This is a genomic window from Pseudomonas salomonii, assembly GCF_900107155.1.
In the GTDB taxonomy this organism is placed as follows: Bacteria; Pseudomonadota; Gammaproteobacteria; order Pseudomonadales; family Pseudomonadaceae; genus Aquipseudomonas; species Aquipseudomonas salomonii.
In genome coordinates, this window is the sequence record NZ_FNOX01000010.1 from 1 (window position 1) to 111610 (window position 111610).

Annotated in this window: 114 protein-coding genes, 1 tRNA gene and 1 pseudogene (1 of these 116 cut by a window edge); 59 read left to right on the plus strand and 57 right to left on the minus strand. The window is 60.4% G+C overall.

Annotation, left to right across the window (positions count from 1 at the left end; translation table 11 throughout):
- The 3 genes from BLV67_RS21850 to BLV67_RS21860 form a co-directional block, all read right to left on the minus strand.
- Positions 1 to 840 (minus strand): 5-oxoprolinase subunit C family protein (locus tag BLV67_RS21850; protein WP_074854524.1); only part of this gene is annotated, 840 nt, incomplete at its 3' end.
- Entirely contained in the window at positions 837 to 1715 is an 879-nt protein-coding gene (locus tag BLV67_RS21855; protein ID WP_069788111.1) for a 5-oxoprolinase subunit B family protein, read from the minus strand. The genes BLV67_RS21855 and BLV67_RS21850, both read right to left, overlap by 4 nt.
- Before the next feature lie 70 nt (positions 1716 to 1785).
- Complete coding sequence (locus BLV67_RS21860) at positions 1786 to 2544, minus strand: 5-oxoprolinase subunit PxpA (protein ID WP_069788112.1); 759 nt, start codon at positions 2542 to 2544, stop codon at positions 1786 to 1788.
- 222 nt (positions 2545 to 2766) lie between these two features.
- Here BLV67_RS21860 and BLV67_RS21870 point away from each other — a divergent pair, with 222 nt between their 5' ends.
- A complete protein-coding gene (locus BLV67_RS21870) occupies positions 2767 to 3684 on the plus strand; it encodes a LysR family transcriptional regulator (RefSeq protein ID WP_017137886.1) in 918 nt (305 codons plus the stop codon).
- Here BLV67_RS21870 and BLV67_RS21875 read toward each other — a convergent pair.
- Positions 3681 to 4577, minus strand: a complete 897-nt coding sequence (locus BLV67_RS21875; RefSeq protein ID WP_069788113.1) for a LysR family transcriptional regulator — start codon at positions 4575 to 4577, stop codon at positions 3681 to 3683. The genes BLV67_RS21870 and BLV67_RS21875 overlap by 4 nt on opposite strands.
- A gap of 106 nt (positions 4578 to 4683) precedes the next feature.
- Between BLV67_RS21875 and BLV67_RS21880 the strand changes: the two genes are divergently transcribed.
- Positions 4684 to 5442, plus strand: coding sequence for an SDR family NAD(P)-dependent oxidoreductase (locus BLV67_RS21880; protein WP_069788114.1), 759 nt, complete (start codon positions 4684 to 4686; stop codon positions 5440 to 5442).
- Between the two features lie 50 nt (positions 5443 to 5492).
- Positions 5493 to 6398 (plus strand): LysR family transcriptional regulator, encoded by a 906-nt coding sequence (locus BLV67_RS21885; protein ID WP_065932230.1) that lies wholly within the window; start codon positions 5493 to 5495, stop codon positions 6396 to 6398.
- On the opposite strand, the gene BLV67_RS21890 is transcribed toward BLV67_RS21885, so the two are convergent.
- Entirely contained in the window at positions 6385 to 6825 is a 441-nt protein-coding gene (locus BLV67_RS21890) for a multidrug/biocide efflux PACE transporter (protein WP_065932231.1), read from the minus strand. The genes BLV67_RS21885 and BLV67_RS21890 overlap by 14 nt on opposite strands.
- Positions 6826 to 6913: 88 nt before the next feature.
- Here BLV67_RS21890 and BLV67_RS21895 point away from each other — a divergent pair, with 88 nt between their 5' ends.
- Positions 6914 to 7768 carry a LysR family transcriptional regulator gene (locus BLV67_RS21895; protein ID WP_065932232.1) on the plus strand — a complete coding sequence of 285 codons (855 nt, stop codon included), beginning with the start codon at positions 6914 to 6916 and terminating at the stop codon, positions 7766 to 7768.
- Between the two features lie 68 nt (positions 7769 to 7836).
- Here BLV67_RS21895 and BLV67_RS21900 read toward each other — a convergent pair whose 3' ends face one another.
- From BLV67_RS21900 to BLV67_RS21915, 4 genes are read right to left on the minus strand one after another with little or no spacing between them, the layout of a single operon-like run.
- Positions 7837 to 9057, minus strand: a complete 1221-nt coding sequence (locus tag BLV67_RS21900; RefSeq protein WP_069788115.1) for an RNA polymerase sigma factor — start codon at positions 9055 to 9057, stop codon at positions 7837 to 7839.
- Complete coding sequence (locus BLV67_RS21905; RefSeq protein WP_058421455.1) at positions 9054 to 9530, minus strand: SRPBCC family protein; 477 nt, start codon at positions 9528 to 9530, stop codon at positions 9054 to 9056. The genes BLV67_RS21900 and BLV67_RS21905 overlap by 4 nt, the downstream gene beginning before the upstream one ends.
- Positions 9531 to 9560: 30 nt before the next feature.
- On the minus strand, positions 9561 to 9905 hold the full coding sequence (locus BLV67_RS21910) for a YciI family protein (RefSeq protein ID WP_069788116.1): 345 nt from the start codon (positions 9903 to 9905) through the stop codon (positions 9561 to 9563).
- A gap of 42 nt (positions 9906 to 9947) precedes the next feature.
- Positions 9948 to 10367 (minus strand): YybH family protein, encoded by a 420-nt coding sequence (locus BLV67_RS21915; protein ID WP_069788117.1) that lies wholly within the window; start codon positions 10365 to 10367, stop codon positions 9948 to 9950.
- A 147-nt stretch (positions 10368 to 10514) separates the two neighbouring features.
- On the opposite strand from BLV67_RS21915, the gene BLV67_RS21920 reads away from it, so the two are divergent.
- Genes BLV67_RS21920 through BLV67_RS21930 form a run of 3 tightly spaced genes read left to right on the plus strand, consistent with a single transcriptional unit; the run spans position 10515 to position 12531 of the window.
- Positions 10515 to 11033 carry a GNAT family N-acetyltransferase gene (locus BLV67_RS21920; protein ID WP_069788118.1) on the plus strand — a complete coding sequence of 173 codons (519 nt, stop codon included), beginning with the start codon at positions 10515 to 10517 and terminating at the stop codon, positions 11031 to 11033.
- Between the two features lie 42 nt (positions 11034 to 11075).
- Positions 11076 to 11330, plus strand: coding sequence for a helix-turn-helix domain-containing protein (locus BLV67_RS21925; RefSeq protein WP_017135431.1), 255 nt, complete (start codon positions 11076 to 11078; stop codon positions 11328 to 11330).
- Positions 11323 to 12531, plus strand: a complete 1209-nt coding sequence (locus tag BLV67_RS21930) for a type II toxin-antitoxin system HipA family toxin (protein ID WP_069788119.1) — start codon at positions 11323 to 11325, stop codon at positions 12529 to 12531. Before BLV67_RS21925 ends, BLV67_RS21930 begins: the two co-directional genes overlap by 8 nt.
- A gap of 151 nt (positions 12532 to 12682) precedes the next feature.
- Here BLV67_RS21930 and BLV67_RS21935 read toward each other — a convergent pair whose 3' ends face one another.
- The gene (locus BLV67_RS21935; RefSeq protein ID WP_065932239.1) at positions 12683 to 13165 is read right to left on the minus strand and encodes a GyrI-like domain-containing protein; all 483 of its coding nucleotides are present in this window, start codon (positions 13163 to 13165) and stop codon (positions 12683 to 12685) included.
- 195 nt (positions 13166 to 13360) lie between these two features.
- Here BLV67_RS21935 and alaC point away from each other — a divergent pair, with 195 nt between their 5' ends.
- Positions 13361 to 14572 (plus strand): alanine transaminase, encoded by a 1212-nt coding sequence (gene alaC / locus BLV67_RS21940; protein WP_069788120.1) that lies wholly within the window; start codon positions 13361 to 13363, stop codon positions 14570 to 14572.
- Between the two features lie 124 nt (positions 14573 to 14696).
- Here the strand turns inward: alaC and BLV67_RS21945 are convergent, their stop codons facing one another.
- Entirely contained in the window at positions 14697 to 16049 is a 1353-nt protein-coding gene (locus BLV67_RS21945) for a GntP family permease (RefSeq protein ID WP_058421449.1), read from the minus strand.
- An 84-nt stretch (positions 16050 to 16133) separates the two neighbouring features.
- Positions 16134 to 16667, minus strand: a complete 534-nt coding sequence (locus BLV67_RS21950) for a gluconokinase (protein WP_065932241.1) — start codon at positions 16665 to 16667, stop codon at positions 16134 to 16136.
- Between the two features lie 211 nt (positions 16668 to 16878).
- Here BLV67_RS21950 and gntR point away from each other — a divergent pair, with 211 nt between their 5' ends.
- The 6 genes from gntR (at position 16879) to BLV67_RS21980 (ending at position 22239) form a co-directional block, all read left to right on the plus strand.
- A complete protein-coding gene (gene gntR, locus BLV67_RS21955; RefSeq protein ID WP_026013854.1) occupies positions 16879 to 17910 on the plus strand; it encodes an HTH-type transcriptional regulator GntR in 1032 nt (343 codons plus the stop codon).
- A gap of 438 nt (positions 17911 to 18348) precedes the next feature.
- The gene (locus BLV67_RS21960; RefSeq protein WP_069788121.1) at positions 18349 to 18588 is read left to right on the plus strand and encodes a DUF6124 family protein; all 240 of its coding nucleotides are present in this window, start codon (positions 18349 to 18351) and stop codon (positions 18586 to 18588) included.
- A gap of 204 nt (positions 18589 to 18792) precedes the next feature.
- Complete coding sequence (locus tag BLV67_RS21965; RefSeq protein WP_069788122.1) at positions 18793 to 19425, plus strand: glutathione S-transferase family protein; 633 nt, start codon at positions 18793 to 18795, stop codon at positions 19423 to 19425.
- Positions 19426 to 19440: 15 nt separating this feature from the next.
- On the plus strand, positions 19441 to 20178 hold the full coding sequence (locus tag BLV67_RS21970) for an NAD-dependent epimerase/dehydratase family protein (RefSeq protein ID WP_069788123.1): 738 nt from the start codon (positions 19441 to 19443) through the stop codon (positions 20176 to 20178).
- 9 nt (positions 20179 to 20187) lie between these two features.
- Positions 20188 to 21597: an MFS transporter gene (locus BLV67_RS21975; protein ID WP_065932245.1), complete on the plus strand. Its 1410-nt coding sequence runs from the start codon at positions 20188 to 20190 to the stop codon at positions 21595 to 21597.
- Positions 21598 to 21729: 132 nt separating this feature from the next.
- Positions 21730 to 22239 (plus strand): hypothetical protein, encoded by a 510-nt coding sequence (locus tag BLV67_RS21980; protein ID WP_065932246.1) that lies wholly within the window; start codon positions 21730 to 21732, stop codon positions 22237 to 22239.
- A gap of 131 nt (positions 22240 to 22370) precedes the next feature.
- Here BLV67_RS21980 and BLV67_RS33725 read toward each other — a convergent pair whose 3' ends face one another.
- The 3 genes and pseudogenes from BLV67_RS33725 to BLV67_RS21995 all read right to left on the minus strand — a co-directional run bounded on the left by BLV67_RS33725 (position 22371) and on the right by BLV67_RS21995 (position 24727).
- On the minus strand, positions 22371 to 22940 hold the full coding sequence (locus tag BLV67_RS33725; protein WP_371318500.1) for a methyl-accepting chemotaxis protein: 570 nt from the start codon (positions 22938 to 22940) through the stop codon (positions 22371 to 22373).
- Positions 22914 to 23735: pseudogene (locus tag BLV67_RS33730) on the minus strand (PAS domain-containing protein); the annotation flags it as partial. The pseudogene BLV67_RS33730 and the gene BLV67_RS33725, both read right to left, overlap by 27 nt.
- 122 nt (positions 23736 to 23857) lie before the next feature.
- On the minus strand, positions 23858 to 24727 hold the full coding sequence (locus BLV67_RS21995) for a LysR family transcriptional regulator (RefSeq protein ID WP_065932247.1): 870 nt from the start codon (positions 24725 to 24727) through the stop codon (positions 23858 to 23860).
- A 96-nt stretch (positions 24728 to 24823) separates the two neighbouring features.
- Here BLV67_RS21995 and gstA point away from each other — a divergent pair, with 96 nt between their 5' ends.
- Positions 24824 to 25426, plus strand: a complete 603-nt coding sequence (gene gstA / locus BLV67_RS22000; protein WP_065932248.1) for a glutathione transferase GstA — start codon at positions 24824 to 24826, stop codon at positions 25424 to 25426.
- A 114-nt stretch (positions 25427 to 25540) separates the two neighbouring features.
- Here gstA and BLV67_RS22005 read toward each other — a convergent pair whose 3' ends face one another.
- The 5 genes from BLV67_RS22005 to BLV67_RS22025 all read right to left on the minus strand — a co-directional run bounded on the left by BLV67_RS22005 (position 25541) and on the right by BLV67_RS22025 (position 30183).
- On the minus strand, positions 25541 to 26476 hold the full coding sequence (locus BLV67_RS22005) for an aliphatic sulfonate ABC transporter substrate-binding protein (RefSeq protein ID WP_074854531.1): 936 nt from the start codon (positions 26474 to 26476) through the stop codon (positions 25541 to 25543).
- Positions 26477 to 26604: 128 nt separating this feature from the next.
- Entirely contained in the window at positions 26605 to 27618 is a 1014-nt protein-coding gene (locus BLV67_RS22010) for an ABC transporter substrate-binding protein (RefSeq protein ID WP_069788126.1), read from the minus strand.
- Between the two features lie 69 nt (positions 27619 to 27687).
- Positions 27688 to 28233: a sigma-70 family RNA polymerase sigma factor gene (locus tag BLV67_RS22015; protein ID WP_069788127.1), complete on the minus strand. Its 546-nt coding sequence runs from the start codon at positions 28231 to 28233 to the stop codon at positions 27688 to 27690.
- A 219-nt stretch (positions 28234 to 28452) separates the two neighbouring features.
- The gene (locus BLV67_RS22020; RefSeq protein ID WP_065929610.1) at positions 28453 to 29244 is read right to left on the minus strand and encodes a phosphate/phosphite/phosphonate ABC transporter substrate-binding protein; all 792 of its coding nucleotides are present in this window, start codon (positions 29242 to 29244) and stop codon (positions 28453 to 28455) included.
- A 9-nt stretch (positions 29245 to 29253) separates the two neighbouring features.
- Positions 29254 to 30183 (minus strand): fatty acid desaturase, encoded by a 930-nt coding sequence (locus BLV67_RS22025; protein ID WP_065929611.1) that lies wholly within the window; start codon positions 30181 to 30183, stop codon positions 29254 to 29256.
- Between the two features lie 301 nt (positions 30184 to 30484).
- Here BLV67_RS22025 and BLV67_RS22030 point away from each other — a divergent pair, with 301 nt between their 5' ends.
- Both BLV67_RS22030 and BLV67_RS22035 read left to right on the plus strand, forming a co-directional pair.
- On the plus strand, positions 30485 to 30922 hold the full coding sequence (locus tag BLV67_RS22030) for a GNAT family N-acetyltransferase (RefSeq protein ID WP_069788128.1): 438 nt from the start codon (positions 30485 to 30487) through the stop codon (positions 30920 to 30922).
- Between the two features lie 59 nt (positions 30923 to 30981).
- The gene (locus BLV67_RS22035; RefSeq protein ID WP_069788129.1) at positions 30982 to 31800 is read left to right on the plus strand and encodes a class I SAM-dependent methyltransferase; all 819 of its coding nucleotides are present in this window, start codon (positions 30982 to 30984) and stop codon (positions 31798 to 31800) included.
- An 82-nt stretch (positions 31801 to 31882) separates the two neighbouring features.
- Here the strand turns inward: BLV67_RS22035 and def are convergent, their stop codons facing one another.
- From def to BLV67_RS22050, 3 genes are all read right to left on the minus strand, one after another.
- On the minus strand, positions 31883 to 32422 hold the full coding sequence (gene def, locus BLV67_RS22040; protein ID WP_017139199.1) for a peptide deformylase: 540 nt from the start codon (positions 32420 to 32422) through the stop codon (positions 31883 to 31885).
- Between the two features lie 3 nt (positions 32423 to 32425).
- On the minus strand, positions 32426 to 33376 hold the full coding sequence (locus BLV67_RS22045) for a YihY/virulence factor BrkB family protein (protein WP_065929614.1): 951 nt from the start codon (positions 33374 to 33376) through the stop codon (positions 32426 to 32428).
- Between the two features lie 179 nt (positions 33377 to 33555).
- Positions 33556 to 33741: a CsbD family protein gene (locus BLV67_RS22050; protein WP_003213044.1), complete on the minus strand. Its 186-nt coding sequence runs from the start codon at positions 33739 to 33741 to the stop codon at positions 33556 to 33558.
- 200 nt (positions 33742 to 33941) lie between these two features.
- Here BLV67_RS22050 and BLV67_RS22055 point away from each other — a divergent pair, with 200 nt between their 5' ends.
- Entirely contained in the window at positions 33942 to 34319 is a 378-nt protein-coding gene (locus tag BLV67_RS22055; RefSeq protein ID WP_058421431.1) for a hypothetical protein, read from the plus strand.
- 97 nt (positions 34320 to 34416) lie between these two features.
- Here BLV67_RS22055 and fadD1 read toward each other — a convergent pair whose 3' ends face one another.
- Both fadD1 and fadD2 read right to left on the minus strand, forming a co-directional pair.
- Positions 34417 to 36108, minus strand: a complete 1692-nt coding sequence (fadD1, locus tag BLV67_RS22060; RefSeq protein ID WP_058421430.1) for a long-chain-fatty-acid--CoA ligase FadD1 — start codon at positions 36106 to 36108, stop codon at positions 34417 to 34419.
- A 392-nt stretch (positions 36109 to 36500) separates the two neighbouring features.
- Positions 36501 to 38189 (minus strand): long-chain-fatty-acid--CoA ligase FadD2, encoded by a 1689-nt coding sequence (gene fadD2 / locus BLV67_RS22065; RefSeq protein WP_069788130.1) that lies wholly within the window; start codon positions 38187 to 38189, stop codon positions 36501 to 36503.
- Positions 38190 to 38399: 210 nt separating this feature from the next.
- On the opposite strand from fadD2, the gene BLV67_RS22070 reads away from it, so the two are divergent.
- Positions 38400 to 39344 carry an alpha/beta hydrolase gene (locus BLV67_RS22070; RefSeq protein ID WP_069788131.1) on the plus strand — a complete coding sequence of 315 codons (945 nt, stop codon included), beginning with the start codon at positions 38400 to 38402 and terminating at the stop codon, positions 39342 to 39344.
- Positions 39345 to 39402: 58 nt separating this feature from the next.
- Positions 39403 to 39873: a MaoC family dehydratase gene (locus BLV67_RS22075; RefSeq protein ID WP_065929617.1), complete on the plus strand. Its 471-nt coding sequence runs from the start codon at positions 39403 to 39405 to the stop codon at positions 39871 to 39873.
- Between the two features lie 165 nt (positions 39874 to 40038).
- Here BLV67_RS22075 and BLV67_RS22080 read toward each other — a convergent pair whose 3' ends face one another.
- Positions 40039 to 40506: a ferritin-like domain-containing protein gene (locus BLV67_RS22080; RefSeq protein ID WP_069788132.1), complete on the minus strand. Its 468-nt coding sequence runs from the start codon at positions 40504 to 40506 to the stop codon at positions 40039 to 40041.
- 203 nt (positions 40507 to 40709) lie between these two features.
- Between BLV67_RS22080 and BLV67_RS22085 the strand changes: the two genes are divergently transcribed.
- Both BLV67_RS22085 and BLV67_RS22090 read left to right on the plus strand, forming a co-directional pair.
- The gene (locus BLV67_RS22085) at positions 40710 to 40946 is read left to right on the plus strand and encodes a DUF3820 family protein (RefSeq protein WP_057704239.1); all 237 of its coding nucleotides are present in this window, start codon (positions 40710 to 40712) and stop codon (positions 40944 to 40946) included.
- A gap of 12 nt (positions 40947 to 40958) precedes the next feature.
- On the plus strand, positions 40959 to 42134 hold the full coding sequence (locus BLV67_RS22090; protein WP_069788133.1) for an aminotransferase class V-fold PLP-dependent enzyme: 1176 nt from the start codon (positions 40959 to 40961) through the stop codon (positions 42132 to 42134).
- A 141-nt stretch (positions 42135 to 42275) separates the two neighbouring features.
- Here BLV67_RS22090 and BLV67_RS22095 read toward each other — a convergent pair whose 3' ends face one another.
- Genes BLV67_RS22095 through zwf form a run of 3 tightly spaced genes read right to left on the minus strand, consistent with a single transcriptional unit; the run spans position 42276 to position 45125 of the window.
- Positions 42276 to 42941 carry a bifunctional 4-hydroxy-2-oxoglutarate aldolase/2-dehydro-3-deoxy-phosphogluconate aldolase gene (locus BLV67_RS22095; protein WP_065930484.1) on the minus strand — a complete coding sequence of 222 codons (666 nt, stop codon included), beginning with the start codon at positions 42939 to 42941 and terminating at the stop codon, positions 42276 to 42278.
- A gap of 17 nt (positions 42942 to 42958) precedes the next feature.
- Positions 42959 to 43672 (minus strand): 6-phosphogluconolactonase, encoded by a 714-nt coding sequence (pgl, locus tag BLV67_RS22100; protein ID WP_065930483.1) that lies wholly within the window; start codon positions 43670 to 43672, stop codon positions 42959 to 42961.
- Positions 43659 to 45125: a glucose-6-phosphate dehydrogenase gene (gene zwf, locus BLV67_RS22105; protein ID WP_065930482.1), complete on the minus strand. Its 1467-nt coding sequence runs from the start codon at positions 45123 to 45125 to the stop codon at positions 43659 to 43661. The genes pgl and zwf overlap by 14 nt, the downstream gene beginning before the upstream one ends.
- 219 nt (positions 45126 to 45344) lie before the next feature.
- Between zwf and BLV67_RS22110 the strand changes: the two genes are divergently transcribed.
- On the plus strand, positions 45345 to 46205 hold the full coding sequence (locus tag BLV67_RS22110; RefSeq protein WP_169985276.1) for a MurR/RpiR family transcriptional regulator: 861 nt from the start codon (positions 45345 to 45347) through the stop codon (positions 46203 to 46205).
- A 131-nt stretch (positions 46206 to 46336) separates the two neighbouring features.
- Here BLV67_RS22110 and BLV67_RS22115 read toward each other — a convergent pair whose 3' ends face one another.
- The 10 genes from BLV67_RS22115 to BLV67_RS22160 form a co-directional block, all read right to left on the minus strand.
- Positions 46337 to 47182 carry a D-hexose-6-phosphate mutarotase gene (locus tag BLV67_RS22115; protein WP_017139187.1) on the minus strand — a complete coding sequence of 282 codons (846 nt, stop codon included), beginning with the start codon at positions 47180 to 47182 and terminating at the stop codon, positions 46337 to 46339.
- Positions 47183 to 47402: 220 nt separating this feature from the next.
- Positions 47403 to 48749 (minus strand): carbohydrate porin, encoded by a 1347-nt coding sequence (locus tag BLV67_RS22120; RefSeq protein WP_065930480.1) that lies wholly within the window; start codon positions 48747 to 48749, stop codon positions 47403 to 47405.
- Positions 48750 to 48833: 84 nt separating this feature from the next.
- Complete coding sequence (locus tag BLV67_RS22125; RefSeq protein ID WP_065930479.1) at positions 48834 to 49994, minus strand: ABC transporter ATP-binding protein; 1161 nt, start codon at positions 49992 to 49994, stop codon at positions 48834 to 48836.
- A gap of 2 nt (positions 49995 to 49996) precedes the next feature.
- Positions 49997 to 50842, minus strand: coding sequence for a carbohydrate ABC transporter permease (locus tag BLV67_RS22130; protein WP_058421424.1), 846 nt, complete (start codon positions 50840 to 50842; stop codon positions 49997 to 49999).
- Entirely contained in the window at positions 50835 to 51743 is a 909-nt protein-coding gene (locus BLV67_RS22135; protein ID WP_017139183.1) for a carbohydrate ABC transporter permease, read from the minus strand. Before BLV67_RS22135 ends, BLV67_RS22130 begins: the two co-directional genes overlap by 8 nt.
- 92 nt (positions 51744 to 51835) lie before the next feature.
- On the minus strand, positions 51836 to 53122 hold the full coding sequence (locus BLV67_RS22140) for an ABC transporter substrate-binding protein (RefSeq protein WP_056858626.1): 1287 nt from the start codon (positions 53120 to 53122) through the stop codon (positions 51836 to 51838).
- A 104-nt stretch (positions 53123 to 53226) separates the two neighbouring features.
- Positions 53227 to 54486 (minus strand): D-mannose isomerase, encoded by a 1260-nt coding sequence (locus BLV67_RS22145; RefSeq protein ID WP_069788134.1) that lies wholly within the window; start codon positions 54484 to 54486, stop codon positions 53227 to 53229.
- 205 nt (positions 54487 to 54691) lie between these two features.
- Positions 54692 to 55516: an ATPase gene (locus BLV67_RS22150; RefSeq protein ID WP_069788135.1), complete on the minus strand. Its 825-nt coding sequence runs from the start codon at positions 55514 to 55516 to the stop codon at positions 54692 to 54694.
- Positions 55517 to 55643: 127 nt separating this feature from the next.
- Complete coding sequence (locus BLV67_RS22155; protein ID WP_065930476.1) at positions 55644 to 56642, minus strand: NAD-dependent epimerase/dehydratase family protein; 999 nt, start codon at positions 56640 to 56642, stop codon at positions 55644 to 55646.
- Positions 56643 to 56694: 52 nt separating this feature from the next.
- The gene (locus BLV67_RS22160; protein WP_065930475.1) at positions 56695 to 57588 is read right to left on the minus strand and encodes a LysR family transcriptional regulator ArgP; all 894 of its coding nucleotides are present in this window, start codon (positions 57586 to 57588) and stop codon (positions 56695 to 56697) included.
- 99 nt (positions 57589 to 57687) lie between these two features.
- Between BLV67_RS22160 and BLV67_RS22165 the strand changes: the two genes are divergently transcribed.
- The 7 genes from BLV67_RS22165 (at position 57688) to BLV67_RS22195 (ending at position 65274) form a co-directional block, all read left to right on the plus strand.
- Positions 57688 to 58089: an ACT domain-containing protein gene (locus BLV67_RS22165; protein WP_065930474.1), complete on the plus strand. Its 402-nt coding sequence runs from the start codon at positions 57688 to 57690 to the stop codon at positions 58087 to 58089.
- Between the two features lie 5 nt (positions 58090 to 58094).
- Positions 58095 to 58697, plus strand: coding sequence for a LysE/ArgO family amino acid transporter (locus BLV67_RS22170; RefSeq protein ID WP_056858652.1), 603 nt, complete (start codon positions 58095 to 58097; stop codon positions 58695 to 58697).
- 175 nt (positions 58698 to 58872) lie between these two features.
- Positions 58873 to 59469, plus strand: a complete 597-nt coding sequence (locus tag BLV67_RS22175) for a superoxide dismutase (RefSeq protein ID WP_069788136.1) — start codon at positions 58873 to 58875, stop codon at positions 59467 to 59469.
- Positions 59470 to 59617: 148 nt separating this feature from the next.
- Entirely contained in the window at positions 59618 to 59917 is a 300-nt protein-coding gene (locus BLV67_RS22180) for a hypothetical protein (protein WP_141722758.1), read from the plus strand.
- Between the two features lie 218 nt (positions 59918 to 60135).
- Positions 60136 to 62187 (plus strand): putative bifunctional diguanylate cyclase/phosphodiesterase, encoded by a 2052-nt coding sequence (locus BLV67_RS22185; RefSeq protein ID WP_065930472.1) that lies wholly within the window; start codon positions 60136 to 60138, stop codon positions 62185 to 62187.
- Positions 62188 to 62314: 127 nt separating this feature from the next.
- Complete coding sequence (locus tag BLV67_RS22190; protein ID WP_058421418.1) at positions 62315 to 63658, plus strand: imelysin family protein; 1344 nt, start codon at positions 62315 to 62317, stop codon at positions 63656 to 63658.
- Positions 63659 to 63819: 161 nt separating this feature from the next.
- On the plus strand, positions 63820 to 65274 hold the full coding sequence (locus tag BLV67_RS22195; RefSeq protein WP_065930471.1) for a TrkH family potassium uptake protein: 1455 nt from the start codon (positions 63820 to 63822) through the stop codon (positions 65272 to 65274).
- Here the strand turns inward: BLV67_RS22195 and BLV67_RS22200 are convergent.
- Positions 65231 to 66289 (minus strand): AraC family transcriptional regulator, encoded by a 1059-nt coding sequence (locus BLV67_RS22200; RefSeq protein ID WP_065930470.1) that lies wholly within the window; start codon positions 66287 to 66289, stop codon positions 65231 to 65233. The genes BLV67_RS22195 and BLV67_RS22200 overlap by 44 nt on opposite strands.
- Positions 66290 to 66450: 161 nt before the next feature.
- Between BLV67_RS22200 and BLV67_RS22205 the strand changes: the two genes are divergently transcribed.
- From BLV67_RS22205 to BLV67_RS22215, 3 genes are all read left to right on the plus strand, one after another.
- Positions 66451 to 66762 carry an Mpo1-like protein gene (locus BLV67_RS22205; protein ID WP_058421416.1) on the plus strand — a complete coding sequence of 104 codons (312 nt, stop codon included), beginning with the start codon at positions 66451 to 66453 and terminating at the stop codon, positions 66760 to 66762.
- Between the two features lie 487 nt (positions 66763 to 67249).
- Positions 67250 to 67432 carry a hypothetical protein gene (locus tag BLV67_RS22210; RefSeq protein ID WP_017139170.1) on the plus strand — a complete coding sequence of 61 codons (183 nt, stop codon included), beginning with the start codon at positions 67250 to 67252 and terminating at the stop codon, positions 67430 to 67432.
- A 103-nt stretch (positions 67433 to 67535) separates the two neighbouring features.
- Positions 67536 to 68732 (plus strand): MFS transporter, encoded by a 1197-nt coding sequence (locus BLV67_RS22215; protein WP_069788137.1) that lies wholly within the window; start codon positions 67536 to 67538, stop codon positions 68730 to 68732.
- Here BLV67_RS22215 and arfB read toward each other — a convergent pair.
- Positions 68729 to 69142 carry an alternative ribosome rescue aminoacyl-tRNA hydrolase ArfB gene (gene arfB, locus BLV67_RS22220; RefSeq protein ID WP_069788138.1) on the minus strand — a complete coding sequence of 138 codons (414 nt, stop codon included), beginning with the start codon at positions 69140 to 69142 and terminating at the stop codon, positions 68729 to 68731. The two genes, BLV67_RS22215 and arfB, sit on opposite strands and share 4 nt — an antisense overlap.
- Before the next feature lie 57 nt (positions 69143 to 69199).
- On the opposite strand from arfB, the gene BLV67_RS22225 reads away from it, so the two are divergent.
- Positions 69200 to 69577: a cytochrome c gene (locus tag BLV67_RS22225; protein WP_069788139.1), complete on the plus strand. Its 378-nt coding sequence runs from the start codon at positions 69200 to 69202 to the stop codon at positions 69575 to 69577.
- A 59-nt stretch (positions 69578 to 69636) separates the two neighbouring features.
- Here BLV67_RS22225 and BLV67_RS22230 read toward each other — a convergent pair whose 3' ends face one another.
- The gene (locus BLV67_RS22230; RefSeq protein WP_065930467.1) at positions 69637 to 71058 is read right to left on the minus strand and encodes an amino acid permease; all 1422 of its coding nucleotides are present in this window, start codon (positions 71056 to 71058) and stop codon (positions 69637 to 69639) included.
- Between the two features lie 649 nt (positions 71059 to 71707).
- Between BLV67_RS22230 and BLV67_RS33010 the strand changes: the two genes are divergently transcribed.
- Together BLV67_RS33010 and BLV67_RS22235 are read left to right on the plus strand one after the other, a co-directional pair.
- Positions 71708 to 71845: a hypothetical protein gene (locus tag BLV67_RS33010; RefSeq protein ID WP_003175756.1), complete on the plus strand. Its 138-nt coding sequence runs from the start codon at positions 71708 to 71710 to the stop codon at positions 71843 to 71845.
- A 73-nt stretch (positions 71846 to 71918) separates the two neighbouring features.
- Positions 71919 to 72878, plus strand: coding sequence for a CgnE/CgnB domain-containing protein (locus BLV67_RS22235; protein WP_069788140.1), 960 nt, complete (start codon positions 71919 to 71921; stop codon positions 72876 to 72878).
- Positions 72879 to 73068: 190 nt separating this feature from the next.
- Here the strand turns inward: BLV67_RS22235 and rluB are convergent, their stop codons facing one another.
- From rluB to BLV67_RS22265, 6 genes are all read right to left on the minus strand, one after another.
- Entirely contained in the window at positions 73069 to 74292 is a 1224-nt protein-coding gene (gene rluB, locus BLV67_RS22240) for a 23S rRNA pseudouridine(2605) synthase RluB (RefSeq protein ID WP_017139164.1), read from the minus strand.
- Between the two features lie 144 nt (positions 74293 to 74436).
- Positions 74437 to 74628: a DUF1289 domain-containing protein gene (locus tag BLV67_RS22245; RefSeq protein ID WP_016973229.1), complete on the minus strand. Its 192-nt coding sequence runs from the start codon at positions 74626 to 74628 to the stop codon at positions 74437 to 74439.
- A 134-nt stretch (positions 74629 to 74762) separates the two neighbouring features.
- Positions 74763 to 75695 (minus strand): SMC-Scp complex subunit ScpB, encoded by a 933-nt coding sequence (gene scpB, locus BLV67_RS22250; RefSeq protein ID WP_069788141.1) that lies wholly within the window; start codon positions 75693 to 75695, stop codon positions 74763 to 74765.
- Positions 75696 to 75707: 12 nt separating this feature from the next.
- Complete coding sequence (locus tag BLV67_RS22255) at positions 75708 to 76406, minus strand: segregation and condensation protein A (protein ID WP_170875849.1); 699 nt, start codon at positions 76404 to 76406, stop codon at positions 75708 to 75710.
- A gap of 120 nt (positions 76407 to 76526) precedes the next feature.
- Positions 76527 to 77156, minus strand: a complete 630-nt coding sequence (locus BLV67_RS22260; protein WP_065930463.1) for an L-threonylcarbamoyladenylate synthase — start codon at positions 77154 to 77156, stop codon at positions 76527 to 76529.
- A 13-nt stretch (positions 77157 to 77169) separates the two neighbouring features.
- Positions 77170 to 78033: a PHP domain-containing protein gene (locus tag BLV67_RS22265; protein WP_065930462.1), complete on the minus strand. Its 864-nt coding sequence runs from the start codon at positions 78031 to 78033 to the stop codon at positions 77170 to 77172.
- A gap of 87 nt (positions 78034 to 78120) precedes the next feature.
- Between BLV67_RS22265 and BLV67_RS22270 the strand changes: the two genes are divergently transcribed.
- The 7 genes from BLV67_RS22270 to BLV67_RS22300 all read left to right on the plus strand — a co-directional run bounded on the left by BLV67_RS22270 (position 78121) and on the right by BLV67_RS22300 (position 83721).
- Positions 78121 to 78717: a septation protein A gene (locus BLV67_RS22270; protein WP_065930461.1), complete on the plus strand. Its 597-nt coding sequence runs from the start codon at positions 78121 to 78123 to the stop codon at positions 78715 to 78717.
- A 1-nt stretch (position 78718) separates the two neighbouring features.
- Positions 78719 to 79018 (plus strand): YciI family protein, encoded by a 300-nt coding sequence (locus BLV67_RS22275; RefSeq protein WP_065930460.1) that lies wholly within the window; start codon positions 78719 to 78721, stop codon positions 79016 to 79018.
- Between the two features lie 107 nt (positions 79019 to 79125).
- A complete protein-coding gene (locus BLV67_RS22280; protein WP_065930459.1) occupies positions 79126 to 79533 on the plus strand; it encodes an SH3 domain-containing protein in 408 nt (135 codons plus the stop codon).
- A 7-nt stretch (positions 79534 to 79540) separates the two neighbouring features.
- The gene (locus BLV67_RS22285) at positions 79541 to 80218 is read left to right on the plus strand and encodes a response regulator transcription factor (RefSeq protein ID WP_056858601.1); all 678 of its coding nucleotides are present in this window, start codon (positions 79541 to 79543) and stop codon (positions 80216 to 80218) included.
- Positions 80219 to 80455: 237 nt separating this feature from the next.
- Positions 80456 to 80920, plus strand: a complete 465-nt coding sequence (locus BLV67_RS22290) for an LTXXQ domain protein (protein ID WP_056858600.1) — start codon at positions 80456 to 80458, stop codon at positions 80918 to 80920.
- 67 nt (positions 80921 to 80987) lie between these two features.
- Complete coding sequence (locus BLV67_RS22295; RefSeq protein ID WP_069788142.1) at positions 80988 to 82331, plus strand: sensor histidine kinase; 1344 nt, start codon at positions 80988 to 80990, stop codon at positions 82329 to 82331.
- A gap of 40 nt (positions 82332 to 82371) precedes the next feature.
- Positions 82372 to 83721, plus strand: a complete 1350-nt coding sequence (locus BLV67_RS22300; protein ID WP_069788143.1) for a CoA transferase — start codon at positions 82372 to 82374, stop codon at positions 83719 to 83721.
- A gap of 102 nt (positions 83722 to 83823) precedes the next feature.
- On the opposite strand, the gene BLV67_RS22305 is transcribed toward BLV67_RS22300, so the two are convergent.
- Positions 83824 to 84687: a DNA-3-methyladenine glycosylase family protein gene (locus BLV67_RS22305; RefSeq protein WP_069788144.1), complete on the minus strand. Its 864-nt coding sequence runs from the start codon at positions 84685 to 84687 to the stop codon at positions 83824 to 83826.
- Positions 84684 to 86111, minus strand: coding sequence for an arginine-ornithine antiporter (gene arcD / locus BLV67_RS22310; RefSeq protein ID WP_069788145.1), 1428 nt, complete (start codon positions 86109 to 86111; stop codon positions 84684 to 84686). The genes BLV67_RS22305 and arcD (BLV67_RS22310) overlap by 4 nt, the downstream gene beginning before the upstream one ends.
- Before the next feature lie 446 nt (positions 86112 to 86557).
- Between arcD (BLV67_RS22310) and arcD (BLV67_RS22315) the strand changes: the two genes are divergently transcribed.
- The 12 genes from arcD (BLV67_RS22315) (at position 86558) to BLV67_RS22370 (ending at position 100913) form a co-directional block, all read left to right on the plus strand.
- Positions 86558 to 87985: an arginine-ornithine antiporter gene (gene arcD, locus BLV67_RS22315; protein ID WP_069788146.1), complete on the plus strand. Its 1428-nt coding sequence runs from the start codon at positions 86558 to 86560 to the stop codon at positions 87983 to 87985.
- A 20-nt stretch (positions 87986 to 88005) separates the two neighbouring features.
- Positions 88006 to 89262 (plus strand): arginine deiminase, encoded by a 1257-nt coding sequence (gene arcA / locus BLV67_RS22320; protein ID WP_058422253.1) that lies wholly within the window; start codon positions 88006 to 88008, stop codon positions 89260 to 89262.
- An 11-nt stretch (positions 89263 to 89273) separates the two neighbouring features.
- Entirely contained in the window at positions 89274 to 90284 is a 1011-nt protein-coding gene (locus BLV67_RS22325) for an ornithine carbamoyltransferase (protein WP_015885593.1), read from the plus strand.
- Positions 90285 to 90419: 135 nt separating this feature from the next.
- A complete protein-coding gene (gene arcC / locus BLV67_RS22330; protein WP_069788147.1) occupies positions 90420 to 91349 on the plus strand; it encodes a carbamate kinase in 930 nt (309 codons plus the stop codon).
- Positions 91350 to 91367: 18 nt separating this feature from the next.
- Positions 91368 to 91730 (plus strand): DUF5064 family protein, encoded by a 363-nt coding sequence (locus BLV67_RS22335; RefSeq protein ID WP_065930452.1) that lies wholly within the window; start codon positions 91368 to 91370, stop codon positions 91728 to 91730.
- Positions 91731 to 91913: 183 nt separating this feature from the next.
- The gene (locus tag BLV67_RS22340; RefSeq protein ID WP_065930451.1) at positions 91914 to 93422 is read left to right on the plus strand and encodes a sigma-54-dependent transcriptional regulator; all 1509 of its coding nucleotides are present in this window, start codon (positions 91914 to 91916) and stop codon (positions 93420 to 93422) included.
- A 342-nt stretch (positions 93423 to 93764) separates the two neighbouring features.
- Complete coding sequence (gene gcvH, locus BLV67_RS22345) at positions 93765 to 94148, plus strand: glycine cleavage system protein GcvH (RefSeq protein WP_056858590.1); 384 nt, start codon at positions 93765 to 93767, stop codon at positions 94146 to 94148.
- Between the two features lie 10 nt (positions 94149 to 94158).
- The gene (gcvP, locus tag BLV67_RS22350; RefSeq protein WP_065930450.1) at positions 94159 to 96996 is read left to right on the plus strand and encodes an aminomethyl-transferring glycine dehydrogenase; all 2838 of its coding nucleotides are present in this window, start codon (positions 94159 to 94161) and stop codon (positions 96994 to 96996) included.
- 188 nt (positions 96997 to 97184) lie between these two features.
- The gene (locus tag BLV67_RS22355) at positions 97185 to 98561 is read left to right on the plus strand and encodes an L-serine ammonia-lyase (protein WP_065930449.1); all 1377 of its coding nucleotides are present in this window, start codon (positions 97185 to 97187) and stop codon (positions 98559 to 98561) included.
- 39 nt (positions 98562 to 98600) lie between these two features.
- A complete protein-coding gene (gene gcvT, locus BLV67_RS22360) occupies positions 98601 to 99725 on the plus strand; it encodes a glycine cleavage system aminomethyltransferase GcvT (protein WP_065930448.1) in 1125 nt (374 codons plus the stop codon).
- A 392-nt stretch (positions 99726 to 100117) separates the two neighbouring features.
- Positions 100118 to 100330, plus strand: coding sequence for a cold-shock protein (locus BLV67_RS22365; RefSeq protein WP_056858586.1), 213 nt, complete (start codon positions 100118 to 100120; stop codon positions 100328 to 100330).
- Between the two features lie 94 nt (positions 100331 to 100424).
- Complete coding sequence (locus tag BLV67_RS22370) at positions 100425 to 100913, plus strand: RDD family protein (protein WP_069788148.1); 489 nt, start codon at positions 100425 to 100427, stop codon at positions 100911 to 100913.
- A gap of 137 nt (positions 100914 to 101050) precedes the next feature.
- Here BLV67_RS22370 and nadA read toward each other — a convergent pair whose 3' ends face one another.
- The 3 genes from nadA to BLV67_RS22385 form a co-directional block, all read right to left on the minus strand.
- Positions 101051 to 102109 (minus strand): quinolinate synthase NadA, encoded by a 1059-nt coding sequence (gene nadA / locus BLV67_RS22375; protein WP_069788149.1) that lies wholly within the window; start codon positions 102107 to 102109, stop codon positions 101051 to 101053.
- A gap of 235 nt (positions 102110 to 102344) precedes the next feature.
- A complete protein-coding gene (locus BLV67_RS22380; RefSeq protein ID WP_069788191.1) occupies positions 102345 to 103784 on the minus strand; it encodes a lactate dehydrogenase in 1440 nt (479 codons plus the stop codon).
- A 267-nt stretch (positions 103785 to 104051) separates the two neighbouring features.
- Positions 104052 to 105338 carry an OmpP1/FadL family transporter gene (locus BLV67_RS22385; RefSeq protein ID WP_058422744.1) on the minus strand — a complete coding sequence of 429 codons (1287 nt, stop codon included), beginning with the start codon at positions 105336 to 105338 and terminating at the stop codon, positions 104052 to 104054.
- Between the two features lie 355 nt (positions 105339 to 105693).
- Here BLV67_RS22385 and pstS point away from each other — a divergent pair, with 355 nt between their 5' ends.
- From pstS to pstB, 4 genes are read left to right on the plus strand one after another with little or no spacing between them, the layout of a single operon-like run.
- Complete coding sequence (gene pstS / locus BLV67_RS22390; protein WP_083221758.1) at positions 105694 to 106710, plus strand: phosphate ABC transporter substrate-binding protein PstS; 1017 nt, start codon at positions 105694 to 105696, stop codon at positions 106708 to 106710.
- 55 nt (positions 106711 to 106765) lie between these two features.
- Positions 106766 to 107761, plus strand: a complete 996-nt coding sequence (pstC, locus tag BLV67_RS22395; RefSeq protein WP_017139135.1) for a phosphate ABC transporter permease subunit PstC — start codon at positions 106766 to 106768, stop codon at positions 107759 to 107761.
- Positions 107758 to 108630 (plus strand): phosphate ABC transporter permease PstA, encoded by an 873-nt coding sequence (gene pstA / locus BLV67_RS22400; protein ID WP_065930446.1) that lies wholly within the window; start codon positions 107758 to 107760, stop codon positions 108628 to 108630. Before pstC ends, pstA begins: the two co-directional genes overlap by 4 nt.
- The gene (gene pstB, locus BLV67_RS22405; RefSeq protein WP_017139133.1) at positions 108630 to 109409 is read left to right on the plus strand and encodes a phosphate ABC transporter ATP-binding protein PstB; all 780 of its coding nucleotides are present in this window, start codon (positions 108630 to 108632) and stop codon (positions 109407 to 109409) included. Before pstA ends, pstB begins: the two co-directional genes overlap by 1 nt.
- 118 nt (positions 109410 to 109527) lie before the next feature.
- On the opposite strand, the gene BLV67_RS22410 is transcribed toward pstB, so the two are convergent.
- The 4 genes from BLV67_RS22410 to ybgF all read right to left on the minus strand — a co-directional run.
- Positions 109528 to 109603: transfer RNA gene (locus BLV67_RS22410), tRNA-Lys, on the minus strand.
- A 63-nt stretch (positions 109604 to 109666) separates the two neighbouring features.
- Positions 109667 to 110344, minus strand: a complete 678-nt coding sequence (queC, locus tag BLV67_RS22415; protein WP_069788150.1) for a 7-cyano-7-deazaguanine synthase QueC — start codon at positions 110342 to 110344, stop codon at positions 109667 to 109669.
- Between the two features lies 1 nt (position 110345).
- On the minus strand, positions 110346 to 110993 hold the full coding sequence (gene queE, locus BLV67_RS22420; RefSeq protein WP_017139819.1) for a 7-carboxy-7-deazaguanine synthase QueE: 648 nt from the start codon (positions 110991 to 110993) through the stop codon (positions 110346 to 110348).
- A gap of 164 nt (positions 110994 to 111157) precedes the next feature.
- Positions 111158 to 111610: the 3' portion of a tol-pal system protein YbgF gene (gene ybgF, locus BLV67_RS22425; protein WP_065930444.1), read on the minus strand. 381 nt of this gene lie beyond the right edge of the window; only the last 453 of its 834 coding nucleotides appear in the window; its start codon lies off the right edge, out of view; the stop codon is at positions 111158 to 111160.

Below are 111610 nucleotides of genomic sequence, written 5' to 3' on the forward strand. Positions count from 1 at the left end.
GGCACTGATCACCGTGCCGATCATCGCGTAGCCGCCACCCGACACCGCATCGCGGTGCAGCACAATCGGCTCCAACCCCGCCGGCACCTGGATCGAACCGATCGGGTAGCAACTGTCAACGATATTAGAAGGGTCCGACCCCGCGCCAAACGGTTGTTCGCGCGGCTGAAAACTCAACGCACTGCCGCCCTTGAAACGGTAGCCGATGCGATCCGCCTCGGAGCCCACGGTCCACGGCTCAGCGAAAAAGCTGCTTTTTGCCGCATCCGTCAGGCGTTCGTAATACAGCCCCGGCACCACGCGCAAGGTCACATCGCCACCGACCGAACGGCGTAAGGCCATGGGCAAACTATTGCCCGCGCGGCCTGTTCCACTGGCCTCGCCGATCGGCAGTTCATCGCCTTCCTGCAAGCGTCGCCCTTCAAACCCACCGAGCGCGCCGAGGGTGTAAGTCGAGCGGCTGCCAAGCACCAACGGCACATCAATGCCACCGGCCACCGCCAGGTACGTGCGCGCGCCGGCCTTGGGAAACTCAAAGCGCAGCACCTGCCCGGCGCGGACCTGAAAGGCGGTGTCCTGATGCACCACTTCGCCGTCCAGACGCGGCGACATCAGCGCGCCACTGAGCGCCACCAATGCGTCCTGGCGAAACTCCAGTTCAGGGCCGATCAGCGTGCATTCCAGACCCGCCGCACCGGCTGGGTTGCCGACCAAATGGTTGGCCGCACTCAACGCGTACTGATCCAGGGCGCCCGAAGGCGGAATGCCCAAGTGGTAATACCCTTCACGGCCCAGGTCCTGCACAGAGGTGGCGAGGCCGGGTTTGAGCACCTTGATCATGCCAGCGCCTCCTGCAGGGTTTTCGGGTAGCCGATGGGGTCGGCGAGAAACGCGTCGAGGGAAAATTCCACCGGGCGGATACGCAGGTCGAAACGCCCTGCCTCCACCTCGGCCACCGCCAGGTCGTAGGCGTCGCGGTCCATCGGTTTGAACTGCACGATGTCACCGGGGCGGAAGAACACCATGTGTTCCTTGAGGTACGCCAACTGCTGCGCCGGGTCGTAGATCGGCGCCGGGGTTACGCCAAACATCTGGTAGCCACCCGCGCCGCGTACCGAGTAAATGCAACCGAAACAGCCGCCATGGCCGAGGGTCAGTTTGGGCGTGTCGGTGCGCGGGCGCAGGTACTTGGGCACCTGCAATTGCCGCTCGCGCTCGACCATCTGGAACATGAACGGCAGGCCCGCCACAAAGCCGACCATCGACACAAACCACGGCGCGCCGCTGTGGGCGGCGATAAACGCGTCCACATCGGCCAGGCCGTTGATGCGTGCAGCGTATTCCAGGTCGGTGCCGCTGGGGTCTTGATGGCGGTCGCGAAAGCGCATCAGGGTTTCGTGGGTCCAGGGGTCGTTGTAGAGCACCGGGATTTCGATGATGCGCGTGTGCAAGGTGCGTTCGGCCACGGCCTGGGCTTCGGCGCTTTGCACCGCGTCGAGCAGCACATGCGGCGCAATACGGTCGGGGTCGAAGCGAATCTGGAACGACGCATTGGCCAGGCACACATCCAGCACGCCCTCCAGCGCCAGGCGCTCTACGGCGCGGGTCACGGCCATGCCTTTGAAAAAGGCTTGCAGGGACATACTGTCGCTGACCTCGGCAAACAGGTGTTCATCACCGCCGAAGCTGTAGCGGATGGGGGTGGTTTCAGCCATGTCTGTTCCTCTTGGAATCATTGTAGAAAGGCAGGCAAAAAGTGCTGTTTCGATCTTTTTATTGGGGTGCTTATTGAGGTGATCTGACTTCAATCCCAGCCTGGTCCAGGGCTTCGCGAGTGGCTTCCACCAACTCCAGCGCGCCGGGCGTGTCGCTGTGCAGGCAGATCGAATCGAATTCGATCAACAGGTCTTCGCCTTCTACGGTTCGCACCCGGCCGGTCTGACACGCACGCAGAACACGCGCCGCAACGGTTGCGGGGTCAAGTGCACGCACATTGCGGGTAAACACAATGGACCCGCTCAAATCGTACTCACGGTCAGCGTAAAACTCGCGCACCACCGGTTGCCCGAGTTCCTTGGCCAGGCGCCAGATCACCGAGTTGGGCATGCAATAGAGCAACAGCGTCGGCTCGATGATTTGCAGGTTCTGCACCAGCAGCCGCGCCGCTTCTTCATCGCGGGCCAGGTGCATGTAGAGCGCGCCGTGGGGCTTGATGTGTTGCAAGCTCACACCTTGGGCACGGGCGATTTCGCGCAGGGCACCGAGTTGGTAAAGGATGTCGTCCACCAGTTCCTGGGCCGGTGCATTGATGTGCCGACGGCCGAAACCCACCAGGTCACGAAAGCCCGGATGCGCGCCGATGCCTACGCCCAGTTGCTTGGCGCGTTCGACGGTGCGGCGCATGGTGCCGGGGTCGCCGGCGTGGAAGCCGGTAGCGATATTGGCTGAGCTGATATAGGCCATCAGGTCAAAGTCGACGCCATCGCCGATGGTCCAGGGGCCGAAGCCTTCGCCCATGTCCGAATTGAAATCCACTGCCTGCATCGAGGTTGCTCCGCCAAAAGGTGATGGCTGAAAGTAGGCTGGGGCTTGACCCCTTGGGAAGATCTATTATCAGATGACCCATCTTCTGAAAAACAGATACCCAAAGATCGTTCCCGCGCTCCGCGTGGGAATGCAGCCCAGGACGCTCCGCGTCCCAAAGCGTGACGCAGAGCGTCACAAGAGGCGTTACCACGCAGAGCGTGGGAACGATCGGAGAAATCCATGTCCCTGACCTTGCGCCAAGTGCGCTACTTCGTCGCCACCGCCGAAATCGGCCAGATTTCCCAGGCCGCCATTCACCTGAACATCTCCCAGTCGGCGGTGACCACCGCGATCAAGGAGCTGGAAGCGATGCTTGGCGTGCAACTGTTCGTGCGCTCGGCCCAGGGCATGAACCTCACCGACGCCGGGCGGCACTTTCTCAACCGCGCCTATGTGATCGTGCGCAGCGTGGATGACGCCCTCAACAGCCCGCTGCCCGACTACCGCGCCAGCGGCGTATTGCGCGTAGCGGCCAGCTACACGGTGTTGGGTTACTTCCTGCCCCATCACCTGCAACGCATGCAACACTGGCACCCGGACGTGACCATCGACGTCTTCGAGCAGGAGCGCCAGGCCATCGAACACGGCCTGCTCGACGGCCAGTTCGACATGGCCGTGGTGCTCACCGCCAACCTGACTCACGCGGATATCGTCTCGGAAATCCTGTTCAACTCCGAACGCCGACTGTGGCTGCCCAGCCATCACCCGTTGTGCGAACGCGGTGCCGTGAGCCTGGCGGATGTGGCGCAAGAGCCTTACATCCTGCTGACCGTCGACGAAGCCGAGCACAGTGCCATGCGTTACTGGGAACAGGCCGGGCAAACGCCGAACGTGCGGTTGCGCACCAGTTCGGTGGAGGCGGTGCGCAGCATGGTCGCCAATGGCAGCGGCGTGGCGATTTTGTCGGACCTGGTGCACCGGCCATGGTCGCTGGAAGGCAAGCGTATCGAAACCCTGACCGTTACCGACCCGGTCACGCCCATGAGCGTCGGCCTGGCCTGGCACCGCGAGCGCGCATTTACCCCGGCGATGCAGGCGTTCCGTGACTACTTCCACGACGCCTTCCTGGCGCCGCAGCAGTTGTCGGCGCGGCGTTAAATACGCGCCTGCAAGGTCGCCGCCAGCCACTCCATGAACACCCGCACCCGCAACGGCAAATGCCGCTGGCCGGCGTAGAGCATGGAAACGTCCAGGGGCGGCGCGAGGTAGTCCGCCAACACCGAAACCAACTCGCCCCTGGCCAATAATTCGCGAACGCCAAGCAGCGGCACCTGGATAATCCCCAAACCGCCGAGACACGCCGCCTGGTAGGCATCGGTGCTGCTGACGGTCACGCGCCCGGCCATGGCCACGCGCTGCACCTTGTTGCCTTGCAGGAATTCAAACCCGGCCGAGCGCGCACCGAGCGGCCGCACGTAGTGCACCAGTTGATGCTGCGCCAGGTCGGCAAGGGTCTCGGGCACGCCATAACGTTGCAGGTACGCGGGGCTTACGCAGTTGACCATCGGCATGCTGCAGACCTTGCGTGCAACCACACTTTGGTCGGGCTGCGCGCCCACGCGCACCACGCAATCAAAGCCTTCAGCAATCACGTCGACCTGGCGATCCGAACTGCTGATTTCCATCTCCACCAGCGGGTGGCGCGCCATAAACGAAGGGAGCTGCGGCATCACCACGCCGCGCGCCATGGCATTGGGCATGTCCACCCGAATGCGCCCGGCCAATTGCGCTTCGTCCTGGCGAAACAGGCCTTCGAGCTCTTCCATGTGCGCGAGCAAATCCTTGCTGCGCTCATACAGCACACGGCCGTCCTGGGTGGCTTGCACGGTGCGCGTGGTGCGCTGCAACAGGCGCGCGCCCAGCAACGTTTCCAGCGCCTGCACATGCTCGGACACGGTGGAGCGCGGCAGGCCCAGGCTCTCGCCGGCCTGGGTGAAACTCGACAGCTCGGTGACGCGCACGAAAGTGCGCAGCAGCTCCAGTTTGTTCATGGGATTGTTCGCCTTATCCGACCAGTGATTCCGATATCAGCTTGTTTATCACGTTATGGGCGGACAAATACACTCAGTCCCACTGATCACCCCTGAGGACTAGCCCATGACTCGTAAAATCGCACTCATCACCGGCGCCAGCCGTGGCCTTGGCAAAAGCGCCGCTTTGCACCTCGCCGCCCAGGGCGTGGATATCATCGGCACCTACCACAGCGCCGCCACCGAAGCCCAAGCGGTAGTAGCACAGGTTGAAGCGCTGGGCGGCCGCGCCGCCATGCTGCAACTGGATGTCAGCCAGAGCGGCAGCTTCGAGGCTTTCGTCGGGCAAATCGCTGCGGTGCTCAAGGACGTTTTCGCCCAGCAACATTTCAACTTTCTAATCAACAACGCGGGCATCGGCGCTCACGCAAGCTTTGCCGACACCACCGAAGAGCAGTTCGACAAACTGGTGGCCATTCACTTCAAGGCGCCGTTTTTCCTCACCCAGAAACTGCTGCCGCTGATCAGCGATGGCGGGCGCATCATCAACATCTCCAGCGGCCTGGCGCGGTTCAGCCTGCCTGGCTACGCCGCCTATGCGTCGATGAAAGGCGCCGTGGAAGTGCTGTCGCGTTATCAGGCCAAAGAACTCGGCCCGCGTGGTATCACCGTCAACACCCTGGCACCCGGCGCGATTGCCACCGATTTCAGCGGCGGCGCAGTGCGCGATAACCCACAGCTGAATGCGATGGTGGCCGACAACACCGCCCTGGGCCGTGCCGGCTTGCCGGACGATATCGGCGGTGCGATTTCGATTCTGCTGGCCGATGGCAGCAACTGGATCACCGGGCAGCGCATCGAAGCGTCGGGCGGCATGTTTCTGTAAGCATTCTGCGCTAGCATCAATGCCTTCAGATCACTGACGGGCAATCACCGATGAGTTTTGATCCAGGCTTGGCCGGCGGCATGGGTGTATTGGCCGCCGTGGTCGACAGCGGCAGCTTTGCCCGCGCCGCCAACAGCCTGGAGATGACGCCTTCGGGGGTCAGCCGGGCGATTTCCCGCCTGGAAAAACGCCTCGGTATTCGCCTGTTCGACCGCACCACCCGCTCGGTGCAATTGACCGACGAGGGGCGACGTTTCTACCAGCAAATCGCCCCGCTGTTGGCCGGGCTGCAAGAGGCTGCCGATTCGGCGGCCGACAGCGCCCTCACCGTGCGCGGGCGTTTGCGGGTGAACATCGACCCGTATTTTTCGCGACTGGTACTCGGCCCGGTACTCGGCGACTTCATGCGCCAATACCCGCAACTGCAACTGGACCTGCACACCCGCGACCAACTCGGCGACCTGGTGGCCGACGGCTTTGACCTGGCCATTCGCTTCGGCATCCCGCAGGCGTCCTCGTTGATCGCCCGCAAGCTGATGGAAGTGCGCGTGCTCACCGTGGCCTCCCCCGCTTACCTTGAGCAATACGGCCGACCCACGATCCCGCAAGACCTGGAAACCGGGCACATGTGCCTGGATTTTCGCGACTCGCAAACCGGTCGCCCGTTTGCCTGGGAATTCCATCGCCCCGGCGAGCAAGTGATGGTGCGCACCAGCGGCCGCTTGGTGGTTAACGACGCCAGCACCTTGTACAGCGTGTGTGAACACGGGCATGCCGTGGCGCAGATGCTCGACCTCGGCCTGGACTCGGCGATCAAGGCCGGCAGCCTGGTGGAGTTGTTTCCCGACTGGCCGGACGAGCGTTTCCCGTTGTACGCCTATTACCCGTCGCGGCATTTGCCCGCCGCCAAGGTGCGGGCATTTCTGGCGTTTGTGGCCTCGCTCAAGCTTGGCTAGGTACACGGGACTGTACGAATTTTTCCCGCAGCACGTCATAACCCCAGTGGTACACGTAGGTGTACGGCAGGAAGAACAACAGCACGCCGATGTCGAGGACGAAGGCTTGCAACAGGCTGATCTTCATCACTGCGGCAATCAACGGCACCGCCAGGATGATCAGGCCGCCTTCGAACAACAGCGCATGCACCACGCGGGTCCTGCCGCCGTCGGGCCAGTGCAGGCGGGCCTTGAGGCGGTCGAACAGGCTGTTGAAAATCACGTTCCAGCTCAGCGCCAACAGGCTGATGCCCAGGGTCACCGCGCCCATTTCCAGGGCCGGCCGGCCGGTGATCCACACCAGCAAGGGTGTACAGATCAATAAGGCCAGCCCTTCAAAACCAATGGCCTGGCACACACGTTCAGTAATCGACTTGGTAGGGTTCATGACCCGGCTCCTTGAGTGACGATGGTTGCCATGATTACCCTTTGACTCGATACTTCATAACTAATAACCATCGATAAAGGCGATAGTCATGGCCTCCAATGAAGTGCTGCAGGCGTTTGTGCAGGCGGCTACCCAGGGCTCTTTTTCAGCGGCAGCTCGCAAGCTGGGTAAAAGCCAGTCCACCGTCAGCGCGGCCGTGGCGAGCCTGGAGATTGACCTGGATGTGCTGCTGTTTGATCGCAGCAGCCGCAAGCCGACGCTTACGCCCGCCGGGCATGTGTTGTTGCTGCGCGCCGAGCAGGTACTGGAGGCCAGCAGCCGCCTGGAGTTGGCGGCCAGTCAGTTGTCACAGGGCCTTGAACCCAAGCTGACCATCGCCATGTCCGATACTTACCAGTCCGACCGCTTTGAGGTCGCCCTCAAGGCCTTTGAACAGCGCCACCCGGACCTTGAGCTGGAATGCCTGATCGCCGAATGCGAAGACCTGATCGCCTTGGTGCAAAGCGGCCGGGCGCAGATTGCGTTTATCGAAAAACAAGACACTTACCCGCCCGACCTGACCGGCGCGCCGGTCGAAGAACGTACCGAAATTGCCCTGTTCGCGGCGCCTACGCACCCGCTGGCCAAGCTGAAGAACATCCCGGCGCAGACCTTGCAGCAACACCGCGAATTGCGCCTGGCCAGCATCATCAACCCGACCGAAACCCGCCCGAGCGGGCGGGTGTGGTCGGCGCCCAGTTACTTGATGCTGATGGAGATGGCGCAGCTGGGGTTTGGCTGGGCCCCGATTCCGCGCTGGTTGGTGGAGCGTTTTGGCGGCGACCACCTGGTCGAACTCAAAGCCCGCAGTTGGCCGCGCTCGGTGGCGGTGGATGCGCTGTGGTCAAGGCACCACCCACCGGGGCCGGCGGGGAGTTGGTTGCTGGGCAAGATGCTGGAGTGATGACCTCCAAACAATGAAGATCAAAACTGTGGAAGCGGGCTTGCTCGCTCCCACAGTTTGCCCTGCGCCTATCCGGGAGATTTGAGTTCGGCCAGGCGCCGCTCTATAAAGCGTTTCTCTGGAATTTGCTGGGTGAGCGTGAGGGCTTTTTCGTAGGCTTCCCGCGCATCTTCAACCCGCCCCAACTGCCGGCAAAACTCCCCGCGTGCCGAATGCGCCAGGTGGTAATCCAGCAAATCCCCACGCTGCAAAATGCCCTCCACCAATTGCAACCCCGCCAATGGCCCCTGCCCCATCGCCACCGCCACCGCCCGGTTCAGCTCGATCACCGGCGACGGCACTTCGCGCAGCAACACATCGTAAAGCCCGACAATTTGCAGCCAGTCCGTGTCCTCAGCCTGGGGCGCTTCGGCATGCACCGCCGCAATCGCTGCTTGCAGGCAGTACGGGCCAAACCGCCGTGTATTCAACGCCTGCTCCACCAATGCGCAGCCTTCAGCAATCAAGGACGCGTCCCACACTGCGCGGTTCTGTTCATGCAATAACACCAACTCACCGTCGGCCGAGGTGCGCGTTGCTCGGCGCGACTCGTGCAGCAGCATCAGCGCCAGCAGGCCCATGACTTCCGGTTCGGGCAGCAACTCCAGCAGCAAGCGCCCCAAACGAATAGCTTCGCGGGTCAGGTCTTCGCGGGTGAGGTCGGCGCCCATGGATGCCGAATAGCCCTCGTTGAACACCAGGTAAACCACGCGCAATACGCTGCCCAGACGCTCGGGCAACGCGTCCAGGGTTGGCACCTGGTAGGGGATTTTCGCTTCGCGGATCTTGCCCTTGGCGCGCACGATGCGCTGGGCGATGGTGGTGGGCGTGGCCAGAAAGGCGCGGGCGATTTCTTCGGTGGTGAGGTCGCAGATCTCGCGCAAGGTCAGCGCCGCCTGGGCGTCGGGGGCCAGCGCCGGGTGGCAGCAGGTGAAGATCAGGCGCAGGCGGTCGTCTTCCACGTCTTCCTCACTCCATTCAGCCGCTTCCAGCGTGTCGGCCTGCTCCTGTAATAACGGGGTGAAACGTGCCTGACGGCGCAGGCGGTCGATGGCTTTGAAGCGGCCGGTGGAGACCAGCCAGGCCCTTGGATTGTCCGGCACACCGTCTTGCGGCCAGCGCTGCACGGCAATTAAAAACGCCTCGTGCAGCGCCTCTTCAGCCAAGTCGAAATCACCCAGCAAGCGAATCAGCGTCGCCAGTACGCGGCGTGATTCGCTGCGGTAAATCGTCTCGACCTGCGGGGTCAATCGGGCATGCCCTGGGTCACCAGCGTCACCAGGCGGTCGAGGCTCTGGCCCCAGCCGTCATGAAAACCCATGGCTTCGTGGGCCTGTTTGTCGGCTTCGCTCCAATGCCTGGCGCGGGCGGTGTAGCGGGTCTTGCCGTCGACGGCTTCGAAGGTTACTTCGGCGGTCATGAACGGCTTGCCGGACGGGACCCAGCCCGGCGCATAGGCATCGGTAAACACCAGCCGGCTCGGCGCCTCGATTTCCAGGAACACGCCAGAAGTCGGGTACTCGGCGCCATCCGGCGCGCGCATCAAGGTGCGAAACAGGCCACCGACCCACAGGTTCATTTCGCACTCCGGCGTGGTCATGCCGTGTGGGCCCCACCATTGCTGCAACAACTCGGGCGTGGTCCAGGCGCGAAATACCTTGCTTGGCGGTGCGTCGATCAAACGGCTGATGGACAGTTCAAATTCAGCGGGTTGGGTATTCATGGGTAAACCTCCTTCTTGTGATTATTGTGTTCAGAGATTCAATTGACGCACGGGGCGCACTTCCACACTGCCGACCCGGGCCGCCGGTATGCCGCCAGCGACCTGGAGCGCTTCGTTCAGGTCCTTGGCCTCAATCAGGTAAAACCCGGCGAGCTGCTCCTTGGTTTCGGCAAACGGCCCGTCGGTGATCGACAGCTTGCCGTTGCGCATGCGCACGGTGGTGGCGCTGCTCACCGACTCCAGCGGCTCGGCGGCGAGCATGCGGCCGCTGGCCTGGACGGCCTCGGCGTAGGCAAAGCACTCCGGGTCCGCCGGGCTGTCGGGCGAGGTGTGCAACACCGCTTCGTTGCTGTAGATCAGGCAGAGGTATTTCATGGCGCTCTCCGTTTTCGGACTACTGACTATAGTTCGTGGCGGTCAAGGTTTCAGGTCGAACAATGCCGTGCCGCTTTCCATGTCGAACGGCGCCGACCAGTGCTCATGCACCACCTTCCACTGCCCGTTGATGCGCCGGTAACCGGCGGTCACGCGCATCCAGCACGCCTTCACCACGCCGTCCGGCCCGGCGCCGCCGCAGTGCGCCAGCCAGTGGGCAAACGCGCTGTCGGGTGCCTCGACGATATGCAGCTCATGAAACTCGAAAATGCCCGGGCCGGGGCAGTGCTTCATGCATTCTTCCCAATGGGCGCGGTAGGCGGCCTTGCCTTTGAATTGCAGTGCGGTGACGGCATCGAACGAGACGATATCGTCGGCGTAATAGCTGACAATTTTGTCGATATCACGATCAAGTACGGCTTGTTTCCATTGCTCGATCAGGGTGTTGATTGCAGTGCTCATGGCGATACTCCTGGGGGTTGGAAATCACAAAGGACACCCCTAGTCGAATGGGCTTTGGGCAAATCGACACACCGTTGAAAAATAATTTCGCCTACGCCAAACCCGCTAGAATCCCCGCCTCTTTGTAGGATTTCGGATGCGCCCCCGATGGAAACCCGCCTCGTCACCTATGAGACGCTGAGCCTTGTGCAAAAACAGCAGCTCGACACCCTGCAAGTACATCCCGAGCAACTGGCGTATTCCGGCGATATCTACTGCGCGCTCAACAGCCTGCTGGTCAACCCCAAGCCCGGCGCGATCAAAGGTTTTGCGCTGCTGGCCGACGAAACGCCCGTGGCCTTCCTGCTGCTCAAACGCCCGCCCTGCCTGCCCCATTGGGCCGATGAACACAGCGCAACGCTGCACGCGTTGCAGGTGGACCGGCATCAGCAAGGGCGCGGGTTTGGCAGAGCCTGCCTGCAAGCATTGCCGGCCGTGGCCCTGCAGGCGTGGCCGCAGATCAAGGCGCTGGAGTTGTCGGTGGACACGGACAATGTGGCGGCGATGGGGTTGTATCTGGCGGCTGGCTGGGTGGACAGCGGGGAGGCGTATAAGGGGCGGGTCGGGTATGAGCGTAGGTTGAGTTGGGTGTTTGGTCGGGATAGCATTGACAGCTTAAAAATGTAACGTATATATGACTTAAACAATCAAAAGTAATGAATACGTGACATGGACACTTCGATTATCACCCAACGCTTAGGCCAACAAGTTCGCTCCATGCGCCTCAACCGTGGCTATACACAAGCGGACTTGGCGAAACTTGCGGGCGTTACCCGGCAAAAACTGATCGAAATCGAGAAGGGCAGCCTCTCTGTTTCCATGAATGCCTATGCTCGCGTGATCGCCGCCCTGGGCAGTGAGGTCAAATTAGTGCCAGTGACCCTGCCGACACTTGAAGAGTTAGAGGACTTGTTCAATGAATAGCCCCGCTCTTAGCGTTCATACGCCTCAAGGCGACAGCGGCAGCGTAATGGTGGGCGCTGATGATTACCTGTTTCGCTACGACGCTAAGGCACAGGCCCAAAGCGCTATCAGCCTTACCATGCCCGTGCGCGCAGAAGAATATCGCCGCCGCGAATTGCATCCAATCTTTCAAATGAATTTGCCCGAAGGCTACGTACTGGAACAATTGCGTAACCGTCTGGCTAAAACGGTAAAAGTGGACCCGATGCTGTTACTGGCCTTATCAGGTAGCAGTGCACCGATTGGCCGGGTTTTCGTGATTTCCGATCAGATAAACGAACTAATTCAACGCAACGGTCCGCCCGCAAACGGAGAGAGCCTGGCAGAAATTCTCGCGTGGGACGGAGCGCAAGACCTGTTCGCCGACTTGGTGGACCGTTACATTCTGCGAGCGGGCATTTCTGGCGTGCAGCCCAAAGTGCTGGTGCCAGAAAAACCTCAAACTCCCGAGCACAAATTCACCTCTAAAACCAACGACCTGATTATCAAGAGCGGGCGTGATGAGTTTCCGGGCTTGGCCATCAATGAATACCTGTGCATGTCTATTGCGCGGGATGCAGGCCTGCCCGTGCCGCCGTTTTATCTGTCGCAAAACCATAAGCTTTTCATCATGCGGCGCTTTGATCGCGACGCGCAGCTCAACCCGCTGGGTTTCGAAGATATGACCACACTGATGGGCCTGTCTGCCGAACAGAAATACACCAAGAGCTATGCCGCCATCGCCAAGGCTGTACGCGCGTTTTGCTCACCGGAAAACCAACGCAGCTCGTTGGACCAATTGTTCGATAGCGTGGCTTTGAGTTGCATCGTGGGAAATGGCGATGCTCACCTGAAAAACTTCGGTGTGCTCTACAGTGACCCGATTAAATTTGACGCGCGCCTGGCCCCGGCTTACGACATCGTGAATACCACCGCCTATATCCCTGAAGACACACTTGCGCTGGACCTGTCCGGCAACAAATCAATATTTGCCTCACGTTTGGGCATCCTTGAGTTTGCAAAAACCTGCGAGATCGAAAAACCTGAGGCGCGTATTCAGGCACTGCTGCAAACCCTTGAGGTCGTGCTCAAGCGCGAAGACGAATACTGTCGGTTAGCGCCTGACGTTGCAAAAGCCATTCGACAATCCGCTCAGAGCTACCAGCAGAGCTTCGGTGGCTGAATGCTTCTGTACTCATCCAAGGACAAGGTGGTGACTATGCTGACAACCCTCGAACAACTCGAAACCCTCTACGGCCTGCCCCACGAAGTCCGAAGCACCTTGTATTGATACCTCAGTCGGCACCGATTTACCGGTGCCGACAGCACCGCCGTCAGCCCTTTTCGCCAACCGGCAGCCAGATCTCCACCGTCCCCGTGCCCTTGTGCGCGTCGAAATCGGCGCTGTAGCGCTCGAAATCCGCGCCCATCACCTTGTAGCCCGAGTGCGGTAACCACTCGAACATGATGCGTTCGTAGGTTTGCTCAAGTGCCTGCACCGGCCCGTAATGTGGGAACACGGCATAGTTGAGCGGCGCAATTTCGATGAACTCGAAGTTGCTCGGCACGTCGCTTTTAGTCGGGACTTCAACCCCGGCCATGTAGTCGAATTCGCCATGGTGGGGGTTATGGCACACACCATAGGTCACGCCCCCGACGCGCTTTTTGATGTCTTTGACGCAAGTGTTGAACAAATCCCACAGCTTTGGGATATCACCCACTGTGGCCTTCGAATAACGCCCTTGTACCCCGGCGATTACCAAGGCTTTACCGGCTTCCATGCGTGGCTCTAACGGTTGTTTTGTCTGCTGATCCATACGAACAGTCTCCTTCTTATGAGGGAACAAACCCGCGTCGAGTATAGGGGCATATCCACGCCTTACTCCAAGTAGAAATTTTTCCTACGCATCTGGACAACTGGCCATCATCGACCGTATTGTCTGCCCCGCAGGCCACCGCAGTGGCCGACGTCGCTCGGACGGTTCCGGGCGCTTACGTACCTCGAGGCAACAATGGCAGACCAAGGTTCGCCGCGCCGCTTTGCGCGCATAGATCGACTCCCCCCTTACGTTTTTAATATCACTGCCGAGCTGAAGATGGCTGCGCGTCGGCGCGGCGAAGACATCATCGACTTGAGCATGGGTAACCCTGACGGCGCCACGCCTCCACACATTGTGGAAAAAATGGTCACCGTCGCCCAGCGTGAAGACACCCACGGTTATTCCACTTCCAAAGGCATTCCGCGTCTGCGCCGGGCCATTTCGCGCTGGTACAAAGACCGCTACGAAGTGGATATCGATCCGGAAACGGAAGCCATCGTAACCATCGGTTCCAAGGAAGGCCTGGCGCACTTGATGCTGGCCACCCTCGACCAGGGCGACACGGTGTTGGTGCCGAACCCGAGCTACCCGATTCACATCTACGGTGCCGTGATTGCCGGCGCCCAGGTGCGTTCGGTGCCGCTGGTGCCGGGCGTGGATTTTTTCGCCGAGCTGGAACGGGCGATTCGTGGCTCGATCCCCAAGCCGAAGATGATGATCCTCGGCTTCCCGTCCAACCCCACCGCGCAGTGCGTGGAACTGGACTTCTTCGAACGCGTGATCGCCCTGGCCAGACAGTACGACGTACTGGTGGTGCACGACCTGGCCTACGCGGACATCGTCTACGACGGCTGGAAAGCCCCCTCGATCATGCAAGTGCCGGGCGCCAAGGACATTGCGGTGGAGTTTTTCACCCTGTCCAAGAGTTACAACATGGCCGGCTGGCGCATCGGCTTTATGGTCGGCAACCCGGAACTGGTCAACGCCCTGGCGCGGATCAAGAGCTACCACGACTACGGCACCTTCACCCCGCTGCAAGTGGCGGCGATTGCGGCGCTGGAAGGCGATCAGCAGTGCGTGAAAGACATTGCCGAACAGTATCGCCAGCGCCGTAACGTGCTGGTCAAAGGCCTGCATGAACTGGGCTGGATGGTGGAAAACCCCAAGGCATCAATGTACGTCTGGGCCAAGATCCCTGAGCAGTATGCGGCCATGGGCTCGCTGGAATTTGCCAAGAAGCTGCTGCTGGAGGCGAAGGTGTGCGTGTCGCCGGGAATCGGCTTTGGTGAGTATGGGGATGATCATGTGCGCTTTGCGCTGATCGAAAACCAGGACCGGATTCGCCAGGCGGTGCGCGGGATTCGCGGGATGTTCCGAGCGGATGGGTTAGTCACTAAAGCCTGAGGCGCAATGATCGTTCCCACGCTCCGCGTGGGAATGCAGCACGGGACGCTCTGCGTCCCCAAGCGTGACGCAGAGCGTCACAAGAGGCATTCCCACGCGGAGCGTGGGAACGATCAGTCAGTGATTACACCACCAACGACAGCAGCATGATAAAGATCAGCGCCACCACCGACAGAATGGTCTCCATCGCCGTCCAGGTCTTGAACGTCTCGACCACGGTCATATTGAAGTACTGCTTCACCAGCCAGAACCCCGCATCGTTGACGTGAGACAACACCAACGAACCCGCCCCCGTCGCCAACACCAGCAGCTCACGGTTAACCCCTGGAATCATGCCCACCACCGGCACCACAATGCCTGCGCCGGTAATGGTCGCCACCGTCGCAGAGCCTGTGGCCACACGAATCACCGCCGCCACCAGCCACGCCAGCAGAATCGGGTTGATCTGCGCGTTCACTGCCATATGGCCGATCACGTCACCCACGCCGCTGGTCACCAGCATCTGCTTGAAACCACCACCGGCGCCGATGATCAGGATGATCGCAGCGGTCGGCGCCAGGCTGGCGTCGAGCAGCTTGAGAATTTGCTTGGAGTGAATGCCCTGGCGATGGCCAAAGGTGTACAGCGACAACAGCAATGCCAGCAGCAACGCGGTGATCGGGTGACCGATCATGTCCATCCAGTTGCGGATGGCGTGGCCGTCCGGCAGCGCGACGTCGGCGAAGGTTTTGAGCAGCATCAGGAACACCGGCAGCAGCACGGTGATCAGGGTGATGCTGAAGCTCGGCAGGCTTTTGGATTCCGGCTCGCGGGCCAGTTGGTCGACCAGTTCCTGGGACGGGTTGCCCGGAATGTACTTGGCAATAAACGTACCGAAAATCGGCCCGGCAATGATGGCGGTCGGCAGTGCGACGATCAGGCCGTACAGGATGGTTTTGCCGATGTCCGCGCCAAACACGCCGATGGCCAGCAGCGGGCCAGGGTGTGGTGGCACCAGGCCGTGTACCGCCGAGAGGCCTGCGAGCAGCGGGATGCCGATCTTGATCAGCGACACGCCGGTACGGCGCGCGACGATAAACACCAGCGGAATCAGCAGTACAAAGCCGATCTCGAAGAACAGCGGGATGCCCACCAGAAACGCGGCAAACATCATGGCCCACTGGACTTTCTCTTTGCCGAAGGCGCGGATCAGCGTTTGCGCGATCTGATCGGCACCGCCGGATTCGGCCATCATTTTGCCGAGCATCGTGCCCAGCGCGAGGATGATGCCGACAAACCCGAGCACGCCGCCAAAACCGTCCTGGAACGCCTTGATGATCTTGTCCACGGGCATGCCCGAGGTCAGGCCGAGGAAGCCGGCCGCGATGATCAGTGCAATGAACGGGTGCACCTTGAACTGGGTGATCAGAACGATCAACCCGATGATTGTGACCACTGCGTCTAGCAGCAGGTAGGACTCGTGGGACATGCCAAACATGGGGGGTCTCTCCTGTTTGTTGTTGTTATTAAAGCGGGTATTGAATGTTTCGCCGGGGGTAGCGCTACCTTTTCCGGCAAAAAATTAATGAGTAGGTTCAAAGCCGTGTTGCAGCCACCAGGCATGGGTTTGCTCGGCCAAGTCCTCGACGCTGTCTTCGCTGGCGTTGAGCGCCAGGGTCAGCGGCTCGCCCACGGGCGATTCAAGGGTGGCGAACTGGCTGTCGATCAGGCTGGCGGGCATAAAATGGCCGGGGCGATGGGACACGCGGTCAGCGGCCACGGCGCGGGTCAGCTCCAGGAACACAAAGCCCAGGCCCGGCGCGGCTTCGCGCAGGTGGTCGCGGTATTTCTTTTTAAGCGCTGAACAGGTGAGCACCGGATGCTCGCCGGCTTTGAGCGAGCGGCGCAGTTCATCGCAGAGGATGTCGAGCCAGCCGGCGCGGTCGTCGTCGTTGAGGGGGTGGCCGGCGCTCATCTTTTCGATGTTGGCGGCAGGGTGAAAGCTGTCGCCTTCAATGGCGGTGGCGCCGTTCAGGCGGCACAGGGCTTCGCTGACGCTGGACTTGCCACAGCCGGAAACACCCATGATGACCAGGGCGGTAACAGGTTGACTCATGAAACACCTCAGGACGCAGATAGCGCTACCTTTGCACGCTGTAAGGCTAGTGCAAAAACAGGCTTTTCCCGCGCCGACTTGTCATTTTTATGGAGTGACGCGTGCATCCTCTCCAACCGTTTGAACAGGATCAGGCAACCCAACGTTCAAGTATTTGCAGCTGTTTGGAGACAGCGCTACCTTAGTGCCTCGATTTTTGTTTGGCAACAGCCTGATGACCTCCAAGAACGATAAAAAATTACGCACCACCGGTCGCCCGACCCTCAATGAAGTGGCGCGCCTGGCGGGCGTCAGCCCGATTACCGCCTCCCGCGCACTGCGTGGCGTCAGCACGGTGGCTACCGAGCTGGTGGAAAAAGTGCAACGGGCCGCCGCCGAACTCAACTACGTCGTCAACCCCGCCGCCCGCGCCCTGGCCTCGGCGCAAAGCCATTCGGTGGTGGTGATCGTGCCGTCGCTGTCCAACCTGTTGTTTATCGAAACCCTCGAAGCCATCCACGCAGTGCTGCGGCCCAAGGGCTTTGAAGTGCTGATCGGCAACTCGCACTACTCGCGTGATGAAGAAGAGAACCTGCTGCGCAACTACATGGCCTACCAGCCACGCGGTTTGCTGCTGACCGGGTTTGACCGCACTGAAAGCGCACGGCGGATGGTCGAGGCCAGCAACGTGCCCTGTGTGTACATGATGGATCTGGACCCGAATGCGGGCGTGAATTGCGTGGGGTTTTCGCAACTGAGTGCAGGCGAAACAGCGGCAGCGCATTTGCTCTCCCGTGGGCGCAAGCGCCTGGCGTATATCGGCGCGCAGTTGGACCAGCGCACGTTGCTGCGCGGTGAAGGGTTCCGCCGTGCCCTGCAGCAGGCGGGCATGTACGACCCGGCGCTGGAACTGCTGACGCCGCGCCCCTCCTCCGTGGGATTGGGTGGCGAATTGTTTTTGCAGCTGCTGGCGGCGCATCCGGATGTGGACGCGATTTTCTTTGGTAACGACGACCTGGCCCAAGGCGCGCTGCTGGAGGCCATGCGCCACGGCATCAACGTGCCGGAGCGCGTGGCGGTGCTGGGCTTTAATGATTTGCCTGCATCGTCTTTCATGGTGCCGCGTTTGAGCAGTATCAGCACGCCACGGGAAGCGATCGGGCGGCGCTCGGCGGAGCATTTGTTGACGATCATGGCGGGGAACAAGATTGCCAAGCCGGTGGTGGATATGGGGTTTGAATTGCAGGTGCGCGAAAGCACGTAACGTGCTCGTTCCCACGCTCTGCGTGGGAATGCCTCTTGTGACGCTCTGCGTCACGCTTTGGACGCAGAGCGTCCTGGGCTGCATTCCCACGCGGGAGCGTGGGAACGATCGGAGTGGTGTGGGAAGGTTGTAGGACGAGGCTGACATTGCCGTAAGCGCCTTGCCCGGTTGCCTACGCTTACGTCAGAATCCGCCGGCTTGTGCGCTTGGGGGGTGGTCTTTAAGGTTGGTTGGTCGCTGAATTTCTCGGCGATCGGGTTTAGTAGCCCAACTTCTGGACACTCTCAGTGCATAAGCCTCATCTGAGTTTGATGGCGGCTGTGCGTAGGGCACCTTCGGGTGCGCCGGCTTTGAGTGTCCACCGGTCTACTAACCTGCGTACAGCTGCCACCCTTCGTTTAGTAGCGATCCGGCGGCGGCCTATTCCAGGATGCTCAAATGATCAAAAAAACTGAAAAACCGCCAACTACACTCTTCTCCATTACACCCGACACACCCATCGAATCCCTGCTGATCAACAGCTACGAAACCGTGTGCTCTGTCAGCACCTTGCTGCTCGACCTGTCCAATGACCTCACCGGCAAACACCGCGACGTGGCCCTGGCCATTCATCAACTGAGCGAGTTGTCAGTGCTGATGGTCGGCAAAGCCATGGACCAGCAAACACCGCGCACCTAAAGCCCTGCTCGGTCAAAAATGTGGGAGCGGGCTTGCTCGCGAAGGCGGCGTATCAGCCACAAATGGGCTAACTGACCCACCGCCTTCGCGAGCAAGTCGAATCGTCGCACCGCCGCTCCCACAGGTTGTCCGTGCCCACTTAAGATATCGCCGTAAAGTCCTGCCCCTGCTAGATTGACCGCTCTCCATCGTCAGGGAAGCACCATGGGACACTCACTGAAAATCCTCGGCCGCACGTCCTCCATCAACGTGCGCAAAGTGCTCTGGACCTGCCAGGAACTGGGCATCGACTACGTGCGCGAAGATTGGGGCATCGGCTTCAAGCCCACCCAGTCAGCCGAATTCCTGGCCTTGAACCCCAACGCCCAAGTACCGGTGCTGATCGACGACCACGGCGTGCTGTGGGAATCCAACACCATCTGCCGCTACCTTGTCGGCCTCTACCAACGCACCGACCTGCTACCCGCCGAACCCGCGCCACGTGCGCGAGTCGAGCAATGGGTGGACTGGCAAGCCGTGGAACTCAACTGCGCCTGGGGCGATGCCTTCACCGCGCTGGTGCGCAATAACCCCGACAACCTCGACGCGGCGCAGATTGCCGCCGCCGTGCAGGTGTGGAATGACAAGATGGGCCTGCTGGAACAACAGCTGGCTAAAACCTGCGCCTATGTGGCCGGCGATGAATTCACCCTCGCCGATATTCTGATCGGCCTTTCGGTGCACCGTTGGCAGAACACGCCCATGCAGCGCCCGCCCTACCCTGCCATTGCGGCGTATTACCAACGCCTGAGCCAACGCCCAGGCTTCAAGACCTTCGCCCTCGACGGCCATAACTAAAACAAGGACTCCACCGTGAACGGACTCAACGTACTGCTGACCGGCGCCTGCGGCAGAATCGGCAAGACATTTTTCGAAGCCTCGAAAGACCGCTACCGCTTCACCCTCACTGACCGCATCGCGCCGGCGTTTGACTTGGGCGAGCACCGTTTCGTCCACGCTGACCTGAGTGATAAAGCCAGCCTGGCCGCGCTGCTCGACGGCATCGATGTAGTCGTGCACCTGTCGGGCATCCCCAACGCCAGCGCGACATTCGACGAGGTGCTGCCGAACAATATTCTCGCCACCACTTACCTGTTCGAAGCCGCCGTGGCCGCCGGCGTGAAACGCCTGGTGTTCGCCAGCAGCGCACAAACCATCGAAGGCTACCCGGTGGACCGGCAGATCACGCCGGGCATGCAGGTGATGCCCGCCAACCTGTACGGCGTGAGCAAATGCTACGGCGAGGCGTTGTGCGGCTACTACGCGGCCAAGACGCCACTGTCGACCATTGCCCTGCGCATCGGCGCGTTTGAGTTCCCCGAAACCCACGACCTCAACAACGCCCGCGACCTCAGCGCCTGGCTCAGCCCACGGGATGCGGTGCAATTGCTGCAACGCTCGGTGGAAGCGGAAGGCGTGAAGCATCTGATCGCCCACGGCATTTCCAATAACCGTTTCAAGCGCCTGGACCTCGGCGAAACCACGCGCGTGTTGGGTTACCATCCGGTCGATGATGCGTTCCAGGAATTTGAAATCCCGATTACTTATTGAGTTCTGCCCATGCCCGCACTCTCCACCGCCGACGGCATCGACCCGATCCGCGCAGCCCATATCAGCGCGCGCATTGACCGCCTGCCCGCCGTCGCCACCGTCTGGCGCCTGGTGGCGCTGCTGTCGATCGGTGGTTTTTTCGAGCTGTATGACCTGTTCCAGACCGCCTATATCAGCCCTGGCCTGATCAGCGACGGGATCTTCCACACCGGCAGCGAAGGCGTGTTCGGCTTCTCGGACCAGGCCGCGTTCGCCTCGGCGACCTTTCTGGGCCTGTTCCTCGGCGCCAGCCTGCTCAGCCCCATCGCCGACCGTTTCGGGCGCCGGGCGATCTTTACCTTTGCGTTGATCTGGTACACGGTCGCCACGGTGTTGATGGGCATTCAAACCTCGGCGCTGGGCATTATCGGCATGCGTTTTCTGGTGGGCATTGGCCTGGGGATCGAGCTGGTGACCATCGATGCCTACCTCTCGGAACTGGTGCCCAAGCGCATGCGCAGTTCGGCGTTTGCCTTCGCGTTTTTTATCCAGTTTCTGTCGGTGCCGGCGGTGGCCTTGATGTCGTGGTGGCTGGTGCCCCAGGCGCCGTTCGGGGTGTCCGGCTGGCGCTGGGTGGTGCTCAGCAGTGCAGTGTTTGCGCTGTTTATCTGGCAACTGCGCAAGCGCCTGCCGGAATCACCGCGCTGGCTGGCGCAAAAAGGCCGCTTTGATGAGGCTGGGCAAATCATGGACAGCCTGGAGGCGCGCTGCCAAAAGGATCACGGCAAACCGCTGGATGAACCTGAGCCGGAGGCCGTCAGCGTGCAAGGCAGCGGCCGTTTCGCTGATATCTGGCAACCGCCGTACCGCCGCCGTGCGTTGATGCTGATTGTGTTTCATGTGTTCCAGGCCATCGGCTTTTTCGGCTTCGGCAATTGGTTGCCGGCGTTGCTGTCGGGCCAGGGCGTGAGCGTGACCCACAGCCTGATGTACGCCTTTATCATCACCCTCGCCTATCCGCTGGGGCCGTTACTGTTTGTGAAGGTGGCCAACCGCTTCGAAAACAAATGGCAGATCGTCGGCTCGGCCATGGGTGCGATGATCTTCGGCAGCCTGTTCGCCCTGCAAACCACGGCCGTTGGGCTGGTGATCTGTGGCGTAATGATCACCTTCTGCAATGCCTGGCTGAGCTTCAGTTATCACTCGTACCAGAGTGAACTGTTCCCGACCAATATCCGTGCGCGGGCGGTGGGGTTCTGCTATTCGTTCAGCCGCTTGTCCACGGTGTTCAGCAGCTTGTTGATCGGTTTTATTCTGGAGCACCTCGGCACGCCGGGCGTGCTGGCGTTTATTGCCAGCAGCATGTTGATCGTGATGATCACCATCAGTTGGTTCGGCCCGCGCACGCGCAATTTGGCGCTGGAGAATATTGCCCACTGACGGCAACAGTTGGCCGCCTGCGAGACAACGTTTGCCGCGGCGGCCCCACCATCCCCAATAAACACGGGGGCTTGGCCCTCGGCATGCTATTTGCTCCACCTGAGGCACCGAACACATCCCAGGTGAGCGATCATGCTGATCAACAACAACACCCAACCCGTATCGACCGTGCAACAGCTCAAGCGTCCCGACATGGACCCGGCCAATGCGGCCGCCAGCACGCTGTACAGCGGCGCCCTGCAAGCGGCGCAGCAGAGCGTGACCGTACCGGCCGCGCAAAAGGATTTGGACAAGGCCAACGACCGCATCGACGAAGCCTTCGCCAAGACCCGCGTGCAGTTGCAAGCCACCGCCGCCGCCCCTACGGCATCGACGGATGTGCCGGCAGCCGGTTCGGGCACCAGCACTGCCCGCGCTGATTTCACCGACTACATGAACAAATCCCCGGCCGAACGCATCCGCGAGCAGTTGCTCAAGGAACAGGGTTTGACCGAGGCGCAAGTGCAGGCAATGCCGCAGGAAAAACAGGACGCAATTGCCAAAGAAGTGGCAGACCGTGTGAAGCAGCAGCAAGAGCAGCAGGTAGCGGCGAAAGCCACTGACCCGGCGCAGGCGGTTAAAGAAACCCTGGCGGCGATCTAACCGCCCCCCCCTGTTGATCGTTCCCACGCTGCGCGTGGGAATGCAGCCAAGGACGCTCCGCGTCCCAAGAGCGGACGCGGAGCGTCCAGTGAGGCATTCCCACGCAGAGCGTGGGAACGTTCTTCATGTGTCTATTGCAATTGCAGGGTGGAGTTGAACTGGCTGATGGCATCCACCACATGCCGTGAGCCTTCCTGAATCTCCAGGATCACCTGCCCTGCCTCATTCGCCAATTCCACACCTAGCCCGGTGCGGCTCAGGCTCGACTGCATGCTCGACACCGCGCTCAGCGACAGGTCGTGGTTTTTGCGCACCACGTCCACAATCTCCACCGTCGCCTGACTGGTGCGTGCGGCCAGGCTGCGCACTTCATCGGCCACCACCGCAAAACCACGCCCGTGCTCGCCGGCCCGCGCCGCTTCAATGGCCGCGTTAAGCGCGAGCATATTGGTTTGTTCGGCAATGCTGCGGATGGTCTGCACGATGGAGCCGATGATGTCCGATTGCTTGCTCACCGCGTCGATACTCTGGGCCGCCTGGTTCAAGTCGCTGGAAATCTCTTCAATGATCTGCACGGTTTGCTGCACCACCTCCGAGCCTTTGCGCGCGCAGGCGTCGTTTTGCACCGAGGTGGCATGCGCCGAATCGGCGGCGGTGCGCAGGGTGGTGACCTGGTCGGTGATGTCGCTGGCGAACTTCACCACTTTGTAGAGGCGCCCGTTGGTGTCGAAGATCGGGTTATAGGACGCTTCCAGAAACAGGGTCTTGCCGTATTTATTCTTGCGCTCGAAGCGATGGGAGTGATATTCGCCCCGGTTGAGCGAGGCCCAGAATGCCTTGTAGGCCGGCGATTCAACCTCGGCACGGTGGCAGAACATGCTGTGGTGCTGGCCGATGATTTCTTCCCGTGAGTACTGCACGGTGCGCAGGAAGTTGTCATTGGCGTTGAGAATCTGGCCCTGCGGGGTGAACTCGATCACCGCCATGGAACGGCCGATGGCGTCGATCAGGCTCTGGTTCTCATGCTCATGGTGGACCCGCGCCGAAATATCCGAGGCCACTTTGATCACGCTCTGCACCTGATTGTGGCTGTCGAGCACCGGCATATAACTGGCTTCCAGCCATACCTCTTCGCCACGTTTGTTCAGGCGCATAAAGGTGCCGCTGAGGGCTTCGCCGCGCGCCAGGTCGCGCCATAGCTGGGTGTAGGCCTCGGTATGGGTGTAGGCCTCTTCGCAGAAAATACGGTGATGTTTGCCGCGGATCTCTTCCACGTTGTAGCCCATGGCTGTGCAGAAGTTGTCGTTGGCATCGAGGATCACGCCATTGCGGTCGAACTCGATCATCGCCATGGACCGGCTGATGGCAGCGAGTTTGGCATTGGACTCGGTGAGGGCACAGGAAAAACGTTCGATTTCTTGCAGGTCGGATTTGTGATGGCGGTTGAACATGGTCAGATCACCCTTGATTCCCGGCGCCCGGAAGGCGCATTCCATTCATTTTTTGGATAGTACTGGCTAACCTTCATGGGGAAATAACCATCCGAAACGCTTTATATGCCAAACGTCATCAACGGTTCTGGGTGAGCATAGACAGGGCTTGACGCTATGCAAGGCCACTAGTCAGCCAGCATTTTTAACAATGCGCAGGCTGCGGCTGAAGGCGCCCGGGTGGTGGAGCCGACCAAGGCAAATTCACGGTGCAGCGGCACCGTCAGCGGCATCACGCGCAGGCCATTGCGCTGGGCCGGCAAGGCCATTTCTGGCACCAGCGTGACACCGACGCCCTCGCGCACCAGGCTGTAGGCGCTGTTCCATTCGCGTACCTCTACGCGGATATCACGCAAGCTCAACCCGGCATCCGCACCCAGGCTGCGGGCATTGGCGGTGCAACCGCCGGTGGCGAGCACGAAGGGTTGTTCGAGCAGTTCTTGCAGCGACACGCTGGCATCGGCCGGGCGCTGCGCGATGGGATGATCAGCCGGCAGCACCGCCATCCAGTAATCGCGCCCCAACACCGTGGCGTTGCGCTCGGGCTTGGGGTTGAGCACCACGCCCAGGTCGATCAGGTCGGCGTCGAGCAAGGTGAGCACTTCGCTGTCCGTGACATCCAGCGTGGTCACTTCAATACCGGGGTTCAACTGACGAAAACGCTGCAACAGCGGCGTCAGAAAAGCCGCCATCACCATCGGGAAACTGGCGATGCGAATGCTCCCACGCAACAGCGGGCGTGCTTCGTCGACCGTGGTACGAATCGCCTGCAAGGCGCCCATCATCACCCGCGCCTGCTCGATCACGTTTAGCCCAAGTGCAGTGGGCAAGGTCTTGCGCGGCTCACGTGTGAACAATTGCGCACCCAGGGTGGCCTCCATGGACGCCATGGCCTGGCTGGCGGCGGACTGGGTCATGCCCACCTGCTCGGCAGCCGCCGTAATGCTGCCGCGATCAGCCACGGCCACCAGCAAGCGCCAGTGCATCAGGTTCATCATGGCAGTAGCTGTCCTTATGGATGGGGTCTGAAGGTTTAATTTTACGCAAGGTGCCATGCCCGCGAGACTGGCGCAAATTCAACCGAGTAGCCCCACATGAAACTGTATTTTTCCCCGAATGCCTGTTCCCTCGCCCCCCATATCGTGCTGCGCGAATTGGCGCTGCCGTTCGACTTGGTGCGGGTCGATAACAAGGCCAAAACCACTGCCGATGGCGAAGACTTCCTGCAAATAAACCCCAAGGGCTATGTGGCGGCGCTGCAACTGGATAACGGTCAGGTGCTGACCGAAGCCAGTGCGATCCTGCAATACCTGGCCGACCTGCAACCCACCGCCCATTTGGCCCCGGCCAATGGCAGTTGGGAGCGTGTGCGTTTGCAGGAATGGCTGAATTTCATCGCCAGCGAGATTCACGGCGGGCTGGGGATTTTCTTCAACCCGGCGATTCAAGGCCAAGTGCGAGCCACGTTTGTGGCCAAGTTGTTCAAGCGCTTTGCGTTTCTGGTGCAGACGCTGGAGCGTCAGGATTATTTGCTGGGCGAGCAGTACTCGGTAGCGGATGCGTATTTGTTTGTGCTGCTGCGCTGGGCGGCAGTTCATGACATTGATCTGCAGCCGTGGCCGGCACTCACGGCGTTTCAACAACGCGTCGGCGCACGGCCTGCCGTGACGGCGGCACTGGCCGCTGAAAATCCATGACCTGAAATGCAATTTACTGTGGGAGCTGGCTTGCCTGCGATGACTGAGTGTCAGGCAATGATGTGCTGTCTGGGCCAGCGCTATCGCAGGCAAGCCAGCTTCCACAGTTGATGTTCACTGGTTTAGAGCCTTGAAGACTATTTGCTGCACATCGACTTTTTTCGGGATCAGGCCGTTGGCGAAGAACAGGTCGGCGGTGCGTTGCTGGTTGGCGATATCGATGGCTTGCAGCGGGCGAATCGGCTCCGGCGAGCGGTGTTCGAAGTAGCTTTTGACCACCGCCGGTTGCAGGCCCAGGGTCTTGGCCATCAAGGCGATGCTTTCTTCGGGCTGGTCCAGGGACAGGCGCTGGGCCTTGCCGAGCGTCTTGATGATGGTGGCGACGGCGTGCGGGTACTGTTTGGCAAATGGGCTGTTGACCACAAAGAAACTGCCGGCCGGGTTAAGGCCCTGGCCGTCGCCCAATACGCGGGCCGCGCCATCGACCACGGCCGCCGAATAGTACGGGTCCCACACCACCCAGGCGTCGACTTTGCCTTGCTCAAACGCCGCGCGGCCGTCGGACGGCGACAGGTACACCACGTTCACATCCTTCCACTGCAAGCCCGCGCGCAGCAGGCTTTTGAGGAACAGGTTGTGCGCGCTGGAGCCCTTGAGCAACGCCACGCGCTTGCCCTTGAGTTCGGCCACACTCTGGATCGTGCTGGCTTTGGGCACCAGCACTGCTTCGGTCTTGCCTTCATTGGGCTCGACGGCGAAGTACTGCAAGTCGATACCGGCGGCCTGGGCGAAGATCGGCGGGATGTCGCCGATATTGCCGATGTCCAGGCTGCCGGCGTTCAGCGCTTCGATCAGCGGCGGGCCGCCGAGGAATTCGGTCCATTGCACCTGGGTACCGGGCAGCGCCTCTTCGAACAACTTGTGTTCACGGGCCAGCACCATGCTCACCGAACTTTTCTGGTAGCCGATGCGCAAGGTGGACGGTTCGGCCGCAGACACCGCTGCCGAACACACAAGTGAAGCCAGGACCACACTGAAAAACTTAACCATCATTGTTACCTCCGATCGTTCCCACGCTCTGCGTGGGTATGCCGCCAGGGACGCTCCGCGTCCCGCTCTAAAATCGTGACGCAGAGCGTCACGGGATGCATTCCCACGCGGAGCGTGGGAACGATCAGCTACAGGCCAGCTTTGACCTTGGCCGCGACATCCGCAGGCACCCATTGCTGCCACACGTGCGGCTGCTCTTTGAGGAACGCCAGCGCGACCTGACGCGGCTGTTCACGTTTCTCGCTCATCTGCGCGAGGATGCCGTTGAGCAGGTCGATCGGCAGGTCGACTTTTTCAAAGAAGGTGACTAACTGTGGGTATTGCGCCTTGAACGGCGCCGACACGCCAATCGCCAAATGCGCAGGCATCGAGCGGGTGCCAATGGGGTGCGGGTTGTTGGCGTCGGCCAGGGTTTTCCAGGCGTCGGCGTTGAACGGTGGTTCTTCAAGCTTGATCAGTTTGAAGCGGCCCAGTAGTGGCGTCGGCGACCAGTAGTAGAACAGCACCGGCTTGCCACGACGGATCGAGGAGGCCACTTCAGCATCCAGCGCCGCGCCGGAGCCGGTACGAAAGTTCACAAAGGTGTCGGTCAGGCCATAGGCCTTGAGTTTCTGGCTGTTGACGATTTCCGAGGTCCAGCCGGTGGGGCTGTTGAGAAAGCGCCCTTTGCTCGGGTCTTCCGGGTCGCGGAACACGTCTTTGTAGCGCGCCAGGTCGGCCACCGACTTAAGCTGCGGCGCCAGCGCTTTGATGCCGCGCTCGGCATCACCCTTGATCACGTATTCGGGCACCCACCAGCCCTCGGTGGCACCTTTGACCGTGTCGCCCAGGCCGAATACTTTGCCTTCGGCCTCGGCCTTGACCCACGCCGGACTGCGCCCGGCCCATTCTTCGCCGATCACCTGGATGTCGTCCTTGGCCAGGGCGGCTTCCAGGCTCACGGTACTGCCGGGCAGGGTGTCGGTAGGCAGGCCGTAGCCTTTTTCGACGATCAGGCGCAGCACTTCGGTGATCAGGCTGCCGCTTTCCCAGGTGATGTCGCCGAAGTGGATGGGTTTGATGCTGTCGGCGGCCTGGGCTGGCTGTGTCAGGAGAGCCAGTGCCAGCAGCGAGCCACCGAGCAGGTATTTAATGGTTTTCATGCAGAACCTCATTTTCCGGAACACAGGCAAGCCAGCTCCCACACTGGATCGGTGTGCCACTCACGTTGTTTAAAAGTCATAACTGAGCCGCGTGTAGCTGTATGGCTGGCCGGGCGGCTGGCGCAGGCAACGCTTGAGCGCACGGGCCATGTAGTCGCTGACCGAGCGTTGGGAAATGCCCAGTTCGGCGGCGATTTCGGGATAGGTCAGGCCATTGAGTTGCGAGAGCAAAAAGGTCGCCTTGACCTTGGCGGGCAAGCCGTCGAGCAGTTGGTCGATGGCCTGCAGGGCTTCGAGCACGTGCACAAGGTCTTCGGGCGACGGTGCGTTGCAGGTTTCGTCGTTGTCCAGCGCATCGAGGTAAGCGCGTTCCAGGTCACGGCGACGCCACCGCTGGTACATCAAACGCTGGGCGATGGTGGTGAGCAACGCGCGCGGCTGACGAATCGGTAGCACGCCGGGTGAAGTCAGCAGGTGCACGAAGGTGTCGGCGGCGATGTCTTCGGCGTGTGCGCGGGAATCAAGGTGGCGGTGCAAACGGCTGCACAGCCAGTGGTAATGACTGCGGAACAATCCGCCCACGTAATCGCGGTGAGAAGTGTCGGCGCCGGACATAGTGGCTCCATCTGAGAGGGTTGCGCGTTATGTCCGGTGTTCCGGTGGAGCGATCCTAGCAAGGCTGCTTATTCTTTAATAATATTTAAAAGGTATTTTTATATAACCGATCGTTCCCACGCTCTGCGTGGGAATGCAGCCCTGGACGCTCTGCGTCTGCTCCTGAACGCATGACGCGGAGCGTCACAGGAGGCATTCCCACGCGGAGCGTGGGAACGATCAGCGTAGGTGCGGGTAGCCGGCATCGGCGGCTGTTTGCTGGTAGCCCAGAAGCACCTGGTAGTCGTCTTCGCTGGCGGGCAGGACTGCCTGAATGCCGAGGGTTTCGACTACATGTGGTAAATCCTGCAACGCTTGATTCATCACTTCACGAATGTGCGCGGCTTGCTCATCGTTCAAGTGCAGCGCGCCGATGAAGGGCAAGGTCGGGCTCGGCGCGCTGTGGGTGATGATGCGCAGCTCTGCTACTTCTTCGGGTGCGAAACGGGCGAGGTAGTCGTAGGTTACGCTGTCGATGGCGGCAAGGTCGGCGCGGCCTTCGCGCAGCCAGCGCAGGCTTTCACGGTGGGCGCCGCTGATGCCGACGCTGGCGAAGAAGCGGCCTTTGCGGTGCAGCGGTGCAAGGCGTTCGCGCAGCAGGTTCATGCCGCTGTTGGAGTCGTGGCCGTTGATCACGCCGCGGCTGTCGTAAAAGTCCGCGAGCTGCGTGCGCGGGGTGTCGTCGCGGGTCAGCAGCAGGCTGCAATGTTCGCCCTGCCGGCTGTGGGCCAGCTCATAGCGCGGGCGGCCGATCACGCGCACTTTGCCGCGCAGCTGGGTCATCAACGGGTAGCCGCAGGTTTGCGTCACCAGCAGTTCGGGTGCGAGCCACAGGCCTTTTAGGTCGAGGTGGTCAGCGTTGCGGCGGTTCAGGTTCAGGCGCTCGAAAATGCGCGTCAGCCACGCTTGGTTGGCCTGGTGCACCGCTGCGGGCGCGACGTACATCAATAACTCGGCGTAGTGGTCACTCATGGTCGTCTCTCACGCAAATGGGTGCCTTGGGCTGTCGATGGCCTTGAGGCCGTGGCGGCTGATCAACTGGCCATAACCGCGCACCAGGAAACCACCGCTGCGCGCCACCCATTGTTCGCGTCGCGCCCGGTAGACCGTGGGCAGCAGATACCAGGGCAACTTGGGCAAGTCGTGGTGCACCAGGTGCAGGTTGTTATTGAGGAACAGCCAGGTCCACGGCCAGGACGCTTCGTTGAGCACCGTGCGCTGTTCCGGCTGCAGGTGTGGGCGATGTTCATAGTAGGAACGGATCGACGCCAGGGACAAGGCCGGCGCGGTCACCAGCAGCAGGTAATGCCACACCGGGATGGCGCTGTACTGGTCAATAAAGCTCAGCATCAGGATTGTCACCCCGCCGTGGGCCAGCCACATCGGCCACACCTGGGGCAGGCGTTGGAGTTGATGACGTGCTAATCGGGCGATGGCCAGAGGGGATGCCAGCAGAAAACGGCCGAGTAGGGTTTTGGTCAGCCAATGCACGCCACGTTTGAATAACGAGCTGTTATCCCACTGGTGTCGATTGAGGTAGCGGCTTTCCGGGTCGATGCCCGGCAGAGTCAGGTCTTCGTCGTTGTGGTGCAGCAGATGGCTGTCGCGGTACAGCGTGTAGGGATACCACACGGCGAAAGGCGCGTAGCCGAGCAGTTTGTTGATCAGGGGCGAACGGGTGGGATGGCCATGCAGCAATTCGTGTTGCACCGACAGCCAGAGGGTCACCAGCGGGATCAGCAACACCGTGCTCAGCCACAGGCCCAACCAGTGGCTGGCGAACATCACGGCAAACCAGCCGGCGTACACGCCGATCAGCAACAGCCAGGTCGGCCACTCTGTGATTGCGGTAAAACTGCGTGCCAGGGCTTCGATTTCCCGGCGGTGGGTCAGATCAAGGTAGTTGGCCATCGGCAGCTCAGAGCAGGTGTTTCCTGCTCTGTGCAGTGAGGCGCAAAAATCTTGCAGATCGTTTGGTTCTAAGCTTGTAACTCAGTGACCGAACAGGCCGGCTTCGGACTTCTTGGTTTTTTTCTCGGCGCGTTTTTCATCGGCGGTTTTTGCCGGCTTTTTCTTCGCGGCTTTCTTTGAATCCATACCTTTGGCCATGATGCATGCTCCACGTGAAGGGGATGTAACACTGGGTATACCACCTATTGCCCGGCAGAAGGCGCTTATAATCGGCGGCCCTTGATTACGTTGCCCAAACACCATGCCCGAACTGCACCTCCAACTGCTGGCAGAGCCGCTGTGGCCGCTGCTGAACAAGTTTTACCGCAGCCATAACTCGTCGATGAAGGCGCTCAAGGGCGGGCGCTTGTGGGTGGCGCGCGACGGCGAGATTGTCGCCGGGCTGTGCCTGACGCCTGTGGTGGGCGGGCAATGGTTGACCGGCGTGTTTGTCGACCCGGCCTATCGCGGCCACGGGTTGGCGGCGCGGTTGATCGCTGCGGCAGTGGCCGATGTGGAAGGTACGGTGTGGCTGCTGTGTCATCCGGAGCTGGAAGGCTTGTATCAGCGCATGGGGTTTACCCAGGCAACCACCCTGCCTCAATCCCTGAGTGAGCGTCTGGTGCGCTATAAACGCAACAAACCCATGATCGCCATGGGCTTAGAACCGTTAGTGAGGACCACTGCGGATAATGTGTGATCGCCCCGTGCAAGGCCCGTGCTAGCCTCGACAGCACAGTGGCCCCTTACAGGATGATCATGAAAACCACGCTTGCAGCGCTGTCTCTTACCGCCCTCCTCGCTCCGGCTTTAAGCCAGGCAGCGAATGCGCCGATTACCGCCGAGCAATACGCCAGCGTGCTGGCCGGCAGTTGGCGCGACCCGGCCAATAGCGCGCGTGACGGTTACCGCCACCCGCAGCAAACCCTGGAGTTCTTTGGCCTGAGCGCCAACCAGAGCGTGATCGAAATCACCCCGGGCGGCGGTTGGTTCAGCGAAATACTCGCGCCGCTGCTCAAGGACCACGGGCATTACATCGCCGCCGTGCAAGCCGCCAGCACTAGCGCTTATGCTGCGACGTCCGAACAGAACCTGAAAAACAAATTCGCCGCCGACCCTGCGCGCTATGCCAGGGCCGACGTCGTCGAGTTCAACCCCAAAGCTCCGGTATTCGGCAAACCGGCTTCAGTGGACGCCGTGCTGACCTTTCGCAATGTGCATAACTGGGTAGACGCGGGCACCGCACCGGCGACCTTCAGCGCGTTTTACACCGTGCTCAAACCCGGCGGTGTGCTGGGCGTGGAAGATCACCGGGCCAAGGACGGCGCGGACCTGGAAGCGATCAAGGACAGCGGCTACCTGACCACGGCGCAAGTGGTGAAGCTGGCGACGGACGCCGGGTTCAAGCTGGCCGGGCAAAGCGAGGTGAATGCCAACCCCAAGGACACCAAGGACTACCCGGGCGGCGTGTGGACGTTGCCTCCGTCGTTGCGGTATGGGGAGCAGGATAAGGCCAGGTATCTGGCGATCGGCGAGTCGGATCGGATGACGTTGCGGTTTATCAAGCCCGTCAAATAGTTCGGTTGAAGTGCAATCCAAATGTGGGAGCCAGCTCCCACACAAGCCCGCTCCCACATTTTTATCTCAGTGTGCCTGAGGGCTACTCGTCAGCGTTTGGGTCCATATCCGGGAACATCACTTCGATAAACCCGAACTTGCTGAAGTCGGTAATCCGCGAGGGGTACAGACGGCCGATCAGGTGATCGCACTCATGCTGCACCACCCGCGCATGGAAGCCGTCGGCAACGCGCACGATCGGCTCGCCCTTGGGGTCGAAACCTTCGTAGCGAATCTGCTGGTAACGATCCACCGCACCGCGCAGGCCGGGCACCGACAGGCAACCTTCGTAGCCTTCTTCCAGTACCGGGCTGAGCGGCGTGATCAGCGGGTTGATCAGGATGGTCTGCGGCACCGGCGGCGCGTCCGGGTAGCGTTCGCTGGCCTCGAAACCGAAGATCACCAACTGCAGGTCCACACCAATCTGCGGGGCGGCCAGGCCGACACCGCCGACGTGTTCCATGGTCTGGAACATGTCATCAATCAATTGCCACAGCTCAGGGCTGTCGAACATTTCCGGCGGAACCGGTGGCGCGATGCGCAGCAGGCGTTCGTCGCCCATTTTCAGGATTTCACGGATCATCGATCAGACTTCATCGGTAGTGGGCTTGGAGTGGTCCCGGCCGAGGCCTGAGACGTGTTGTTTCTCACCTGCGTGGCTGTCTTCATCGAATTCCTTTTCCCCTGGGTCCTTGCCTTCGGCCGACATATGCTCGATCACGGCATTCATCTCCGCGCCGAGCAACAACACGGCGGCGGAAATATAGAAGTACAGGAGCAGGACGATGATCGCACCGATACTGCCATACATGGCGTTGTAGTCAGCAAAGGTTTTGACGTAATAACCAAAGCCCAGTGAGGCGATGATCCACACCACCACGGCCAGTACCGAGCCTGGGGTGATAAAGCGGAATTTCTGCTCAACATCGGGCATCACGTAGTACATGAGGGCCACGGCGAACATCAGCAGAATCACGATCAAGGGCCAGCGCAGGATGGTCCACAGCGTGACCACGAATTCCTGCATGCCGATCTGCCCGGCGAGCCATTCCATCACCTGCGGCCCGAGCACCATCAACGCGGCGGCGGCCAGCAGCATGCCGGCAATGCCGACGGTGTAGAAGATCGACAGCGGGAAGCGCTTCCAGATCGGCCGGCCTTCGACCACGTCGTAGGCGGCGTTCATTGCGCTCATCATCAGGCGTACACCGGCCGAGGCGGTCCACAGCGCGATCACGATACCCACCGAGAGCAAACCGCCCTTGGACTGCTGCAACTGGTCGATCACCGGGTTGACCTGCTCCAGCGCCTGGGGCGGCAACACCAGTTCCGACTGCATGCGCAGCCAGGTGAAAAAGTCCGGCAAGTGCAGGAAACCGATCAGGGCAATCAGGAACAGCAGAAAGGGAAACAGCGAAAACAGCATCTGGTAGGCCAGTGCCGAGGCGTAGGTGGGCATTTCGTCATCGACGAATTCCTTGACGGTGCGCACCAGCACTTTGTGAAGCTTGAGGCCGTCTAGTACCGGAAAAATCATAGCGTCTCCTTTCGCCGCAAAAGGGTGAGGTCGTGGGCGACTCAGGGGCCGTTTTCTACATCAAAGTAGCCCATTTGGCGACTTTGAAACAATTTCCAAACTTTAGTTGCACGCTTCACACAAAAACGGCCATCCGTGGATGGCCGTCGGGCTGCGTGAATCCAGCCGGCGATTGAGTCTTACTTGACGGCTTTTTTTACCGCATCTTTGGTGTCGCCGACGGCTTTCTGCACTTCGCCTTTCTTTTCCTGAACCACGCCTTCTGCGCGCAGTTTGTCGTTGCCAGTCACTTTGCCAACGCCCTGCTTGATGTTACCAACGGCTTCGTTGGCCAAACCTTTTGCCTTATCCGATGTGCTGCTCATGGTATTTCTCCGAAAGAACAATCAAGGGTTTTGGTCATTACCTAAAGATTGACCGGCGGCCGTTCGGCAGAGTTTCAATTATTTTTCAGCGCGCATTTCATCGCAGCGAACAGGTTTGGCTTTATGTTTTGCCGCCAACCCACGAGAATGCCCGGCACATTCAGGCTATAACGCTGAATAACAGATCCCGTAGGAAGGTTATGAAACTCAATAAAGCACAGGCCATCGCCCGCAGAAACCAGGAACTGGGCGGTGCCGTACTCGGCGTCAACAACTGCCACTTCACCGACCTGGACAGCAAACGCAACATCTGGTGGTTCGACCTGCCGCTGGTGCGCATTGGTGTGGGCCAGTACGAGTGGGTTCACTTGTTGATGCACAACGCTGAAACTGACCAGTTGCTGCACCTGAAGGTGCCGACGGCGTTCCTGCGTGAACACATCGAGGGGCTGGTGGTGCGCAATGCGGGCAAGCGCAAGCCGGAGATTACCCTGGAGCTGAGCGCGGATAAGGATTCGTTCTTGAAGGATGTGCGCCCGGCCGGTGCTGGTGTGGGCTTTGCGCAGTTCTCCTTGTAGGAAAACGGAGCAAGCCCGCTCCCACATTTGGAATGTATTTCAATGCTGAAAGATCAGCAGCGATAAAAAACCCCGCATCAGCGGGGTTTTTTATCGGTTACTTTTTAAGGCCGAGCTTCTTCAGCTCTTCATCCCGCAACTCACGGCGCAGGATCTTGCCCACGTTGGTGGTCGGCAATGCATCGCGAAATTCCACGGCCCTGGGCACTTTGTAGCCGGTGACGTTGGCGCGCATGTGTTCCATCACTTGGTCCTTGGTCAGGGTCGCGCCTGGCTTGACCACGATAAAGATCTTGATGTGCTCACCGGATTTTTCATCCGGCACACCGATGGCCGCACATTGCAGCACGCCCGGCAAGGTTGTCAGCACGTCTTCCAGCTCGTTGGGGTAGACGTTGAAACCGGAGACCAGAATCATGTCTTTCTTGCGGTCGACAATGCGGATGTAGCCGTCTTGCTGGATGATCGCGATGTCACCGGTCTTCAACCAGCCTTCGCTGTCGAGCATTTCGGCGGTGGAGTCGTCGCGCAACCAGTAGCCCTTCATCACCTGCGGGCCTTTCACACACAGCTCGCCGGTTTCGCCCAGTGCCAATTCGGTGCCGTCGTCGGCGATGACTTTGCACAGGGTAGAAGGCACCGGAATGCCGATGGTGCCGATCTGGATATGCTGGATCGGGTTGACGGTGGCCACCGGGCTGGTCTCGGTCATGCCGTAACCTTCACAGATGCCACAGCCGGTCACAGCTTTCCAGCGCTCGGCCGCCGCCAGTTGCAGGGCCATGCCGCCCGACAAGGTGACTTTGAGCGCGGAGAAGTCCAGCTTGCGGAACGCCTCGTTATTGCACAGCGCCACGAACAAGGTGTTGAGGCCGACAAAACCGCTGAACTTCCACTTCGACAGTTCCTTGACCATCGCCGGCAGGTCGCGCGGGTTGCTGATCAGGATGTTGTGGTTGCCGATCAGCATCATCGCCATGCAATGAAAGGTGAACGCATAGATGTGGTACAGCGGCAGCGGCGTGATCAGGATCTCGCAGCCTTCGTTGAGGTTGGAGCCCATCAGCGCCTTGCACTGCAGCATGTTGGCGACGAGGTTGCGGTGGGTGAGCATCGCGCCCTTGGCCACGCCGGTGGTGCCGCCGGTGTATTGCAGCACGGCCACATCGCCGCTGGCGGGGCTGGCATCGTTGACCGGTTGACCGTGCCCCTTGGCCAGCACGTCGTTGAACTTGATCGCCTTGGGCAGGTGATAGGCCGGGACCATTTTCTTCACGTACTTGATGACGCTGTTGATCAGCAGCCGCTTGAACGGCGACAACAGGTCAGCAACTTCGGTGACGATCACGTGCTTGACGGCGGTCTTGGGCACGACTTTTTCAGCCAGGTGCGCCATGTTCGCCAGGCAAACCAGGGCCTTGGCCCCGGAATCATTGAATTGGTGTTCCATTTCCCGCGCGGTGTACAGCGGGTTGGTATTGACCACGATCAGCCCGGCACGGATGGCACCGAACACGGCCACCGGGTATTGCAGGACATTGGGCAGTTGCACGGCGATTCGATCGCCCGGCTTCAAGTCGGTATGCTGTTGCAGATAGGCGGCGAACGCGCCGGACAATTCGTACAGTTCACCGTAGGTGATGGTCTTGCCCAGGTTGCTGAAAGCCGGTTTGTCGGCGAAGCGCTGGCAGGACTGTTTCAGTACCGCCTGAATATTCTGATACTCGTCTGGATTGATGTCTGCAGCAATCCCGGCGGGGTACTTATCCTTCCAAAAGTCTTCGTTCATGGAAGCCCACTCCTCAGCGACGCGAATTCATCATCGCATTTGATGCGATTATTATTGGTGTATGTTTTTTTAGGTGAGTCTGGCGCTTTCAAGCAGGCCGAGAAGTCACAAAGCGCGCCGAGAGTAGCAGCTTTGCCAAGGGCCGCCTAGAGCCAAAAGAAGGCCCTACAGTCATAAACATGACTCAAGAATATCTAATGGTCACTTTTAGAGCAAAGATTCTATAAGCCAGGAAATGGCTCTGGAATGGGCCTTTTGAGGATAAACGCGGTCAAAATGTGGGAGCGGGCTTGCTCGCGAATGCGTTGGTTCAGTCAATACCTCTGGTGACTGAACCAACGCATTCGCGAGCAAGCCCGCTCCCACGTGTTTGATTGCATTTCAATTCAAGCTCAGGCGATGTCGCGCAGTTCCCTGCGCAAAATCTTGCCCACCGGCGTCATCGGCAGCGACTCACGCAACACAATGTGCTTGGGCACCTTGTACCCGGTGAAGTTGGTTTTGCAGTACGCCTTTAATTCATCAACGCTCACGCCCTGGGCGCGCGCCACTACAAACAGTTTCACCGCCTCGCCGGTGCGTTCGTCCGGTACGCCGATTACCGCGCAGTTGGCCACGGCTGGATGCGCCATCACCACGTCTTCAATCTCGTTGGGGTACACATTGAAGCCCGAGACGATGATCAGGTCTTTCTTGCGATCGACGATGCTGACAAAACCATCGGTGTCGATCACCGCAATATCACCGGTTTTCAGCCAGCCTTCGGCGTCCAGGGTTTCGGCGGTGGCCACGGGTTGCTGCCAGTAACCCTTCATCACCTGCGGGCCTTTGATGCACAGCTCGCCGCGCTCGCCCAAGGGCAGCTCGCGGCCTTCATCATCAATCACTTTCATCGCCGTGCCCGGCACCGGTATGCCCACGGTGCCCAGCCGCGACTGGTTGCCGTAGGGGTTGGTGCTGGCCACCGGCGAGGTTTCGGTGAGGCCGTAGCCTTCGCCGATGGAGCAACCGGTGAGTGCCTTCCAGCGCTCGGCAGTGGCCTTGACCAGCGCGGTGCCACCGGAATTGGTGATCTTGAGGTGGGAGAAATCCAGGGTCTTGAAATCCGGGTGATCCATCAGCGCCACAAACAGCGTGTTCAGCCCGAGCAGGCAGGAGAACCGCCACTTTTTCAGCTCCTTGATAAACCCGCCGATGTCACGCGGGTTGGTGATCAGCACGTTGTGGTTGCCGGTCACCATCATGCACATGCAATTCGCGGTGAAGGCATAGATGTGGTACAGCGGCAGCGGCGCGATCATCACCTCCTGCCCTTCCTTCACCAGCGGCTGGCCATCGTCGGTGACCTGGGACATGCACGCCCGCGCCTGCTGCATATTCGCCACCAGGTTGCCGTGGGTGAGCATCGCGCCCTTGGCCAGGCCGGTGGTGCCGCCGGTGTATTGCAGCACGGCGATATCATCCAGGGTCACCGGGTGGCGAACCACCGCCTGGCCCGCGCCCATGCGCAAGGCGCGCTTGAACGAGACCGCACGTGGCAGGTGGTAGGCCGGGACCATTTTCTTGACCTTGTCGACCACGGTATTGACCAGCCAGCCTTTGGCGGCGGGCATGAAGTCGCCCATCCTGGCTTCGATCAGGTAGTCGAGCTCGGTGTCGGTGCACACGTCCTGCACCCGCGAGCTGAACAGGTTGAGGTAGACCAGCGCGCGCACGCCGGCGTCCTTGAACTGGTGGCGCATCTCACGCGGGGTGTACAGCGGGTTGGTATTGACCACGATCAACCCGGCGCGCAAAGCACCGAACACGGCAATCGGGTAATGCAGCACGTTGGGCATCTGTACCGCGATGCGCTCGCCAGGCTTGAGGTCGGTGTGATTTTGCAGGTAGCCGGCGAACGCGGCACTTTGGCGCTCAAGCTCGGCGTAGGTCAGGGTGATGCCCATGTTGCTGAACGCCGGACGGTCGGCAAAGGCTTTGCAGGAGCGTTCAAAGACTTCGATCACCGATTTGTAGGTCGTGAGGTCGATGTCATTGGGAACGCCCGCCGCGCGTTTGTCATTCCAGAAATCAGGTTGCATTATTCTTGTCCTCGTACCTGAGTGTGTCCGGCCGCTTTCTCATTGATATAAAAAGCGGAGCTTTGGGGACGTTAGCAGCTATGGCCAAACAGGCAAATACGCGCAACTGTGTCATTTATTGTATGAATCTTGCCCCTAACGTGTAGGCAGATACACCGGACCCGGCCAGATGAGCTATACACTGCAACGACCCCGAGCAAAGGAAGCGCTATGAACCACAGCACCTTCTGGCTGACCGCGAATGACCGCAGCCGCCTGTACGTCAATCAATGGCTGCCGGACGGGCCCGCCAAGGCCATGATCATGCTGTCCCACGGCATGGCCGAACACAGTGGGCGCTATGCACGCCTGGCCGAAGCCCTGTGCGCAGCCGGCTACGGGCTGTACGCACTCGACCAGCGCGGCCATGGCCGCACCGCCGACGAAGGCACGCTGGGGCTGTACGCCGAAAAGGATGGCTGGAACAAAGTGGTGGGCGACCTCGCCAGCCTCAACCAGCACATCGGCCAGCAGCGGCCGGGCCTGCCGATCATCTTGCTGGGCCACAGCATGGGCAGCTATATCGCCCAGGCGTACCTGTTGCACCACAGTGCGAGCCTGGATGGGGCGATTCTCAGCGGTTCGAATTTCCAGCCGGTGGCGCTGTACCGCGCCGCCGGCGTCATTGCCCGCCTGGAGCGCGCGCGCCAAGGCCTGCGCGGGCGCAGTGCATTGATCGAGTTTTTGTCGTTCGGCTCATTCAACAAGGCATTCAAGCCTAACCGCACCGCGTTCGACTGGCTCAGCCGCGACCCGCTGGAGGTGGACAAGTACATCAACGATCCGCTGTGCGGCTTTCGCTGCACCAACCAGTTGTGGATCGACTTACTGGGTGGCTTGCAGCAGATCAGCAAAGCGTCCAACCTCGCACAGATCGATCCGGGCCTGCCGATTATGGTAATCGGCGGCGAATGTGATCCGGTGAGTGAAGGCAAACGTCTCAAAAGCCTGGCCCACGCCCTGCGTGAGGCCGGTTGCCAGAACCTGCAATTGAATATCTACCCGCAGGCGCGTCATGAAGTGTTCAACGAAACCAACCGCGATGAAGTGACAGCGGATGTACTGAAGTGGCTCGACCAGGCCCTGACGTTACGCAGGCCAGCGCGCTGCGAATAACTTTTTCCTTTAAAATCAGCTTATTAAATTACCGATTAGCCACAGGATGCACCTTTAGATGAGCCAGGTCACCAACACCCCATACGAAGCCCTCGAAGTCGGCCAGACCGCCAGCTACAGCAAGACCGTTGAAGAGCGCGATATCCAGCTGTTCGCGGCGATGTCCGGCGACCACAACCCGGTGCACCTGGATGCGGAGTACGCCAAGGCGACGATGTTCAAGGAGCGTATCGCCCACGGCATGTTCAGCGGCGCACTGATCAGTGCAGCGGTAGCCTGCGAGCTGCCTGGGCCGGGCACTATCTACATCGGCCAGCAGATGAGCTTCCAGAAGCCGGTGAAAATCGGCGACACCTTGACCGTGCGCCTGGAGATACTGGAGAAAATGCCCAAGTTTCGCGTGCGCATCGCTACCCGTGTATTCAACCAGCGCGATGAGCTGGTGGTGGACGGCGAGGCGGAAATTCTCGCGCCGCGCAAGCAGCAAGTGGTGACATTGACCGAGTTGCCGCCGATCAGCATTGGCTGATAAAAATCTCAAAATCTATACAAAGCAAATGTGGGGGCTGACTTGCCTGCGACACAGACACCTCGGTATATAAATTACACCGGGGTGATGCTATCGCAGGCAAACAAGCTCCCACATTCAGTTACAGCATAGGCAGTTACAGCATAAACAATTACAGCAATGTGCTTACGACTGAGCGCGAGCCTGGTTACGCAGGGCTTTCACCTGGTCGTGGTTACGTTGTGCGCCGTGGTACTGACGCTCAACCAGGTCACGAATACCCAGCAGGTTGTGCTTGTTGATCTTCTCGATCGCTTCCTTGTAAGCCTTAAGGGCGTGGTCTTCACCGCGCTCGGCTTCATTCAGCACTGCCTCTTCATCTTTACCGGTGACCAGCGACTTCACGTCGACCCAGCCACGGTGCAGAGCACCGGCGACCGAACCGGATTCTTCCGGATCGCCACCCAGGGCACGTACGGCTGTTTGCAGCTCGGCTGCGGCAGTGGCGCAGTCAGCAGAGCGCTTAGCGAACAGCGCTTTCAATTCTGGGTGCTTAATATCTTCAGCGCAGGTTTTGAAGCCTTCTTGGCCGTCTTTGCTGGTCTCGATCAGGTCGTTGAGTACGGAGATCGATTCTTTATTGATGTCAGTCATTTTTCAATTCCTTGTGCGGGTTAGAAGGTTGTCTTAATGATTGCAGCGCCCGTGCCAGGTTTTGAAAAATTAATTTATTCATATATTTCATGTACTTACGAAATATTGAACCATCTGTATCTACGTTATTTGCATGATCTGTCATTTGGCCTTCATGCAGAATGCCTGTATTTTCCAAGCACAGACGCCAACCCTTGAAGCCCATGAACCCCGAAAAACTCGAATTGCTGATCACCCGCCAAATGCCCTTCGGCAAGTACAAGGGACGCATCATCGCCGACCTGCCCGGCCCTTACCTGAATTGGTTCGCCCGTGAAGGCTTTCCTCACGGCGAGCTGGGCGGTTTGCTGGCCTTGATGCAGGAAATCGACCACAACGGCCTGTCCGAACTGCTGGAGCCGCTGCGCGTAAAACACGGCAAACCTGCCCCCCGTCATTAAAGAGCGCACGCTATGCCAAGGAATGCAGACAACGAACGTCACTGGCACGCCGTCGCCCAGCGCTACGAGCTGGAGCCCGGCCCGATCAACCTGGAAAACGGTTACTTCGGGCGCATGAGCCGTGCTGTACAGGCGCAGTATCTGGAGCACGTTGCGTTTATCAACCGCAGCAATTCGCTGTATGTGCGTCAGCGCTTCGAGCAGGGTGAAAACGTCGAGATCCGTCGCCAACTGGCCGGGCTGATCGATGCAGACCCCGACGCCATCGCCTTCACCCGCAACGCCACCGAGGCATTACAGTCGCTGATCCGTAACTACAACGGCCTGCGGCCGGGCGATCAGGTGCTGATCAGTGATCTGGAGTACGACACGGTCAAAGGCGCCATGCGCTGGTTGGCCAGTGTTCGCGGCGTGGAAGTCGTCGAACTTGCCCACGCCCACCCGGCCGGTTTCGACAGCCTGGTGCAGACCTATCGCGATGCGTTCGCGCAGTACCCGCGCCTGAAGCTGATGGCGCTGACCCATGTCACCCACCGCACCGGCCTGGTGATGCCTGTCGAAGCGATTGCCAAGGCAGCGCGTGAGCATGGCGTGGACGTGATTCTGGATGGTGCCCATGCGTTGGGCCAGATTGAATTCAACCTCGCCGAGCTGGGCATTCAGTTCGCCGGGTTCAACCTGCATAAATGGATCGGTGCGCCGCTGACCCTGGGCTTTCTGTATATCGCCCCGGAGCGCCTGGCCGATATCGACCCGGACATGGGCGAGTTTCACTACCCCGCCAGCGACGTGCGTGCGCGCACGTCCTACAGCACGCCGAATTTTCCAGCGTTGATGACCTTGCCGTTGGTGCTGGAGGAACATCGCAACCTCGGCGGCTCGGCGGCCAAGGGCGCGCGGGTCAATTACCTGCGGGATCGCTGGGTGAGCCAGGTGCGTGGGTTGCCGGGAATTGAGGTGCTGACACCGGATGATCCGCGGCTGTATTGCGCGATTACGGCGTTCAAGTTTACTGGGCGGGATCAGCACGAGATGGCGGACCGATTGCTCAAGGAGTACGACCTGTTTACCACCACGCGCACGGGGGCGGCGTTTGGAACCTGTATTCGGGTGACGCCGGGGCTGGTGACCTCGGCGGCGGACATCGATGTGCTGGTTAACGCAATCATCAAGCTAAGCACGGACTAAAAATGTGGGAGCTGGCTTGCCTGCTCCCACAGTTGATCGGCGTTGAATGTGAGTTTTTTGCAGGCAAAAAAAAGCGGTACACCGACCAAGTGCACCGCAAAAATGCCGTTAAGCACAGCAACAACGATTCGGTAAATCAGTTCAGTCCAGCAGCGCCAGCGCCTGTGCGGTGACTTCCTGGATGCGGGCCCAGTCGCCGTTCTTGACCCATTCAGGGTCCAGCATCCAGCTACCGCCCACGCACATCACGTTTTTCAACGCCATGTAGTTTTTGATGTTGGCCGGGCCAACGCCGCCGGTTGGGCAGAATTTGACTTCGCCGAACGGGCCGCCCAGGGCCTTGATTGCAGCCACGCCGCCGCTGACTTCAGCCGGGAACAGCTTGAAGCGGCGATAACCCAGGCCATAGCCTTCCATGATGCCGGAGGCATTGCTGATGCCCGGCAGCAGAGGGATCGGGCTGTGCACCGAGGCTTCCAGCAGGTCGCGGGTAATGCCGGGGGTGACGATAAATTGCGAACCGGCCACCTCGGCCGCTTCGAGCATGTGGCGGTCGAGTACGGTGCCGGCACCGGTGCACAGTTCAGGGCGTTGCTCGCGCAGTACCTGAATGGCCTTGAGGCCGAACTCGGAGCGCAGGGTCACTTCCAATGCGGTCAAACCGCCGGCTGCCAGGGCATCGGCCAGCGGCAGGATGTCCTGTTCGCGGGCGATGGTGATCACCGGCAGGATCCGCGCCCTGGCGCAGAGGCTGTCGATCAGGGCAACTTTGTCCGCCATGGACACGGTCGGTTGAGGGCTTTTCATAGCGGCTGATCCTTGGCTCATGGGCACCAGTAAATCTCTAAAGTAGGTTGCAAAAACGCGCGAATCGGCATGGCAGCAACGTCATCACTGGCCAGCGCGGCGCTCAAGGTGGTCAATTTCGAACTGCCGGAAATCGACAGTACCGTGTAATGGGCCGTGGCCAGCAGCGCGCGACTCATGGTCAGGCGCTGGTGCGGCACGGTCGGCGCCAGCATCGGCCAGCAACGGCGCGTGCCGTCGGGCTTGAGCGCCTCGCCCAGGTTGGGGCTGTTGGGGAACAGCGATGCGGTGTGGCCGTCATCGCCCATGCCGAGCACCAGCACATCAATAGCAGGCAGCTCTGCCAACTGGCGATCGGCCAGTTCGGCGGCGTCTTCAAGGTTTGCGGCAACGTTGTACAGGCTGAGGAACCTGGCCTTGGCCGCCGGGCCCTGGAGCAAATACTTCTTCAACAGGCCGGCATTGCTGTCGGCGTGTTCCACCGGTACCCAGCGCTCGTCGGCCAGGGTGATGGTGACCTTGGACCAGTCCAGGCCTTGTTTGGCCAGGTTCTGGAAAAACGCCACGGGGCTGCGGCCACCGGACACTACCAGGGTCGCTTCGCCACGGGCACTGATGGCCGCGCGCAGTTGCTCGGCCACGTCATTGGCCAGGCCATCGGCCAGCAACACCGGCGTGCGGTACTCATGGGCTGTCACGCCCTGAGGCAGTTTCAATTCAGATATCGCCATACCACGACCTCCCATCCCGCGTGATCAGTGCAATCGAGCTCATCGGCCCCCAGGACCCCGCCGCATACGGCTTGGGCGCATCACCGGATTTTTTCCACCCGGCGATCAACTGGTCACACCACTTCCACGCGGCTTCGATTTCATCTTTGCGAACAAACAGGTTCTGATTGCCGCGCATTACTTCCAGCAACAACCGCTCGTAGGCATCGGGAATCCGCGCGCTGCGATAGGTGTCGGAAAAATTCAGTTGCAGCGGGCCGCTGCGCAGTTGCATGCCCTTGTCCAGGCCTTGCTCTTTGGTCATCACACGCAAGGAAATACCTTCGTCCGGCTGCAGGCGGATGATCAGTTTGTTGCTGATCTGCAGGCGCTGCTCGGGGGCGAAGATGTAGTGGGACGGTTCCTTGAAGTGGATGACGATCTGCGACAGCTTTTGCGGCATGCGTTTACCGGTGCGCAGGTAAAACGGCACGCCGGCCCAACGCCAGTTGCGGATATCGGCACGCAGGGCGACAAACGTCTCGGTGTCGCTCTGGGTGTTGGAATTTTCTTCTTCCAGGTAGCCCGGCACCGGCTTGCCGGCGCTGTAGCCGGCGATGTACTGGCCGCGTACTACCTGGGTCGTCAGGCCTTCCGGGCTGATCGGCGCCAGCGCCTTGAGCACCTTGACCTTCTCGTCACGGATGCTGTCGGCGGACAGGTCGGCCGGTGGGTCCATGGCGATCAGGCACAGCAGTTGGAGCAGGTGGTTCTGGATCATGTCGCGCAGTTGGCCGGCCTTGTCGAAGTAACCCCAACGGCCTTCGATACCGACCTGCTCGGCCACGGTGATTTCCACGTGGGAAATGTAATGCTGGTTCCACTGGGTTTCGAACAGGCTGTTGGCGAAACGCAGCGCGATCAGGTTCTGGACGGTCTCTTTGCCCAGGTAGTGGTCGATGCGATAGGTGCGGTTTTCCGGGAAAAACTGCGCCACGGCGTCGTTGACCTTGCGCGAGGACTCCAGGTCCGAGCCGATGGGTTTTTCCAGCACCACGCGGGTGTTGTCTGCCAGGCCGACCCTGGCGAGGTTCTCGCAGATCGCGCCATACACCGCCGCCGGGGTGGCGAAGTAGGCGATCAGGCGTTGTTCGGCCCCGACCTTTTCGGCCAGGGCGACATAATCGGCGGCGTTCATGAAGTCGACGTGCACATAGGCCAGACGCGCCAGGAAGCGCGCGGCCACCGCCTCATCGAGTTCCTTGCCGACGTATTTACGCAGTTCTTTTTCGATATGGGCCAGGTGCTCCTGCTCGGAACCGGCTTCACGGGCCAGGCCCAGGATGCGCGTATCGTCGTGCAGCAGCCCGGCGCCATCGAGTTGGTAGAGGGCAGGAAATAACTTGCGCAGCGCCAGATCACCCAAGGCGCCAAACAGGGCAAAGGTGCAGGGTTCTACGGTTATCGAAGGCATGATGTTTGTTCTTTTATCAAGTTAAGCTACAAATACCTTTTTTCAAGGCATCACTCAAGGAAAAATGTAGTAATAACCACAACATTTTCCCGAAATACGCATTCCGAGTGGTGGTGTTCAGCTACCCTCAGTAGGATAGGCCACCGCAAAGGGCCACTCGTCGATTGGTTACCGCCCTTTATTTGCATCGTCGCCCGAAGGAAAGACTGAATGGACCGCGTGCGAAATCTTCTGGAACAGATCCGGAACCGCCTCGAAGAATTGAACAAGGCCGAGAAAAAAGTCGCCGAGGTCATCCTGCAAAACCCACAGCAGGCAACCCGCTTCTCGATCGCCGCCCTCGCCCAAGCCGCCTCGGTCAGTGAACCGACGGTCAACCGTTTCTGCCGTTCGTTCGGCGTCAGCGGTTACCCTGAACTTAAATTGCAACTGGCGCAAAGTTTGGCCAGTGGTGCGGCGTATGTCAGCCGCGCCGTGGAAGCCGATGATAACCCTGAGGCCTACACCCAAAAGATCTTTGGCAGCGCCATTGCCTCCCTGGACAGTGCGTGCCAGGCCCTCGACCCGGCGCTGATCAGCAAGGCCGTGGATTTGTTGATCCAGGCGCGCCAGATCCACTTCTTCGGCCTCGGCGCTTCGGCACCGGTGGCCATGGATGCGCTGCACAAGTTCTTCCGCTTCAACCTGGCCGTGACTGCCCATGCCGACGTGCTGATGCAACGCATGATCGCGTCTGTGGCGCATACGGGCGAGCTGTTTGTGATCATTTCCTACACCGGGCGCACCCGCGAGCTGGTGGAAGTGGCGCGTATCGCCCGGGAAAACGGCGCGTCAGTGCTGGGCGTAACTGCCGAGAATTCGCCGTTGGCCAAGGCCAGTACCGTGAGCTTGAACATCCCGCTGCCGGAAGACACCGACATCTACATGCCGATGACGTCGCGGATCATTCAGCTAACGGTGCTGGACGTGCTGGCCACCGGCATGACCCTGCGCCGTGGCGTGGACTTCCAGCCGCATCTGCGCAAGATCAAAGAGAGCTTGAATGACAGCCGGTATCCGGTGGGGGATGAGTTTAACTAGCAGCAGTCTCCACCAGCAGTACCGACCCTATCGCAGGCACGCCAGCGCCCACAGTGAGCCGAGCTGCCCATTTGGAATGCATTTCCCCTGTGGGAGCTGGCTTGCCTGCGATAGCGCCATAAGCTCCACCACTAAACCCCGGCCCGCGCCTGCAAGCTCAAATGCGCCCGCTCCCCCGGCGCCAGACTGGCTGCCGCCATCGCCGACTCCACACACACAAACCCCGACGCCTCGTTAAAGCTCACGCCCAACAACGGCCGGCTGCCTGGATGCCACACCACCGTGTCAGCACTGTCGCCGGTGTCGATGCACAGCTCGCGTTGCCAGGCGTGGTCCTTGAGCTGTAATTCGCCCTCATGCTGGAACACCCGCTGGCAGCCGCCGTCTACCCGCAGCTCGCCTTCCTGCTGGCAAACCTGACGGCTGAGCTGGTCATAACCTTGCGCGCCATCAAGCCCAGACAGCGCTATCTCGTCGACGTGACCAATACGCCAGTAAGCGTGCAACGCATGGCTCAACTGGCATGGCAACTCGTCCTGGTGCTCGGTGCTCAGGCGCAACTCAAGGGTTTCGCCCAGGTGCGCGTGCAGGTCGACCTGCCAGTCGCACAGCTGCAATTGCCAGTGCAGGCGCACGCCGTCGTCGTCGGTGCTGCTGTCGAGCAGTTTCCAGTCGATCAGCCGCGCCCAGCCATGGGACGGCCACGCGTTCTCGCTCGGATGGCGCCCATACCACGGCCAGCACACCGGCACGCCGCCACGGATGGCGCCGACCTGGGGCCACTTGGCCGCGCACCACAGCCAGGGTTTCTGGCCGGTGGGCTGAAAGTGCAGCAACTGCGCGCCCTGGCGACTGAACACCGCCTGGCACAGCGGATGGTCGATCACCAACACGTCGCGCATCTGAAAGCGCTCCCAGGCGAACACCGGTTGTTCACGCAGGGATTTGAAAAAGCGTTGCAGCGGATGCTCATGCATGTGCCACGGTCCTGGAATTCAATGTCGCTCAAACCTTGGTTCCCCTTGTGGGAGCTGGCTTGCCTGCGATGCGGGCGACTCGGTTTGTCTGAACGACCGAGGCGCTGCGATCGCAGGCAAGCCAGCTCCCACAAAGGTTGTGCAGTGCTGCCCAAAAAAAGCGGGTAGCCATGGCTACCCGCAAAATGCGCACAGAGAGAAGGAGCTTATCGCAACAACGTTAGAACGTAGACTGAATTTTCAGGCCCGCTACCAGCGCGTTGTCGACTTCTTTTACACCGCCCGGGTTTTTGACGTATTGCAGGTTCGGGCGTACGGTCAGCCAGTTGGTGACGTGGAAACCGTAGTTGAGTTCGACGTTGTACTCGGTGTTACGCAGCGGGGCGAAACCCGCCTGGTCGTAATCGGTAAAACCGCCTGAAGCATTGAGCAGTTCAGCGGTTTTCTTCACGTCGCTGTTGGCATGGATACGCGAAACACCGATACCCACGTCATCTTTGGCACGTGCGTCAAATGGCCCTTTATACACAAGCATCAACGACTGGTAGTTGTCGACCAGGTTGGTGTCTTTGTCGTGGAAGGTCACGTTGGCCGCGATGTTCAAGCCGCGCGAAGCATCGCCATTGTGAGTGGTGAGTTGCTGTTGCAGAACGCCCCAGTAACCGCTTTTGCTGCTGCGAACGCGGAAGGCTGCGCCGGTGGTGCCAGCATCGTTACCGTTGACGTCTTCACGTACGTCGGTAGCGTCGGCGGTGCTCTTGTAGTAACCCACACGGTATTCGCCTGGCAGGCCATTGACCTTCGGCGACCAAACCAATTCCACCGGCAATACGGTGCCCTTGGTGCCGCTGCCGCTGAGTTTGAAGCCGTTGCCGTGTTCCAGCTGCGACGGGTTCTGGTTGTATGCACCGATTTGCGCATACAGCTCAGGCGTGATGTTGTACTTCACGCGGATCGCCGCCTGGCTGACCGGCCAGTTGTACCAGGTGTTGACGTAGTTACCGACTTGCGAGCCGCAGAACGACAGGTTCTGGAAATCGCACGGGAAGGTGTTGAAGTCTTCGCCTTCGCCGAAGTAACCGAGTTTCACGTCCAACTTGTTGTCGAACATCTGGTGCTGGATCCAGAACTGGGTCAGACGCACCATGTGGCCACGGCCATCGACTTCTTGAGACGAACTCAAGGTGCCGGCACGCGGGTCACCAATACGGTCATTGGAGATGTTCGCACCATTACGATTGGTCAACTGGATCTTGGCCTGGGTGTTATCCCAGCCCCACAGCTTTTGCAGATCCAGCGCTACGCCCAGACCAAACTGGTCAGCGTAACGAGCAGTTTTGTCGTTGTTGTAGCCACCGTGCAGGTTGCCACCGACTTCCCCTACGTAGTCAGCCTTGATGTCGATACCTTGCTCGATCAGCTTGGTACGCTCGCCACCCCAATCGCCGGTCATCCACTTGGAATCGGCGCTGAATGCATCGGCCGCCATCGCATTGGCGGACAATACCAGGGCTGCTGCTGCTGACAGTTGGCAGATCAGCCGAGTGTTGTTGTGTTGCTTTTTCATCCCTACATCCTCGTCTTTATTGTTATTAAACTGTTTTTATCTAACGCGGGTTACATTTTTATCTAAAACAATAACTTATCTGCTTCAGCGGCCTTTGAATTGGGCCACATTGTCGGCATGCCCGTGTGCAGGCAATGAGGCAGCAGTGCCCAGGCGTTCGCCGGTTTTGGCGTCGAACAGCAAGACCTTGGACGGGTCGAATTGCAGGGTCAGCGTCTCGCCCACCTGCGGTGCCACATCGGGCGCCAGGCGGCAGCAGACTTTGGTGTCGTTAAGCTGCACGAACACCAGGGTGTCCGGGCCGGTTGGCTCGGTAACCTGGACTTCGGCGCGAATGCTCGAAGCACTGTCGCTGTCGCTGGTCGCCAACATGATCTGCTCCGGGCGCAGGCCCAGGATCACATCGCGGTCTTCCAGGCCGGCATCGCTGACGTTAAGTGCCAACTCGCAACGCGCCTGGCCACTGTCGAGCAGCGCCACCAGACGACCGTCCTTGCGCTGCAGGCGCAGTGGGACGAAGTTCATCGGCGGCGAGCCGATAAAGCTCGCCACGAACTGGTTGGCCGGGTTGGTGTAGATGTCTTTGGGCGTGCCGAACTGCTGAATGATGCCATCCTTCATGACCGCCACTTTGTCGCCCAGGGTCATCGCTTCGATCTGGTCGTGGGTGACGTACACCGTGGTGGTTTTCAGACGCTGGTGCATCAGTTTCATTTCGGTGCGCATCTCGACGCGCAGTTTGGCGTCGAGGTTGGACAGCGGTTCGTCGAACAGGTAGATCTTCGGCCGCCGTGCCAGGGCGCGGCCCATGGCCACACGCTGTTGCTGGCCACCGGAAAGCTGGCCCGGCTTGCGGTTAAGCAAGTGCTCGATCTGCAGCAGCTTGGCCACCCGCGCCACTTCGGCATCGATATCGGCCTGGGGCATCTTGCGGATCTTGAGGCCGAACTCGATGTTCTCACGCACGCTCATGGTCGGGTACAGCGCGTAGGACTGGAACACCATGGCGATGTCACGGTCCTTGGGGCTCATGCCGCTGACGTCCTGGTCGCCGATCATGATGGCGCCGCCGGTGATGGTCTCAAGGCCGGCGATGCAGTTCATCAAGGTCGATTTACCGCAACCCGAAGGGCCGACCAGAATCAGGAACTCGCCCTCTTTGATCGACAGTTCGATGTTCTTCAAGGTGTCGGGCAGGCCGGCGCCATAGGTCTTGTTTACATTGCGAAGTTCAAGCGTAGCCATGATTACCCCTTGACCGCGCCGGCCGTGAGGCCGCGCACGAAATACTTGCCTGCGATCACATAGACCAGCAGGGTCGGCAGCCCGGCGATCATCGCCGCCGCCATATCCACGTTATATTCCTTGGCCCCGGTGCTGGTGTTGACCAGGTTGTTCAGCGCCACCGTGATGGGCTGCGAGTCGCCGCTGGAGAACACCACACCGAACAGGAAGTCGTTCCAGATCTGGGTGAACTGCCAGATCAGGCAGACCATGATGATCGGCGTCGACATCGGCAGAATGATCTGACGGAAGATGGTGAAGAAACCTGCACCGTCCAGCCGTGCCGCCTTGATCAGCGCGTCAGGAATGCTCACGTAGTAGTTACGGAAAAACAGTGTAGTAAACGCCAACCCGTAGACCACGTGCACAAACACCAGGCCCGTGGTGGTACTGGCCAGGCCCATCTTGCCGAGGGTGAACGATGCCGGCAGCAGCACGGTCTGGAACGGCAGGAAGCAGCCGAACAACAGCAGGCCGAAGAACAGCTGCGAGCCTTTGAAGCGCCAGAACGACAGCACATAGCCGTTCAGCGCGCCGATGGCGGTGGAGATCAGTACCGCCGGAACGGTGATCTTGATCGAGTTCCAGAAGTAACCGTCAACCGTGGCCCAGGCCTTGACCCAGCCGATGCCGGTGACCACGGTCGGCCAGCTCAGCAGGTTGCCGGTGCTGATGTCTTCCGGGGTTTTGAAGCTGGTCAGCAGCATCACCACCAGCGGCACCAGGTACAGCAGCACGGCGAGGATCAGCACCGCGTAGATCGCGATGCGACTCAGGCTGATGGCAGGTTTGGAGGCGAGACTAGTCATTGCGCTTGGTCCTCAGCTCGGAATACAGGTAAGGCACGATGATCGCGAGGATCGCGCCGAGCATCAGGATTGCACTGGCCGAGCCCATACCCATCTGGCCACGGCTGAAGGTGAACGAGTACATGAACATTGCCGGCAAATCGGACGAGTAGCCCGGGCCGCCGGCAGTCATGGCCGCTACCAGGTCGAAGCTCTTGATCGCGATGTGCGCGAGGATCATCACCGCACTGAAGAACACCGGGCGCAGGCTAGGCAGCACCACGCTCCAGTAGATACGCGGCAGGCTGGCACCGTCGATCTGGGCGGCGCGCACGATCGACTGATCAACGCCACGCAGGCCGGCCAGGAACATCGCCATGATGAAGCCCGAGGCTTGCCACACAGCGGCAATCACCAGGCAGTACACCACGCGGTCGGGGTCGATCAGCCAGTCGAGACGGAAGCCTTCCCAGCCCCAGTCACGCAGAAGTTTGTCCAGGCCCATGCCCGGGTTGAGCAGCCATTTCCACGCCGTACCGGTCACGATCATCGAGAGCGCCATCGGGTACAGGTAAATGGTGCGGATAAAACCTTCGCGGCGGATCTTCTGGTCGAGGAAAATCGCCAGCGTCACGCCGATCACCAAAGTGATGCCGATAAACATCCCGCCGAACAGCGCCAGATTCTTGCTCGCCACCCACCAACGGTCGTTGTCGAACAACCGCGCGTATTGCGCAAGACCGGCCCATTTGTAGCTGGGCAGGAACGTGGACGTGGTGAACGACAGCACGAATGTCCACAGGATGTAGCCGTAGAAGCCCACCAGTACGATGAACATGCTCGGTGCCAGCACCAGTTTAGGTAGCCAGCGCTGCAGCGCATCGAACGGCGAGGCCTTGCTGAACACAGCAACAGAACTCATGGGAAAATCCAGTACAGGGAAAAAAGACTACAGAAGCAAGCCTTGTGAGGGGTCAGGGGGTTTCCCCTCACAAGGACCAGCCGTGCTAACCGTTACTTGGCAGACTTGATCGCAGCGCCGAGTTTCTTGGCGGTGTCGGCCGGGTCGGCTTTCGGGTCGTTGATGTAGTTGGTCACGACATCAAAGAACGCGCCTTGTACCGCCAGGGTAGTGGCCATGTTGTGGGCCATACTTGGCTGCAGGCCACCGGATTTGGCGTCCGCCAGGAAGTCTTTGGCAGCGGTCTGAGCGCAGGAGTCGAAACCGAGCTTGTCCATTTCATTGAGCATGTCGGTACGAACCGGGATCGAGCCTTTGTTGATGCTGAAGACTTTCTGGAAGTTTTCACCCAACACGACTTTGGCGATGTCCTTCTGACCTTCCTGGGTGCCTTTGTCTTTAACCTTGAACACCGCCAGGGAGTCGATGTTGTAGGTAAAGGCTTTGTCGGTGCCCGGGAAAGCTACGCACTCGTAGTCTTTGCCGGCGACTTTCTTGGCGGCAGTCCACTCGGACTTGGCCCAGTCACCCATGATCTGCATGCCGGCCTTGCCGTTGATGACTTTGCCGGCTTCCAGATTCCAGTCCTGGCCTTTGCCGTCGACGTCCATATAGGTCGCGACCTTTTTCAGCTCAGTCAGGGCCTTGACCATTTGCGGGCCGGTCAGCGCGTCGTTATCCAGGTCAACCAGGGCTTTCTTGTAGCCATCAGCCCCCATCACCGACAGAACGACCGCTTCGAATACGGTGCTGTCCTGCCAAGGCTGGCCACCGTGGGCGAGCGGGATGAAGCCTGCGGCTTTTAGCTTGTCGCCGGCTGCGTAGAATTCTTCGAGGGTGGTCGGGTTTTTGGTGATACCGGCTTTCTTGAAAACTTCCGGGTTGATCCACAGCCAGTTAACGCGGTGAATGTTGACCGGTACGGCAACGTAGTTACCTTCGTACTTCACGGTATCGGAGACTTTTTTGTCGAGCAGCGAGTCCCACTTTTCTTCTTTGGCGACGTCTTTGAGCACGTCGGTGTCGAGCAAGCCAGTAGACGCCCATTCCTGGATGTCCGGGCCTTTGATCTGGGCAACGCCGGGCGGGTTACCCGCGACTGCGCGGCTTTTCAGCACAGTCATTGCAGTGGCGCCACCGCCACCGGCGACGGCACCGTCTTTCCAGACGAAGCCATCTTTCTCAACTTGAGCCTTCAGTACGTCCACTGCTGCTTTTTCACCGCCGGAGGTCCACCAATGCACAACTTCAACCGTCCCTTTCGAGTCGGCGGCAAATGCACTGAGGGGAAACAACGAGGCAATGGAAATAGCAACGGCGAGGCGATTAATCGCGTTCATCTGAATACCTTTTCTTGTTGTTATGCATGCAAGTCTAGAGCTTGCGCTGCACGGAGTTTAAACATGGATTTTTAGCGCGCAGGTAACAAAGGGACGTACAAATGTCACCACTTGGTGACATAACGCCCTTGGCCCAACGCACTGGTCATACTCGGTGCCAAGGGCAGTACAGGCAGTACGACCGCTTGCCAGGCATGGTACAGGTCCGGCTTGCCACCCCAGATCTTGCTGCTGGGCTGGTTGTGCGGGCTGAGTTCGTGGTGCCAGCTGCCGTTGATACGGTCGATAAAGTGGCTTTCACAAAACTCCCAGAAGCGCCGGTACCAGGTTTCGTAATGCAGCTCGCCGGTGCGTTTGAGCAAGGCCTGGGCCGCCGCGCTGGCTTCAGCGTGGGTCCAGTGCAAGCGCTCGCGCACCACCGGTTGATGGTTCCAGTCCAGGGTGTAGACAATGCCGGGCGCGCCGTCCACGGCCCAGGCGTACTCGCAGGCGCTGGCGAACAGGCCACGGGCGTCGGTCACCAGCCAGTCCGGTGTGGCCAGCCCGGCGTGCAGGCGTGCGGCTTCCAGGTGCAGTACCAACCGTGCCCATTCGAAACCGTGGCCGGGGGTGATGCCATACGGGCGGAAACCATCGGCGGGGTTGTCTTCGTTGTAGCCGAGCAAGGGTTGCCAGTGGGTGTCGAAATGCTCGATCACCATGAACTGGTTGCCGGCAGCGTGAGTGTGGATAACGCGCTCGACAATGCGCAGCGCGCGGTCCAGCCAGCGTGTTTCACCGGTGACATCGGCCAGTGCCAGAAAGGCTTCGGTGGCGTGCATGTTGCTGTTGGCACCACGATACGCTTCGACGCCGCTCCAGTCCTGGGCGAAGGACTCGAGCATCACGCCCTCCTCTTCGCTCCAGAAGAACTGGTCGATGATATGCACGGCGTCGTTAAGCAGGTTTTGCGCTCCGGGCGCGCCGGCCACTACGGCAGAGCTGGCAGCCAGGGCAACAAAAGTATGCAGGTAAGCGGCTTTGCCACGGTTGCCATCCAGGGCGTTGGGCGCGGCGAACCAGCCGCCGTGCTCACTGTCGCGCAAGGGGCCACTGAGGGCGGCAACACCATGGGCAATCAGGTCGGCATAACCCGGCAAACCCATGGCGTGGGCCATGGCAAAGCTGTGGGTCATGCGCGCAGTGTTCATGGTTTCGGCGTGGGCGTCGGCCGGCAGTTGGCCTTGGTCGTCAAGGTTGCCGAAGCCGTCCGGCAGACGTGAAGCTTTGGCGAACGCCAGCAGGCGTTGGCCTTCACTGGCGAGCCAGGCGTGATGGGCAGGTGCGTTCAGCCAACTGCTGGCAGGCAGTGGTTGCATGGTCATGGGTAGCCCTTTTTAGTTTTTGTGGGATGACCGAAGTCTAAACAAGGGCGCGATGGGGGCAAGTAACGAAGGGGAGGGGAAATGTCACAAGGCTGTGACATTGATCGTTCCCACGCTCTGCGTGGTAATGCAGCCTGTGGCGCTCTGCGCCACAGCGGGACGCGGAGCGTCCATGGCGGCATTCCCACGCAGAGCGTGGGAACGATCATTGGCCCAGTGGGGTGACCCGCGCGGGCGCGTTGAGCTTTTGGTTCAGGTTCTGGACCTGGCTCTGCAAGGTGGTGATATTGCGCGTGGTCTGGATGCGGAACACGTCAAACTCTTTATTGGTTGGCGCATCACTGTTGGCGGGCTGGTTTTCCTGCGCGCTTTTAAGCACTAGCAGGTCTTGTTCCAGGCGAGCGATGGCTGCGCTCGGGTTGCCTTGTTTCTTCAGGGCAGCCACGTCAGCGGACAGGTCCTTGATGTCACCCTGCGCCGCCTTGAGCGTGGCCACGGCCTCGGTCAGCGCCTGCACCTGGCCCTGGAGTTTGGCATTCGCGCTCGACAGCTCGGTGGTGCTGGCGCTCATCTGTGCCAGGCGTTGGTCCAGTTCAGTCGCCTGCCCGGCCACGCCCACTTGCTGCTTGCCTTGCTCCAGCAATTGGGTTTCCAACTGCTTGATCTGCGCCTTGAGGGCTTCGCTGCCGTTGTTCACATTGGCTTCGCTGGCCACTACCTTGCCGGAAATGTCCTGCAGGCGCCCCGCCGCTTCTTCGCTGATGCGCGCAAAGCTTTCCTGGGTGGCGACCAACTGCTGGCCCATCAGGGAAATCTGCTGGAAACTCCACCAGGCAAGCCCGGCGAAGGCGATCAGCAGCGCGCCGACCAGGGCCCACAGTGGGCCGGTGCTGGCGCTCTTGACCTTGACCACCTTGGTTGTGCGCGAGCGCACGGAGGTGGCGGGAGTGGGTTCGAAATCATCATCGTCCCCGATGTCGGCCCGCAGGCTGGGAACGTTGTCGAAATCGTCTTTGGCATCGTTACGCATGAATCAACCCTGAATCGGTGAAATGGCGACCGCAATAGCCGAGCGAGCGGAGTATAAACCCCGTTCACGCCGCATTGGTCGACCCGGAAGCCTGAATTCGGTTCCCGATGTGTTGCTGGTTGTGAGCTTATTTCAGCCCCGGATCCTGAGCTTTCCACCAACTGCAGAACTCATCGAGCGCCGTCCACAGGCTGACCTTGGGCTCGTAGTCGAGATAATGCCTGGCGCGGCTGATGTCCAGGGTGAAATCTTTGTTCATCACCTGCGTGCCCAAACGCGACAACGACGGCTCCGGACGCCCCGGCCACATCGCACAGAATGCCTCGTTCAGCGCCGCCACGCTGTAGGACAAACCGTAAGACCGGTGCCGGGTGACCTGGGGCATGTCCATCTGGCGCATCACGTAATTGACCACATCCCACACGGGCACCGGCGCGCCATTGCTGATGTTGTAGGCCTTGCCCAAGGCCGAGCCGGTGGCGAGCAAGCTGCTGAGCAGCGCCTCATTGAGGTTGTGCACGCTGGTGAAATCGACCTTGTTCAAACCATCGCCGACAATGGCCAGGCGATTTTTGCGCTGCATTTTAAGCAAGCGCGGGAAGATGCTCATGTCGCCGGCCCCGGTGACAAAACGCGGGCGCAGCGCGAGTACTTCAAGGCCGAACTCCTGGGCGCCGAACACCTTCTGTTCCGCCAGGTACTTGGTGGCGGCATACGGATGCTTGAAGCGCTTGGGCACTTGTTCCTCGGTCAGCCCCAGGTGATCGCGGCCATCAAAGTAGATCGACGGCGACGACAAGTGCACCAGGCGCCCGACACGCTCTTTAAGGCAGGCCTCGACGACGTTTTCGGTGACCAGCACATTGCCCTGATGGAAGTCCTGGTACTTGCCCCACAACCCGACGGCCCCGGCGCAATGCACCACGGCTTCGACATCGCGGCACAACTCGCGCACCAGGTCGGCATCATTGAGATCACCCTGGATAAACTCGGCGCCGCGCCTTACCAGGTGCTCCACACCTTCGGCGCGCCGCCCGTTGACCCGCACGTCCAGGCCCTGCTCCAGGGCGAAACGCGCAAAACGCCCGCCGATGAAGCCGCTTGCGCCGGTGACCAGAATTTTCATTTGTTACCCCATGTTCTTTCGTTTTTCATCGCTGTTGCCTTGACGCACGCCATCAGTCCAACGGCACCAACCATTGGCCACACGCCTGGGCCAAGTGATCGGTCAGCAACCCCAACAATTGCCCGCCACTGCGCCAATGATGCCAGTACAAGGGCACGTCGATGGGCTTATCTGGCAACAACTCGACCAACACGCCGGTTTGCAACTGGTCGCGCACCTGTAATTCCGGCACCAGGCCCCAGCCCAGCCCGGCTTCGGTCAGGCGAATAAAACCTTCGGAGGACGGGCACAAATGGTGCTCGAAACCGCCGTCCACGCCCAGAGAGGCCAGGTAGCGGTGCTGCAGGAAATCGTCCGGGCCAAACACCAGTGCCGGCGTGCGTGCCAACTGATCGGCACGCACGCCTTCAGGAAAATGCCGCGTTATAAATGCAGGGCTGGCCAACGCACGGTAGCGCATGGCACCGAGCAACAGGCTGCGCGCCCCGGCCACCGGGCGTTCGCTGGCGCAGATACAGGCCGCCACTTCACCGGCGCGCATGCGTTTGAGGCCCACGGTCTGGTCTTCTACCACCAGGTCCAGCAACAAATGCTGCTCGGCGCAAAAGTCGCTGACGGCCTCGGCCCACCAGGTGGCGAGGCTGTCGGCGTTCAAGGCGATGCGCAGGCGCTCGGGCATGCCCTCCTCGTCCAGCGCCGGCACCTGGCTTTGCAGGTCACGCTCAAGCAAACGCACCTGTTGCACATGGTTAAGCAAACGCCGCCCGATGTCGGTGGGTGTCGGTGGCGTGGCCCGCACCAGCACCGGTTGGCCAATACGCGCCTCCAGTAACTTGATGCGCTGGGAAATCGCCGACTGCGAAAGCCCCAGCACCTGGGCGCCACGCTCGAAGCCGGCCTGCTCCACCACCGCCGCCAGGGCGGAAAGCAATTTATAGTCGAACATCAGTTTCTCTAATGAGCGATCAGCAATATTGGTTTTTCTTATACAGCGCGGGCCGGGAGAATGACCAGCATTGCTTCTCTTTATTAAAGGAACCCACACATGGCTGGCGAAACCGCGCTGACAACCCTGCTGCGCAGCATGAGCCCTCATCTGAACGAAGGCGACTACGTGTTCTGCACCCTGCCCGACTCACGTATCCCGGCAGGTTGCGAGATCCTCGGCAGCTTTCGTGAACAGGAAGGTTTGACGCTGATTCTGGAGCGCAAGCAAGCGGAACACGCCGGGCTGGCCTTCGACTATGTGGCCGCCTGGATCACCCTGAATGTGCATTCGGCCCTTGAAGCCGTAGGCCTGACGGCGGCGTTCGCCAGTGCGCTGGGCAGCGCCGGCATCAGTTGCAACGTGATTGCCGGGTTTTATCACGACCACCTGTTCGTCGGCCGCGCCGATGCCGAGCGGGCCATGGAAGTATTACGCCAACTGGCAGCAAACGCGGAGTAATGACCATGTGGCAAAGCTACGTAAACGGGCTGCTGGTAGCGCTCGGCCTGATCATGGCGATCGGCACCCAGAACGCGTTCGTATTGGCGCAAAGCCTGCGCCGTGAACATCACTTGCCGGTGGCGGCGCTGTGCATCGTGTGTGATGCAATTCTGGTGGCGCTCGGGGTGTTTGGCCTGGCTACCGTGCTGGCGCAAAACCCGCTGCTGCTGGCGATTGCCCGCTGGGGCGGCGCGGCGTTCCTATTGTGGTACGGCACTTTGGCGTTGCGTCGGGCGTGTTCCCGGCAAAGCCTGGAACAAGGCGCCAACCTCAAGGTGCGCTCATTGCGCGCCGTGTTGCTCAGTGCCTTGGCGGTAACGCTGCTCAACCCCCATGTGTACCTGGATACCGTGCTGCTGATCGGCTCACTGGGCGCGCAACAGACCGAGCCCGGCGCGTATGTCGCCGGTGCTGCCAGCGCTTCATTCCTGTGGTTCGCCACCCTGGCACTCGGCGCGGCATGGTTGGCGCCGTGGCTGGCGCGCCCGGCGACCTGGCGCCTGCTCGACCTTCTGGTGGCGGTGATGATGTTCAGCGTGGCCTACCAATTGATCAGTGCCGGATGAATATTCCAAAACGCTCTGGAACCTCTATCCCACACAGTTGTTGCGTGGTTTTGCCGCACCCCCGGTGCTATGATCCGGACCCTGCGCCGCAAAGAGTACAAACTCCCCGGCGCTTGTTTGGCCGCCCGTGATCGGCCTTGCGCTCACCGCAACTGACCTGATTAGGAGAATCATCATGGCTTTCGAATTGCCGCCGCTGCCCTACGCACACGATGCCCTGCAGCCGCACATTTCCAAGGAAACCTTGGAATACCACCACGACAAGCACCACAACACCTATGTCGTGAACCTGAACAACCTGGTGCCTGGCACCGAGTTCGAAGGCAAGACCCTGGAAGAAATCGTCAAGTCTTCTTCGGGCGGCATCTTCAACAACGCCGCTCAGGTCTGGAACCACACGTTCTACTGGAACTGCCTGGCGCCAAACGCCGGTGGCCAACCGACCGGCGCACTGGCTGAAGCCATCAATGCAGCCTTCGGTTCGTTCGACAAGTTCAAGGAAGAGTTCACCAAGACGTCCGTCGGCACCTTCGGTTCCGGTTGGGGCTGGCTGGTGAAAAAAGCTGACGGTTCCCTGGCCCTGGCCAGCACCATCGGCGCCGGCAACCCACTGACCAGCGGCGAAACCCCGCTGCTGACCTGCGATGTCTGGGAACACGCCTACTACATCGACTACCGCAACGTGCGTCCAAAGTATGTGGAAGCGTTCTGGAACCTGGTCAACTGGAAGTTCGTGGCTGAGCAGTTTGAAGGCAAGGCCTTTACTGCATAAGTACTGCTTGCTGCAAGAGAAAGCCTGGCTATCTGCCGGGCTTTTTTGTGGGTTGTAAATTGTGCTCAGGTCCTTGGAACTCGGTGCGCAAATCTTGCCACGTAGTCAGTGAGGAATTCGCCTCTCTTACTTGTCGGGGATTTTACATATGAGCATTGGAGCACTCGCCGGTCTCGCTGGTCCAGCCATGAGCCTTGTTGGCGAAGCATTAAAAATGGGTACTGAACTCGCTAAAATGGGTACTCAAATGGCCAAATCGCAATCGGGAAATAAAGAAGGTGGCGATAATAAAAAAGAAGACGGTTGCGAACAAAACAAAATCGCCCACCAGCATATGCACAACAAAAATCGTGTGGACTTCTCGGAGTCCAGTAGTAGCAGCAACAGCAGTAGCAGTTCGACAAACCACATCAATATCAGCGCCAACATCAGTTCCAAAGCGGCTTAAAGATTGATAGCGTCGGCCACAGGCGCCGCCTGTGCACCCGCAGCGCTGTATCAGGCAGGCGGATGCAAATCCGCCTTGCCACTCGCCCCGGATCCATCGTCCCGCCCCAAGTTCGTTCTCCCGCCAGCCGATACCCTAATGTTCCTTTGACTGCCCTCACCAGATTGCCAATACTCATGGCATATTGAGGCTACCCGCATGGAACAAGGAATAACCCTTTGAAGCTGGAACTCAAAAACAGCTTGTCGGTGAAGTTGCTCCGGGTTGTGCTGCTCTCGGCATTGATCGTGGGCGTGGCGCTGAGCGTTGCGCAGATCGTGTTTGATGCCTACAAGACGCGCCAGGCCGTGGCCGGTGACGCGCAGCGGATCCTCGACATGTTTCGCGACCCCTCGACCCAGGCCGTCTACAGCCTGGACCGCGAGATGGGCATGCAGGTCATCGAAGGCCTGTTTCAGGACGACGCCGTGCGCATGGCTTCCATCGGCCACCCCAACGAAACCATGCTGGCGGAAAAAAGCCGCGCCTTGCAGCAGTCCCCCACCCGCTGGTTGACCGACGCGATACTTGGCCAGGAACGCACCTTCACCACCGCACTGGTCGGCAAAGGCCCCTACAGCGAATATTACGGCGACCTGAGCATCACCCTCGACACTGCCACCTACGGCAAAGGGTTTATTGTCAGCTCGGTGATCATCTTTATTTCCGGCGTGCTGCGCGCCCTGGCCATGGGCCTGGTGCTGTACCTGGTGTATCACTGGCTGCTGACCAAGCCGTTGTCGCGGATTATCGAGCACTTGACCTCGATCAACCCCGACCGCCCCAGCGAACACAAGATCCCCCAGCTCAAGGGCCATGAGCGCAACGAACTGGGGCTGTGGATCAACACCGCCAACCAGTTGCTCGAGTCCATCGAACGCAATACGCACTTGCGGCACGAGGCGGAGTCGAGCCTGTTGCGCATGGCCCAGTACGACTTTCTTACCGGCCTGCCGAACCGTCAGAAGCTGCAGGAGCAATTGGACAAGATCCTCACCGACGCCGGCCGCCGGCAGCGCCGGGTGGCGGTGTTGTGCGTGGGGCTGGACGACTTCAAAAGCGTCAACGAACAGTTCACCTACCAGGCCGGCGACAAATTGTTGTTGGCCCTGGCCGACCGCCTGCGCGCCCACAGCGGCCGCCTCGGCGCCCTCGCCCGCTTGGGCGGCGACCAGTTTGCGCTGGTGCAGGCCGATATCGACCAGCCTTACGAAGCCGCCGAGCTGGCGCAAAGTATCCTTGATGACCTGGAAGCCGAATTCGCCCTCGACCAGGACCAGATTCGCCTGCGCGCCACCATCGGCATCACCCTGTTCCCGGAAGACGGCGACAGCACCGAAAAGCTGCTGCAAAAAGCCGAACAGACCATGACCCTGGCCAAGACCCGCTCGCGCAACCGCTATCAGTTCTATATCGCCAGTGTCGACAGCGAGATGCGCCGGCGTCGGGAACTGGAAAAAGACCTGCGCGATGCCCTGAGTCGCGAGCAGTTCCACTTGGTCTACCAACCGCAGATCAGCTACCTCGACCACCGCGTGGTGGGCGTAGAGGCATTGCTTCGCTGGCAGCACCCGGAACACGGCCTGGTGCCGCCGGACTTGTTCATCCCGCTGGCGGAGCAGAACGGCACCATTATTCCGATTGGCGAATGGGTGCTGGACCAGGCTTGCCGGCAGTTGCGTGAATGGCATGACCTGGGCTTCACCGAGCTGCGCATGGCGGTCAACCTGTCCACCGTGCAGTTGCACCACACCGAGTTGCCACGGGTGGTCAACAACCTGATGCAGATCTACCGCCTGCCGCCACGCAGCCTGGAACTGGAAGTGACCGAGACCGGCCTGATGGAAGACATCAGCACCGCCGCCCAGCACCTGCTGAGCCTGCGCCGCTCCGGGGCCTTGATCGCGATTGATGACTTCGGCACCGGCTATTCATCCCTCAGTTACCTGAAAAGCCTGCCGCTGGACAAGATCAAGATCGACAAGAGCTTCGTCCAGGACCTGCTGGATGATGATGACGACGCCACCATCGTGCGCGCCATCATCCAACTGGGCAAAAGCCTCGGCATGCAGGTGATTGCCGAAGGCGTGGAAACCGCCGAGCAGGAGGCCTATATCATTTCCGAAGGTTGCCATGAAGGCCAGGGCTACCATTACAGCAAACCGCTGCAGGCCCGTGAGCTGGCGGCGTTTTTGAAACAGTCCGAGCGCAACAACGCGGCGATTCTCTGAACCGATAAATCGATACCAAATATTTCCCTCGCATAAACCTTTACACAAAATGCAAATCTTTCGCATTATGTCGCAGTTTTTGCGCTTCCCCGCGCGCCCTATCAACAACCGAAGCAGGATGTTCGCCATGATTCGTATGCCCCTGGCCACCGCCAGTCTGCTGGCCATTGCCATTTCTCTCGCCGGTTGCGGCGAAGGTAAAGACAAGGCCGCCGCGCCTCAAGCGCCGACCCCGGCCGCCAGCACTACCGCTCCAGCGGCTGCCACGCCTGCCGGCCAGGTCGACGAAGCCGCTGCCAAGGCCGTTGTCGCGCATTACGCCGACATGGTGTTCGCGGTGTACAGCGACGCCGAATCCACCGCGAAGACCCTGCAAACCGCGATCGACACCTTCCTCGCCAACCCGAACGACGACACCCTGAAAGCGGCCCGTACCGCCTGGGTCGCCGCCCGTGTGCCGTACCTGCAGAGCGAAGTGTTCCGTTTCGGCAACACCATCATTGACGACTGGGAAGGCCAGGTGAACGCCTGGCCCCTGGACGAAGGCCTGATCGACTACGTAGACAAATCCTACGAGCACGCACTGGGTAACCCGGGCGCCAATGCCAACATCATTGCCAACACCGAGATCCAGGTGGGCGAAGACAAGGTCGACGTCAAGGAAATCACCCCGGAAAAACTCGCCAGCCTCAATGAGCTGGGCGGCTCCGAAGCCAACGTCGCCACCGGCTACCACGCCATCGAGTTCCTGCTCTGGGGCCAGGACCTCAACGGCACCGGCCCAGGCGCGGGCAACCGCCCGGCGTCCGACTACATGACCGGCGACGGTGCCACCGGTGGCAACAACGAGCGCCGTCGCACTTACCTGCGCGCCGTGACTCAACTGCTGGTCAGCGACCTGGAAGAAATGGTCGGCAACTGGAAACCCAAGGTCGACGACAACTACCGCGCCACCCTGGAGGCAGAACCTGCTACCGACGGCCTGCGTAAAATGTTGTTCGGCATGGGCAGCCTGTCCCTGGGCGAGCTGGCCGGTGAGCGCATGAAGGTTTCCCTGGAAGCCAACTCGCCGGAAGACGAACAGGATTGCTTCAGCGACAACACCCACAACTCGCACTTCTACGACGCCAAGGGCATCCGCAACGTCTACCTGGGCGAGTACACCCGCACCGACGGCACCAAGATGACCGGCGCAAGCCTGTCGTCGCTGGTGGCCAAGGCCGATCCAGCCGCCGACTCGGCGCTCAAGGCCGACCTGGCGTCGACCGAAGCGAAGATCCAGGTCATGGTTGACCAGGCCAACGCCGGTGAGCACTACGACCAACTGATCGCTGCCGGTAACGACAAAGGCAACCAGATCGTGCGTGACGCGATTGCCGCACTGGTCAAGCAGACCGGCGCGATCGAAACCGCCGCGGGCAAGCTGGGCATCAGCGACTTGAACCCGGACAACGCTGATCACGAGTTCTGATTGATCCTGCGCTGAACAAGGCGACCTTCGGGTCGCCTTTTTTGTGCGTTCTGCCGACCGCCCAGCTCCCACAGTGGAACTGCATCGCGTCGGACACCCCGGTTTACAAGACCTGCGCCGCAGGTAGAATGGCGCCACTCTCTCAAACCCGAGCTTTCTTCATGGCGTTGCCGACCCTACGCATCATCGGTTTCATCATCGGCATCTTCCTGATCACCCTCGCGATCGCCATGGTCGTCCCGATGGCCACCCTGGTGATCTTCGAACGCACCAGCGACCTGCCCTCGTTCCTGTGGGCCAGCATGATCACCTTCCTGGCCGGCCTGGCGCTGGTCATTCCTGGCCGCCCTGAACACGTGCACCTGCGCCCCCGGGACATGTACCTGCTGACCGTCACCAGCTGGCTGGTGGTGTGCATCTTCGCCGCGCTGCCGTTTTTGCTGACCCAGCACATCAGCTACACCGACTCGTTCTTTGAAAGCATGTCGGGCATCACCGCCACCGGCTCCACGGTACTGAGCGGGCTGGACAGCATGTCCCCCGGCATCCTGATGTGGCGCTCGCTGTTGCACTGGCTGGGCGGCATCGGCTTTATCGGCATGGCGGTAGCGATCCTGCCGCTGCTGCGCATTGGTGGCATGCGCCTGTTCCAGACCGAATCCTCGGACCGCTCGGAAAAGGTCATGCCGCGCTCGCACATGGTGGCGCGCCTGATCGTGGCGGCGTATGTCGGCATCACCATCCTGGGCAGCCTGGCGTTCTGGTGGGCCGGGATGGGCTTGTTTGATGCGATCAACCACGCGATGTCAGCAATTTCCACCGGCGGGTTTTCCACCTCCGATGAATCCCTGGCCCACTGGAAACAACCCGCGGTGCACTGGGTGGCGGTGGTGGTGATGATCCTCGGCAGCTTGCCGTTCACCCTGTATGTAGCCACATTGCGTGGCAACCGCCGGGCGCTGATCAAGGATCAGCAAGTGCAAGGCTTGCTCGGTTTGCTGATCGTGACATGGCTGGTACTCGGCACCTGGTACTGGTGGACGACCAACCTGCACTGGCTGGATGCCCTGCGCCATGTCGCCCTGAACGTGACCTCGGTGGTGACCACGACCGGCTTTGCGCTGGGGGACTACAGCCTGTGGGGCAACTTCTCGCTGATGTTGTTCTTCTACCTGGGTTTTATCGGCGGCTGTTCGGGCTCGACGGCGGGCGGGATCAAGATCTTCCGCTTCCAGGTCGCCTATATCCTGCTCAAGGCCAACTTGAATCAGTTGATCCATCCACGCGCGGTGATCAAGCAGAAGTACAACGGCCACCGTCTCGACGAAGAGATCGTGCGCTCGATCCTGACCTTTTCGTTTTTCTTCGCTATCACCATCTGCGCCATCGCCCTGGCCCTGTCGCTGCTGGGGCTGGACTGGATGACCGCACTGACCGGTGCCGCCAGCACCGTGTCCGGCGTCGGCCCCGGCCTTGGCGAAACCATCGGCCCGGCCGGTAACTTCGCCAGCCTGCCGGATGCGGCCAAGTGGATCTTGTCATTGGGCATGTTGCTGGGCAGGTTGGAGATTATTACCGTGTTTGTTCTGTGCATTCCGGCGTTTTGGCGCCACTGACCGTCGATGCCTGCAGCAACCGCGCCCGGTATTCGCCGGGCGTGACGTCGAACCAGCGGCGGAACGCGCGGAAGAAATTGCTCGGGTCGGCAAAGCCCAACAGGTAGGCGATTTCCAGCAAGGTCATGCTCGGCTGCGCCAGGTACTGCTCGGCAAGCTCGCGGCGCGTGTCGTCGAGCAGCGTCTGGAAACTGGTGCCCTCCTCCTGCAAACGCCGCTGCAACGTGCGCTGGGACAGGTGCAGGGTTTGCGCCACCACTTCACGCTTGGGCTCGCCCTGGGGCAGCAGGCGGCACAGCACCTGGCGCGCCTTGTGGGTCACGCGGCTCTCGGAAAACCGTGCCAGGTATTCGCCGGCAAATCGATCATGCAGCAACGCCATGGCTTCATTGGCGGTGGGCAGCGGCGCATCCATGTCGGCCTGCTCGAAAATCAGCGCATCGTAAGGCGCATTGAACTCCATCGGCGCGTGGAAGGCCTGCTTATAGGGCGCAAGGTCAGCCGGTTGATCGCCTTGCAGCACCACCTTGCGCGGCTGCAGGGTGCGGCCGGTCAGCCAGCCGCACAAGGCCAGGGCACTGGCCAACGAGGCTTCGGCGCTTTGCCGGGTAGGCGGCAGGTGATCGCCATGCACCGTCAGAATCAGCGCATAGCCTTCAGGTAACAGGCGAAAACTCAAGTCGGCGCTTTCGGCGATGATGCGCTGGTAACGCACCAGGCGCATAAAACCTTCGGCCAGGGTGTTGCTGGACATCAAGGCGTAACCAGCCACATGAAACGACGCCGGGCGCACCACCTTGCCCATGTTCAAGCCGATCGCGGGGTTGCCTGACAACTCGACGGCGCGCTGCCACAGCCGGGTCATGGAGTCTTGCGCAAAACGTGCGTCAGGGTCACTGAGGGCGGCGTAGTCCAGGCCCAACTGCTTGAACAGGACACGGCAATCCAGGCCGTCCATTTCCAACGCTTTGACGATACCCATTGCCCAGCTTGCAGAAGTTGTTCGTTCGCTCATGGCGTCTTCTTGAAAAAGGCAGGCTTAAACGGCAGCCAGGAAGCCAAGGATACTAAAGTGGCATCTATTGTCACTGGCTGTTACCACTGATCACTCTAGACTCAAATAAGCTCCCCGCCGAACACCTGTTGGGCGGCATCACCAGCCCAGGGCCGATCACTGTGGAAAACGTCAAAAAATTCAACAGCTTCGCTGAGTTTTACCCTTATTACCTGAGTGAGCACGCCGACAGCACCTGCCGGCGCCTGCACTTTATCGGCACCACCCTGGTGATTGGGATTCTGGCTTATGCCATTGGCCGTGGCTCATTGGGGTTGTTGCTGGCCCTGCCGGTCGCCGGGTACACCTTTGCCTGGATCGGGCACTTCTTCTTCGAAAAGAACCGGCCGGCGACGTTTCAACATCCGTTTTACAGTTTGCTGGGGGATTTTGTGATGTATCGCGACATGATTTTGGGGAAGGTGCCTTTTTGAGGTGTCTCTTTACCGCGGCCTGGTAGCCGACCTGAGTGGTTGGATCTAAAGCGAAAAGCGAATTTGTATCCACTGAAGATGTGCTTTTCTGTGGGAGCTGGCTTCGCTGTTGCGCCGGCCCTTACCCAGCCTGCGACCCCATGCCACTTGCGTACGATAATTAAAATTCGTGCATCCACCCACATAAAATTCTTTTTGTCATTTTCAGTGCTGTATCCTGCCAAGGCTTTTTGAGAGCGCGGAATCACCTGCGATTGATAAAACAGATCTTGCGAGGAGCGACGACGATGCACGAGATACCTAATCTCCCCTTCCCAAGCCTGCACCCAACTGAGCAGCCAACACCGCAGCAGGCCAGTGATAAACAGCCTGAGGCCAAAGAAGCAAAACCAGTCGACAGCAAGCGCCAGGACTGACGCCGTACCAGACCGTGTGGAAAGCGCACTTCAAGCGCTTTCCACACTGCCTGAATCACCGAGACCCCGCCATGACCGACACCCTCCCCGACACCCCCGACGCCGCAGTACTCGACGCTGCCTTGCAGATGATCGAAGTCTGGAACCGCCTCAGCGCCGACAAACAAGCCCTGTTGCTCAAGCGTTTCGGTACCCAGGAAAACGCCCTGGCCGCCCTGGTGACCACGCAAATGCTGGCTCCGCCTCAAGCCTGAGGTCTTTTTGCGCTGACGTTTTGCTTTTTACCGCCCTGCCCAAGCCAAAGCATCGGTATCATTAGCAGCCTATCTTTACCTGCTGCGACGGTGGACTTCCCCCATGCCAGATACCCAGCGCCCCATGGCGGTCACGCTGCAAGTCGTTTCTATCGTGCTGTTTACCTTTATCGGCTACCTCAACATCGGCATTCCCCTGGCCGTATTGCCAGGTTACGTGCACAGCCAACTGGGCTATGGCGCGGTCATCGCGGGCTTGGTGATCAGCGTGCAATACCTGGCCACCCTGCTGAGCCGTCCGTATGCCGGCAAAATCATCGATAACCTGGGCAGCAAGCGCGCGGTGCTGATCGGCCTGGTCGGTTGCGGCCTGAGCGGCGTATTCATGTTGCTGGCGGCGTGGTTTTCCAGCCTGCCGGGCGTCAGCCTGATCAGCCTGCTGATTGGCCGGCTGGTGCTGGGCAGCGCGGAAAGCCTGGTGGGCTCCGGCGCCATCGGCTGGGGCATCGGCCGGGTCGGCGCCGCCAACACGGCCAAGGTTATCTCGTGGAATGGCATCGCCAGCTATGGCGCGCTGGCCATCGGTGCGCCGCTGGGTGTGCTGCTGGTCAGCCACTTGGGGCTGTGGAGCATGGGCGTCAGCATCATCCTGCTGGCGGTGCTCGGCGTGCTGCTGGCCTGGAACAAGGAAGCCGCGCCCATTGTGGCCGGCGTGCGCCTGCCCTTCATGAATGTGCTGGGCCGCGTGCTGCCACACGGCTGCGCCCTGGCATTGGGTTCGATCGGCTTTGGCACTATCGCGACGTTTATCACGCTGTATTACACCACCCAGAGTTGGGACAACGCGGTGTGGGCCTTGAGCCTGTTCGGCGCCAGTTTTATCGGCGCACGCCTGCTATTCGGCAATTTGATCAACCGGATTGGCGGCTTTCGTGTAGCAATTGCCTGCCTGTCGGTAGAAGCCCTCGGCCTGCTGCTGCTGTGGCTGGCACCCGACGCGCAATGGGCGCTGGCCGGTGCGGCGTTGAGCGGGTTTGGCTTTTCGCTGGTGTTTCCAGCTCTCGGCGTAGAAGCCGTCAACCTGGTGCCGGCCTCCAGCCGGGGCGCGGCGGTGGGGGCTTATTCGCTGTTTATCGACTTGTCGTTGGGTATCACCGGCCCACTGGCCGGGGCGGTGGCGGCAGGCTTCGGCTTTGCGTCGATCTTCCTGTTTGCTGCCCTGGCTGCCGTCGGCGGCTTACTGTTGAGTGTGTATTTGTACCGGCAAGCACCCAAGGCCCGCGAGGCCAGAGACGCCTAGAAGTCGACCTTGCCGCGCCCGGCCTTGATGCTGCCGCGCTTGGTCTTGGATTCCAGGCGACGCTTTTTCGAACCCAGGGTGGGTTTGGTCGGGCGGCGCTTTTTTTCGACCTTGGTGGCGCTGAGGATCAACTCCACCAGGCGCTCCAGCGCATCGGCACGGTTCTGTTCCTGAGTGCGGTACTGCTGAGCCTTGAGCACCAGCACGCCTTCACTGGTGATACGAGTGTCACGCAGTGCCAGCAAACGCTCCTTGTAGAACTCCGGCAGCGATGAAGCCGGGATATCAAACCGCAGGTGCACCGCGCTCGACACCTTGTTGACGTTCTGCCCACCGGCGCCCTGGGCGCGAATGGCGGTCAACTCGATCTCGGCATCGGGCAGGTGCACGTTGTTGGAAATTACCAGCATCAATCAAAAACCTTAGGCAACGGGCGACAACCACAGAAACAACAAGGACGCAGGAACATGAAAAGGCTATTCATCACTGTGCTCGGCACTTTATCACTCATTCAAACGTCACTGTCCTTTGCGGACACTGCCAACGGCAAAAACCTGTATTCACAGCGATGCGCCATGTGCCACGGCCCAGACCTCAAGGCCAGCGGGCCATTGGCCAGGAAAAGCAGCCCGCCCACGCCGGACCTCACCACACCGGCTTTCAAAAAACGGCTGGCGGATTATCCGGGCGTGATTGTGTCTTCGGTGATCCTTCGCCCCAATGGCAACCTGATCCCCAAAACCCTGCAAAACAATGGTGTGAAGGTTGCGCCGCATGCCTGGAGCGTCAAGGATTTTCGCGACTTGAACGACTATATGAGTGGCGTTATTGCAAACAGCCGATAAATCTCAGCGCAAAAAAATACCCCTCAATGGAGGGGTATTAATCACGGATGGAGCGCCGCTTACTTCAGCGCTGCACTCGCCGTGGTCAACGCAGCGTCGGCACTGCGCTTGTTCTTGATCCAGTAACACACCGCCATGAACGCTACCCACACCGGGATGGCGAACACCGACACCTGAATCCCCGGAATCATCAGCATGATCACCAGGATAAACACCACGAACGCCAGGCAGATGTAATTGCCATACGGATACCACAGCGCCTTGAACAACGGCACCTGGCCGGTGCGATTCATGTGCTGGCGAAACTTGAAGTGCGAAAAGCTGATCATCGCCCAGTTGATGACCAGGGTCGCAACCACCAGCGACATCAGCAATTCCAGCGCGTGTTGCGGGATGAAGTAGTTCATCAACACCGCCACCAGGGTGACCGCCGCCGATGCGAGGATCGAGCGCACCGGCACGCCGCGTTTGTCGATTTTGGCGAGTGCCTTGGGCGCGTCGCCCTGCTCGGCCATCCCCAGCAGCATGCGGCTGTTGCAGTAGGTGCCGCTGTTGTACACCGACAAGGCCGCCGTCAGCACCACGAAGTTGAGGATATGCGCGGCGGTGTTGCTGCCCAGCATCGAGAACACCTGCACGAACGGGCTGCCGCTGTAGGCATCGCCGGACGCGTTAAGGGTCGCCAGCAGGCTGTCCCACGGCGTCAGCGACAACAGCACCACCAGAGCGCCGATGTAGAAAATCAGGATGCGGTAGATCACCTGATTGATCGCCTTGGGGATCACCGTACGGGGCTGGTCGGCCTCGGCGGCGGTAAAGCCAAGCATTTCCAGGCCGCCGAACGAGAACATGATGATCGCCATGGCCATCACCAAACCGCCGACGCCATGGGGGAAGAACCCACCGTGGTCCCACAGGTTGCTCACCGACGCTTGCGGGCCGCCGCTGCCGCTGACCAGCAAATAGCTGCCCAGGGCGATCATGCCGACGATGGCCACGACCTTGATGATCGCGAACCAGAATTCGGCCTCACCGAAGACTTTGACGTTGGCCAGGTTGATCAGGTTGATCAACACGAAGAACGCCGCCGCCGAAACCCAGGTCGGGATTTCCGGCCACCAGTAGTGCACGTACTTGCCGACTGCAGTCAGCTCCGACATGCCCACCAGAATGTACAGGATCCAGCAGTTCCAGCCCGACAGGAAACCGGCGAAACCGCCCCAGTACTTGTGGGCAAAGTGGCTGAAGGAACCGGCGACCGGCTCCTCGACGATCATTTCGCCGAGCTGGCGCATGATCATGAAGGCGATGAAGCCGCAGATGGCATAACCCAGGATCATCGACGGGCCGGCGGATTTGAGCACACCGGCCGAGCCCAGGAACAGGCCGGTGCCGATGGCGCCACCGAGGGCGATCAACTGGATATGCCGATTTTTCAGGCCGCGTTTCAGCTCGCCTGAAGAAGATTGGGGTCCACTCATGAAAAGGGTCTCACGCAAGGTTTGAGAATGTCGAATGCAGGTTGCTGCCTTGAATTACCGACTCAAGCAGCGCCGCTCAAACCCCAGCGCAGGCACCAGGAGTACAGCGTACTTTCTAACGGTCATGCGTCACCTGTTTGTTTTTATCTGTGACGAAATCGAACCCGTCCGACTCGTGGCCGGACGGAGTGATCAGGGTTAGTAAACCCTGAGGTCTTGGCCTTATGCGTGGATACGCAAGGGGGGTCACAGTAAAACGCGGCGCATTGTACACCGCTCGACAGCTTCAGCACGCCCCAACGGGGTGCACGGGACAAACTGTCAGCTAATCCTTACAGCGGGACGGCACTGCGCAATGCCTGGGTAAACTCGTAAAACTATCGTTACACCCCGGAAAGCCAGCGTTACAGCCAGACTTTTTCGTCGGTTAACGGAAAACTGTCAGTGGGACGCGTCTGAAGAATCGGTTCAGCCAATTGGCTGTTTTTTCTCGATAAAGAATTACACCGAAAAAACAGAAGAAAAAATGCAAATGAAACCGTGTCAATAAATATTTTGCATTTTCAAACACTCTCTCCTAGGTTCTTTCACTTGCCAGCGAAGCCCGTTGGCAAGCCGTTCTCAAACAACGTCCTCTAGGAGATACACCATGCAAGCACTGGAAAACGACCTGGAAACCGAACTGCAACTTGACGATTGGTTTGAAGCGCCGACCCATGAGGCCGCCGTTGAAATGATGCAAGCCGATGCCGTTGTGCCCTTTGGCACTGCGATGTGGCCTTTCTAACACCCGGCAGGCATCCGGCAGGTGCTGTGCACGGCACCTGCCCCCTTACCCAAGGCATAGAAGGACACCCGTCATGGACAAGGCCCGCGCCGTCGAACACTTCCTCTACTACCTCGCACACCACCCGGCACTCAGCGGCCTGAGCCGCCCTACGGTGTTGCTGGGCCATACCGAGCGCTACGACGCCATCGCCGAAGCAATCACCCACAGCAGCGCCGCACGCTTCAACTTCCAATGCCAGCGCCTGGACCTGACGCCCAGCGATACCCTGGCCCACGCCATCGAAACCTGTGACCTGTACCTGTTTCTGTATGACTCCTCGACCCTGCCCAACCCACGCGCCGAAGGCCCGGACTTTATTCGCGCCCTGCAAGGCGTGATGGCCGAACACTGGAAGAAATCCCTGCTGTTCAAGGATTATGGCGACTATTTCTACGACACCTTCAGCGTCGAGCCGCAGCGCATCGCCGACCTCAACGCTACGCTGATCCGGCGCATGTCCCAGGCCAACGTGCTGAGTTTTACCGACAAACATGGCTCGCGCCTTGAGGCGCCGCTGAGCAGCATCAAGAAGTGGACCAATATCAACGGGGTCGGCAACCACGACCTGGCACCGGGCGAAATCGCCACCCACAGCGAGGCCATCAATGGCCAGGTGCGGTTTGTCGGCACCTTCCTCAGCACCATTCCGTTTGCGCGCAAATACGGCGTGCTGCAATCACCGTTGGAACTGTGGATCGAGAACTCGACGGTTTGCAGCGTGGCCAGCGACGTGCCGGGGCTGGCGGATGATTTCAACAAGTACCTGAATGCCAACCCGTCCAACCGGCGCGTGGAGGAATTGGGGATTGGCACCAATGAAGGCGTGAAAGACTTGTATGCACGCAATGCCGGCTTCGAGGAGCGCCATTGCGGCCTGCACCTGGGCTTGGGTGGCGGGCAGAAAGGCAGCCATCACCTTGACCTGATCTTTGAGAGTGGCGTGTTGGCATTGGATGACAAGCCGGTGTTTGATGGCAGATTTGCGTTCTAACACACCTTGTTGAAACAAAACCGATCCCTGTGGGAGCTGGCTTGCCTGCGATAGCATCACTGCGGTTTGCCTGGTAAACCGAGGTGCCCGCATCGCAGGCAAGCCAGCGCCCACACTTGAAAGCATTTCAAATCACGGGCAAAAAAAAACGCCAACCCTAGGGTTGGCGTTTTTTTATGCCGCGGTTAAATCACTGCGGCTTCTTGCGACCAAAACCCGGACGCTGACCCGAACCTGCCGGGGCGCCACGGCGCTTGCCCGACGGCTCGTCGGCGACCAGTTTCGGGCCAGGGCGCTTGTTCGCCGCAGGCTTGGCCGGGCGCTTGGTGCTGGCGTTGTCCGCCGGGCGGTCCGCTTCACCACGGTTGCTACGGCCACCGCTTGGCGCTTCACCACGGGCTGGACGCGGCGTGCGCGGTGCACGTTCGCCTTCCTGACGCGATGGCGCGGTTGGGCGGCGCTCGCCTTCGATGTGCGGCTCACGGGAGATACGCCCACCAGTTGCCGGAGCATTCAGCGCCGGGCGCAAGGTGCGGGCAACACGTTCGGTACGCGCCACAGGACGCGAGGATTTACGCTGCATACGCTCAAGCTTGTCTTTGCTCTTGGCGTTCATCTGCGGCATGGCCACCGGCGTCAGGCCGACTTCGGCACTGAGGATGTCGACTTCGTACTGGCTCATTTCGCGCCAGCGGCCCATCGGCAGGTCGGAGTTAAGGAATACCGGGCCGAAACGCACGCGCTTCAGGCGGCTGACCACCAGGCCCTGGGATTCCCACAGGCGACGGACTTCACGGTTACGGCCTTCCATCACCACGCAGTGGTACCAGTGGTTGAAACCTTCGCCACCAGGCGCCTGCTTGATGTCGGTGAACTTGGCCGGGCCGTCTTCCAGCACCACGCCAGCCTTGAGGCGTTCGATCATCTCGTCATCGACTTCGCCGCGTACACGCACAGCGTATTCACGGTCCATCTCGTAGGACGGGTGCATCAAGCGGTTGGCCAGCTCACCGTCGGTGGTGAACATCAGCAAGCCGGTGGTGTTGATGTCCAGGCGGCCGATGTTGATCCAGCGGCCTTCTTTGGGCTTGGGCATCTTGTCGAACACGGTCGGACGGCCTTCCGGGTCGTCACGGGTGCAGATCTCGCCGTCGGGCTTGTTGTACATGATCACGCGGCGCACCGATTCGGCGGCCTCTTCACGCTTGATGACCTTGCCATCAATGGTGATTGCATCGTGCAGGTCGACGCGCTGGCCGAGGGTAGCCTCGACGCCATTGACCTTGATGCGCTTCTGGGTGATCCAGGCTTCGACGTCGCGGCGTGAGCCCACGCCGATACGCGCCAGCACCTTTTGCAGTTTTTCGCCTGCTGGGCCGATTTCCTGGCTGTCGTTCTGGTCTTGGTCGTTCATCTTAAGCACCTCCCGGTGGGTCGATTCAGGCGTGGCCTGAAGAGTATTGAAAGCGGGGCTTTGGCCGAATAGCTCGGCAAAGGGTCGCGAATCATACGCGCATGGCGCATGTTTCGCATCACAGACTAGTCGATAAGGCCCCAGTCATTTGCTTTTCCGCCGACCGGTGGCGCCCAGGGCCAGCAGGCGCAGCTCGGCTTCGGCCAGAACGGTACGTTTGTCGGCTTTGTCGAGTTTCTTCCAGGCGCGGATTTCGCGTTTGCTGCGGCCACAGCCGACACAGATGTCATCGGTGAATTTACAGATGCTGATGCAAGGGTCTTTGGTGGAACTCATCATTACGGCTCTCGTTCCCACGCTCCGCGTGGTAATGCATCCCGTGACGCTCCGCGTCACAAGCGGACGCGGAGCGTCCGAGGCGGCATTCCCACGCAGAGCGTGGGAACGATCTATGTGTCTGGCAGAGCGGGTCAGTCCTCGAACTGGCGGCGTTCGGCCTCGATGGCTTCAGCCAGCGCCCGGGCTTCGTCTTCTTCGTCGCTCAAAGGCGGCTGTTCAAGGGCGGCAACAGCGGCCAGGAGCTTTTCACGGGCTTCGGCCACGCCGAGGATGTCTTCTTCGGGTTCAGGTTCCGGTTCGACTTGCGCCTCACCCTCAACGTTCACCTGGGTTTGCGGCTCAGCCGCGCCGTCACGCAACAAATCATCAAAGTCAGTCTTGATGCCCTGCTCCATGTCATCCAGTTCAAGCAGCAAGGTATGGAAACTGGTTTCGTCCTTCGGCTCTTCCGGCTCGGCGGTGGCGTCGGCCAGTTCCTGCAGGCTGGCCGGCACCGGCGCGTCGTCGAAGTCGAGCACCGGCTCGGCTTCCATCTCGCGCAATTCGGCAAGCGGTGGCAGGTCGTCGAGGTTTTTCAGGTTGAAGTGATCGAGGAACACCTTGGTGGTGGCGAACATCGCCGGTTTGCCGGGCACGTCGCGGTAGCCGACGATGCGGATCCACTCGCGCTCCAGCAGCGTCTTGACGATATGGCTGTTGACCGCAACGCCCCGCACATCCTCAATTTCGCCCCGGGTGATCGGCTGGCGATAGGCAATCAGCGCCATGGTCTCCAGCATCGCCCGGGAATAACGCTGCGGGCGTTCTTCCCACAACCGGCCGACCCACGGGGAAAATTTCTCACGGATCTGCAAGCGATAACCTGACGCCACCTCGCGCAGTTCAAAGGCGCGACCGTCGCAGGACTTGCGCAGAATCTCCAGCGCCTTCTTGAACACCGGCGGTTCAGGGCGCTCGGCCTCTTCGAACAACTCGAACAGGCGTTCCAGCGATTGCGGTTTTCCCGAGGCCAGGAGAAAGGCTTCCAGCAAGGGTGCCAGTTCGCGGGGTTCAGTCAGATTCATCGATTCAGCTCTTTATTCGGCTCGCGCCCGCACGTGGATAGCCGCAAAAGGCTCATTCTGGACCAGCTCGACCAAGGATTCCTTGACCAGTTCGAGGATGGCCATAAAGGTCACCACCACCCCCAGGCGCCCTTCCTCTTTGGTAAACAGCTCGACAAACGGCACAAAGCCGCCGCCCTTGAGGCGCTCCAGCACATCGCTCATGCGCTCGCGGGTCGACAGCGCTTCGCGGCTGACCTGGTGGCTTTCGAACATGTCACCCCGGCGCAATACCTCGGCCATGGACATCAGCAATTCTTCCAGGCTCACATCCGGCAACAGCTTGCGCGCCCGAGCTTCCGGGGCGTCGAGCTTGGGCACCAGCACATCACGGCCCACGCGGCTCAAGCCGTCGATGCCTTCGGCGGCGGCCTTGAAGCGTTCGTATTCCTGCAGGCGACGGATCAGTTCGGCACGCGGGTCGTCTTCTTCGGCCTCGATGGTCTCGGCGCGCGGCAACAGCATGCGCGACTTGATCTCGGCGAGCATGGCGGCCATCACCAGGTACTCGGCGGCCAGTTCCAGGCGCACCGACTGCATCAACTCGACATACCCCATGTACTGGCGAGTGATTTCCGCCACCGGGATGTCGAGGATATTGATGTTCTGTTTACGGATCAGGTACAGCAGCAGGTCCAGCGGGCCTTCGAAGGCTTCAAGGAAAACTTCCAGCGCATCCGGCGGAATATACAGGTCCAGCGGCATTTCCATGACCGCCTGGCCATAGACCATGGCAAACGGCAGTTCCTGCTGGGCGCCGGCCTGGGGATCAGCGGTTTCCACGGCCGACATTCAGGCCTCGACCATAAACGGCGTCGGGTCGCCGCAGCCCACGCGCACCACTTGCGGCTCGCCGTCGGCCAGGTTGATCACGGTGGACGCCTTGTTGCCGCCATAGCCGCCGTCGATGATCAGGTCGACGTGCTTTTCCAGCAAGCGGCGCATCTCGTAAGGGTCGTACAACGGCTCTTCTTCACCGGGCAAAATCAGCGACACGCTCATCAACGGCTCACCCAGTTCGGCCAGCAACGCCAGGGCAATCGGGTGCTCGGGCACACGCAGGCCGATGGTGCGCTTCTTTGGGTGCAGCAACAGGCGCGGCACTTCGCGGGTGGCGTTGAGAATAAAGGTGTACGGCCCCGGCGTGTGGGCCTTGAGCAGGCGGAAGGTGCCGGTGTCGACCTTGGCGAACAACCCCAGTTGCGACAAATCGCTGCAGATCAGCGCAAAGTTGTGGTTTTTGTCCAGGTCACGCAGGCGTCTGACCCGTTCGACCGCGCTTTTGTCGCCGATCTGGCAACCAATGGCGTAGGACGAATCAGTCGGGTAGATCACCACGCCACCGGCGCGAATGATCTCCACGGCCTGTTTTATCAGGCGCGCTTGAGGGTTTTCCGGATGAATCTGGAAGAATTGACTCACGTGTTCTACCTGTTCAGACGGTGGCAATAATGGGGTCATGCTTGAATCGCCCCCACAGCAGCGGCAAGTCTTCCGGGACCTGGCGGTACTCGCCGATCTCGGACCAGCCGCCTGGGCCATGAAAATCACTGCCGGCGCTGACCAGCAGACCAAATTCGCGGGCAAGAATCGCCAGGCTGCCCACCTGATCAGCGGGTTGATGCCCGTTGACCACTTCGATTGCGTGGCCGCCCGCTCCAATATAGTCGGCAATCAGCTTGCGGCGTTTGCTGCGGGTGAAATCGTAATGCCAGGGATGCGCCAGGCTCACCCAGGCTCCGGAAGCGCGCAATGTGCCGACCGTATCTTCCAGGGTCGGCCAGTGTTGCTTCACATCACCCAACTTGCCGGCGCCCAGCCATTTGCGAAACGCTTCGGCGCGGTCCCTGACGAACCCTTCACGCACCATCCAGTCGGCAAAGTGCGGCCGGGCCGGTGCGTTGCCGCTGTCGCCCAGCTCCTGCTGGATGGCGCGGGCGCCGTCGAGCGCATTGGGCATGCCTTTAAGGCTGAGCTTGCGGCTTATTTCTTCGGACCGCAGCCAACGGCCATCGTGCAATTGGGCGATGGCCGCCACCAAAGGCGCAGCGTTTTGATCAAAACCGTAACCGAGCACATGAATGGTGGCGCCGCCCCAGGTGCAGGACAATTCCACGCCGTTGACCAGTTGCATGCCCAGCGCATGGGCCGCCGTGCGCGCCTCGTCGAGGCCTTCGAGGGTGTCGTGGTCGGTCAACGACAGGACTCGCACGCCTTTTTCAAACGCACGCGCAACCAGTACCGCGGGCGCCAGGGCGCCGTCGGAGGCTGTGCTGTGGCAGTGCAAATCAACATTCACGGGCGTGTGTAACCTCAAGTCAGCTGGCGCTTTCGCTACCAAGGATGTTTGTTATTATGCCGCCACATCCAGCTTCTGGCTCTTACTGTGAAACAATTCATCGACTTCATCCCGCTGTTGCTGTTTTTCATCGTTACCAAACTCGACCCCAGGGTCATCGATATCGCCGGTCATCAGCTCTCGTTCGGGGGCATCTACAGCGCCACTGCCGTGCTGATCGTCAGTTCTATCGTAGTCTACGGCGCCATTTTCATTTCCCAGCGCAAACTGGAAAAAAGCCAATGGCTCACCCTGATTGCCTGCCTGGTGTTCGGCGGCCTGACCCTGGCCTTTCACAGCGAAACCTTCCTTAAATGGAAAGCCCCGGTGGTGAACTGGCTGTTCGCGCTGGTGTTTATCGGCAGCCACTTCATCGGTGACCGCCTGTTGATCAAGCGCATCATGGGCCACGCGTTGACCCTGCCGGAGCCGGTATGGGTGCGGTTGAACGTGGCCTGGATCGTGTTTTTCCTGTTCTGCGGCGCCGCCAACCTGTTCGTGGCCTTTACCTTCCAGGATTACTGGGTGGACTTCAAAGTCTTCGGCAGCCTGGGCATGACCGTATTGTTCCTGATCGGCCAAGGTATCTACCTGTCGCGCCATCTGCATGACACCGCCCCCACCACGCCGAAAACCGAGGACTGACATGCTCTACGCCATCATTGCCACCGACGTTGCCGATTCGCTGGAAAAACGCCTGAGCGTACGCCCGGCGCACGTTGAGCGCCTCAAAACCCTGCAAGCCGAAGGCCGTCTGGTGATCGCAGGCCCGCACCCGGCCGTCGACAGCAATGACCCAGGCGCCGCCGGCTTCACCGGCAGCCTGATCATTGCCGAGTTCGCCTCGCTGGCCGATGCCCAGGCCTGGGCCAAAGCCGATCCCTACATTGCTGCGGGCGTCTACGTTGATGTGGTGGTCAAGCCGTTCAAGCAAGTCCTGCCTTAAAGCCCGGCTGCGCTGAACCTGATAGGTTCGGCGCGCTCCTAATTGCTCATTATTCTCGGTAACCTGCCGACAACGTTCTGAATATTCGTGTGGAATCAGGAGTTCCGATGCGCTTACGTCCGTTGTGTCTGTTGGCAGTGTTAATGATCGGGGCGACCGCCCACGCGGAAGAAACCTCAAACACCGGCAGCTCCACGCCCTTGTCCCTGAGTGTCGGCAGCCAGATCACCGAGTTGCAGCAACGTTTGAAAGAAAGCGAACGACTGCGTGAAGAATTGAGCAAACAACTGCAAAGCACAGAGAATGCCCGTGAAAGCGCTCAACTGAATCGCTTGCGCCAGGAGAACCAACGCCTGGTCCAGCAACTCAAAGAGACACAAGGCGGCGCCTTGAACCGCTGGCTGACCGAACAACAACAGTGGTTTGTTACCGGCGGGGCCGTCGCACTGATCGCCTTGCTGTGCGGGATCTTCGCCAGCGGTGGGCACCGTCGCCGTCGACAATGGCTAAATTGAGTGAGTCATGAGCGAGCTGTTACTGATAGATGATGACCAGGAGCTCTGTGAGCTGCTGACCAGTTGGCTGAGCCAGGAAGGTTTCCAGGTGCGCGCCTGCCACGACGGCTTGAGCGCGCGCAAAGCCCTGGCCGAAGCCGCACCCGCCGCCGTGGTGCTTGACGTGATGCTGCCGGATGGCAGCGGCCTGGAGTTGCTCAAGCAACTGCGCAATGACCACCCGGAGTTGCCGGTGGTGATGCTCTCGGCCCGTGGCGAACCGCTGGACCGTATCCTCGGCCTGGAACTGGGTGCCGACGATTACCTGGCCAAGCCCTGCGACCCACGCGAGCTGACTGCGCGCCTGCGCGCCGTGCTGCGCCGCAGCCACCCGGCGGCGGTGTCGACGCAGATGGAGCTGGGCGATTTGTGCTTCAGCCCGGTGCGCGGCGTGGTCAGCATCGACGAGCAGGAATTCACCCTCACGGTGTCCGAAAGCCGCCTGCTCGAAGCCTTGCTGCGCCAGCCCGGCGAACCGCTGGACAAGCAGGAACTGGCGCAGATCGCCCTGGGCCGCAAGCTCACTCTGTACGATCGCAGCCTGGACATGCACGTGAGCAACCTGCGCAAAAAGATCGGCCCACACCCGGATGGCCGGCCGCGGATCGTGGCGCTGCGCAGCCGTGGTTACTATTACAGCCTCTAAAGATCGTTCCCACGCTCCGCGTGGTAATGCCGCCGGGGACGCTCTGCGTTCCGCTGTGTACGCCGGTGACGCAGAGCGTCACGGTATGCAATCCCACGCAGAGCGTGGGAACGATCAATGTAAACCTCGCAACAAACCCTCTTTACCCAAGCTTTACCCTCCCCTGACCGCCGCTGACCTTGCGCTGGGTAACCTACTCACATCCGGACTCACCGGAATAGAGACAGGAGAAACACCATGCGCAAGACCCTTATCGCTCTGATGTTCGCCGCTGCCCTGCCAACCATCGCCATGGCCGCAGCGCCAGAAGGCCCAGGCCCGATGGGCGGCCCTGAAGGCCATATGATGGGCGGCCCAGGCCACGGCGGCGAACACGGTCCGCGTGGCAAAGGCGGCCCCTTCAGCCAGCTCGACCTGAGCCGCGAACAGCGCGAGCAAATCGGCAAGCTGATGGGCGAACAATGGCACGGCCGCAAAGAAATCGTGCGCAAGTACCTCGACAAGCTGCCGGCCGCTGACCAGCAAGCCATGAAAAACGACATGGCCGCCGCCAAGCAGAAAACCCAGGCTGATATCCGTGCCGTGCTCAAACCCGATCAACAGAAGAAGTTCGACGAGATCGTCAAGAAGCAAGCCGAGCGCCGCGCCGAGTGGAAGGAATTCCAGGCCTGGAAAGCGCAACAGCCGCAAAAAGCGCAATAATGCGCTAGCGTTACCTCCCCAGCCCAGTGGCTCGCGCCGCTGGGCTTTTCGTGTTTGAGGGTTTCCTGTGCGTTCATTGTTCTGGCGCATCCTGGCCAGTTTCTGGCTGGCCATCGCCTTGGTTGCCGGGCTGTCGATCCTGCTTGGGCATATGCTCAACCAGGACACCTGGATTCTGAGCCGCCATCCCGGCCTCAACAACCTGGCGCAAGAGTGGACGCAACTCTACGAAGCCCAGGGTGAGGACGCCGCCCAGGAGTTGCTGCAACAACGCAAACGCCAGTACCACATCGACGTGCAGGTCCTCAACGAAAGCGGCGACCCGGTGGTACGCGGCACTTTCCCGCGCCGTGCCGCCGCCTTCGAAGCCCGCCAGAATGACAACCAGGACAGCCATCTGCCCTGGCGCCGCCTGACCGCCGAGTACACCAGTGAAAAAACCGGTGACACGTACCTGCTGATCTATCGCATCCCCAACCCGGAACTGGACGCCTGGCACCGCAGCAGCCTGATGTGGCCGTTGAGCGCACTGGCCATTGCCCTGGTGGTGCTGACGCTGTTCAGCCTGCTGGTGACCTTGTCCATTACCCGCCCACTCAGCCGCCTGCGCGGCGCAGTGCATGACCTGGGCCAGACCACCTATCAGCAAAACAGCCTGGCGCAACTGGCCAACCGCCGCGATGAATTCGGCGTGCTGGCCACGGACTTCAACCGCATGGGCGCACGCTTGCAAAGCCTGATCGGCAGCCAGCGCCAGTTGCTGCGCGATGTGTCCCACGAACTGCGCTCGCCGCTGGCCCGCTTGCGCATCGCCCTGGCCCTGGCCGAACGCGCCGGCCCCGAAGAACGCGAACGCCTGTGGCCGCGCCTGACCCGTGAGTGCGACCGTCTGGAAGCACTCATCAGCGAGATTCTGGTGCTGGCCCGCGTGGACGCCGACAACGCCAGCGCCGAAGAATTCGACCTCACCCCACTGCTCAGAACCTTACAAAAGGATGCCCAACTCAGTGCGCCGGAACAGGTGGTGCAATTGAGCGCCGAACCCGAGCTGCACCTCAAGGGCTGGCCGACCATGATCGAGCGCGCGGTGGACAACCTGCTGCGTAACGCCCAGCGCTTTAACCCCGTTGGCCAGCCGATCGAGCTAGGCGCCCAGCACCAGGGCGAGCGCATCCTGATCAGCGTGCGCGACCACGGCCCCGGCGTTGAAGCCGAACACTTGAGCCAACTGGGCGAGCCGTTTTATCGCGCGCCCGGTCAAGCGGCCCAAGGCCACGGGCTGGGCCTGGCGATTGCCCGCCGCGCCGCCGAACGCCATGGCGGCAGCCTGATTCTGGCCAATCACCCGGACGGTGGTTTTATCGCCAGCATCGACTTGCCGTTGGTGCCGGGAGTGGTCACAGCCGTGTGAGGATCTTCTATAGTGGCCCTTCTCTAACGGAGGGCCTTTGATGACTGACCTGCTGACACCCATCCAAGCCGCACTCGATTTACCGCAAACCCCACTGACGTTCACCGAGGCCGGCGCCCTGCCCTCGACCTTTGCCGTGACCGAACTGGCCAGCGCCAGCCTCGGCGCTGCCGGCCTGGCGGTTGCTCAACTTATCCAGCAACAAACCGGGCGCTTGCCCAGCGTGAGCGTGGACCGACGCCTCGCTTGCTTCTGGTTCTCCTCCTCGATTCGCCCGGTGGGCTGGCAAGTACCGCCGCTGTGGGACCCGGTGGCCGGCGACTACGCCAGCGCCGACGGCTGGATCCGTTTGCACACCAATGCGCCCCACCACCGGGCTGCCGCCGAGCGCGTCCTGGGCAAGGTCAATGACCGCGCCGAGATGGCCAGTAAAGTCGCCGCCTGGAACGCCGCCGAACTGGAACAGGCGATCGTCGATGCCGGCGGTTGCGCGGCGCAGATGCGTACCTGGCAGGCCTGGCAAACCCATCCGCAAGGGTTGGCGGTGAACGCCGAGGCATTGGTGCAGCGCCAGACCTTCGACACCACTGGCGACAAACCGTGGCTCGGCTCGGTGGCACGCCCGCTGGCCGGCATCAAGGTGCTGGACTTGACCCGTGTGTTGGCCGGTCCTGTGGCCAGTCGTTTTCTCGCAGGCCTGGGCGCCGATGTACTGCGCATCGACTCGCCGACCTGGAACGAACCGGGCGTAGTGCCGGAAATGACCCTGGGCAAACGCTGCGCACGCCTGAACCTTAAAAGTGCCGAAGACCGCCAGGTGTTCGAAAACCTGCTCAAGGACGCCGACATCCTGTTCCACGGCTACCGCGCCGACGCGCTCGAACAGTTGGGCTACACCGCCACAGAATTACAACGCCTCGCCCCCGGCCTGATCGACGTAAGCCTCAACGCCTACGGCTGGAGCGGCCCGTGGCGCAACCGTCGTGGCTTCGACAGTCTGGTGCAGATGAGCAGCGGCATTGCCGATGCTGGCATGGCGTGGAAACAGGCGGATAAACCGGTGCCGCTGCCGTTGCAGGCGCTGGATCATGGGACCGGGTATTTGATGGCGGCCAGTGCGATTCAAGCCTTGAGCGAGCGGCTGAAAACCGGCCGCGGTGGTTCGGCGCGCTTGTCATTGGCGCGCACCGCAAAGTTGCTGGTGGAGGCCGGGCAAGTGCCGGAGCAGCCGGCGTTGCGGGCCGAAGAACCGGGCGATCAGGGCTTGGTGGTGGAGCAGACGGCCTGGGGCCAGGCCCATCGTTTGCTGGCGCCGGTGACCATCAGTGGCACGCCGTTGCAGTGGGATTTGCCCGCTGGGGAATTGGGCTCACATCGAGCTCAGTGGTGAATTGAGATCGCTATCGCAGGCAAGCCAGCTCCCACATTGGATGTGTGAACACAGTCGAATGTGGGAGCTGGCTTGCCTGCGATGAGGCCCTAAAAGATGTCATCAATCCATTCTGCTCAACGACGTCCACAAATGCTGCGCCGCATACGCCCTTAAAGGCCGCCACGCCTCAGCCCTGGCCAACAACTGCCGCGCCGATACCGGCCCGCCTTCCAGCGCCGCCAGCGCATTGATCAAGCCAATATCCCCCGACGCAAACGCATCCGGCTCACGCAACTGACGCATGGCGATGTACTGCGCGGTCCAGTCGCCAATTCCCGGCAAGGCTACCAGGCGCGCCACGCCGTCCTTGAGATTGGCCTTGGCTGCAAATAATTGCGGATCATCCAGCAACGCCCGAGCCACACCCGACAAGGTACGGCCCCGCGCCCTGGGCATACCCAAGGTCGCCAGGTCCGCCGCCGCCAAGACTTCAGGAGCAGGAAATACATGGGTAATACCGGTATGGGGCGTTTGCAGCGGCTGGCCATACTGCGCCACCAATTTACCCGCCAGGCGAATGGCCGCGACCACCGTGATCTGCTGGCCCAGCACTGCACGAATCGCCAGCTCCAAACCATCCCACGTCCCCGGCACCCGCAGGCCAGGGCGGGTAGCCACCAACTGCGCCATCAACGGGTCGGCGGCCAGTTGCGCATTGATCAAACCAGGCCGCGCATCCAGATCGAACATCGCCCGCAGGCGCCGCTCGATCTCGGGCAACGCCGCCATGTCGGGAAACTCAACGCCCACTTCCAGCCAATCGCCCGCGCCCGGCGCCACGCTGATGCAGCCGTGTTGCCCGCCAATGCTGATGCTGCGCCGATACACGCCGGCCTCCACGGTCTCCAACCCGGTGATGGCCCGCGCCGATAGAAAACCCAGCATTGCCGCCCAGTCATAGGGCGGCTCATACGCCAATCTCACAACGACAACACCCCGCTATACAGCCCATAAGCCGCCAGCCCCGCGCCCGCGATCACGCAACTGAAAATGCCTTTTTCCATGGGCGTAAACAAGGGCTGGCCCTGTTCGCGCTTGGCCAGGGCAAACAGGATCACGCCGGGCGCATACAGCAACGCCGAGAGCAGCAGGTACTTCAAGCCACCGGCATACAGCAGCCAGACGGCATAGCCGAGGGCGATCAGGCCGACCAGAAAATCCTTATAACGCTGGCGCTGGGCACCGGCATAGGTTTCGCCGCGCCCGCTCAGCAGCACCGCGTAGGCCGCCGACCACAGGTACGGCACCAGGATCATCGACGAGGCCAGGTAAATCAGGGTGGTGTAGGTGCTGTGGGAAAACAGCGTGATCACCAGGAACACCTGGATCATCACGTTGGTCAGCCACAGCGCATTGACCGGCACCCGGTTGGGGTTTTCCTTTTTAAGGAAGGCCGGCATGGTCTTGTCATGGGCAGTGGCGTAGAGGATTTCCGCACACAGCAGCACCCATGACAGCAAGGCGCCGAGCAGCGACACGGCCAAGCCGATGCTGATCGCCATCGCGCCCCACGGCCCGACGATATGTTCCAGCACACCTGCCAGTGAAGGGTTTTGCAATTGCGCCAGCTCCGGCTGGCTCATGATGCCCAGGGACAGCACATTCACCAGCACCAGCAGTGCCAGCACACCCAGAAAGCCGATCACGGTGGCGCGGCCCACGTCCGAGCGCTTCTCGGCGCGCGCCGAATACACGCTGGCGCCCTCGATACCGATAAACACGAACACGGTGACCAGCATCATGTTGCGCACCTGATCGACCACGCTGCCGAATTGCGGGTTACCCAGGCCCCAGATATCGCGGGTAAAGATATCCGCCTTGAACGCCACGGCGGCGATCACGATAAACATCAGCAACGGCACGATCTTCGCCACCGTAGTGATCTGGTTGATGAACGCCGCCTCCTTGATGCCACGCAGCACCAGAAAATGCACCGCCCACAGCAGCAGCGAGGCACAGCCGATGGCGACCGGCGTATTGCCCTGGCCGAACACCGGGAAAAAGTAGCCGAGGGTGCTGAACAGCAACACGAAGTAACCGACGTTGCCCATCCATGCACTGATCCAGTAGCCCCAGGCCGACGAAAACCCCATGTAGTCACCGAACCCGGCCTTGGCGTAGGCGTACACGCCGGAATCCAGTTCGGGTTTGCGATTGGCCAGGGTCTGGAACACAAAGGCCAGGGTGAGCATGCCGACGGCGGTGATGGCCCAGCCGATCAGCACGGCGCCCACTTCGGCGCGTGCGGCCATGTTCTGCGGCAAAGAGAAAATACCGCCGCCGATCATCGAACCCACCACCAGGGCAATCAACGCGCTGAGGCGTAGTTTCTCGGCCGGTTGGGACATGAAAACTCCTGAAATAAAATAGTTTGAGAGAACACGCGCGCACTCAACTAATTAACTCAGCGAGTGTAGCGTTTATTAAAGACCGCGATAAAACCGTCACGCTCATAACGCAATGGCATGACAGTTTATAAAGTTTAGGCTTATTTATAATTTAAATAGAGCAGGCACTTTGCCAGTTCGTGCTGGCTTAGGCCCTTAATTGAGAAAAGTTTGCACATTCGACAAAACGGGCTAGGGTCAAACGTCCACACCTCGAACTAAATGATTAATAAACACGCAGGAGCCGCTCTGGAAAGCGCCTTTGCGGGGGAAACTATTGCCTCGGGATTTTACCCTTAAGTCATTAATTCACAATGGAATGTGCCAATGAAGTGATCTGAGTCAGCTGTTTGATTAGCGCACGGAATTATTCTGTGGTCTCTCTTCTCCTGCATTGGAGTCATGCAATGTCTGAAACTCCCGGAAAACTTCGACTCGGCGCCCTGGTTGCGCTGGTCGTGGGCTCAATGATTGGCGGCGGGATCTTCTCACTCCCGCAAAACATGGCCGCCAGCGCCGATGTCGGCGCGGTGTTGATCGGCTGGGTCATTACCGCCATCGGCATGCTCACCCTCGCTTTCGTGTTCCAGACCCTGGCCAACCGCAAGCCTGACCTCGACGGCGGCGTGTACGCCTATGCCAAGGCCGGGTTTGGCGACTACATGGGCTTCTCATCAGCCTGGGGTTACTGGATCAGCGCCTGGCTGGGCAACGTCGGTTACTTCGTGTTGCTGTTCAGCACCCTCGGTTACTTCTTCCCCATTTTTGGCGAGGGCAACACGCCAGTGGCGGTGATCGGCGCCTCGGTGCTGCTATGGGCCGTGCATTTCCTGGTACTGCGCGGCATCAAGGAAGCAGCCTTCATCAACCTGGTGACCACCGTCGCCAAAGTGGTGCCGCTGGTGCTGTTTGTATTGATCGCGCTGTTCGCGTTCAAGCTGGACATCTTTACCGCTGACATCTGGGGCGTGAAAAACCCAGATCTGGGCAGTGTGATGAACCAGGTGCGCAACATGATGCTGGTCACCGTGTGGGTGTTTATCGGCATCGAAGGCGCGAGCATCTTCTCGTCCCGTGCAGAAAAACGCAGCGACGTCGGCAAGGCCACCGTGATCGGCTTTATCACCGTGCTGCTGTTTCTGATGCTGGTGAACGTGCTGTCCCTGGGCATCATGACCCAACCGGAACTGGCCAAACTGCAGAACCCTTCAATGGCTGCCGTGCTGGAGCATGTGGTGGGCCACTGGGGCGCGGTGTTGATCAGCGTCGGCTTGATCATCTCGCTGCTGGGTGCGCTGCTGTCGTGGGTGCTGCTGTGTGCGGAGATCATGTTCGCCGCCGCCAAGGACCACACCATGCCGGAGTTCCTGCGTAAGGAAAACGCCAACCATGTGCCGGTCAACGCCCTGTGGCTGACCAATGCGATGGTTCAGGTTTTCCTGGTCATCACGCTGTTTTCGGCCAGCACTTACCTGTCGCTGATCTACCTCGCCACCTCGATGATCCTGGTGCCTTACCTGTGGTCGGCGGCCTATGCACTGCTGCTGGCGGTGCGCGGCGAGACCTACGAAAACGCCCTGCGCGAGCGCAGGAAAGACCTGTTCATCGGCGCCATCGCCCTGATCTACGCGGTCTGGCTGCTCTACGCCGGTGGCACCAAATACCTGCTGCTGTCCGCCCTGCTCTATGCCCCCGGCGCCATCCTGTTCGCCAAGGCCAAGCATGAACTGGGCAAGCCGATTTTCACCAACGTCGAGAAGCTGATTTTTGCCGCAGTCGTCATTGGCGCCCTCGTGGCTGCCTATGGCCTCTACGACGGCTTCCTGACTCTGTAATTCTGACTGGAGGATCTGTAATGACCACGGAAAAAGTGAAGTACGGCGTACATTCCGAAGCCGGCAAACTGCGCAAAGTCATGGTGTGCTCCCCAGGTTTGGCCCATCAGCGGCTGACCCCCAACAACTGCGACGAACTGCTGTTCGATGACGTGCTGTGGGTGGCCCAGGCCAAGCGCGACCACTTCGACTTCGTAACCAAGATGCGCGAGCGGGACATTGATGTGCTGGAAATGCACAACCTGCTGACCGATATCGTCGCCATCCCCGAAGCGCTGGACTGGATTCTGGAGCGCAAGATCACCGCCAATACCGTTGGCCTGGGCCTGGTCGATGAAGTCGGCTCGTGGCTGCGCAGCCTGGAGCCGCGCAAGATCAGCGAGTTCCTGATTGGCGGCGTGTCGGCCGATGACCTGCCGAGCAGCTTTGGTGGCCGAACCATCGAGATGTTCCGCGACTTCCTCGGCCACTCAAGCTTCATCCTGCCGCCGCTGCCCAACACTCAGTTCACCCGCGATACCACCTGCTGGATCTACGGCGGTGTGACGCTCAACCCGATGTACTGGCCGGCGCGACGTCAGGAAACCCTGTTGGCCAGCGCCATCTATAAATTCCACCCCGAGTTCACCAACGCCGACTTCCAGATCTGGTACGGCGACCCCGACCAGGAACACGGTGCCGCCACGCTGGAAGGCGGCGACGTGATGCCGATTGGCAATGGCGTGGTGTTGATCGGCATGGGCGAGCGTTCTTCGCACCAGGCGATTGGCCAACTGGCGCGCAACCTGTTCAAAAACAAAGCCGTGGAACGCGTGATCGTTGCCGGTCTGCCGAAGTCCCGCGCGGCGATGCACCTGGACACCGTGTTCAGCTTCTGCGACCGCGACCTGGTGACCATCTTCCCCGAAGTGGTCAACCAGATCGTGCCCTTCACCCTGCGCCCGGATGAGAGCAAGCCGCACGGCATCGACATCCAGCGGGAGAAAACCAATTTCCTCGAAACCGTGGCCGCAGCGCTCAACCTCAAGGCACTGCGTGTGGTCGAGACCGGCGGCAACAGCTTCGCCGCCGAGCGCGAGCAATGGGATGACGGCAACAACGTGGTGGCCGTGGAGCCTGGCGTGGTGATCGGTTACGACCGCAACACCTACACCAACACCCTGCTGCGCAAGGCCGGTGTGGAAGTCATCACCATCAGCGCCGGTGAACTGGGCCGAGGCCGTGGCGGTGGCCACTGCATGACCTGCCCGATCATCCGCGACCCAATCGACTATTAAGGAGACTCATCATGGCTTTTAACATGCGCAACCGCAGCCTGCTGTCGCTGATGCACCACACTACCCGCGAGTTGAACTACCTGCTGGACCTGTCCCGCGACCTCAAACGCGCCAAGTACACCGGCACCGAGCGTCCGCACCTGCAAGGCAAAAACATCGCGCTGATCTTCGAAAAAACCTCGACTCGCACCCGTTGCGCGTTCGAAGTGGCAGCCCATGACCAGGGCGCCCACGTCACCTATATCGACCCGGTGTCGTCGCAGATCGGCCACAAGGAAAGCATGAAAGACACCGCCCGCGTCCTGGGCCGGATGTTCGATGCCATCGAGTACCGTGGCTTTGAACAGGAAATCGTCGAAGAGCTGGCCAAGTTCGCCGGTGTGCCGGTGTTCAACGGCCTCACCGCCGAATTCCACCCGACCCAAATGATCGCCGACACCCTGACCATGCGCGAGCACAGCGACAAGCCGCTGCATGACATCAGCTACGCGTACCTGGGCGACGCGCGCTACAACATGGGCAACTCGCTGCTGATGATCGGCGCCAAACTGGGCATGGACGTGCGCATCGGCGCGCCGAAAGCGCTGTGGCCACACGAAGATTTCATCAAGCAGTGCCAGGCCTTTGCCGAGGAAAGCGGCGCACGCATCACCATCACCGAAGACCCGAAAGAAGCCGTGAAAGGCGTGGACTTCATCCACACCGATATTTGGGTGTCGATGGGCGAGCCGGTGGAAGCGTGGGACGAGCGTATCGAGCAACTGCTGCCGTACCAGGTCAACGCCAAGATGATGAAAGCCTCGGGCAACCCGCGCGTGAAGTTCATGCACTGCCTGCCGGCGTTCCATAACAGTGAGACCAAGGTGGGCAAGGACATCGCCGCGCGTTATCCGAACCTGGCCAATGGCGTGGAAGTGACCGAGGAAGTGTTCGAGTCGCCGGCCAACATCGCATTTGAGCAGGCAGAAAACCGCATGCATACCATCAAGGCGATTCTGGTGTCGGCGCTGGCGGATATCTAACCCCACTCTGATCGTTCCCACGCTCTGCGTGGGAATGCAGCCAGTGACGCTCTGCGTCACAAGAGCGGACGCAGAGCGTCCAGTGAGGCATTCCCACGCAGAGCGTGGGAACGATCCTTCTAAAAGGAATGCATTATGCGCATCGTCGTAGCCCTGGGCGGCAACGCCCTGCTCCGCCGTGGTGAACCCATGACGGCGGACAACCAACGCGCCAATATCCGCATCGCCACCGAACAGATCGCCAAGATCCACCCCGGCAACGAGCTGGTGATCGCCCACGGCAATGGCCCGCAAGTCGGCCTGCTGTCATTGCAGGCGGCGGCCTACACCCAGGTTTCGCCCTACCCGCTGGACGTGCTCGGCGCCGAGACCGAAGGCATGATCGGCTACATCATCGAACAGGAACTGGGCAACCTGCTGGACTTCGAAGTACCGTTCGCCACCTTGCTCACCCAAGTGGAAGTCGACGCCAAGGACCCGGCCTTCCAGAACCCGACCAAACCCATTGGCCCGGTGTACTCCAAGGCCGAAGCCGAAAAACTCGCCGCCGAAAAAGGCTGGGCCATCGCCCCCGATGGCGATAAATACCGCCGTGTGGTGGCCAGCCCACGCCCCAAACGCATCTTTGAAATCCGCCCGATCAAGTGGCTGCTGGAAAAACGCGCCATTGTGATTTGCGCCGGTGGTGGCGGCATCCCGACGATGTATGGCGAAGACGGCAAGCTGCGCGGCATTGAAGCGGTGATCGACAAAGACCTGTGTTCATCCTTGCTGGCCGCGCAACTGGACGCCGATTTGCTGGTGATTGCCACCGATGTGAATGCGGCTTTTATCGACTTCGGCAAGCCGACCCAGAAGGCTATCGGCCAGGCCCATCCCGACGACATGGAGAAGCTCGGCTTCGCCGCCGGCTCCATGGGGCCGAAGGTACAAGCGGCCTGCGAGTTCGCCCGTCAGACTGGCAAAACCGCAGTGATCGGTTCACTCTCGGACATCGAAGCCATCGTCCAGGGCAGCGCCGGCACGCGTATCAGCACGGCAAAACCTGGCATCACCTACCTGTGAAGTAGAGGAGAAACGCCTATGGCCACCTTTGAACCCGGTCACCTGCACATCGAACGTCACGCGCTCAACAAGGAGGACTACAGCTACAACCTGTGCATCGACTACGAGGTCAGCCAGGATCCAAAGGAAGGCAAGGGAATGCTCTTCAAGCTGCACGGCTCGGTGCAGGGCAAAGACCTCAAGGAGGAATTCTTTTTGCCCAAGGACCAGGCCTTCGACTTTGCCCGGCATGCGATGAACATCGCGCAGAAATACGGGATGCCGAAGGTGGCGACGCTTAACGGCTCGATGCACAAGCAGTACGACTTGATGTTTGAGGATGTACGGCATCAGTTGGATGTGAAGTCTGGCGATCCGGTCAAGCCCGAACACCTGGAATAACCAGTTTGCGCTGACACAACACTATCAATGTGGGAGCGGGCTTGCTCGCGAATGCGGTCTTTGAGTCAATAAATTAAGAGACTGACACACCGCATTCGCGAGCAAGCCCGCTCCCACATTTTGATCTCCATCCGCTGCAAGGCATACTTGCGGCCTCTCGCTCTGCAGATTTGTCGCCACCCCATGCGTATCCACGTCAGCTTCATCGACCGCGTCGGCATTACCCAGGAAGTCCTGGCCTTGCTCGGTGGGCGCAATCTCAACCTGGATGCGGTGGAGATGGTGCCGCCCAACGTGTACATCGACGCGCCGACCCTGAGCGCCGAGGTGCTCGAAGAACTGCGCGATGCACTGTTCAGCGTGCACGGCGTACAGGCGGTCACCGTGGTGGATATCCTTCCCGGCCAACGCCGCCACCTGCAACTCGACGCGTTGCTCGCAGCCATGACCGACCCGGTGCTGGCCCTGGACAGCGCGGGCAAGATCCTGCTGGCCAACCCGGCGCTGATCGCGCTGTATGGCCGCGAACCGGCGGGTGAAAGCATCAGCGCGTTGTTCAACGACTCGGCGCTGCTGGAGACTTTGCTCGAACAGGGCTTTCGTTTGCCGTTGCGCGAGATCAGCGTCAACGGCCAGACCTTTTTGCTCGACGCCACACCGATCACCGACGCCGGCGCCCTGCTGACCCTGTACCAACCCAACCGCATCGGTGAGCAACTGTCGGCGCTGCATCACGACCATGCCGAAGGGTTTGATGCGCTGCTGGGCGAGTCGCCGGTGATTCGCACCCTCAAGGCCCGGGCGCAACGGGTGGCGGCGCTGGATGCGCCGCTGTTGATCCAGGGCGAAACCGGCACCGGCAAAGAGCTGGTCGCCCGCGCCTGCCATGCCATCAGCGCACGCCACAGTGCACCGTTTTTGGCCTTGAACTGTGCGGCATTGCCGGAGAACCTGGCCGAAAGTGAGTTGTTCGGTTATGCGCCTGGCGCCTTTACCGGCGCGCAGCGTGGTGGCAAGCCCGGGCTGATGGAGTTGGCCAACCAGGGCACGGTGTTCCTTGATGAAATTGGCGAGATGTCGCCGTATTTGCAGGCCAAGCTGCTGCGGTTTCTGAATGACGGCAGCTTTCGCCGGGTGGGCGGCGACCGTGAAGTGAAGGTCAATGTGCGCATCCTCAGCGCCACCCATCGCGACCTGGAAAAAATGGTCAGCGAGGGCACCTTCCGCGAAGACCTGTTTTACCGCCTTAATGTGCTCAACGTCGAAGTGCCGCCACTGCGCGAGCGCGGCCAGGACATTCTGCTGCTGGCCCGCTACTTCATGCAGCAAGCCTGTGCGCAGATCCAGCGCCCGGTGTGTCGCCTGGCGCCCGGCACTTACCCGGCCCTGCTCGGCAACCGCTGGCCGGGTAATGTGCGCCAACTGCAAAACGTGATCTTCCGCGCCGCCGCCATCTGCGAAAGCAGCCTGGTGGACATCGGCGACCTCGACATCGCCGGCACCTCGGTGGCGCGCCAGAGCGACGGCGAAGTCGACAGCCTGGAACAGGCGGTGGAAGACTTCGAGCGCAACCTGCTGGAAACCCTCTACACCAGCTACCCCTCGACCCGCCAACTGGCGAGCCGCCTGCAAACGTCCCACACGGCGATCGCCCATCGCTTGCGCAAGTACGGCATTCCAAACAAACCCTGAAAATGTAGAGATCAAATTGTGGGAGCGGGCTTGCTCGCTCCCACATGGACTTCATTCCAAATCTAGTCTAGAAACGACACTCGCTGTACTGAAAGCGCTACAGCGTAACGATATCGCTACAACCCTGTTTTTTACGCGCCATGCAAGGCTTTGATCCACATAGGCTTTTTTTGGCGCGCCCGAGTGTAGCGAAATCGCTACAGCCAAAAATCATATCCTCATAACCAAAATAGTTAAGCCATTGATTCATAAAGACTTAATGACATTGGCCGCAATATTGCTAAGTAACTCCCCATTATTCCCATCCCGTCCACCAGACGAATCTGGCCCTGAGGAGTTTCCATGAGCGAGTTGCGTTTCACTGAAGATCACGAATGGCTGCGCGCCGAAGCCGATGGCAGCGTCACCGTGGGTATCACCGCTTTCGCGCAAAACGCACTGGGTGATGTGGTTTTCGTGCAACTGCCGGAGTTGCAGGCTTACGACAAGGGCGCCGAAGCCTCCACCGTGGAATCGGTGAAAGCCGCCAGCGGCGTGTACATGCCGCTGACCGGTGAAGTGCTGGAAGTAAACGACGCACTCAGCGACAGCCCGGAACTGGTCAACGAAGACCCGATGGGCGAAGGCTGGTTCTTCCGCTTTAAACCGGCCGACGCCGAGGCGGTAGCTAAACTGCTGGATCAGGATGCGTACGACCGCCTGATCAAAGCCAACGCTGAAGCCTGAGGAGCGCACCATGACCATCAATCTCAGCACCGCCAACGAATTCATCGCCCGCCACATCGGCCCGCGCCAGGAAGATGAGCAGCACATGCTCGCAAGCCTGGGCTTTGATTCCCTCGAAGCCCTCAGCGCCAGCGTGATCCCGGAAAGCATCAAGGGCACCAGCGTGCTCGGCCTGGAAGACGGCCTGAGCGAAGCCCAGGCCCTGGCCAAGATCAAGGCCATCGCCGGCAAGAACCAGCTGTTCAAGACTTACATCGGCCAGGGCTACTACAACTGCCACACGCCGTCGCCGATCCTGCGCAACCTGCTGGAAAACCCGGCCTGGTACACCGCCTACACCCCGTACCAACCCGAGATTTCCCAAGGCCGCCTGGAAGCACTGCTGAACTTCCAGACCCTGATCAGCGACCTCACCGGCCTGCCGATCGCCAACGCCTCCTTGCTCGACGAAGCCACCGCCGCCGCCGAAGCCATGACCTTCTGTAAGCGCCTGAGCAAGAACAAGGGCAGCAACGCTTTCTTCGCCTCCGTGCATAGCCACCCACAGACCCTCGACGTGCTGCGCACCCGTGCCGAGCCGTTGGGCATCGACGTGGTAGTGGGCGATGAGCGTGAACTGACCGACGTCAGCGCGTTTTTCGGCGCCCTGCTGCAATACCCGGCCAGCAACGGTGATGTGTTTGATTACCGCGAACTGACCGAGCGTTTCCACGCTGCCAATGCCTTGGTCGCGGTCGCCGCCGACCTGCTGGCCCTGACCCTGCTGACCCCGCCGGGTGAGTTCGGCGCCGACGTGGCCATCGGCAGCGCGCAACGTTTCGGCGTGCCGCTGGGCTTTGGTGGCCCGCACGCGGCGTACTTCTCCACCAAGGATGCGTTCAAGCGTGATATGCCGGGCCGTCTGGTCGGTGTGTCGGTCGACCGTTTCGGCAAGCCGGCCCTGCGCCTGGCCATGCAGACCCGCGAGCAACACATCCGTCGCGAGAAAGCCACCAGCAACATCTGCACCGCGCAGGTCCTGTTGGCCAACATCGCCAGCATGTACGCCGTGTACCACGGCCCTGAAGGCCTGACCCGGATCGCCCAGCGCATTCACCAGCTGACCGCGATCCTGGCCAAAGGCTTGACCGCCCTGGGCCTTAAGGTTGAGCAGGCAAACTTCTTCGACACCATCACCCTCAACACGGGCGCCAACACCGCCGCCCTGCACGACAAGGCCCGCGTCCAGCGCATCAACCTGCGTGTGGTCGATGCCGAGCGCGTTGGCCTGTCAGTCGACGAAACCACCACCCAGGCCGATATCGAAGCCTTGTGGGCGATATTCGCCGACGGCAAGGCACTGCCGGCCTTTGCTGCGACCGAAAGCACCTTGCCCGCCGCGCTGCTGCGCCAGTCGCCGATCCTCAGCCACCCGGTATTCAACCGTTACCACTCCGAAACCGAGCTGATGCGCTACCTGCGCAAGCTGGCCGACAAGGACCTGGCGCTGGACCGCACCATGATCCCGCTGGGTTCGTGCACCATGAAACTCAACGCCGCCAGCGAAATGATCCCGGTCACCTGGGCTGAATTCGGTGCCCTGCACCCCTTCGCACCGGCCGCACAAAGCGCCGGCTACCTGGAGCTGACTTCCGACCTGGAAGCCATGCTCTGCGCGGCCACCGGTTACGACGCAATCTCCCTGCAACCGAACGCCGGTTCCCAAGGTGAATACGCAGGCCTGCTGGCCATTCGTGCTTATCACCAGAGCCGTGGCGAAGAACGCCGCGACATCTGCCTGATCCCATCGTCGGCCCACGGCACCAACCCTGCGACCGCCAACATGGCCGGTATGCGCGTGGTGGTCACCGCCTGCGATGCCCGCGGCAACGTCGACATCGAAGACTTGCGCGCCAAGGCCATCGAGCACCGCGAACACCTCGCCGCGCTGATGATCACCTACCCGTCCACCCATGGCGTGTTCGAAGAAGGCATCCGCGAAATCTGCGGCATCATTCATGACAACGGCGGCCAGGTGTACATCGACGGCGCCAACATGAACGCGATGGTCGGCCTGTGCGCACCGGGCAAGTTCGGTGGCGACGTGTCCCACCTGAACCTGCACAAAACCTTCTGCATCCCGCACGGCGGTGGCGGCCCGGGCGTTGGCCCGATTGGGGTTAAATCCCACCTCACGCCGTTCCTGCCAGGCCACGCGGCCATGGAGCGCAAGGAAGGCGCGGTGTGCGCGGCGCCATTTGGCAGCGCGAGCATTTTGCCGATCACCTGGATGTACATCAGCATGATGGGCGGCGCGGGCCTCAAGCGCGCTTCGCAGCTGGCGATCCTGAACGCCAACTACATTTCCCGTCGCCTCGAAGAGCATTACCCCGTGCTCTACACCGGCAGCAACGGCCTGGTGGCGCACGAATGCATCCTGGACCTGCGCCCATTGAAAGACAGCAGCGGCATCAGCGTGGATGACGTGGCCAAGCGCCTGATCGACTTTGGTTTCCATGCGCCGACCATGTCGTTCCCGGTGGCGGGCACCTTGATGATCGAGCCGACCGAAAGCGAATCCAGGGAAGAACTGGACCGCTTTTGTGACGCCATGATCGCCATCCGCGAGGAAATTCGCGCAGTGGAAAACGGCACCTTGGACAAGGACGACAACCCACTGAAAAACGCCCCGCACACGGCGGCTGAAATCGTCGGTGAGTGGAGCCACCCGTACAGCCGTGAACAGGCGGTGTACCCGGTGGCGTCGTTGATCGAAGGCAAATACTGGCCGCCGGTTGGCCGGGTCGACAACGTGTTTGGCGACCGCAACCTGGTGTGTGCGTGCCCGTCGATCGAGAGCTACGCGTGATCTGAGGTTGTACACGATTTAATGTAGAAGCTGGCTTGTGTGGGAGCTGGCTTGCCTGCGATGGCATCACCCCGGTCTACCTGATAGACCGAGTTGCCTGCATCGCGGGCAAGCCCGGCTCCCACATAGTCCTCCTCCACCATTTGACCGAGTACACCCGACACATAATAAGAAACCGGAGAACAACCATGTCCCTTAGCGTGTTCGACCTGTTCAAGATTGGCATCGGCCCCTCCAGTTCCCACACCGTCGGCCCGATGCGTGCGGCGGCTCGATTCGTCGAAGGCCTCAAACGTGACAACCTGCTGAACACCACCAGCGGCATCAAGGTGGAACTCTATGGCTCACTGGGCGCCACCGGCAAAGGCCACGGCAGCGACAAGGCCGTGTTGCTGGGCCTGGAAGGCGAACACCCGGACACCGTGAATACCGAAACCGTCGTCGCACGCCTTGCGCAAATGCGCAGTGACGGTCGCTTGAACCTGCTCGGCGAACACAGCATTGCGTTCAACGAGAAAGAACACCTGGCGATGATTCGCAAGCCTCTCGCCTACCATCCCAATGGCATGATTTTTCGCGCCTTTGACGCCGCCGGCATCCAGATCCGCAGCCGCGAGTATTACTCGGTCGGCGGTGGGTTTGTGGTGGATGAAGACGCCGCCGGTGCTGACCGGATTGTCGAAGACACCACGCCGCTGACCTTCCCTTTCAAGCACGCCAAGGATTTGCTCGGCCATTGCGCCACCTACGGGCTGTCCATCAGCCAAGTGATGCTGACCAATGAAAGCGCCTGGCGCCCGGAGGCGGAAACCCGCGCCGGTTTGCTGAACATCTGGCAGGTGATGCAGGACTGCGTAGATGCCGGTTGTCGCAACGAAGGCATCTTGCCCGGCGGTTTGAAGGTCAAGCGCCGTGCGGCGGCGCTGCATCGGCAGCTGTGCAAGAACCCCGAATCGGCGCTGCGCGACCCGTTGTCGGTACTCGACTGGGTCAACCTGTATGCGCTGGCGGTCAACGAAGAAAACGCCAACGGCGGGCGCGTGGTCACCGCACCTACCAACGGTGCGGCCGGGATAGTGCCGGCGGTGTTGCATTACTACATGCGCTTTATCCCCGGTGCGAACGAGGACGGCGTGGTGCGCTTTCTGCTCACCGCCGCCGCCATCGGGATTTTGTACAAGGAAAACGCCTCGATTTCCGGCGCCGAAGTCGGCTGCCAGGGCGAGGTCGGCGTGGCCTGCTCCATGGCTGCCGGCGCTTTGTGCGAAGTGTTGGGCGGTAGCGTGTCCCAAGTGGAAAACGCCGCCGAAATCGGCATGGAACACAACCTCGGCCTGACCTGCGACCCGATTGGCGGGCTGGTGCAGGTGCCGTGCATCGAGCGCAATGCCATGGGCTCGGTCAAGGCCATCAATGCGGTGCGCATGGCTTTGCGTGGCGACGGGCAGCACTTCGTGTCACTCGACAAGGTCATCCGCACCATGCGCCAGACCGGCGCCGATATGAAAAGCAAATACAAGGAAACCGCCCGTGGCGGTTTGGCCGTCAACATTATCGAGTGCTGACGCCCACCCGCGCGTCCGCACGTTTTTCAGGAGCTGAACATGTCCACCGAAACCCTGTTGAAAACCCCATTGCACGCCCTGCACATCGAGTTGGGCGCGCGCATGGTGCCCTTCGCCGGCTACGACATGCCGGTGCAATATCCGCTGGGGGTGATGAAAGAACACCTGCACACCCGTGATCAAGCCGGGTTGTTCGACGTGTCCCACATGGGCCAGATCCGCCTGACCGGCGCCAACGCCGCCAAGGCCCTGGAAACGTTGGTGCCGGTCGACATCATCGACCTGCCCGTGGGCATGCAGCGCTACGCCATGTTCACCAATGACCAGGGCGGCATCCTTGACGACCTGATGGTGGCCAACCTGGGCAACGACGAACTGTTCCTGGTGGTCAACGCGGCCTGCAAGGACCAGGACCTGGCCCACCTGCGCAAACACATTGGCGATCAGTGCAGCATCGAGCCGCTGTTCGAAGAGCGCGCCCTGCTGGCCCTGCAAGGCCCGGCAGCGGTGAAAGTGCTGGCACGCCTGGCGCCTGAAGTGGCCAAGATGACCTTCATGCAGTTCGCCACCCTGCGCCTGCTGGGCGTGGACTGCTACGTGAGCCGCTCGGGCTACACCGGCGAAGACGGTTTTGAGATTTCCGTACCGGCGGCCAATGCCGAGAGCCTTGCGCGCAGCTTGCTGGCCGAAACCGAAGTTCAAGCCATCGGCCTGGGCGCCCGCGATTCCCTGCGCCTGGAAGCCGGCCTGTGCCTCTACGGGCATGACATGAACACCGAGACCACGCCGATTGAAGCCAGCCTGCTGTGGGCGATCTCCAAGGCCCGGCGTGCCGATGGCGCACGTGCCGGTGGCTTCCCCGGCGCCGACCGCATCTTCACCCAGCAGCAGGCCGGTGTAAGCCGCAAGCGCGTGGGCCTGCTGCCACAGGAACGCACCCCGGTGCGTGAAGGTGCAGAAATCGTCGATGAGCATGGCACGGTGATCGGCAGCGTGTGCAGCGGCGGCTTTGGCCCAACCCTGGGCGGCCCATTGGCCATGGGTTACCTGGACAGTGCATGTGTGGCACTGGACACCGAAGTGTCTGCGTTGGTACGTGGGAAAAAGGTGCCACTACGTGTAAGTAAAATGCCATTTGTACCGCAACGTTACTACCGTGGTTGATTGACTGTTCCTATAAGTAACGCGGTTGCGTTAACGCGCACTAATTTGTAACGCAACCGCCATAAAACAGTGCATTGACGATAGACATTTTAATAGGCACCAACCTATAACAAGTGAGCAACGCTATCGAATATGTGGGATCCGCTTTAAGTCAACGAAGTGTCATATGGCCGAGCAAAACCTGGGCTTTTTTCGGGGCTTGTTTTTTCTGTATTAGTTGACGTAGAGTTTAGCCACTGTGTTTGCATGGGTCGCTTGGAACCTGGACCTGGGCAGTAGCTATAAGTTTGCTACAACCCGTTCGACGTCTCTTACTTTCCTGCAACCCAGCCCAGTACTCTTTCATGTGAAAGGGGCTGTCATTAATTTTTAGCGTCAAAGGAAAGAAGAAAATGGCTGATCGTCAGAGCGGTACCGTCAAGTGGTTTAACGACGAGAAAGGGTTTGGTTTTATCACTCCAGAAAGCGGTCCGGATCTGTTCGTGCATTTCCGCGCTATTCAGGGCAACGGCTTCAAGAGCCTGAAAGAAGGCCAGAAAGTCACCTTCCTTGCCGTGCAAGGCCAGAAAGGCATGCAGGCTGACGAAGTACAAGCAGAAGGCTGATCCTTACTGCGACAAAAAGCCCCTGATGGTGACATCAGGGGCTTTTTTATGTGCGTTTGCTCGTAAAATGGCTTTTTTCTCAAGAGAGACGGCCATGCCCAAACCTTTGTTGAGCCCCCAAGGCGAATTCCCCGCCGTTGGCCTGGGCCGTCGTCTGGCAGCGATGTTCTATGACTTCCTGTTGTGCACTGCCCTGCTGATCGTCACCGCGTTTATCTACAAGCTGGTGTGGATGGCGTTTATCGGCGAAGCCAGGATGCGCACACTCACCGAGTCCGGCGCGCTGGACGGCGACCCGCTGCTGTCAACGATTCTGTTTTTTGTGCTGTTTGGTTTCTTCGCCAAGTTCTGGACCCATTCCGGGCAGACATTGGGCATGCAGGTGTGGGGCGTACGCGTGCAGAACGCCGACGGCTCGCGCATCAGCCTGTGGCAGGCACTGCTGCGGTTTGTGGTGGCGATTGCGTCGTGGTTGTGTGTGGGGCTGGGGTTTGTCTGGTCGGTGTTTGATAAGCGCAAGCGCAGTTGGCATGACATCTACTCGGCTACGCAGTTGGTGCGAATTCCCAAGCAGAAAAAGTAACCGCTGAAAGAGTGAAGATCCAAATGTGGGAGCGGGCTTGCTCGCGAATGCGTTGGTTCAGTCACCAGATGTATCGACTGACACACCGCATTCGCGAGCAAGCCCGCTCCCACATTTTTGATCGGGTGCGCCTTGAATCAGGCGTTGCCAGCCAGCTTGAGGCGCGCAGCCTGGGTAAAGTCCAGCATGCGCTTGAGCGGGCGCACGGCGTGCGGGATCACCGACGGCTCGACGAAGATCTCATTACTGCCCTCACGCAAACATTGCAGCGTGCGCTCCAGCGTATTCATCGCCATCCACGGGCAATGCGCGCAACTGCGGCAGGCCGCGCCGTTGCCGGCAGTCGGTGCCTCAACGAAGACTTTATCCGGGCACAACTGCTGCATCTTGTAGAAGAGGCCACGGTCGGTGGCCACGATGAAGGTCTTGTTCGGCAAGCGCTGGGCTGCAGCAATCAGTTGGCTGGTGGAGCCCACCGCATCTGCCAACTCGATCACCGCCGTCGGCGACTCCGGGTGCACCAGGATCGCGGCATCCGGGTACAGCGCCTTCATGTCTTCGAGCTGCTTGGACTTGAACTCTTCATGGACGATACACGCGCCGTCCCACAGCAACATGTCTGCGCCGGTCTGGCGCTGAATGTAAGTACCCAGGTGCTTGTCCGGGCCCCAGATAATCGTCTCGCCGTTGTCCATCAGGCTTTCGACGATTTCCAGCGCACAGCTGGAGGTAACCACCCAGTCGGCCCGGGCTTTGACCGCCGCCGAGGTGTTGGCGTACACCACCACCGTGCGCTCGGGGTGCTGGTCGCAGAACGCCGAGAACTCATCCACCGGGCAGCCCAGGTCCAGGGAGCAGGTGGCTTCCAGGGTGGGCATGAGGATGCGTTTTTCGGGGGTGAGGATTTTGGCGGTCTCGCCCATGAAACGTACACCGGCGACCAACACCGTCTTGGCCGGGTGGGCCGCGCCGAAGCGGGCCATTTCCAGGGAGTCGGACACGCAGCCACCGGTTTCTTCGGCCAGGGCCTGAATCACCGGGTCGCAATAGAAATGCGCAACCAGCACCGCGTCCTGAGCCTTGAGCTCGGCGGCGATGGCGCTGCGCAGGCTCGCCTCTTCATCGGCGCTCAGCGCCTTGGGCTGCTTGGCGTCGAGGTGGGCTTGTACCAGTAGGCGTTCGGAAATTTGCGTCATGTTCGCAAGACCTGCAAGCGCAGTAAGCGCGAAAGTCGAGTGTACCACCGGCTCTGGAGCCCTTCGGGCGCCGCCGGACGAAGTGATTGTGTTCATCAAGCACGGGGAAAGCTGCGCAAGGCTACAGAATATCGAATCGATTCAAAAGCCTAATCTGGGATTGCGCGGTACGCCGAGCGGGCAAAAAAACGGGAAGGCTCATCACTGAGCCTTCCCGTTTTGATCACGACGCGTGTCAGCGCATCAAGACATCCGGGTCGTCCTGCAACATGACCGCGTCTTGCATCTGCGTCAGGGCATTTTTCAACGTCGACTGCTCCAGCGCATCCTTGGACTTTCTGCTTTCCTGGGCCGCGTGCTCAAGCAGCGCCAGATAATCGCGCTTGGATGAACCTTCCTTGGGCACCACGCTGTCTTCCACCAGGTTGGCCATCACATATTTTTGCGTGTGGGTGTTCTGGGACGCCGACTGGGTGACCGAGGCATGGGTCAACTGGCCGTCTTTATAGGCAAAGCTCGCGGTGCTGCTGGCCTTGTCCAGGACTTGCACATACAGATAATTCTGCGATTCGCGGCTGCCGTCGAAGAGCGGCGGTTTGCCGCCGTCGAGGCCTTTGTGGAAGTTCGCCGACAGCAGCGACTGCTGATGCTGGGTGACGCTACGGTCCGCAGTGCTGCGGCCATTGACCTGGGTTTTCTGGGACACGTTGTAGGAAAAGCTGTCGACCTCTGAAGGGCGCATCGGATTGGAGGTGTCGACGGCCTGCTTGATCGAGGCCTTGAAGTCCGCCAGGCCAGTTAACAAGCCTTTGTCAGTCGGGTTCTGGGTCAAGGCATTCGACGCGGTGGCGCTGGCTGGGTAGTTGCTGTTCATGGCGCTGAAGGCGTCCTTGAACATGGCCATGAAGTCCGCATTCGCACTGCCGCGTTTTTCCACCCGGTCGAACTGGGCCAGGTAGGTTTTCAGCGCCTTGGCCTGCTGCTTGGCATCGCCGAGGATCGCGGTGTTTTTCAGGTCTACCGCCAGGTCAATTTCGCCTGCCGGGCCACTCATGCGTGTGGTGCGGCTTTGGCTGTCGGCGTGGAAGGCCAGGCTCAGGTCTTCACCGTTGGCGGCCTTCACCTTGGCATTGAGGTCGACCGAGGCCAGCAGCTGCGTATCGAACTGGGTCAGTTTGCTCAGGTCAAGCTTGGGCGGCACGGCGGTCAGCCCGTCGACCGAGGCCTGGAACGCCGCGCCCAATTGGCCGACGGCCTTGAGTTCATCCGCGCTCAAGTCACCGCCGTCCACGGTGGCCTGCACGCCCAGGCCATCTTTCTGGCTGGACAGGCTGAAGGTCACGGTCTTGCCGCTGGCGGTCTTGATGCTCAGGCTGACCTGGTTGTCAGCCTTGCTGTGCAGCACCGCCTGATCGGCCTTCAGGGCGCCCGCATCGCCGGCGCGATCAACCGTGGTATTGAGCACTGACTGGGAGATCCCGGCACCGCCGCCCTGGGTGAACTGCGCCACCAGCGCGGCGCCCAAGCCACTATAGCGACTGGCCGTGGAGACCGAATTGAAGCTGCTATTGATGGCCTTGGTCACCGCATCCTGGTTGTTGTTCTCCCAGGCCCGCACGCTTTCCTGGCCTGGCAACAGTCCGTTTTTGGAGTAGATGTCGACGGCATCGGCCAGCGGGTTACCGAGGCTGACCACCGAGGATGGCCTGGCCGGTGAGACGTCGAGGGTGTTCGCAAGCGTCGCCGGCGGTGTGGTCGCGGCAGTACGCACAATGAGGGGATTGGTCGCGATGATCGGCGTGAGCGTAGTCATGACAGTCCATGTCTTAAAAGCTGATTAGCCTTCAATCTAAACAAGACACAGCGTGATTGACAGCCCGAAAGCCGAAATAACTGGCAAAGAGCCATGCCAAAAAACTGGCTCTTTGCGTGATGGCGCGGGTTAGAAGCGATAAGTGACCGAACCACCGAACCCATTGGCGCTGTTTTCATACTTGGCGTCGTAGGTGAGCGCCAGCTGAGGGTTGTTGTCGCGCACCTTGATCGGCTCTTCCTTGAGGTAGGAATAGGCCACGTCGAAGGTCAGGTTGTCGACGGGCGTCCAACCGGCACCCAGGCTGAAGACCGTGCGGTCGCCGGTCGGAATGCGCACCGAACGGTCGGTGTTGTTGGTCGGCGTCTGGTCCACCGAAAAACCGGTGCGCAGCACCAACTGCTTGTTGAGCTGGTACGACAGGCCGATCGCGTGGGACCAGGTGTCATGCCAATGCTGCTCTTCGGTAATGGAACCCAGGCCGGCCAGCTCGGCGGTAATGTCAGATACGCCGGCGTTGTTGACCGTGATCTTCTTTAACTGGCTCCAGCGCGTGTAGGTGCTGCCCACGTACAGGGTCAGGGCGTCGGTCAGTTGGTGGGTGACCGAGAAATCCACGGACGACGGCGTGGTGACGTTCAGCTTGGCGTCATACTTCTGCGCCCCGCCATCCAGCACATCGGAGAGCACGCCCGAGGCGTTGGTATGGCCGCTCAGGTGATAGACCACTTGCGAGTGGTAGGTGACGCCGACGCGGGTACTGTCCAGGGCCTGCACCAGGATACCGGCGTTGAAGCCCATCGCGGTGTCGTCGCCCTTGATCTTGGCCGTCTCGGTGCCCAAGCCAAACGCCGGGACTTTGGAGTCCAACTCGCCGCTGATTTTATTGAAGGTCGGGCCGAAACCTACCGAGACCTTGTCGTTGAACGCATAGCTGACCGTCGGCTGCGCGGTGATGACCTGAATCTTGCTCTTGTTACCAAAGCCATTGCCCTGGAAACCGTGTTCATAGTCGGTCACCAGGCCAAACGGCGCGTAGACCCCAAGGCCAAAGGCCCAGTGCTCATCAATCGGCGTCACCAGGTAACCCATCGGCACGGCAATGCCGGGGACCATGTCGCCTTTGTTGGTACCAGGGTTGTCGACACCGCCTTGAGAGGAGCTGGCGTCCTTGATATTGGTTTTGGCATCCAGGTAGGTCGCGCCGATGCTGACTTCATTGTGCTTGATGCGCGACATGCCGGCCGGGTTACCGAACACCGTGCTGGCGTCATCCGCCGAGGAGGAACGCCCGGCGTAGCCTGTACCCATTGAGCTGACACTTTGCTCGTTGAGGGCGAAGCCACCGGCAAACAGCTGTGTGGAGGCGAGGGAAATGGAGAGCGCCAAGGCGCTTTTAAGAGTTTTGTTATTCATTATTAGGACTCGAATTATTGGGCAGCGCTGGGAAAACTACCAACGTTCGAGCGGGGCGTTTATGAAGAGTTTTTCATGCTCTGGATTGTCGGACAATCTCAATACTTTCAAAGACTTTGCCTGATTTAGCATGCCTTTTTTATGACTTTTCAACCTGATCGTGACCAGCCAGTTTCACTCACTGCAGCACCGCTTGGGTAACAGTGACGAAGCTCGCTGCCACCCAGGCAAACATTTCTAAATGTTTCTTCATAAAGCCAAACCGTCATTAAACAGCAACATATCAGGAATTAAATCGTCACGTCTTAGACAGGTGGGCCTCCCCACTTACCCCTTCCCTTGAGGTGTTGTCGTGATGTTGCCGAGTAAAAAAAGTCTGTCTGTTTTGTTGAGCGCCCTGTGCCTGAGCGGCATGGCCCACGCCACCGACGTTACCGGTGCCGGCTCCAGCTTCGTCTACCCGGTGCTGTCCAAGTGGTCGCAGGACTACAGCAAGAACTCCAGCAACCGCATCAACTATCAGTCGATCGGTTCCGGCGGCGGTATCGCTCAGATCAAGGCAGCCACCGTTGACTTCGGCGCCTCCGACGCGCCACTGTCGGCCGACGATCTCAAAGCCGGCGGCCTGGGCCAGTTTCCCAGCGTGATCGGCGGCATCGTGCCGGTGATGAACGTCGAAGGCGTGGCCGCAGGCCAGTTGAAACTCGACGGCGACACCCTGGCAAAAATCTTCCTCGGTGACATCAAGGCCTGGAACGATCCCGCCATCGCCGCGCTCAACCCTGGGGTGAAGCTGCCAAGCGCGAACATCACCGTGGTGCACCGTTCGGACGGCTCCGGCACCTCGTACAACTTCACCAACTACCTGGCCAAAGTCAGCGACAGCTGGAAAACCAGGATTGGTTTCGGCACCACCGTGCCGTGGCCGGTCGGTGTGGGCGGCAAGGGCAACGAAGGGGTTTCCGCCTACGTGAAGCAGATCAAGAACTCGATCGGTTTTGTGGAATACGCCTACGCCCTGCAGAACAAAATGACCTTTGCCTCACTGAAGAACGCCTCCGGCAAGTTCGTCGAGCCTAACGCCAAGGCGTTCCAGGCCGCCGCCGACACCGCCGACTGGGCCAGTGCCAAAGACTTCAACCTGATCATGACCAACGCCCCCGGTGAAGGCGCATGGCCGATCACGGCCACCACCTGGATCATCATGTACAAGCAGCCCAAGAATGCCGAGCAAAGCCAGGCGGCGTTCAGCTTCTTCAAGTGGTCGCTGGAAAAAGGCCAGGAACAGGCTGCCGCCCTGGACTATGTCGCATTGCCGGGCTCTCTGGTGTCGCGAATCGAAGATTACTGGAAGTCTGACTTCGCCCATTGATTCGGCCTACGACCGCCTTCCTCGATAACCGAGGAAGGCGCTGAGCACCTCTGATATGAACGACACGGTCCACACCCTGGTTATGACTACTCACGCGAGCGACACCGGGGGCGACCGCCGCGCCGCCCGCGATCAACGCCACGACCTGTGGTTCAAACGCTCGATGTTCGGCGCCGCCATGCTGGTACTGGCGCTGCTGGGCGCCATTGCCGCCTCGACCCTGTGGGGCGGCGGGCTGGCGTTCAAGACGTTTGGTTTCGGTTTCATCACCAGCACCGAGTGGGATGCGGTCAATAACCACTTTGGTGCCGTGGTGCCGATCTACGGCACCTTGGTCACCTCCTTTCTGGCCTTGCTGATTGCCGTCCCGGTGAGTTTCGGTATTGCGATCTTTCTGACTGAAGTCGCGCCGCCCTGGCTGAAAATGCCGGTGGCCTCGGCGATTGAGCTGCTGGCCGGTATCCCGTCGATCATCTATGGCATGTGGGGTCTGTTCGTGTTCGGGCCTTTCATGGCCGAACACCTGTCGCCGTTGATCAATGATTACCTGGGTGCCCTGCCCTTCGTGGGCTCTTTGTTCCAGGGGCCGCCACTGGGGATCGGCATGCTCACCGCCGGGATTGTGCTGGCGGTGATGATCATGCCGTTTATCACCTCGGTGATGCATGAGGTGTTTCGCAGCGTGCCCACACAGCTGAAAGAATCCGCCTACGCCTTGGGCAGCACGACGTGGGAAGTGGTGTGGGACATTGTTCTGCCTTACACCCGCTCGGCGGTGGTCGGCGGCATTTTTCTCGGCCTGGGCCGCGCCCTCGGCGAGACCATGGCGGTGACCTTCGTATTGGGTAACGCGCAACAGTTTTCCGCGTCGTTGCTGATGCCCAGCAGTTCCATCGCCTCGGTCATCGCCAACGAATTCAGCGAGGCCTACACCGACCTGCATCGCTCTGCGCTGATCGCCTTGGGCTTCCTGCTGTTTATCGTGACCTTCGTCGTGCTCGCGCTGGCGCGGCTGCTGCTGATGCGCCTGTCGCGCAAGGAAGGGCTATGAACGCCAACGAACGTCTGTACCGCAAACGCGCCGTTAAAAATGGCGTGGCCATGTTCCTCAGTTGCGGCGCCACCGCCTTTGGCTTGCTGTGGCTGACGTGGATTCTGCTGACCACCATCATCAACGGCTTCCAGGCCCTGAACCTGCGCCTGTTTACCCAGATGACCCCACCACCCGGCACCGAAGGCGGCCTGGCCAATGCGTTTTATGGCAGCGCGTTGATGTCGGGCATTGCGTTGGTGATCGGCACACCCATCGGGCTGATGGCCGGCATCTGGCTGGCAGAATTCGCACGCCACTCGCGCCTGGGGACTACGGTGCGTTTCATCAATGACATCCTGCTGTCCGCGCCCTCGATTGTGCTGGGTTTGTTCATCTACACCGGGGTCATCCTGCCGCTGAACCTGCTGACCAATCATCAGGTCGGCTTCTCTGCCATCGCCGGTGCGCTCGCGCTGGCGCTGCTGGTGATTCCGGTGGTGGTGCGCACCACCGATGAAATGCTCCAGTTGCAACCGTCCACCATGCGCGAGGCGGCTCTGGCACTTGGCGTGCCGCAGTGGAAGCTGACGCTGCAAATCGTGCTGCGGGCGGCCAAGGCCGGCGTGGTCACCGGCATCCTGCTCGCCCTGGCGCGCATCACCGGCGAAACCGCGCCGCTGCTGTTCACCGCCTTCGGCAATCAGTTCTGGAGCAGCAACCTGCTCAAGCCGATTGCCAGCGTGCCCGTGGTCATTTTCCAGTACGCCATGAGCCCGTTCGACGACTGGCATGCACTCGCCTGGGCCGGTGCACTGGTCCTGACGTTGTTCGTGCTCGTACTCAGCCTGGCATCCCGCCTGATTCTTTTACGCAATAGGTCTCACTGATGGACGCCACCGGCATTGCTCCCGACAAAACCAAAATCCAGGTGCGTGGGTTGGAGTTCTTCTACAACAACCAACGCTCGCTCAAATCCATCAACATGGATATTCCGGAAAAGCGCATCACCGCCATCATCGGTCCCTCCGGCTGCGGCAAGTCCACCATGTTGCGGGTGTTCAACCGCATCTACTCGATGTACCCCAAGCAGGAAGCACGCGGCGAAGTGCTGCTCAACGGCGAAAACATCCTCGCCCCCGGCTACTCGATGAACCGCCTGCGCAGCCACGTAGGCATGGTGTTCCAGAAGCCGGTGCCGTTCCCGATGTCGATCTACGACAACATCGCCTACGCGGTGCGCCACCACGAAAAACTCTCGCGCCGCGAAATGAACGACCGCGTCGAACAAGCCCTGCGCGGCGGTGCGCTGTGGGATGAGGTCAAAGACAAACTCAACCAAAGCGCCCAGAGCCTCTCCGGCGGCCAGCAACAACGGCTGTGCATCGCCCGCACCATCGCGCTGCGCCCGCAGGTTCTGCTGCTGGACGAACCAACCTCCGCCCTCGACCCGATTTCCACCGGCCGTATCGAGCAGTTGATTACGGAATTGAAGGCGCAGTACACGGTTATCATCGTGACCCACAACATGCAGCAGGCCGCGCGAGTGTCGGACAGCACCGCGTTTATGTTCATGGGGGAATTGATTGAGCATGGCAAGACCGATCAGATCTTTACCACGCCGAAGATGAAGCAGACGGAGGACTATATTACCGGGCGGTTTGGCTAAGGCCGGGCAAGGAGCCGTCTCTTGGAGGCGGTTTTTTACCAGCGCCAAATTGCAGGCAAAAAAAAACCCGGAAATCCTCACTTGCGTGGGCCTTCCGGATTTTCTAAACCGCCAAAAATGGTGGGTCGTGTGGGATTCGAACCTACGACCAATTGGTTAAAAGCCAACTGCTCTACCAACTGAGCTAACGACCCGCTGTGTGGTGGCGCGTATAATACTGATTTCTAAGGATTATTCAACACCTTATTTTAAATAAATCAGAAATAACGCGTTGGGTCCGCAATTGCGGCGTTTTTGAAGCCTTCTGCTCGCAGTCTGCAAGCGTCACATTTCCCACAGGCACGACCGGAATCGTCTGCCTGGTAGCAGGAAACTGTCAGCGCATAATCGACGCCTAGTCCTACGCCTGCCTTCACGATGTCTGCCTTGCTCATGTTCTGCAGCGGCGCCTGAATGCTAAAGCCCTGCCCTTCTACGCCAGCCTTGGTCGCCAGGTTGGCCATGCGTTCGAACGCCTCGACGTATTCCGGACGGCAGTCCGGGTAGCCGTTGTAGTCGAGGGCATTGACGCCAATGAAGATATCGCGGGCCTTCAATACCTCGGCCCAGCCAAGCGCCAACGACAGGAACACAGTGTTACGTGCCGGCACGTAGGTCAGCGGAATGCCTTCGCTGGGTGCCTCAGGCACATCAATGCTGCTGTCCGTCAGGGCCGAGCCGCCGATGCCGTTGAGGTTGAGGCCGATCACCTTGTGCTCGACCACGCCCAGGTCACGGGCAACACGCTCGGCGGCGTGCAGCTCGGCGCGGTGGCGTTGGCCGTAATCGAAACTCAGGGTGTAGCAGCTGTAGCCTTGGGCACGGACCATGGCCACCAGCGTGGCGGAATCCAGACCGCCAGAGAGCAGGATGACCGCGCGCTTTTGCTCGGTCATATCAGCGCCCCGGCTCGTCGTTCCACAGGTATTTGTGCAACTGCAATTGCAGGCGCACCGGCAGGTTGTCCGCCACGACCCAATCGGCCAGGTCGCGGGCGTTCAAGTCATGATGGCTCGGCGAGAACAACACCTCACCGGCCCGGCGGTCGAGGTTGTACTGGATCAGCTTGGAGGCCGCCCAGTCATAGTCATCCCGCGAACAAATCACGAACTTGACCTGATCGTTGGCCGTCAGCAAATCCATGTTGTCGTAGAGGTTGCGGTGCGCTTCCTTGGAACCTGGGGTCTTGAGGTCGACCACCCGGCTCACCCGCGCGTCGACCGCAGAGATGTCCAGGGCGCCGCTGGTTTCCAGTGAAACCTCGTAACCGGCGTCACACAGCCGCTTGAGCAACGGGATGGCATTCGGCTGGGCCAGGGGCTCACCACCGGTCACACAGACGTAGCGCGGCTTGAAGCCGGCAACCTGTTCAATGATGTCGTCGAGGGTGCGCACGGTGCCGCCGCTGAAGGCGTAGGCGCTGTCACAGTATTGGCAACGCAACGGGCAGCCGGTCAACCGTACAAAGACGGTAGGCAGGCCAGCGGTACGCGTTTCACCCTGTAACGAGTAAAAAACTTCGGTAATACGTAATGTGTCTTGCATAGTCGCCACGGGCGTAACAGCTAAACAGGCTGTCCGCCTCCGTCAGGCACTTCAAGGAACCCCGCCAACGCGCAGGCCCCAAAAAGCGTGTTTCATAAAAGGGCGTGGATTCTAACGAAAAAACCCGCGCCAGGCGCGGGTTTCTTCTAAACGGGTTGCATCGCTTACAAGCGCTGCAGATCCCGCTGGGCCAACTGGGCTGCGGAGGTACCCGGATATTGGGCAACCACCTGTTGCAGAATGCCTTTGACCTTGTCGGTGTGACCCAGGCGGCGTTCTACATCAGCCAGTTTATACAGCGAGTCAGGCACCTTGGCATGCTTTGGGTACAGCTGGCTGACCTTGGCAAATGCCTGGCCTGCCGCTTGCAAATCACCCTTTGCCAGGTTCACCTCACCCAGCCAGTACTGGGCATTGCCCGCGTATTGGCTGTTAGGGTATTTGCGCAGGAATGCGGTAAAGGCCTGGCTGGCCTTATCGAAATCCTTGGCTTTGATCAGGTCAAAAGCTGCGTCGTAATACAGCTTTTCCTTGGCCGGATCACCCGGTTCGCTGCTGGCGGCAGGCGCTTGGCTAGCCGCTGCGCCTGCTGCTGCACCACCGGCGGCAGCGCTTGG

What these genes read in the sequence shown, in the direction of transcription:
- BLV67_RS21855 (WP_069788111.1), bottom strand. Translation starts at nt 1,715, where the DNA reads ATGGCTGAAACCACCCCCATCCGCTACAGCTTCGGCGGTGATGAACAC.
- BLV67_RS21860 (WP_069788112.1), bottom strand. Translation starts at nt 2,544, where the DNA reads ATGCAGGCAGTGGATTTCAATTCGGACATGGGCGAAGGCTTCGGCCCC.
- BLV67_RS21870 (WP_017137886.1), top strand. Translation starts at nt 2,767, where the DNA reads ATGTCCCTGACCTTGCGCCAAGTGCGCTACTTCGTCGCCACCGCCGAA.
- BLV67_RS21875 (WP_069788113.1), bottom strand. Translation starts at nt 4,577, where the DNA reads ATGAACAAACTGGAGCTGCTGCGCACTTTCGTGCGCGTCACCGAGCTG.
- BLV67_RS21880 (WP_069788114.1), top strand. Translation starts at nt 4,684, where the DNA reads ATGACTCGTAAAATCGCACTCATCACCGGCGCCAGCCGTGGCCTTGGC.
- BLV67_RS21885 (WP_065932230.1), top strand. Translation starts at nt 5,493, where the DNA reads ATGAGTTTTGATCCAGGCTTGGCCGGCGGCATGGGTGTATTGGCCGCC.
- BLV67_RS21890 (WP_065932231.1), bottom strand. Translation starts at nt 6,825, where the DNA reads ATGAACCCTACCAAGTCGATTACTGAACGTGTGTGCCAGGCCATTGGT.
- BLV67_RS21895 (WP_065932232.1), top strand. Translation starts at nt 6,914, where the DNA reads ATGGCCTCCAATGAAGTGCTGCAGGCGTTTGTGCAGGCGGCTACCCAG.
- BLV67_RS21905 (WP_058421455.1), bottom strand. Translation starts at nt 9,530, where the DNA reads ATGAATACCCAACCCGCTGAATTTGAACTGTCCATCAGCCGTTTGATC.
- BLV67_RS21910 (WP_069788116.1), bottom strand. Translation starts at nt 9,905, where the DNA reads ATGAAATACCTCTGCCTGATCTACAGCAACGAAGCGGTGTTGCACACC.
- BLV67_RS21915 (WP_069788117.1), bottom strand. Translation starts at nt 10,367, where the DNA reads ATGAGCACTGCAATCAACACCCTGATCGAGCAATGGAAACAAGCCGTA.
- BLV67_RS21920 (WP_069788118.1), top strand. Translation starts at nt 10,515, where the DNA reads ATGGAAACCCGCCTCGTCACCTATGAGACGCTGAGCCTTGTGCAAAAA.
- BLV67_RS21925 (WP_017135431.1), top strand. Translation starts at nt 11,076, where the DNA reads ATGGACACTTCGATTATCACCCAACGCTTAGGCCAACAAGTTCGCTCC.
- BLV67_RS21930 (WP_069788119.1), top strand. Translation starts at nt 11,323, where the DNA reads ATGAATAGCCCCGCTCTTAGCGTTCATACGCCTCAAGGCGACAGCGGC.
- BLV67_RS21935 (WP_065932239.1), bottom strand. Translation starts at nt 13,165, where the DNA reads ATGGATCAGCAGACAAAACAACCGTTAGAGCCACGCATGGAAGCCGGT.
- alaC (WP_069788120.1), top strand. Translation starts at nt 13,361, where the DNA reads ATGGCAGACCAAGGTTCGCCGCGCCGCTTTGCGCGCATAGATCGACTC.
- BLV67_RS21945 (WP_058421449.1), bottom strand. Translation starts at nt 16,049, where the DNA reads ATGTTTGGCATGTCCCACGAGTCCTACCTGCTGCTAGACGCAGTGGTC.
- BLV67_RS21950 (WP_065932241.1), bottom strand. Translation starts at nt 16,667, where the DNA reads ATGAGTCAACCTGTTACCGCCCTGGTCATCATGGGTGTTTCCGGCTGT.
- BLV67_RS21960 (WP_069788121.1), top strand. Translation starts at nt 18,349, where the DNA reads ATGATCAAAAAAACTGAAAAACCGCCAACTACACTCTTCTCCATTACA.
- BLV67_RS21965 (WP_069788122.1), top strand. Translation starts at nt 18,793, where the DNA reads ATGGGACACTCACTGAAAATCCTCGGCCGCACGTCCTCCATCAACGTG.
- BLV67_RS21975 (WP_065932245.1), top strand. Translation starts at nt 20,188, where the DNA reads ATGCCCGCACTCTCCACCGCCGACGGCATCGACCCGATCCGCGCAGCC.
- BLV67_RS21980 (WP_065932246.1), top strand. Translation starts at nt 21,730, where the DNA reads ATGCTGATCAACAACAACACCCAACCCGTATCGACCGTGCAACAGCTC.
- BLV67_RS21995 (WP_065932247.1), bottom strand. Translation starts at nt 24,727, where the DNA reads ATGATGAACCTGATGCACTGGCGCTTGCTGGTGGCCGTGGCTGATCGC.
- gstA (WP_065932248.1), top strand. Translation starts at nt 24,824, where the DNA reads ATGAAACTGTATTTTTCCCCGAATGCCTGTTCCCTCGCCCCCCATATC.
- BLV67_RS22005 (WP_074854531.1), bottom strand. Translation starts at nt 26,476, where the DNA reads ATGGTTAAGTTTTTCAGTGTGGTCCTGGCTTCACTTGTGTGTTCGGCA.
- BLV67_RS22010 (WP_069788126.1), bottom strand. Translation starts at nt 27,618, where the DNA reads ATGAAAACCATTAAATACCTGCTCGGTGGCTCGCTGCTGGCACTGGCT.
- BLV67_RS22015 (WP_069788127.1), bottom strand. Translation starts at nt 28,233, where the DNA reads ATGTCCGGCGCCGACACTTCTCACCGCGATTACGTGGGCGGATTGTTC.
- BLV67_RS22020 (WP_065929610.1), bottom strand. Translation starts at nt 29,244, where the DNA reads ATGAGTGACCACTACGCCGAGTTATTGATGTACGTCGCGCCCGCAGCG.
- BLV67_RS22025 (WP_065929611.1), bottom strand. Translation starts at nt 30,183, where the DNA reads ATGGCCAACTACCTTGATCTGACCCACCGCCGGGAAATCGAAGCCCTG.
- BLV67_RS22030 (WP_069788128.1), top strand. Translation starts at nt 30,485, where the DNA reads ATGCCCGAACTGCACCTCCAACTGCTGGCAGAGCCGCTGTGGCCGCTG.
- BLV67_RS22035 (WP_069788129.1), top strand. Translation starts at nt 30,982, where the DNA reads ATGAAAACCACGCTTGCAGCGCTGTCTCTTACCGCCCTCCTCGCTCCG.
- def (WP_017139199.1), bottom strand. Translation starts at nt 32,422, where the DNA reads ATGATCCGTGAAATCCTGAAAATGGGCGACGAACGCCTGCTGCGCATC.
- BLV67_RS22045 (WP_065929614.1), bottom strand. Translation starts at nt 33,376, where the DNA reads ATGATTTTTCCGGTACTAGACGGCCTCAAGCTTCACAAAGTGCTGGTG.
- BLV67_RS22050 (WP_003213044.1), bottom strand. Translation starts at nt 33,741, where the DNA reads ATGAGCAGCACATCGGATAAGGCAAAAGGTTTGGCCAACGAAGCCGTT.
- BLV67_RS22055 (WP_058421431.1), top strand. Translation starts at nt 33,942, where the DNA reads ATGAAACTCAATAAAGCACAGGCCATCGCCCGCAGAAACCAGGAACTG.
- fadD1 (WP_058421430.1), bottom strand. Translation starts at nt 36,108, where the DNA reads ATGAACGAAGACTTTTGGAAGGATAAGTACCCCGCCGGGATTGCTGCA.
- fadD2 (WP_069788130.1), bottom strand. Translation starts at nt 38,189, where the DNA reads ATGCAACCTGATTTCTGGAATGACAAACGCGCGGCGGGCGTTCCCAAT.
- BLV67_RS22070 (WP_069788131.1), top strand. Translation starts at nt 38,400, where the DNA reads ATGAACCACAGCACCTTCTGGCTGACCGCGAATGACCGCAGCCGCCTG.
- BLV67_RS22075 (WP_065929617.1), top strand. Translation starts at nt 39,403, where the DNA reads ATGAGCCAGGTCACCAACACCCCATACGAAGCCCTCGAAGTCGGCCAG.
- BLV67_RS22080 (WP_069788132.1), bottom strand. Translation starts at nt 40,506, where the DNA reads ATGACTGACATCAATAAAGAATCGATCTCCGTACTCAACGACCTGATC.
- BLV67_RS22085 (WP_057704239.1), top strand. Translation starts at nt 40,710, where the DNA reads ATGAACCCCGAAAAACTCGAATTGCTGATCACCCGCCAAATGCCCTTC.
- BLV67_RS22090 (WP_069788133.1), top strand. Translation starts at nt 40,959, where the DNA reads ATGCCAAGGAATGCAGACAACGAACGTCACTGGCACGCCGTCGCCCAG.
- BLV67_RS22095 (WP_065930484.1), bottom strand. Translation starts at nt 42,941, where the DNA reads ATGAAAAGCCCTCAACCGACCGTGTCCATGGCGGACAAAGTTGCCCTG.
- pgl (WP_065930483.1), bottom strand. Translation starts at nt 43,672, where the DNA reads ATGGCGATATCTGAATTGAAACTGCCTCAGGGCGTGACAGCCCATGAG.
- zwf (WP_065930482.1), bottom strand. Translation starts at nt 45,125, where the DNA reads ATGCCTTCGATAACCGTAGAACCCTGCACCTTTGCCCTGTTTGGCGCC.
- BLV67_RS22115 (WP_017139187.1), bottom strand. Translation starts at nt 47,182, where the DNA reads ATGCATGAGCATCCGCTGCAACGCTTTTTCAAATCCCTGCGTGAACAA.
- BLV67_RS22120 (WP_065930480.1), bottom strand. Translation starts at nt 48,749, where the DNA reads ATGAAAAAGCAACACAACAACACTCGGCTGATCTGCCAACTGTCAGCA.
- BLV67_RS22125 (WP_065930479.1), bottom strand. Translation starts at nt 49,994, where the DNA reads ATGGCTACGCTTGAACTTCGCAATGTAAACAAGACCTATGGCGCCGGC.
- BLV67_RS22130 (WP_058421424.1), bottom strand. Translation starts at nt 50,842, where the DNA reads ATGACTAGTCTCGCCTCCAAACCTGCCATCAGCCTGAGTCGCATCGCG.
- BLV67_RS22135 (WP_017139183.1), bottom strand. Translation starts at nt 51,743, where the DNA reads ATGAGTTCTGTTGCTGTGTTCAGCAAGGCCTCGCCGTTCGATGCGCTG.
- BLV67_RS22140 (WP_056858626.1), bottom strand. Translation starts at nt 53,122, where the DNA reads ATGAACGCGATTAATCGCCTCGCCGTTGCTATTTCCATTGCCTCGTTG.
- BLV67_RS22145 (WP_069788134.1), bottom strand. Translation starts at nt 54,486, where the DNA reads ATGACCATGCAACCACTGCCTGCCAGCAGTTGGCTGAACGCACCTGCC.
- BLV67_RS22150 (WP_069788135.1), bottom strand. Translation starts at nt 55,516, where the DNA reads ATGCGTAACGATGCCAAAGACGATTTCGACAACGTTCCCAGCCTGCGG.
- BLV67_RS22155 (WP_065930476.1), bottom strand. Translation starts at nt 56,642, where the DNA reads ATGAAAATTCTGGTCACCGGCGCAAGCGGCTTCATCGGCGGGCGTTTT.
- BLV67_RS22160 (WP_065930475.1), bottom strand. Translation starts at nt 57,588, where the DNA reads ATGTTCGACTATAAATTGCTTTCCGCCCTGGCGGCGGTGGTGGAGCAG.
- BLV67_RS22165 (WP_065930474.1), top strand. Translation starts at nt 57,688, where the DNA reads ATGGCTGGCGAAACCGCGCTGACAACCCTGCTGCGCAGCATGAGCCCT.
- BLV67_RS22170 (WP_056858652.1), top strand. Translation starts at nt 58,095, where the DNA reads ATGTGGCAAAGCTACGTAAACGGGCTGCTGGTAGCGCTCGGCCTGATC.
- BLV67_RS22175 (WP_069788136.1), top strand. Translation starts at nt 58,873, where the DNA reads ATGGCTTTCGAATTGCCGCCGCTGCCCTACGCACACGATGCCCTGCAG.
- BLV67_RS22180 (WP_141722758.1), top strand. Translation starts at nt 59,618, where the DNA reads ATGAGCATTGGAGCACTCGCCGGTCTCGCTGGTCCAGCCATGAGCCTT.
- BLV67_RS22190 (WP_058421418.1), top strand. Translation starts at nt 62,315, where the DNA reads ATGATTCGTATGCCCCTGGCCACCGCCAGTCTGCTGGCCATTGCCATT.
- BLV67_RS22195 (WP_065930471.1), top strand. Translation starts at nt 63,820, where the DNA reads ATGGCGTTGCCGACCCTACGCATCATCGGTTTCATCATCGGCATCTTC.
- BLV67_RS22200 (WP_065930470.1), bottom strand. Translation starts at nt 66,289, where the DNA reads ATGAGCGAACGAACAACTTCTGCAAGCTGGGCAATGGGTATCGTCAAA.
- BLV67_RS22210 (WP_017139170.1), top strand. Translation starts at nt 67,250, where the DNA reads ATGACCGACACCCTCCCCGACACCCCCGACGCCGCAGTACTCGACGCT.
- BLV67_RS22215 (WP_069788137.1), top strand. Translation starts at nt 67,536, where the DNA reads ATGCCAGATACCCAGCGCCCCATGGCGGTCACGCTGCAAGTCGTTTCT.
- arfB (WP_069788138.1), bottom strand. Translation starts at nt 69,142, where the DNA reads ATGCTGGTAATTTCCAACAACGTGCACCTGCCCGATGCCGAGATCGAG.
- BLV67_RS22225 (WP_069788139.1), top strand. Translation starts at nt 69,200, where the DNA reads ATGAAAAGGCTATTCATCACTGTGCTCGGCACTTTATCACTCATTCAA.
- BLV67_RS22230 (WP_065930467.1), bottom strand. Translation starts at nt 71,058, where the DNA reads ATGAGTGGACCCCAATCTTCTTCAGGCGAGCTGAAACGCGGCCTGAAA.
- BLV67_RS33010 (WP_003175756.1), top strand. Translation starts at nt 71,708, where the DNA reads ATGCAAGCACTGGAAAACGACCTGGAAACCGAACTGCAACTTGACGAT.
- BLV67_RS22235 (WP_069788140.1), top strand. Translation starts at nt 71,919, where the DNA reads ATGGACAAGGCCCGCGCCGTCGAACACTTCCTCTACTACCTCGCACAC.
- rluB (WP_017139164.1), bottom strand. Translation starts at nt 74,292, where the DNA reads ATGAACGACCAAGACCAGAACGACAGCCAGGAAATCGGCCCAGCAGGC.
- BLV67_RS22245 (WP_016973229.1), bottom strand. Translation starts at nt 74,628, where the DNA reads ATGAGTTCCACCAAAGACCCTTGCATCAGCATCTGTAAATTCACCGAT.
- scpB (WP_069788141.1), bottom strand. Translation starts at nt 75,695, where the DNA reads ATGAATCTGACTGAACCCCGCGAACTGGCACCCTTGCTGGAAGCCTTT.
- BLV67_RS22275 (WP_065930460.1), top strand. Translation starts at nt 78,719, where the DNA reads ATGCTCTACGCCATCATTGCCACCGACGTTGCCGATTCGCTGGAAAAA.
- BLV67_RS22280 (WP_065930459.1), top strand. Translation starts at nt 79,126, where the DNA reads ATGCGCTTACGTCCGTTGTGTCTGTTGGCAGTGTTAATGATCGGGGCG.
- BLV67_RS22285 (WP_056858601.1), top strand. Translation starts at nt 79,541, where the DNA reads ATGAGCGAGCTGTTACTGATAGATGATGACCAGGAGCTCTGTGAGCTG.
- BLV67_RS22290 (WP_056858600.1), top strand. Translation starts at nt 80,456, where the DNA reads ATGCGCAAGACCCTTATCGCTCTGATGTTCGCCGCTGCCCTGCCAACC.
- BLV67_RS22300 (WP_069788143.1), top strand. Translation starts at nt 82,372, where the DNA reads ATGACTGACCTGCTGACACCCATCCAAGCCGCACTCGATTTACCGCAA.
- arcD (WP_069788145.1), bottom strand. Translation starts at nt 86,111, where the DNA reads ATGTCCCAACCGGCCGAGAAACTACGCCTCAGCGCGTTGATTGCCCTG.
- arcD (WP_069788146.1), top strand. Translation starts at nt 86,558, where the DNA reads ATGTCTGAAACTCCCGGAAAACTTCGACTCGGCGCCCTGGTTGCGCTG.
- arcA (WP_058422253.1), top strand. Translation starts at nt 88,006, where the DNA reads ATGACCACGGAAAAAGTGAAGTACGGCGTACATTCCGAAGCCGGCAAA.
- BLV67_RS22325 (WP_015885593.1), top strand. Translation starts at nt 89,274, where the DNA reads ATGGCTTTTAACATGCGCAACCGCAGCCTGCTGTCGCTGATGCACCAC.
- arcC (WP_069788147.1), top strand. Translation starts at nt 90,420, where the DNA reads ATGCGCATCGTCGTAGCCCTGGGCGGCAACGCCCTGCTCCGCCGTGGT.
- BLV67_RS22335 (WP_065930452.1), top strand. Translation starts at nt 91,368, where the DNA reads ATGGCCACCTTTGAACCCGGTCACCTGCACATCGAACGTCACGCGCTC.
- BLV67_RS22340 (WP_065930451.1), top strand. Translation starts at nt 91,914, where the DNA reads ATGCGTATCCACGTCAGCTTCATCGACCGCGTCGGCATTACCCAGGAA.
- gcvH (WP_056858590.1), top strand. Translation starts at nt 93,765, where the DNA reads ATGAGCGAGTTGCGTTTCACTGAAGATCACGAATGGCTGCGCGCCGAA.
- gcvP (WP_065930450.1), top strand. Translation starts at nt 94,159, where the DNA reads ATGACCATCAATCTCAGCACCGCCAACGAATTCATCGCCCGCCACATC.
- BLV67_RS22355 (WP_065930449.1), top strand. Translation starts at nt 97,185, where the DNA reads ATGTCCCTTAGCGTGTTCGACCTGTTCAAGATTGGCATCGGCCCCTCC.
- gcvT (WP_065930448.1), top strand. Translation starts at nt 98,601, where the DNA reads ATGTCCACCGAAACCCTGTTGAAAACCCCATTGCACGCCCTGCACATC.
- BLV67_RS22365 (WP_056858586.1), top strand. Translation starts at nt 100,118, where the DNA reads ATGGCTGATCGTCAGAGCGGTACCGTCAAGTGGTTTAACGACGAGAAA.
- BLV67_RS22370 (WP_069788148.1), top strand. Translation starts at nt 100,425, where the DNA reads ATGCCCAAACCTTTGTTGAGCCCCCAAGGCGAATTCCCCGCCGTTGGC.
- nadA (WP_069788149.1), bottom strand. Translation starts at nt 102,109, where the DNA reads ATGACGCAAATTTCCGAACGCCTACTGGTACAAGCCCACCTCGACGCC.
- BLV67_RS22385 (WP_058422744.1), bottom strand. Translation starts at nt 105,338, where the DNA reads ATGAATAACAAAACTCTTAAAAGCGCCTTGGCGCTCTCCATTTCCCTC.
- pstS (WP_083221758.1), top strand. Translation starts at nt 105,694, where the DNA reads ATGTTGCCGAGTAAAAAAAGTCTGTCTGTTTTGTTGAGCGCCCTGTGC.
- pstC (WP_017139135.1), top strand. Translation starts at nt 106,766, where the DNA reads ATGAACGACACGGTCCACACCCTGGTTATGACTACTCACGCGAGCGAC.
- pstA (WP_065930446.1), top strand. Translation starts at nt 107,758, where the DNA reads ATGAACGCCAACGAACGTCTGTACCGCAAACGCGCCGTTAAAAATGGC.
- pstB (WP_017139133.1), top strand. Translation starts at nt 108,630, where the DNA reads ATGGACGCCACCGGCATTGCTCCCGACAAAACCAAAATCCAGGTGCGT.
- queC (WP_069788150.1), bottom strand. Translation starts at nt 110,344, where the DNA reads ATGACCGAGCAAAAGCGCGCGGTCATCCTGCTCTCTGGCGGTCTGGAT.
- queE (WP_017139819.1), bottom strand. Translation starts at nt 110,993, where the DNA reads ATGCAAGACACATTACGTATTACCGAAGTTTTTTACTCGTTACAGGGT.